General features: G+C 48.1%; 105 protein-coding genes, 2 tRNA genes, 1 pseudogene and 1 riboswitch. Of the genes and pseudogenes, 44 read left to right on the top strand and 64 right to left on the bottom strand.

The genetic code is table 11. From position 1 onward, the window contains the following. Positions 1 to 260: 260 nt before the first annotated feature. From LTAR_RS10085 to LTAR_RS09990, 21 genes and pseudogenes are all read right to left on the bottom strand, one after another. The gene (locus LTAR_RS10085; RefSeq protein ID WP_062422118.1) at positions 261 to 1649 is read right to left on the bottom strand and encodes a hypothetical protein; all 1389 of its coding nucleotides are present in this window, start codon (positions 1647 to 1649) and stop codon (positions 261 to 263) included. Then, positions 1646 to 2383 (bottom strand): hypothetical protein, encoded by a 738-nt coding sequence (locus tag LTAR_RS10080; RefSeq protein WP_062422117.1) that lies wholly within the window; start codon positions 2381 to 2383, stop codon positions 1646 to 1648. Before LTAR_RS10080 ends, LTAR_RS10085 begins: the two co-directional genes overlap by 4 nt. A gap of 340 nt (positions 2384 to 2723) precedes the next feature. Continuing rightward, a complete protein-coding gene (locus LTAR_RS10075) occupies positions 2724 to 4535 on the bottom strand; it encodes a hypothetical protein (RefSeq protein WP_062422116.1) in 1812 nt (603 codons plus the stop codon). Positions 4536 to 4876: 341 nt separating this feature from the next. Continuing rightward, positions 4877 to 5002 (bottom strand): annotated as a pseudogene (locus LTAR_RS16895) (REP-associated tyrosine transposase); the annotation flags it as partial. Between the two features lie 62 nt (positions 5003 to 5064). Continuing rightward, positions 5065 to 5136 (bottom strand) — tRNA-Ile (locus LTAR_RS10070). A gap of 21 nt (positions 5137 to 5157) precedes the next feature. After that, positions 5158 to 6858: a carboxypeptidase-like regulatory domain-containing protein gene (locus tag LTAR_RS10065; protein ID WP_062422115.1), complete on the bottom strand. Its 1701-nt coding sequence runs from the start codon at positions 6856 to 6858 to the stop codon at positions 5158 to 5160. Positions 6859 to 6866: 8 nt separating this feature from the next. Further along, positions 6867 to 9818: a WD40/YVTN/BNR-like repeat-containing protein gene (locus LTAR_RS10060; protein WP_062422114.1), complete on the bottom strand. Its 2952-nt coding sequence runs from the start codon at positions 9816 to 9818 to the stop codon at positions 6867 to 6869. A 101-nt stretch (positions 9819 to 9919) separates the two neighbouring features. Then, positions 9920 to 11050, bottom strand: a complete 1131-nt coding sequence (locus LTAR_RS10055; protein ID WP_062422113.1) for a glycosyltransferase family 4 protein — start codon at positions 11048 to 11050, stop codon at positions 9920 to 9922. Beyond that, entirely contained in the window at positions 11050 to 12036 is a 987-nt protein-coding gene (locus tag LTAR_RS10050; RefSeq protein ID WP_062422112.1) for a glycosyltransferase family 2 protein, read from the bottom strand. The genes LTAR_RS10055 and LTAR_RS10050 overlap by 1 nt, the downstream gene beginning before the upstream one ends. Then, positions 12033 to 13874, bottom strand: coding sequence for an ArnT family glycosyltransferase (locus LTAR_RS10045; RefSeq protein ID WP_062422111.1), 1842 nt, complete (start codon positions 13872 to 13874; stop codon positions 12033 to 12035). The genes LTAR_RS10050 and LTAR_RS10045 overlap by 4 nt, the downstream gene beginning before the upstream one ends. Positions 13875 to 13985: 111 nt before the next feature. After that, the gene (locus LTAR_RS10040) at positions 13986 to 15515 is read right to left on the bottom strand and encodes a hypothetical protein (protein WP_062422110.1); all 1530 of its coding nucleotides are present in this window, start codon (positions 15513 to 15515) and stop codon (positions 13986 to 13988) included. A gap of 8 nt (positions 15516 to 15523) precedes the next feature. Next, positions 15524 to 16648 carry a glycosyltransferase gene (locus LTAR_RS10035; RefSeq protein ID WP_062422109.1) on the bottom strand — a complete coding sequence of 375 codons (1125 nt, stop codon included), beginning with the start codon at positions 16646 to 16648 and terminating at the stop codon, positions 15524 to 15526. Between the two features lie 7 nt (positions 16649 to 16655). After that, the gene (locus LTAR_RS10030) at positions 16656 to 18020 is read right to left on the bottom strand and encodes a lipopolysaccharide biosynthesis protein (RefSeq protein ID WP_062422108.1); all 1365 of its coding nucleotides are present in this window, start codon (positions 18018 to 18020) and stop codon (positions 16656 to 16658) included. Next, positions 18017 to 18991, bottom strand: coding sequence for an NAD-dependent epimerase/dehydratase family protein (locus LTAR_RS10025; RefSeq protein WP_062422107.1), 975 nt, complete (start codon positions 18989 to 18991; stop codon positions 18017 to 18019). The genes LTAR_RS10030 and LTAR_RS10025 overlap by 4 nt, the downstream gene beginning before the upstream one ends. After that, positions 18991 to 20307 (bottom strand): nucleotide sugar dehydrogenase, encoded by a 1317-nt coding sequence (locus tag LTAR_RS10020; protein ID WP_062422106.1) that lies wholly within the window; start codon positions 20305 to 20307, stop codon positions 18991 to 18993. Before LTAR_RS10020 ends, LTAR_RS10025 begins: the two co-directional genes overlap by 1 nt. A gap of 10 nt (positions 20308 to 20317) precedes the next feature. Continuing rightward, positions 20318 to 20956 carry a uracil-DNA glycosylase gene (locus tag LTAR_RS10015; RefSeq protein WP_062422105.1) on the bottom strand — a complete coding sequence of 213 codons (639 nt, stop codon included), beginning with the start codon at positions 20954 to 20956 and terminating at the stop codon, positions 20318 to 20320. After that, positions 20943 to 21503 carry a ribosomal protein S18-alanine N-acetyltransferase gene (gene rimI, locus LTAR_RS10010; RefSeq protein WP_062422104.1) on the bottom strand — a complete coding sequence of 187 codons (561 nt, stop codon included), beginning with the start codon at positions 21501 to 21503 and terminating at the stop codon, positions 20943 to 20945. The genes LTAR_RS10015 and rimI overlap by 14 nt, the downstream gene beginning before the upstream one ends. Further along, a complete protein-coding gene (tsaB, locus tag LTAR_RS10005) occupies positions 21503 to 22168 on the bottom strand; it encodes a tRNA (adenosine(37)-N6)-threonylcarbamoyltransferase complex dimerization subunit type 1 TsaB (RefSeq protein ID WP_062422103.1) in 666 nt (221 codons plus the stop codon). Before tsaB ends, rimI begins: the two co-directional genes overlap by 1 nt. A 1-nt stretch (position 22169) precedes the next feature. Further along, entirely contained in the window at positions 22170 to 22664 is a 495-nt protein-coding gene (gene tsaE / locus LTAR_RS10000; protein WP_062422102.1) for a tRNA (adenosine(37)-N6)-threonylcarbamoyltransferase complex ATPase subunit type 1 TsaE, read from the bottom strand. A gap of 12 nt (positions 22665 to 22676) precedes the next feature. Beyond that, entirely contained in the window at positions 22677 to 23822 is a 1146-nt protein-coding gene (locus LTAR_RS09995; RefSeq protein ID WP_062422101.1) for an MGDG synthase family glycosyltransferase, read from the bottom strand. Then, positions 23803 to 24012 (bottom strand): DUF951 domain-containing protein, encoded by a 210-nt coding sequence (locus LTAR_RS09990; protein ID WP_236686599.1) that lies wholly within the window; start codon positions 24010 to 24012, stop codon positions 23803 to 23805. Before LTAR_RS09990 ends, LTAR_RS09995 begins: the two co-directional genes overlap by 20 nt. A gap of 56 nt (positions 24013 to 24068) precedes the next feature. Here LTAR_RS09990 and LTAR_RS09985 point away from each other — a divergent pair, with 56 nt between their 5' ends. The 3 genes from LTAR_RS09985 to LTAR_RS09975 are packed head-to-tail and all read left to right on the top strand — an operon-like array spanning position 24069 to position 25962. Further along, entirely contained in the window at positions 24069 to 24701 is a 633-nt protein-coding gene (locus LTAR_RS09985) for a site-2 protease family protein (RefSeq protein WP_062422100.1), read from the top strand. A gap of 4 nt (positions 24702 to 24705) precedes the next feature. Continuing rightward, positions 24706 to 25674 carry a prephenate dehydrogenase/arogenate dehydrogenase family protein gene (locus LTAR_RS09980; RefSeq protein WP_062422099.1) on the top strand — a complete coding sequence of 323 codons (969 nt, stop codon included), beginning with the start codon at positions 24706 to 24708 and terminating at the stop codon, positions 25672 to 25674. 12 nt (positions 25675 to 25686) lie between these two features. Beyond that, positions 25687 to 25962: a GIY-YIG nuclease family protein gene (locus LTAR_RS09975; RefSeq protein ID WP_062422098.1), complete on the top strand. Its 276-nt coding sequence runs from the start codon at positions 25687 to 25689 to the stop codon at positions 25960 to 25962. Positions 25963 to 26022: 60 nt separating this feature from the next. Here the strand turns inward: LTAR_RS09975 and LTAR_RS09970 are convergent, their stop codons facing one another. Continuing rightward, complete coding sequence (locus tag LTAR_RS09970) at positions 26023 to 26577, bottom strand: phosphoribosyltransferase family protein (RefSeq protein WP_139044495.1); 555 nt, start codon at positions 26575 to 26577, stop codon at positions 26023 to 26025. A 275-nt stretch (positions 26578 to 26852) separates the two neighbouring features. On the opposite strand from LTAR_RS09970, the gene era reads away from it, so the two are divergent. Continuing rightward, positions 26853 to 27773, top strand: a complete 921-nt coding sequence (era, locus tag LTAR_RS09965; RefSeq protein WP_062422096.1) for a GTPase Era — start codon at positions 26853 to 26855, stop codon at positions 27771 to 27773. A gap of 49 nt (positions 27774 to 27822) precedes the next feature. Here the strand turns inward: era and LTAR_RS09960 are convergent, their stop codons facing one another. Further along, entirely contained in the window at positions 27823 to 29025 is a 1203-nt protein-coding gene (locus LTAR_RS09960; protein ID WP_062422095.1) for an ABC transporter substrate-binding protein, read from the bottom strand. Between the two features lie 191 nt (positions 29026 to 29216). On the opposite strand from LTAR_RS09960, the gene rpiB reads away from it, so the two are divergent. The 3 genes from rpiB to LTAR_RS09945 are packed head-to-tail and all read left to right on the top strand — an operon-like array spanning position 29217 to position 31315. After that, entirely contained in the window at positions 29217 to 29684 is a 468-nt protein-coding gene (rpiB, locus tag LTAR_RS09955) for a ribose 5-phosphate isomerase B (RefSeq protein WP_062422094.1), read from the top strand. A gap of 9 nt (positions 29685 to 29693) precedes the next feature. Beyond that, positions 29694 to 30380: a class II aldolase/adducin family protein gene (locus LTAR_RS09950; RefSeq protein WP_062422093.1), complete on the top strand. Its 687-nt coding sequence runs from the start codon at positions 29694 to 29696 to the stop codon at positions 30378 to 30380. A 2-nt stretch (positions 30381 to 30382) separates the two neighbouring features. Continuing rightward, positions 30383 to 31315, top strand: coding sequence for a 1-phosphofructokinase family hexose kinase (locus LTAR_RS09945; protein WP_062422092.1), 933 nt, complete (start codon positions 30383 to 30385; stop codon positions 31313 to 31315). A 54-nt stretch (positions 31316 to 31369) separates the two neighbouring features. Here LTAR_RS09945 and LTAR_RS09940 read toward each other — a convergent pair whose 3' ends face one another. The 5 genes from LTAR_RS09940 to LTAR_RS09920 form a co-directional block, all read right to left on the bottom strand. After that, positions 31370 to 32806 (bottom strand): thioredoxin domain-containing protein, encoded by a 1437-nt coding sequence (locus LTAR_RS09940; RefSeq protein WP_062422091.1) that lies wholly within the window; start codon positions 32804 to 32806, stop codon positions 31370 to 31372. Between the two features lie 158 nt (positions 32807 to 32964). Next, positions 32965 to 33540, bottom strand: a complete 576-nt coding sequence (locus LTAR_RS09935; RefSeq protein ID WP_062422090.1) for a ferritin-like domain-containing protein — start codon at positions 33538 to 33540, stop codon at positions 32965 to 32967. A gap of 94 nt (positions 33541 to 33634) precedes the next feature. Then, positions 33635 to 34975 (bottom strand): serine/threonine-protein kinase, encoded by a 1341-nt coding sequence (locus tag LTAR_RS09930; RefSeq protein ID WP_062422089.1) that lies wholly within the window; start codon positions 34973 to 34975, stop codon positions 33635 to 33637. Further along, complete coding sequence (locus LTAR_RS09925) at positions 34972 to 35790, bottom strand: mechanosensitive ion channel family protein (RefSeq protein WP_062422088.1); 819 nt, start codon at positions 35788 to 35790, stop codon at positions 34972 to 34974. Before LTAR_RS09925 ends, LTAR_RS09930 begins: the two co-directional genes overlap by 4 nt. Before the next feature lie 14 nt (positions 35791 to 35804). Then, the gene (locus LTAR_RS09920; protein ID WP_139044493.1) at positions 35805 to 36338 is read right to left on the bottom strand and encodes a hypothetical protein; all 534 of its coding nucleotides are present in this window, start codon (positions 36336 to 36338) and stop codon (positions 35805 to 35807) included. Between the two features lie 93 nt (positions 36339 to 36431). Here LTAR_RS09920 and LTAR_RS09915 point away from each other — a divergent pair, with 93 nt between their 5' ends. From LTAR_RS09915 to LTAR_RS09890, 7 genes are all read left to right on the top strand, one after another. Next, positions 36432 to 37070, top strand: a complete 639-nt coding sequence (locus tag LTAR_RS09915; RefSeq protein WP_062422086.1) for a hypothetical protein — start codon at positions 36432 to 36434, stop codon at positions 37068 to 37070. A gap of 186 nt (positions 37071 to 37256) precedes the next feature. Continuing rightward, positions 37257 to 38033, top strand: coding sequence for a DUF1295 domain-containing protein (locus LTAR_RS09910; RefSeq protein ID WP_062422085.1), 777 nt, complete (start codon positions 37257 to 37259; stop codon positions 38031 to 38033). 82 nt (positions 38034 to 38115) lie between these two features. Then, a riboswitch (TPP riboswitch) is annotated at positions 38116 to 38227 on the top strand. 31 nt (positions 38228 to 38258) lie between these two features. After that, on the top strand, positions 38259 to 38921 hold the full coding sequence (locus tag LTAR_RS16890; protein ID WP_158423422.1) for a thiamine diphosphokinase: 663 nt from the start codon (positions 38259 to 38261) through the stop codon (positions 38919 to 38921). A 10-nt stretch (positions 38922 to 38931) separates the two neighbouring features. Next, positions 38932 to 40110, top strand: coding sequence for a thiamine ABC transporter substrate-binding protein (locus LTAR_RS09905; protein WP_062422084.1), 1179 nt, complete (start codon positions 38932 to 38934; stop codon positions 40108 to 40110). Then, a complete protein-coding gene (locus LTAR_RS09900) occupies positions 40107 to 41906 on the top strand; it encodes an ABC transporter permease (RefSeq protein WP_062422083.1) in 1800 nt (599 codons plus the stop codon). The genes LTAR_RS09905 and LTAR_RS09900 overlap by 4 nt, the downstream gene beginning before the upstream one ends. After that, the gene (locus LTAR_RS09895; RefSeq protein ID WP_139044491.1) at positions 41852 to 42991 is read left to right on the top strand and encodes an ABC transporter ATP-binding protein; all 1140 of its coding nucleotides are present in this window, start codon (positions 41852 to 41854) and stop codon (positions 42989 to 42991) included. The genes LTAR_RS09900 and LTAR_RS09895 overlap by 55 nt, the downstream gene beginning before the upstream one ends. Then, on the top strand, positions 42979 to 43452 hold the full coding sequence (locus tag LTAR_RS09890; RefSeq protein ID WP_062422081.1) for a ribonuclease FAU-1 family protein: 474 nt from the start codon (positions 42979 to 42981) through the stop codon (positions 43450 to 43452). Before LTAR_RS09895 ends, LTAR_RS09890 begins: the two co-directional genes overlap by 13 nt. Positions 43453 to 43519: 67 nt before the next feature. Here the strand turns inward: LTAR_RS09890 and LTAR_RS09885 are convergent, their stop codons facing one another. The 5 genes from LTAR_RS09885 to LTAR_RS09865 form a co-directional block, all read right to left on the bottom strand. Beyond that, positions 43520 to 43747, bottom strand: coding sequence for a hypothetical protein (locus LTAR_RS09885; RefSeq protein ID WP_062422080.1), 228 nt, complete (start codon positions 43745 to 43747; stop codon positions 43520 to 43522). Positions 43748 to 43768: 21 nt separating this feature from the next. After that, on the bottom strand, positions 43769 to 44092 hold the full coding sequence (locus LTAR_RS09880) for a DUF4190 domain-containing protein (RefSeq protein ID WP_062422079.1): 324 nt from the start codon (positions 44090 to 44092) through the stop codon (positions 43769 to 43771). Between the two features lie 43 nt (positions 44093 to 44135). Continuing rightward, positions 44136 to 44708 (bottom strand): DUF4126 domain-containing protein, encoded by a 573-nt coding sequence (locus LTAR_RS09875; RefSeq protein ID WP_062422078.1) that lies wholly within the window; start codon positions 44706 to 44708, stop codon positions 44136 to 44138. Positions 44709 to 44746: 38 nt separating this feature from the next. Further along, positions 44747 to 45556, bottom strand: a complete 810-nt coding sequence (locus LTAR_RS09870) for a DUF2085 domain-containing protein (RefSeq protein ID WP_062422077.1) — start codon at positions 45554 to 45556, stop codon at positions 44747 to 44749. Positions 45557 to 45782: 226 nt separating this feature from the next. Continuing rightward, positions 45783 to 46877 carry a 6-phosphofructokinase gene (locus LTAR_RS09865; protein ID WP_062422076.1) on the bottom strand — a complete coding sequence of 365 codons (1095 nt, stop codon included), beginning with the start codon at positions 46875 to 46877 and terminating at the stop codon, positions 45783 to 45785. A gap of 130 nt (positions 46878 to 47007) precedes the next feature. Between LTAR_RS09865 and LTAR_RS09860 the strand changes: the two genes are divergently transcribed. Next, positions 47008 to 48384 (top strand): cryptochrome/photolyase family protein, encoded by a 1377-nt coding sequence (locus tag LTAR_RS09860; RefSeq protein WP_062422075.1) that lies wholly within the window; start codon positions 47008 to 47010, stop codon positions 48382 to 48384. A 2-nt stretch (positions 48385 to 48386) separates the two neighbouring features. Here the strand turns inward: LTAR_RS09860 and LTAR_RS09855 are convergent, their stop codons facing one another. Beyond that, positions 48387 to 50414, bottom strand: coding sequence for a hypothetical protein (locus LTAR_RS09855; RefSeq protein WP_062422074.1), 2028 nt, complete (start codon positions 50412 to 50414; stop codon positions 48387 to 48389). An 81-nt stretch (positions 50415 to 50495) separates the two neighbouring features. Here LTAR_RS09855 and LTAR_RS09850 point away from each other — a divergent pair, with 81 nt between their 5' ends. Continuing rightward, entirely contained in the window at positions 50496 to 50705 is a 210-nt protein-coding gene (locus LTAR_RS09850; RefSeq protein ID WP_062422073.1) for a PspC domain-containing protein, read from the top strand. Between the two features lie 48 nt (positions 50706 to 50753). Here LTAR_RS09850 and LTAR_RS09845 read toward each other — a convergent pair whose 3' ends face one another. From LTAR_RS09845 to rfbF, 18 genes are all read right to left on the bottom strand, one after another. Beyond that, on the bottom strand, positions 50754 to 51989 hold the full coding sequence (locus LTAR_RS09845) for a putative hexosyltransferase (RefSeq protein WP_062422072.1): 1236 nt from the start codon (positions 51987 to 51989) through the stop codon (positions 50754 to 50756). A gap of 43 nt (positions 51990 to 52032) precedes the next feature. Next, positions 52033 to 54021 (bottom strand): asparagine synthase (glutamine-hydrolyzing), encoded by a 1989-nt coding sequence (gene asnB / locus LTAR_RS09840; protein WP_062422071.1) that lies wholly within the window; start codon positions 54019 to 54021, stop codon positions 52033 to 52035. Between the two features lie 135 nt (positions 54022 to 54156). After that, the gene (locus LTAR_RS09835; RefSeq protein WP_062422070.1) at positions 54157 to 55095 is read right to left on the bottom strand and encodes a glycosyltransferase family 2 protein; all 939 of its coding nucleotides are present in this window, start codon (positions 55093 to 55095) and stop codon (positions 54157 to 54159) included. After that, complete coding sequence (locus LTAR_RS09830) at positions 55076 to 56599, bottom strand: lipopolysaccharide biosynthesis protein (protein ID WP_062422069.1); 1524 nt, start codon at positions 56597 to 56599, stop codon at positions 55076 to 55078. The genes LTAR_RS09835 and LTAR_RS09830 overlap by 20 nt, the downstream gene beginning before the upstream one ends. 15 nt (positions 56600 to 56614) lie before the next feature. Next, positions 56615 to 57937, bottom strand: a complete 1323-nt coding sequence (locus LTAR_RS09825) for a nucleotide sugar dehydrogenase (RefSeq protein WP_062422068.1) — start codon at positions 57935 to 57937, stop codon at positions 56615 to 56617. A gap of 187 nt (positions 57938 to 58124) precedes the next feature. Further along, positions 58125 to 59129 carry a Gfo/Idh/MocA family protein gene (locus tag LTAR_RS09820; RefSeq protein ID WP_201775975.1) on the bottom strand — a complete coding sequence of 335 codons (1005 nt, stop codon included), beginning with the start codon at positions 59127 to 59129 and terminating at the stop codon, positions 58125 to 58127. Between the two features lie 3 nt (positions 59130 to 59132). Next, the gene (locus LTAR_RS09815; protein WP_062422067.1) at positions 59133 to 60215 is read right to left on the bottom strand and encodes a DegT/DnrJ/EryC1/StrS family aminotransferase; all 1083 of its coding nucleotides are present in this window, start codon (positions 60213 to 60215) and stop codon (positions 59133 to 59135) included. After that, the gene (locus LTAR_RS17535; RefSeq protein WP_062422066.1) at positions 60212 to 60817 is read right to left on the bottom strand and encodes an acyltransferase; all 606 of its coding nucleotides are present in this window, start codon (positions 60815 to 60817) and stop codon (positions 60212 to 60214) included. Before LTAR_RS17535 ends, LTAR_RS09815 begins: the two co-directional genes overlap by 4 nt. Before the next feature lie 227 nt (positions 60818 to 61044). Further along, on the bottom strand, positions 61045 to 62172 hold the full coding sequence (locus LTAR_RS09805) for a DegT/DnrJ/EryC1/StrS family aminotransferase (RefSeq protein ID WP_062422065.1): 1128 nt from the start codon (positions 62170 to 62172) through the stop codon (positions 61045 to 61047). A gap of 2 nt (positions 62173 to 62174) precedes the next feature. Then, positions 62175 to 62915 (bottom strand): cephalosporin hydroxylase family protein, encoded by a 741-nt coding sequence (locus LTAR_RS09800; RefSeq protein WP_062422647.1) that lies wholly within the window; start codon positions 62913 to 62915, stop codon positions 62175 to 62177. 56 nt (positions 62916 to 62971) lie between these two features. Continuing rightward, positions 62972 to 63661: a metallophosphoesterase family protein gene (locus tag LTAR_RS09795; RefSeq protein ID WP_062422064.1), complete on the bottom strand. Its 690-nt coding sequence runs from the start codon at positions 63659 to 63661 to the stop codon at positions 62972 to 62974. Next, positions 63658 to 64647, bottom strand: a complete 990-nt coding sequence (locus LTAR_RS09790; protein ID WP_062422063.1) for an ATP-grasp domain-containing protein — start codon at positions 64645 to 64647, stop codon at positions 63658 to 63660. Before LTAR_RS09790 ends, LTAR_RS09795 begins: the two co-directional genes overlap by 4 nt. Then, on the bottom strand, positions 64647 to 65525 hold the full coding sequence (locus LTAR_RS09785; RefSeq protein ID WP_062422062.1) for an NAD-dependent epimerase/dehydratase family protein: 879 nt from the start codon (positions 65523 to 65525) through the stop codon (positions 64647 to 64649). Before LTAR_RS09785 ends, LTAR_RS09790 begins: the two co-directional genes overlap by 1 nt. Then, positions 65522 to 66241 carry a class I SAM-dependent methyltransferase gene (locus LTAR_RS09780; RefSeq protein WP_062422061.1) on the bottom strand — a complete coding sequence of 240 codons (720 nt, stop codon included), beginning with the start codon at positions 66239 to 66241 and terminating at the stop codon, positions 65522 to 65524. The genes LTAR_RS09785 and LTAR_RS09780 overlap by 4 nt, the downstream gene beginning before the upstream one ends. Further along, entirely contained in the window at positions 66234 to 67013 is a 780-nt protein-coding gene (locus LTAR_RS09775) for a WbqC family protein (protein WP_062422060.1), read from the bottom strand. The genes LTAR_RS09780 and LTAR_RS09775 overlap by 8 nt, the downstream gene beginning before the upstream one ends. A 141-nt stretch (positions 67014 to 67154) precedes the next feature. Continuing rightward, entirely contained in the window at positions 67155 to 67682 is a 528-nt protein-coding gene (gene rfbC, locus LTAR_RS09770) for a dTDP-4-dehydrorhamnose 3,5-epimerase (RefSeq protein ID WP_062422059.1), read from the bottom strand. A gap of 8 nt (positions 67683 to 67690) precedes the next feature. Continuing rightward, a complete protein-coding gene (locus tag LTAR_RS09765; RefSeq protein ID WP_062422058.1) occupies positions 67691 to 68683 on the bottom strand; it encodes an NAD-dependent epimerase/dehydratase family protein in 993 nt (330 codons plus the stop codon). Then, complete coding sequence (rfbF, locus tag LTAR_RS09760) at positions 68680 to 69450, bottom strand: glucose-1-phosphate cytidylyltransferase (RefSeq protein WP_062422057.1); 771 nt, start codon at positions 69448 to 69450, stop codon at positions 68680 to 68682. The genes LTAR_RS09765 and rfbF overlap by 4 nt, the downstream gene beginning before the upstream one ends. Positions 69451 to 69582: 132 nt before the next feature. On the opposite strand from rfbF, the gene LTAR_RS09755 reads away from it, so the two are divergent. Then, positions 69583 to 70812, top strand: coding sequence for a class I SAM-dependent methyltransferase (locus tag LTAR_RS09755; protein ID WP_201775974.1), 1230 nt, complete (start codon positions 69583 to 69585; stop codon positions 70810 to 70812). Between the two features lie 23 nt (positions 70813 to 70835). Next, positions 70836 to 71486: a YigZ family protein gene (locus tag LTAR_RS09750; protein ID WP_062422056.1), complete on the top strand. Its 651-nt coding sequence runs from the start codon at positions 70836 to 70838 to the stop codon at positions 71484 to 71486. Positions 71487 to 71494: 8 nt separating this feature from the next. Here LTAR_RS09750 and LTAR_RS09745 read toward each other — a convergent pair. Next, positions 71495 to 71566: transfer RNA gene (locus tag LTAR_RS09745), tRNA-Gly, on the bottom strand. Positions 71567 to 71639: 73 nt separating this feature from the next. Here LTAR_RS09745 and LTAR_RS09740 point away from each other — a divergent pair. Beyond that, entirely contained in the window at positions 71640 to 72596 is a 957-nt protein-coding gene (locus LTAR_RS09740) for a YitT family protein (protein ID WP_062422055.1), read from the top strand. A 129-nt stretch (positions 72597 to 72725) separates the two neighbouring features. After that, positions 72726 to 76178 carry a flippase activity-associated protein Agl23 gene (locus LTAR_RS09735; RefSeq protein ID WP_062422054.1) on the top strand — a complete coding sequence of 1151 codons (3453 nt, stop codon included), beginning with the start codon at positions 72726 to 72728 and terminating at the stop codon, positions 76176 to 76178. Positions 76179 to 76184: 6 nt separating this feature from the next. On the opposite strand, the gene LTAR_RS09730 is transcribed toward LTAR_RS09735, so the two are convergent. Then, positions 76185 to 77186, bottom strand: a complete 1002-nt coding sequence (locus tag LTAR_RS09730; protein WP_062422053.1) for a GNAT family N-acetyltransferase — start codon at positions 77184 to 77186, stop codon at positions 76185 to 76187. Between the two features lie 121 nt (positions 77187 to 77307). On the opposite strand from LTAR_RS09730, the gene LTAR_RS09725 reads away from it, so the two are divergent. The 3 genes from LTAR_RS09725 (at position 77308) to recF (ending at position 81572) form a co-directional block, all read left to right on the top strand. Then, a complete protein-coding gene (locus LTAR_RS09725; protein ID WP_062422645.1) occupies positions 77308 to 79779 on the top strand; it encodes an ATP-dependent Clp protease ATP-binding subunit in 2472 nt (823 codons plus the stop codon). Between the two features lie 92 nt (positions 79780 to 79871). Continuing rightward, positions 79872 to 80384, top strand: a complete 513-nt coding sequence (gene def / locus LTAR_RS09720) for a peptide deformylase (RefSeq protein ID WP_062422052.1) — start codon at positions 79872 to 79874, stop codon at positions 80382 to 80384. 3 nt (positions 80385 to 80387) lie between these two features. Then, positions 80388 to 81572, top strand: coding sequence for a DNA replication/repair protein RecF (recF, locus tag LTAR_RS09715; RefSeq protein WP_062422051.1), 1185 nt, complete (start codon positions 80388 to 80390; stop codon positions 81570 to 81572). Here the strand turns inward: recF and rsmG are convergent. Beyond that, positions 81556 to 82296 (bottom strand): 16S rRNA (guanine(527)-N(7))-methyltransferase RsmG, encoded by a 741-nt coding sequence (rsmG, locus tag LTAR_RS09710; RefSeq protein ID WP_201775973.1) that lies wholly within the window; start codon positions 82294 to 82296, stop codon positions 81556 to 81558. The genes recF and rsmG overlap by 17 nt on opposite strands. Positions 82297 to 82639: 343 nt before the next feature. Here rsmG and LTAR_RS09705 point away from each other — a divergent pair, with 343 nt between their 5' ends. The 6 genes from LTAR_RS09705 (at position 82640) to LTAR_RS09680 (ending at position 86935) form a co-directional block, all read left to right on the top strand. Continuing rightward, positions 82640 to 83215: a GNAT family N-acetyltransferase gene (locus tag LTAR_RS09705; protein WP_062422049.1), complete on the top strand. Its 576-nt coding sequence runs from the start codon at positions 82640 to 82642 to the stop codon at positions 83213 to 83215. After that, positions 83215 to 83787 (top strand): GNAT family N-acetyltransferase, encoded by a 573-nt coding sequence (locus LTAR_RS09700; protein ID WP_062422048.1) that lies wholly within the window; start codon positions 83215 to 83217, stop codon positions 83785 to 83787. The genes LTAR_RS09705 and LTAR_RS09700 overlap by 1 nt, the downstream gene beginning before the upstream one ends. 213 nt (positions 83788 to 84000) lie before the next feature. Further along, a complete protein-coding gene (locus tag LTAR_RS09695) occupies positions 84001 to 84525 on the top strand; it encodes a transposase (protein WP_062422047.1) in 525 nt (174 codons plus the stop codon). Between the two features lie 185 nt (positions 84526 to 84710). Beyond that, positions 84711 to 85340, top strand: a complete 630-nt coding sequence (locus LTAR_RS09690) for an HAD family hydrolase (protein ID WP_062422046.1) — start codon at positions 84711 to 84713, stop codon at positions 85338 to 85340. Positions 85341 to 85370: 30 nt separating this feature from the next. After that, positions 85371 to 85886, top strand: coding sequence for a hypothetical protein (locus LTAR_RS09685; protein WP_062422045.1), 516 nt, complete (start codon positions 85371 to 85373; stop codon positions 85884 to 85886). Between the two features lie 248 nt (positions 85887 to 86134). Then, positions 86135 to 86935: an alpha/beta fold hydrolase gene (locus LTAR_RS09680; RefSeq protein ID WP_062422044.1), complete on the top strand. Its 801-nt coding sequence runs from the start codon at positions 86135 to 86137 to the stop codon at positions 86933 to 86935. A gap of 91 nt (positions 86936 to 87026) precedes the next feature. On the opposite strand, the gene rsgA is transcribed toward LTAR_RS09680, so the two are convergent. Together rsgA and LTAR_RS09665 are read right to left on the bottom strand one after the other, a co-directional pair. Further along, positions 87027 to 88088, bottom strand: a complete 1062-nt coding sequence (gene rsgA / locus LTAR_RS09675) for a ribosome small subunit-dependent GTPase A (RefSeq protein WP_062422043.1) — start codon at positions 88086 to 88088, stop codon at positions 87027 to 87029. Positions 88089 to 88292: 204 nt separating this feature from the next. Then, positions 88293 to 88574 carry a carboxymuconolactone decarboxylase family protein gene (locus LTAR_RS09665; protein WP_062422041.1) on the bottom strand — a complete coding sequence of 94 codons (282 nt, stop codon included), beginning with the start codon at positions 88572 to 88574 and terminating at the stop codon, positions 88293 to 88295. Between the two features lie 122 nt (positions 88575 to 88696). Here LTAR_RS09665 and LTAR_RS09660 point away from each other — a divergent pair, with 122 nt between their 5' ends. Next, the gene (locus tag LTAR_RS09660) at positions 88697 to 89602 is read left to right on the top strand and encodes a LysR family transcriptional regulator (RefSeq protein ID WP_062422040.1); all 906 of its coding nucleotides are present in this window, start codon (positions 88697 to 88699) and stop codon (positions 89600 to 89602) included. A 58-nt stretch (positions 89603 to 89660) separates the two neighbouring features. Here LTAR_RS09660 and LTAR_RS09655 read toward each other — a convergent pair whose 3' ends face one another. Further along, entirely contained in the window at positions 89661 to 90857 is a 1197-nt protein-coding gene (locus tag LTAR_RS09655; protein ID WP_062422039.1) for an aminotransferase-like domain-containing protein, read from the bottom strand. Positions 90858 to 91059: 202 nt separating this feature from the next. Between LTAR_RS09655 and LTAR_RS09650 the strand changes: the two genes are divergently transcribed. From LTAR_RS09650 to LTAR_RS09640, 3 genes are all read left to right on the top strand, one after another. Continuing rightward, entirely contained in the window at positions 91060 to 91401 is a 342-nt protein-coding gene (locus tag LTAR_RS09650) for a prenyltransferase/squalene oxidase repeat-containing protein (protein WP_062422038.1), read from the top strand. Between the two features lie 76 nt (positions 91402 to 91477). After that, the gene (locus LTAR_RS09645) at positions 91478 to 92215 is read left to right on the top strand and encodes a YwaF family protein (protein ID WP_062422037.1); all 738 of its coding nucleotides are present in this window, start codon (positions 91478 to 91480) and stop codon (positions 92213 to 92215) included. Between the two features lie 48 nt (positions 92216 to 92263). Further along, positions 92264 to 92923, top strand: a complete 660-nt coding sequence (locus LTAR_RS09640; protein WP_062422036.1) for an HAD family hydrolase — start codon at positions 92264 to 92266, stop codon at positions 92921 to 92923. A gap of 11 nt (positions 92924 to 92934) precedes the next feature. On the opposite strand, the gene LTAR_RS09635 is transcribed toward LTAR_RS09640, so the two are convergent. Then, on the bottom strand, positions 92935 to 94434 hold the full coding sequence (locus LTAR_RS09635) for a serine/threonine-protein kinase (RefSeq protein ID WP_062422035.1): 1500 nt from the start codon (positions 94432 to 94434) through the stop codon (positions 92935 to 92937). 58 nt (positions 94435 to 94492) lie between these two features. Continuing rightward, entirely contained in the window at positions 94493 to 95971 is a 1479-nt protein-coding gene (locus LTAR_RS09630; RefSeq protein WP_062422034.1) for a serine/threonine protein kinase, read from the bottom strand. A 175-nt stretch (positions 95972 to 96146) separates the two neighbouring features. On the opposite strand from LTAR_RS09630, the gene LTAR_RS17525 reads away from it, so the two are divergent. Together LTAR_RS17525 and LTAR_RS09620 are read left to right on the top strand one after the other, a co-directional pair. After that, positions 96147 to 96758, top strand: a complete 612-nt coding sequence (locus LTAR_RS17525; RefSeq protein ID WP_062422033.1) for a pentapeptide repeat-containing protein — start codon at positions 96147 to 96149, stop codon at positions 96756 to 96758. 58 nt (positions 96759 to 96816) lie between these two features. Then, positions 96817 to 97269, top strand: coding sequence for a nitroreductase family deazaflavin-dependent oxidoreductase (locus tag LTAR_RS09620; RefSeq protein ID WP_062422032.1), 453 nt, complete (start codon positions 96817 to 96819; stop codon positions 97267 to 97269). 66 nt (positions 97270 to 97335) lie between these two features. On the opposite strand, the gene LTAR_RS09615 is transcribed toward LTAR_RS09620, so the two are convergent. The 4 genes from LTAR_RS09615 to LTAR_RS09600 form a co-directional block, all read right to left on the bottom strand. Next, positions 97336 to 98406 (bottom strand): alpha/beta fold hydrolase, encoded by a 1071-nt coding sequence (locus tag LTAR_RS09615; RefSeq protein ID WP_158423421.1) that lies wholly within the window; start codon positions 98404 to 98406, stop codon positions 97336 to 97338. Between the two features lie 26 nt (positions 98407 to 98432). Next, positions 98433 to 99401, bottom strand: coding sequence for a helix-turn-helix transcriptional regulator (locus LTAR_RS09610; protein WP_062422030.1), 969 nt, complete (start codon positions 99399 to 99401; stop codon positions 98433 to 98435). Positions 99402 to 99523: 122 nt separating this feature from the next. Further along, entirely contained in the window at positions 99524 to 101164 is a 1641-nt protein-coding gene (locus LTAR_RS09605; protein WP_062422029.1) for a sugar phosphorylase, read from the bottom strand. 162 nt (positions 101165 to 101326) lie between these two features. Further along, entirely contained in the window at positions 101327 to 102025 is a 699-nt protein-coding gene (locus LTAR_RS09600) for a cytidylate kinase-like family protein (protein WP_062422028.1), read from the bottom strand. 316 nt (positions 102026 to 102341) lie between these two features. On the opposite strand from LTAR_RS09600, the gene LTAR_RS09595 reads away from it, so the two are divergent. The 9 genes from LTAR_RS09595 to tuf all read left to right on the top strand — a co-directional run bounded on the left by LTAR_RS09595 (position 102342) and on the right by tuf (position 115330). Further along, complete coding sequence (locus LTAR_RS09595; RefSeq protein ID WP_062422027.1) at positions 102342 to 103787, top strand: tryptophanase; 1446 nt, start codon at positions 102342 to 102344, stop codon at positions 103785 to 103787. Positions 103788 to 103966: 179 nt separating this feature from the next. Then, on the top strand, positions 103967 to 104596 hold the full coding sequence (locus tag LTAR_RS09590; protein WP_062422026.1) for a DUF47 domain-containing protein: 630 nt from the start codon (positions 103967 to 103969) through the stop codon (positions 104594 to 104596). An 8-nt stretch (positions 104597 to 104604) separates the two neighbouring features. Beyond that, positions 104605 to 105612 carry an inorganic phosphate transporter gene (locus tag LTAR_RS09585; RefSeq protein WP_062422025.1) on the top strand — a complete coding sequence of 336 codons (1008 nt, stop codon included), beginning with the start codon at positions 104605 to 104607 and terminating at the stop codon, positions 105610 to 105612. 327 nt (positions 105613 to 105939) lie between these two features. After that, the gene (locus LTAR_RS09580; RefSeq protein WP_062422024.1) at positions 105940 to 106605 is read left to right on the top strand and encodes an RNHCP domain-containing protein; all 666 of its coding nucleotides are present in this window, start codon (positions 105940 to 105942) and stop codon (positions 106603 to 106605) included. Positions 106606 to 106951: 346 nt separating this feature from the next. After that, positions 106952 to 110875, top strand: coding sequence for a DNA-directed RNA polymerase subunit beta (gene rpoB, locus LTAR_RS09575; protein WP_062422023.1), 3924 nt, complete (start codon positions 106952 to 106954; stop codon positions 110873 to 110875). 175 nt (positions 110876 to 111050) lie between these two features. Continuing rightward, positions 111051 to 111464 carry a 30S ribosomal protein S12 gene (gene rpsL, locus LTAR_RS09570; RefSeq protein WP_062422644.1) on the top strand — a complete coding sequence of 138 codons (414 nt, stop codon included), beginning with the start codon at positions 111051 to 111053 and terminating at the stop codon, positions 111462 to 111464. Between the two features lie 32 nt (positions 111465 to 111496). Continuing rightward, positions 111497 to 111967 (top strand): 30S ribosomal protein S7, encoded by a 471-nt coding sequence (rpsG, locus tag LTAR_RS09565; protein WP_062422022.1) that lies wholly within the window; start codon positions 111497 to 111499, stop codon positions 111965 to 111967. 47 nt (positions 111968 to 112014) lie between these two features. Then, positions 112015 to 114084, top strand: a complete 2070-nt coding sequence (gene fusA / locus LTAR_RS09560; RefSeq protein ID WP_062422021.1) for an elongation factor G — start codon at positions 112015 to 112017, stop codon at positions 114082 to 114084. 43 nt (positions 114085 to 114127) lie between these two features. After that, positions 114128 to 115330: an elongation factor Tu gene (gene tuf / locus LTAR_RS09555; protein WP_062422020.1), complete on the top strand. Its 1203-nt coding sequence runs from the start codon at positions 114128 to 114130 to the stop codon at positions 115328 to 115330. Positions 115331 to 115343 lie beyond the last annotated feature (13 nt).

Below are 115343 nucleotides of genomic sequence, written 5' to 3'. Positions count from 1 at the left end.
AAGGCGCCCGGATTGCAGGTTAACAGGACAAAAAACCAGACAGATCATACATGGGCAAGTAACGTTCCATAAAATCCTCCCTGATATTGATTGTGAGCGGTACTTGGATGATAAATTGGAACTGCTGAACAGTAACTTACTTATAACAGTATAGTCAATCTGCATTGTCTGGTAGAAATTTACGAACTACGGAAAAATCGAATCACCACTATCGGCGGTTTGATTTTCGGCGAATTTGTTAATATGCCTGCCGTTGAGAATCACCGCCCGATGAAATGATTGGATACGATCCATCCATAACTGATCAGTGATGAAAATGCGGTCAGGCCGTAAAGTAATGCGGTTTTGCGAGAAAAATGAGTGTGACCGATCAGATTGTACCCTACCAGTAAGATGGCCGGAAACAGCGGCATGGAAAATAAATTCCAATCGCTGTACAGGCCAATAGATGATACCCAGACCAGTGAAAAGGGAATCCCGCAGCAGGCGCCGGTCAGCAGGAAACCGTTGAACGGATCCAGCTTGATGCGCGAAAATCCCAGCAGAGGTACCAGCAGCCAAATGGCTGGAAAAACCAGGGTGACCATGTTTAAGCGGGCGATAAACAGAAGCGGCGTATTGGTCAGAAAGTTGGCCAGCACATTGCCGTTCCGGCCCAGACCCCAGCTGGTATCCACCATGTTATTAAGGGGATTGCCATTATTGACGAAGAACATCAGAGTCAGGCTGACCAGTATAAACAGGCCAAACCAACCACAGATGACCTCAAAACCATCCCGTCTTTGAATCGCAACAATGGACAAGAAGAAGAGTGTGGGAAGAAGGTAGAATGTCTCCATATGGAAGGTCATGGCCAATGCCAGCATCATGGCCGGGGTAACAAAAGACGTTTCTTCTTGTAGAAAGGCGTATGCCAGATAGAAATAGGCCATCACCAGGGTGATGGTGATGGTGTAGTACTCCATATCACCAAAAAAGAGCTGAACAAATCCGCCAGACATAATGAACATACTCAATGACAGGGCTTTATCCGGCACTAGCCGTCGGCTGAAAATCAACAGGATATACAGGAAGAATGGTGCTGCCAGGCAGGAAAGCAGGCGGTAGCTGGCCAGCACATCTGTCCCCAAAAAGGTATGAAGCAGGATGTATGCATTGAAGTGAAGGTTGGATTCCCACATCTCGTCAAAACGGACGTGCATGATGCCGCGCATGAACTGTCGGGGAATCCAGCTTTTGTATATCACCATATCGGCTGACACCATATTGCTTTGCAACAGGCAGCAGGCGGTAAAAAAGACCAGGCACAGGGCAATTATGTATATTTTCTTTGAAAAGAACCGGTTATTCAAACTGGCAAACCGCCGGTACAGTTCCTGATCACGTCGATTATTCCACAGGGCGGCCATTCCGATGAGGATGGCTAATCCGGAAACGATGAGTATCTGGGCCGGAATGCGCTGCAGGCGGTTGAATGCAAAACCGAAAATCACCTGTTGGATGGTGGCATTGTTGAGATTATTCGGATCAGGCAGCGCTTTCACAAAAAAACTGGAGTATATGGACAGGGCTACCAGCAGCAAAAAAAAGCCGTAATAAACGGCGGCTTCAATCAGATTACTTATGGATATATTTGAATTTTTATTCATTCCGTCTTTGATTTCCCCTGACGGTCAATGAGAAATAGACCTATAAATAAAACTGGGATGGAGATGAAAATCATAGGCAGCCAGAGGCTGCTCTTATCTTCGAAAAATATCGGATCACGTAAAAGGTTCACCCACATCACCAGGGTGCCAGCAAACACAACCAACAGACAGTATGCACCTGCCCGAGAAGCCCGGTTGGAGGGTAGAAAATCGCGCAACGAAAGTGTCAGCCATCTGTAGGTAAACGTCAAAATCAGGGATATGATCGTCACTGCCATCAACCATAAACATATCGGGCGCAGGCGTACATAAAGAAAAATGTAATAGGCCATGCGCGGAAAACGCTGCACATCCATCAGGTAATCCAAACCGCCCAGCAGGAGAATCAAAGCCAGCGACAGGCAGAAATACGCCGAGGAGAGAAATGAATGAGTCTTATGCCAGGTATGGATTATGGTTTCCACCCGGGTTGACCAGTCTGGTGTGACCTGAGATTTAATAAACAAACCAAGTGAAATAAGTGTTCCCAAGCCAAGGAATCCCCAGGTGAAGATGCGCCACGGGGAAAACGACGCAATGACGGCAGATTTTGATTCAGACGGAGGCAGGTTGATGACCGCCGATAGAGAAAGGATCCCGGCAAGCGTACACATCAGGAAGAACAGACCAAATGTTAATCGGGTAGAAGCCGGACTTTTCCGGTCGAAAGATGATACAGGGGGAAGGAAAGTCACGGCCTTATTATAGATGAGAATTGACGACTGGTCAGAATATGTCTCTTAATCCACTACTGTTAATCAATAGGTCTGGTTGGTTTTAAATCAGAATCCGAGATGTTTGGAGATAGGATACTATTTTGTCTACTGATGACAAGTATTTTTCTCATTCTAATGGAACATTTTTTGAAATTTAATATGAAAAATACCGGGCATGTATTAAACGATGATTTTGTGTTGCCAGATTCGCAATAAATATATGTGCTAGTATGTTCATCCCGGTAATCAGGTCGAACTTTGTACAAAATAGTGGATTAACAATCAATCCTTCAAGTATATGTAAATTAAGGATTTCAATTTAATAAAATACCAGCAAGCAATGAGCCATATTGCAGATTTCCTGCATATGCTCATATCCTGTATCCTTCTCAATAGTTGGAATATCTTTCCCGAGGATATGGTAAATAACGAAGGTGTAATTCTCTTCCTTCCCAATGGTCAGCATTTTTAAAATATCTCTTTTTTCGTTGCGGTTTTCCTCAGATTCGATGACTTTATATACGGGGAACCAATTCAACTTATGAAAATAGAATTCAAAATAATATGGATAATATAAACCTGTGAATAATATTGACCCATGAATATCACTATCCTTGATCCATTGGAGTGTTTCTTCGTACGGATAATAATGTTCCGATGTGTCGTAATTGTAGTTTCCCCAAAATGGTTTTTTGGTGCCATCTGAATTAACGGGAGAGATCCATAAATTTACAGCCAGGATCAATATTGACAAAACTGGACCGAGGATTTTTTGATCTTTCAAACGATGAAATACAGCAATGCTACAGGCAAGGATTTCAGGCAGTATCAGAAGGTTAAATCGGCTATACCCGATGAATTTCCAATCATCAGCGGTGAAAAATATGAGGAAGATAACGATACTGGACAGGAAAAAACAGACTTTTATATAGTCTTTCTGTCGAATTAACAAAATACAGCCGGCAAGAAAGATGACCAGAAAAGGCCCAAACTGTTCAAGTAACGATCGAATAATTACTTTATATGTTGATAGATGCAACAAATTATTCCCGGCGGGAATATAGCCCCTGGAAATCTCAGCCAATGAACTGCGAAAGATCAGGTAAAGCACGGCGGGAAATAACACAAGTAAACTGATGATAACTTCCTGACCCAAAACAGCATATATCCTCTTCAGAGGATTGGGTTCCGGCTGCTGTTTTTCATCGAAATTGTTTTGTCCACTTTTTTTCAACTTAAGAAATAGGATGGCAAACCGAAAAATTACAAATACAATGAGAAATGGAAGGGTCGTTTCTTTTATAAACCCGAGAAGAAGTAATGCATACCACGCAGGATCATTTCTGATTTCGTTAAAATCACTATGAAGAAGATGATCTATTCGAAGGCATACTACAAACATTAAACAAACGGCTGGAAGCTCAAGGTAGAAAATTGAGGAGTAGTAAAAGACAAGCGGTATTGTTGTCACACCGATTCCTGCCAGGAAAGAAGGAACGGAAATCTCTTTGAAAGAAACCCGGATAAACAGCCAGATAATTATCCCGGTGAACAGGAGAGGGACTAACCGATAAAATTCTTCATGAAAAGGGGTGAATATAATGGAAGGAATTTTTAACAAAATGGCCGTTATCCAATATGTAAAATATGGATAACGAGGGAAGAAAACCGGATTCCCCAAAGGCAGAATTCGTATAACAGCTAAAGCCCAGAAGATAACCAGCATAATCAATGAGTACCAAATAAACGCCAATCCCTTATTTTTTGCTAACAGGTAAAGAAAAACTACGAAACCAGCCAAAACAAAAATCGAAACGTAAGGCTGCAGATCATTAATTAATGCCAGCACATTAGCGATATGAAAATCCTCATCACCCCGCCAGGGAATACTGGATGATAAAGGACCAAGATTTATCGCAAATATTACACTGAGCAAAATTACAAGACCGGCAAATGATTTGATGCTATATTGAAGTTGTAACCTGCCTGTCGAATAGTTGGCCCAAATTATCCCCGAGATAATGGTAACTACAAGTACGGTAAATTTACCTATGGGTAATTCCGGCAGAAGCCAGTAAGGGGAGATAATGAAAGCAAAATTGAAGATAATAAATAACAATCCAAAGATCATTGACCTGGATAAACTTATCTTCCCCAATCTATTCATGTTCAGTGATGTGACCTTTTACAAATTTTTATACTGGATTGAAACGAATATACAATCTCTACAAAATTCCCGGGTCAAGAGTATAGTAGTCATTTCAACACCAAATTCTGCGTTTTTATATTTTTAATTATCCCACAATTTCTCTTCGGACAGTCGAACAACCGGCTTTTCGACGATGTACCTTGAATCCAGAAAAAAGAACATAAACCCTTAAGGGGCGACATGGTTAACGAAATAGCATCGGTTGCCGAGAGAAGCTCTATCAGCCTGTAGGATGTGCTCGCCTTTGAGCGCATCCCTACAAATTATTCTCCCTCTGGCATATCCATGAAGGCACCATCCACCTGACCACCCCAATCCTCAGAATACACTCCCATCCTCACATACCGGTGAAAACTTGACCACGGCCAATCTGTCACGCGTTTTACCAGCTCGTAGGATGAGCTCGATTTTGACCGCATCGTGCATTCATTTCCCCGCTACCAATAATCAGTGGGCCCGGCTGGATTCGAACCAGCGACCAAGAGGTTATGAGCCCCGTGCTCTGCCGCTGAGCTACGGGCCCGACAGATATCACTATTATAATTTACTTCACGATCATCCGGGAAGATTCCATTAAGATATCGGGGTCTTTCCAACCTTTCAGGTCAGCCAATGATCTGTATGCCCGACGGAACCATACCTGCACATCCACCGTCACCGGGGATGATGGGGAAGCAGAGAACAGGTATGTGCTGTCATCACTGGTCAGCGCGGGCAGACGGGTATCGCTTTCCAGACGAGTCGGATTCCAATAAGCACCGGTCGGACTGATTCCCGTCCAGAGTTCGGATAATATCTTCGCATAGCCCTTGCCGGGTAATCCGGCATAATATCCGTCTTCTGGATTGCCCACACCGGTCCAATCAGGCAGGGTGTCACCCTGAATCAACGTTAACGGTTGTCCGGAGGAATTATATGCCCTGACAAGCAAGATCATTTGCCTCAAAGGTGAATCGGTAGGAATGTGATGCCCTGTACGATCGTTATAGAGCCGTACATCCACCCGGATGGCGTTATTATTTTCCATTCGACGGGCAGATGTAGTAAGGGTTAATGCATTCTGCAACAGTTCCTGGCTGGCCGCCCCGGGGAATGTATGGGCATGTATGCTGTCTGGATCGCGGTTAACTCCACCTTTTCCTTCGGCCACATTGGTTATTGTGATGCCGTTCAAGATAGTGGGTGACGGCATGTGGCACTGCTGACAGGTGCGGCCGGTCACCGGGTTACTGTATGAACTGGCCAGCCATTCACCGTATGAGTTGTATATTTGCGTATCCCAGAACACACCATAATGGCAGGAGGCACAGTAGCGGCTCTCAGACAGTAGTGGGAGTTTTGTATCTTCTTTTGGAACATTGTCATCATCAAATGTGCCAAAAAATAGCTGATATCTATCTTTATCGTCCGGAAACGGCCGGCGAATATCCAGTGAGAGTACGCCGGGCATCCCCGGATCAGGCAGGCTATTTTCTTTAACGGATGTGTCGGCTATTTTGTGGCAGAAATCACAATGGATGCCATACGTATCCACTCCTGTGACAGAGTTGGGATCAACACCATAAGCGTCGGCCAATGCCGCTCCAGGGATGTGGCAGGTACTGCAATTCCCGTTTGATTCAGGGAAATCGAGCTTAAATCCGGGTCCGTAATATGGTCTGGAGGTGTCCGGCGGCAGCGGCATCCTTCCATAATCCTGGGTGGTGACATAGCGTGTTAACGGGCTGGTCTGACCGGAAAGGTTGGTTCCGTAATACATAGTGAGAAAACGCGGATTTTTTGCCGATTTTCCATGAGCGTCATTGTTCAACCAGACCTGTGTAACGGTCGGCTTGCAGGAATAACAGGAGTTGGTCCCTTCAGGCGGAACCCAGGCATACTCCGGATTATCCGTTATCTGATATTTCCTCAATACAAGCCGTGGAAGTACCTGTCCAGCCTCTACATTTTCCTGAGAAGAACAGTAATAACCTTCCTTCCAGGCAGAGATAGTTACGGGTTGTTTGTCTGTGTGGGAAAAAAGGATGAAGCTGCCGTCAAGGTTTGTTGTGGTAGATCCTTTTTCCGTTTGAATGCGTACTGTGGCGCCTTCCACTGGCTTCCCGCTTTCATCCACCACATAACCGATATATGGGGTGGTGGTAGGAGTCTGAATGGCCTTGTCTTTATCCCTGGAATGAGACGTGATAGCACCAAGAACCAGGAGACTACCTGCAATGATCAGGATGAAAGGGCATGGTTTCATAAACAGCCTTATGGATGATGTTTCCTTTTATTTTTTACCAGAGGAATTGTAAAGATCATAACAGCAGGGATGGTAGAACATCCGGCAAACAGATCATTAACGTCCACTTTTTTATGAGTTGAGGGCGCATTATTTTCTGTTGATTGTTCCAGGACTGCCGATGAATCTGACTGGATTGGAGTATCAGAATTCTGTGTTCCAGAGGATTCGATCGAAACATCATCCGTGCGTTCCGGAATGGAAGCAGGAGGTTGGTTATTCAGGTCAAGACGGAAGACACCCATTCCTTCTGTTGCAGCATACAGATGAAGGCCGTCGCTGGATAAAGACATTTTATTTACTGCCCGGTTTAGCAGACCAGTATTGATCACCTTCCAGTTTTTTCCTCCATCAACGGAACGATATACACCACTGAATAAATCAGAGACATACATAACCTGTGGTTGGATGGGGTCGAATACAATATCCGTTAGAAATGCTTCAGAGATCAAACCGTTGCTGCTGCGTTTCCAGTTGATCCCGGCATCAGTGCTCACCCACAATCCAGCGTGGTATTTTGCCGCAAAAATAACAGATGGATCTGCGGGAGAAATTTCAACGGCTGTTAATCTGGTGGATGACGAAAACTCCTTGCCCGGGTTGGTCCAGGTTTTTCCTCCATCAGTTGTCTGTAAAAGGCCGTGGTTAAACGTGGCAGCATATGCCGTCAGAGGTTTGTTCGGGTGGATGGCAATCTGCATTACAACGGCATTTTTCGTAATGGCATCATTGGCATCAGCCCATGAAAGGCCACCGTCAGTAGATCTAAGAAACCCTTTGGCCTCAAATTGCGGTTCTGAAATCCCACAGGATTGGTATCCGATTCCTCCGGCATACACAACAGAAGGGTCTGATGGTGCAAAGGCTAAAGTCCGCCATGCAAAATTATCTTCTGGCGAGCTATAGGTTTGCGTGAAGGTGCGTCCACCATCAGGAGAATACAACAGTGCACGGCCACAATTCAATTCGGCAACAAGCTGGGATGGGTTTGATGGATTTAGAGCGATTACATGGTAATCATTATTGCGGAAACTTCGGTTGGGAGTGTCCCAATTGCTGCCCCCGTTACGACTTTCGAAGAATCCGCTTCGTCCAACTGCATATACATGTCCGGGGGATGTGGGGTCTACGGCGATATCGCGAATCATAGAACCGGTATAGCCGTTGGATGTATCCTTCCAGGTACGACCGGCATCTTCTGTTATGAAATTTCCACCACCATACGCATTGGCAAACAATCGGTCAGGATCACGTGGATCTGCCTGGAAGTCAATAGGTTGTCCACCCAATAAACCGGGTGGCCCCCATCCTTCACTGGCTTTATTAACTTGTATCCAATTCATCCCACCGTCATCACTACGGTAGAACTCTGTAAAATTTCCGGCATACGCTCGATTCGGGTTGGCAGCAGAAATCTCCACAGATGTCACAGCGTATAGCTGCAGTGTCTGCGTCCAACTTTCCCCTCCATTTTTGGTTATATACACTCCCGAACCTTCCGTGAAGGTATTATTTCCAACACCTGCCAGCAGAATATCCGGATTTGTGGGATGCATAACCAGCGATCCAACATACAAGTTCTTTAGACCATTATTAATAGCGTGCCAGGTTTGCCCGCCATCTGTGCTTTTTAAGATGCCTTCACCCCCCTGTTTCCCGGTCTTGAAGTCAGAATCAGCAGCTTCGCGATCGAAAATGCCAGTTGAAAGGTACAGGACGTTTGAATTACGAGGATCAATTAATATATAACGACCCAGATTGTTGCCTCTCCAGATTTCTTTCCAAAGTTGACCACCGTTTGTTGTTTTATACACTACGCCTTTTACTTTATCGAATTTTCCGCCGAATTGTTCAGAACCACTCCACTCCCAAGAAGAAAGTTCGCCGGCTGTGTAAACAATATTATTATCTCCTGGATCAATGGCAAACCCGCGCAAAGTCAGGGTTGGAAATCTGATTCCATTGTCCATCTTATGCCAGGTTTCCCCGGCATCTGTGGATTTGAATGCACCACGCTGTCCGGTTGTACCTGCCCAGATTAAATCAGGATTGGTTGGAGAGATCGTAAGGCAAAAAATGGGGATCTGATCACCGGTTTCACCGGCACGAATGGAAATACCTTTATTTATGGCTTTCCAGGTATGACCACCGTCGATGCTTTTGAAAACGCCAGCTTTGGCATCAGTCACATACATTACATCCGGGTTTTCGGGGCTCATACGGATATCATAGCCAAGTCCACCTAATGGGCCACCCGTATTTATCCACTTAAGGGTGTTGGGAGGAGCTACTACGGTTTTCCCGGCAGAAGCAGCAGTGGTGATGGCCTGGGTGGGTATACCGACGATCACATCATCCACAAGTGTTGCAGCTTCTGTAAGGTTTTCAAAGGCTACTCCACCGGATGTCAGGGGATTCGGATCGGTATATACAAACAATCTGCGGTTGTCACATAAGACCTCAATCCTGCCTCCAACAACAGTGATGCGTATTAGATGCCAACCAGAGCCAATTCCTCGTCCCGTTGCCAATCCATCATGGATGGTATTTTGGTCATCCTGCCGGGAGAGATACGATTGATTACGACTCAGTCCAATAAAATAGCGAACGGTTCCCAACAGGCGGATATTGGCGTGCATCACGGCGGAGCTCTGCGAATTCATCCGAAATTGCAGGTAATAATCATCCCAGGTTTTACCAATCAAATCTGCCCAAACATGGCCGCTTCCATACAGGGCTTTGCCATTCTCTGATGGAACAATGGCCCAGCCTTCTTGCAACCGCCATTCATCGGCAGAATCGGAATTGAAATTTTGAGAATAAACAATTTCATCTGCAAGCAATCCAGTTTGCATTGCGTATGGATATTCCCCCATGGACGCCAAAAGAATTAACAGCGAAAAAATCGCTGAAATTTTCATATGCTTTCCTGAACTTGCCTCCTGCAGGAAAAATTAGCCCCTGAATTATTTTAGAATAGCACATGAATTTTAAAAAGTAAACAAAACCAAAAAAGTTATACTTACTTTGAAGCGTTCATCAGCACATTTTCGTACTTTGCCACAATGCGTTCCAGCGAAAAGATTTCAGCTGCTTCCCGGCTGGCCAGACGCGTGTGCTGCAGGACTTCGCGATCAGTCAGCCAGCCCCGCAGGGCGGAGGAAAACCCGGCCGTATCATCAGGGTCAAAGAGATACCCGTTGGACGGGGCATTTACCAGGTCAGGGTTGCCCCCGGCACGGCTGAGCAGTAAAGCCAGTCCCATGGCCATACCCTGCACGCCCACCACTGGCAGTCCTTCAGAGAGCGACGGCAGAAAAAGGATATCGCTTTTTGCAAACCAGTCTTTCACACCTGTGGGTGTCAACCAGCCGGGAAAGGTAAACCGGCTGCGCAGGCCGAGTGAATTGACCAGTGCTTCCACATCGGGTTTCAGGGCGCCGTCGCCTGCCATCACACACGTCCACGGCAGGTCTTTCACCTCATTCAACGCGTAAACCACCTGCAGGGGGTTCTTCTGCGGCACAAAGCGACCGGCAAAAACAACCTGCGGCGGATCATTTACGGTTATTTCACCCGGATCGTAGTCATGTGTATCCACCCCGTTGGGAATGACCACAGGCGATATACCGGGATAGGCTTCTTCCGCCAGATGACTGGTGAAACTGCTGACGGCGCACACGGCGGCCGCCTTTCGCCAGATGGGGGGTGTCAAGGGATAAATAAATTGGAACCATTTACCGGTCTTTTCCGGTACTCCGCCCGGCACGTCTCCCAGATGGGCGGTGATCACATATGGCACTCCGGTAAGAATTTTCAATGCCAACCCGAGTGCCCCGGCTGGCACAGCAAAATGCACATGGATCACGTCAGGACGCCACCGGCGGATTAAGTTAAGACAGAAAGGCAGCCCGGCCAGCAGGTAACCGGCCATAGCACCTAGAGGCGCGCGGAATTCCTGTTTCCGGCCGGATTTCAGCCGGTAAATCGTCACACCGTTTTGCACCTCTTCCGCCGGCAGGCTGCCAAAAGCGGCTGTCACCAGTCGTACATCATGCCCCCGGACGGCCAACCCGGTGCAGATATCCTGGGCAACCCGGCCGCCGCCACCGCCGATGGGCGGGTATTCATGGCAGAGGACGAGGATGCGCATCAGTCGCCCGGATGCAAACTGTAGGAATTATGGTTGTTTGATGAACCGTTCAGAAAAGTCCGCACGGTATAGGTCGGTTTTGCCTGAGATTCATGGTATGTGCGGGCCAACAGTTCAGCGATCAAACCAAGCAGAATGGATTGCATTCCCAAAATAAACAGCATGACACTGAGAAGCAGCAAAGGTGATCGCACCAACGATTCGTTAAACTGTACTTTTCGTATGATGATATATAACAATGAAATCGCACTTAATCCCAGCATCCCAAAACCAGAACCACCAAACAGATAGATGGGTTTGTTGGCGTAGCTGGTCAGGAACTTGACTGTCACCAGATCGAGAATCACCTTCAGCGTCCGTTCCAAGCCGTAATTCGCTTTACCATGTAAACGCGGGTGATGGTGAACTTCCATTTCTGCAATGCGCGCACCGACAGAGTTGGCATACACAGGGATAAAGCGGTGCATTTCGCCATACAGGCGGAAACCGGTGATCACCTCGCGTTTATAGGCTTTGAGGGTGCAGCCGTAATCGTGCAACGGAACTCCGGTCACCCAGCTGATCAGTCCATTGGCAATGTGTGAAGGAAGTGTGCGGGTGATAAAGGTATCCTTGCGGTCACGCCGCCACCCGCTGACCACATCATAGCCCTGGTCAATTTTCTCAATCATGGCAGGAATATCCCGGGGATCATTTTGCATGTCGGCATCGCACAACACGATCAACTCTCCAGCAGAATGGTCAATTCCTGCGGCAATGGCGGCAGTCTGACCGAAGTTGCGGCGCAGGAGCACACAGCGGTAATGATCAGGATCTGCTGTAACGAATGATTCCAGAATGCCGGCGCTGCCGTCTTTACTGCCGTCATCCACCAGAACCGCTTCCCAATCGTAATGATTAGATTTCATTACGTCATCGAGAACGGTTTTAAGTACCGGCAGATTTTCTTCTTCGTTATAAACAGGAACAATTACAGATATTTTCATTTAATTCGCTTGAACGTATGGATTCGGGAATTGCTTCGGCAGGTGGCGATATACTCCGTCATCGGCAATTCTTCAAAGTGTTCCGAGTCTAACACGGTATTGTAATCTTGTTTATAGGCGTAATCGACGATAAACAGGTAATCCGCTTCATTCAACCATTTTTTCTGGAGTTCTTCATTCCAGTAGCCATAGCGAAACAGGTCATCTGCATTACCGCCGCGCCGAAAGGCATACCCGTCATTTAATTGCGGACCGTAAATGTTGATGTCTTTCATGTACAAAAGCGGGGCGGGCGATAATCCGCCTTCCCAGTAGATTTTGGAGCCAGGTGGTACCAGCGATGCCAGATGCCGGCCGGCTGCCTCGGTGGTGGCGATGACGTCACCGCCGCAATCCGGTTCGGGTGGATTCCCGAATACAACCGTTGGACTGAGCAACAGCCCCAGAAGGAAGAACGAAAGCAGGGTGAATGCGCCCCATGAGATGTTCGGGCGGTTCTTTCTCCAGAATTGGAAGGCGGCTGCTGTCAACAGAAGGAAAAGAACCGTTACAACAAAACCGGCCACCGTCGGAATGATTTGCGAAAGCTGGTCGTAGGAATATCCAAATTTATTGGACAAAGCCCGCCAGAGTTCCGTGGAACCCGGCTGGAATTGCATATTCTTGATGCGCGGGATACTCAACCTCATCAGGGTATCGTCAAGTTCCTGATAGGCGCCATAGCTGATGCCCGTGCCGGTGAACAGAATAAGCAGGATGATAAGGGCCTGCTGCCACCAGGATGTTTTCAACCGAAGAAATGGCGCAGATACAGCTACCATTGCTACGCCGATAATGCTGAAAAAGTTCAGGTACAGGCCGAAACAAAAGACGCAATAGTCCTTCCAGAGGGCGGCATACATGTGGGCAGCGACCATCAGTACGGTGGTTACGGCCAGAAATACCACGGTTCGAAAGCTGGACGTCTTCCGCCAGCCCGAGCCATCCGGCCAGAGGAGGAGCAGAACGATCAGACCGAACATCATGGCAAAGTGAAAGCGTATTCCCTGCCAGAAGGAATAAATGCGTGAGGCCAGATTGATGTTTGGATCCCAGATGGCTGTTGCGGCTGGAAGCTGGGGAAAAAGTTGGGTGAGTTGACGGGGTATCCAGGAAGACCAGATGACCGTCATAATGGTTGGCCAGTAGAGGATGTGCACTAACACCAGCAAGATTGTGCCGGGGACAGCTGTCAGCAGAGCCTTTTTCCAGCCGTGTTCAATGATGATATAAATCAGATAGAAACCAAATACCGGGAGCATGTTTTCACGGGTGAGAATGCTGGCAGCAAAAATCAGGCCGGAGGTCATCAATTGCCAGATTTTGCGATCCCGTCCTACACCAATCGCAATGGCTGTCATTAACAGGCAGCTCACCACACCTTCTGACAGTGCCTGAGCATACATGCGCACCACACCCGGATTAATGGCGATCACCGCAACGGCTGCGGCTGCCCACCATGCACCGGCTTCCCGCCGAACAAACCACCATAGTGATATTAATGTGATCAATCCGAGGAAGATAGCAAATATCCGGCCGGTTAGTAACCCGGGTCCAAACACTGCCTGGGCAAGGCCGGGAATAAGGAAGGCAAAGGGCATCTTGTTCGTCCAAACCCCGTATGGTTGGAACGGTTGAAATACCCCGGTAACGAAAAGTAAACCCTTATAAAGATAATTACCTTCATCCAATGTGGAAGGAAGCTGGTGAATATAGACCAGCGCCTGCCCCAGAAAGAGCAGCAACCCGGCACCGGCTGCCACGATGGGTATTGAATGATGCTTTGCGAATTGTTTCATAGATAGATGGGTATTTTATCATCACCACTGTCTGTTCATTCGAGGCAAAGGTATACCATATGGCGTTCGATATTCAAAAAAAAGAGCGGTCAACCGACCGCTCAATACTGCTCAGGCTTTTTGTTTTCGCTTGACCCAATCCCACACTGCGCCACCGATTAACACACCCAGCGAGAGGAGAATGATCACCAAAAGCATTGTGTTGAATGGCATCCGGCTCAGGAGGTTGTAATAACGGCTTAAATACCATGAGATGAAAAAGACCAGGAAGATCCCTTCCACTACGAGAATTCGTCCCAGCCAGGCGTCTTTGTTGCGGCGGGCGAAGTTCCAACCCCAGGCCGCGATCAACGCCAGCCAGGGGAGGAAGATGGTGCGGTAGCGCGGATTGTCCCACTGGTCACCACCCGCCCGGGCGGATGAAATGACCACCCACACAACACAGGCCAGGGTTGACCAGGCCAGCAGACGGCGGCGGATCGGGTCTTTTTCACGCCAGAGAGCGATCAAGGCGTAGACTATGAATGGAGCCAGGGCATACCATCCGGCGGCCAGCAGGCTGCTGGTCACCCGCCAGATAGGCAAAGCCGGGTCTGTAAGGGCGGCGGGCAAGACTGGTTGTGTCAAACCGTAGCCAACAATAAAGGGGATACGCAGGTCAACCCCCAGTTCTTCAATGGCTTTCTGGATGCGTCCACTGTTGTATTCGGTCATGCGGGTATCAAACACGGAAGTACTGGCCACCCAACGCCATCCGTAAACGGCAAATACCAGCGCCGCTCCAATCAAAATGACCCAGGAAATCTTCTGCCATTTTTCGGGAAGTGCATCCACATAATGCTCCAGCCAGAACCAGACAGCCAGTACTCCGATGATCGGAAGTGCCACCCGGCTGGAAAACCAGGCCATGGCACCCAGACTGACAATGAGGACGGCGATAACATTTTTCCGGTCAGCCGATTTCCACATAGCTGCCGCCCAAAAGGCAATGGCCGCCAATCCCAGGATAAAGGGTTCGCGCATTTGCGAGGCACCCAGCAAAATACTGCTGGGGTAAAGGGCAAATATCCAGGCTGATAGCAAAGCTGGGGCATCCCCGAAACGTTTACGCAATGCCAGAAACAAGAAAGGAATGCCAATGCTGCCGGCGAAAGCAGTGAAAAGAACGATGAACAGCGGGCGGTGAGCATCTGAACTGAACACAGAATACACGGCCGCGCTGAATGCCAGCAGACCGCCGTACTGGTCTGTCACATATTCTTTCCCTGTAGCAGCTTCCATCACTTGATGCGCCTGCGATAGTTCCCATGATTGTCGGTCGCGCTGTGCGGCATCATAAAAAACATACCCGGCATTCTGAGTAGGTTCGTCATATCCGAAGGTGGGGAGCAAGGTGTACATCCCAATCCCTACAAGCATACGCAACAGATACGCCAGTGACATTATCCAGGCCAATGTTCGGGTGCTTCCTGCCCATTTCCAGGCTGAGAGAAGTCCAAATACCGAACATGCCGCAATGAGGGCAGAACCCCAGAAACTGTTAATAAATGGACCCGGAGAAACCAGGGCAACGAGGATGCCAAATAGAACACCCGCCAAAATAGAGATAAGAGCAAATTTTAATAATTGATTCTGTTTCATATGATGGATCAGTCCATTCCTTCCAATGCCAGTCTGGCCCGGTTTTTCCAGGAATACTGCATAGAATCTTGTTTTGCCTGTCTGGCAAGCAAGGCCGCACCCTCAGGGTCAGCCCGAAGTTCTTGTATTGTCTTCACCCAGGAATCTACATTTACCGGAGGGCAAAAAATGGCGTTGCTTACATTCAACACTTCATGAAGCACGGGCAGTTCGCTGGTCATAATGACACGGCCGGTGGCCAGATAATCAAACATTTTCATCGGGCTGCAAATCTCGGCGGAATTACCTCCGCTGCTCCCGGCAATGGCTTTTTCGTAGGGCATCAACAAAACGTCGCCTGCAGCCTGATACAGAGGAAGTTGCATTTTGGGGACGAAACCGGTGAGGATGACATTCTTCAATCCGGCAGACTCTACTTTTGTCTTCCATCGGGCTGTATCTTCGGGTTTTCCTCCCACCCACAGGAAAGTGACATCCGGCAGGCGGCCGGCCAGCTCGAACAGCAGATCCATTCCGCGCCCGGCATAAAAATGACCGGTATAGACAGCGGTGAATCTATCCGGTAGATCGAGAATAGATCGAGCCATGGCTGTATCCGGCAGGTCGCGATAGCGTTCCAGATCAACCCCGTTGGGCGCAATGCGGATGATCTCAGGGTCAATGGATTCGTGAAGCTGCTTTTCCAGTCGTTGTTGAAGGGCACGGGTAATCACCAGTACACGTTTTTTCTGTTTTGAACCCAGAAACCAGCGAAAAAAACGGGGGCCGGCAAAACCGGTTAACCGGTCGTGCAGTTCAAGCACGGCGGGAAGGCCGTTCTTTCCTGCCAGCCAGGCCGCCTGCGGCAGCCATGTGTAGACCAGATCTGCCTGCCAGTGCCGGGACTGTTGTACACTTTTCCAGATGAAGTCATAGCGTTTTAAACGTGGGTTGGATGCAACGAAAGTCACGTCAAACCGAGAGGATAACTCATACAGATCAACCAGATCATCCCACACTACCTGACTATCACCCGGGAAGAATACACGAACTTCATGCCCGAGAGATGCCAGGGCATGCGATGCCTTGACGGCCTGGATGCTGTTGGCTGTATTGGAAGGAATCACCGAAGGGGTTATACAGGCAATCTTCATGGTCAAATCAGGAACTGGCTGGCAGGGGAGAGACTGATTCTACTTTGCGCAGCGTCTGGAAACCCTGCACGATAATCATACCAACTGTGAAGACAAAATACGCACTCAACAACCAGGCTTCCGTCAAATAACCGGCGCCCGGTAAAAGCAGAAATGCCAGTGCAACTTTTACGACCATCCCCCAGAACCCAACCCGCAGGGGAACTTCTGCCCTGCCAAGTGCCAGCAATAAAGGACGGTTCCAGAACAGAATATTAGCCGTGCCAAAACCGATCAACAAAATCATGAGAACCGGGAAAGAAGGCAGGAATTCGGGGCGATAGATATGAATGGTCTTCCCGAAAATGAGCCAATTCTGGAAGAGCACCGGTTTTCCAAATAGCAACAGACCAAACGCTACGGCACCAGTCCAGGCGGCGGCGATCAAGGTGACCCTTTGCAGCAGGCGGCGCAGGTTGTCCCATTTGAATTGTGCTACACAACGGGTGATTTCAGGATACGTGGTACTGATGAATGGTGTGATGGGCATCACCACCAGGTTGATGATGGCCAGGGCGGTTTTGAAATACCCGGCTTCCAGAGGTGAGAAGAAATATCCCACCCACAACACTTCGCTATCGCGGGCGACCATATTGATCGTACTGCTGAAATTGGTGCTTAGTGAAAATTTTAGGAATTCTGATTTAGGCGGCAGCAGGTTGAATGGCGCCTTGAACCAGTCAGCGCCGAGCATTTTCGGCAGCCAGTAGATGGCTAATAAGATTGGTGCCAGACCAAGAATCACTTTACCGGTCAGGTAAGCCAGCATCACAGTCATCAATCCGGTTTTTGTGAAATAGGCAACCACGATGATGGCGGCAGTGGCCACACTCTGTAAGAAGTTGATCATAGCCTGGCTGCGGTAATGCCCACCTATTTGCAAGATTCCGGTGGCTGTTTCGGTGGTGATGTTGGACAGAATGGACAGTCCATAGATCAGAAAAAGGGGTACAGTAGTCGGATCATCCGCCAGGTAACGGGCAGCCAGCGGCGCCAGGGCAGCCAGAATGCCGTAAGCCAGCAGAGAAGTAACTCCTTCGATTAAGGCGGAAGCCTTGACAACGGCTGCAGCAGCCTGTTTCTCGTCTTTTGCCAGGTGGTCACTCATGTATTTGACGACCACATCACCCATGCGGAATGATAGCAGCCGGTTCACATTGGATACGGTACTGATGACAATCCCCAGGACGCCAAACACACGAACCCCCAGCAGATTGGCGGTCAGAATACTTAACAGGGCACTGATCACATTGCTGGTGAACAAATACCCTGAATTTTTGACTACGCGGCCCAGCACGTGATCTTGCCGCCAACGATCCAGCCAGCCGTTCATGGGGTAAGTATCTGACTGACCCAGCTGCGTTCAGACAGGTACCAGTTCACCAGATTGGGGATGCCCTCTTCCAATGAAACTTGCGGTTCCCAACCAAGCATGGAACGGGCTTTATCCACATTGGCGCTGTTTTCCATCACATCGGCAGGATGCCGGTCCTGGTAGATCACATTGGCTTTCTTGCCCACCAGGTCTTCCACTTTGTGGATCAGGTCATTGATTGTGATTACCTGGTGTCCTCCCAGATTGATGACCTCATACCCGACGGGTTTCAATCCGAGAATGGTACCGCGGGCAATGTCATCCAGATAGGTAAATCCGCGGGATTGAGTCCCGTCTCCATTGACACGCACCTCGCGGCCTTCGGCAATCCACTGGCAAAACCGAAACATGACCATATCCGGCCGGGCAGCCGGACCGTATACGGTGAAATAGCGGAAGATAGTTACATCAAGGTTGTGAAGGTAATGGTAGCTGTGGCACAATGCCTCGGCACCTTTTTTTGTGGCTGAATAGGGTTGTAATGGGTAATCTGACGAGGCAGTCTCCGGGGTTGGGATGGGCGGATTGGACCCGTAGATGCTGGATGTGGAGGCCAGAATGAACTTCTTCGTACCTGTCCGTACAGCCACCTCAAGCATATTGAGAGTACCGTTGACGTTGGTGTTTACATACACCCACGGGTTCTCAACGGATTGCCGTACACCGGCGCGGGCGGCCAGGTTAATTACGCCGTCATAGGGACCTTTATCGACCAGTGCCAGGGCGGCATCTTTATCGGATATGTCCATTTTGACGAAATTAAACAATTCCTGTTTTTGCAGCCGCTGAAGGCGGTAATCCTTCATGCGAACATCATAGGCGTCATTCAGATTATCAACGCCCACCACAGTGTGCCCGGCATCCATCAGAAACTGACTGACGCGGGAAGCGATGAAACCGGCGGCTCCGGTGACAAGGTAGCGGCTCATTACAACCTCACGACTTTCGGATTGTCTTTGCCTGCGTCTCCCAGGGCATTACGGGTATCCAAAATCAGTTGGGCTTCGGCTAGGATGGCTTTGTAATCATACGTGGAGTGGTTGGTAACTATGACCACACAGTCAGCTTCACGCACGGCTTTCATCAAATCCGGCACAGATTGCATGGTCCAGCCGTCATGCTGGATGGTGGTGATGCGTGGATCATGATAGCTGACTTCGGCACCTTTCTGCTGCAACAGGTGGATCACATCCAACGCCGGAGATTCGCGCAGGTCGTCAATGTCAGGTTTATACGCGGCGCCAAGAACGAGGACTTTGCTGCCGTTGATGGCTTTCTTGCGGTCATTCAGGGCGTCCTGTGTTTTTGTCACCACAAAGCGCGGCATACCAGTGTTGATTTCAGACGCCAGTTCAATGAATCGAGCAGTGTAATTCAGGGCTTTTAATTTCCAGGAAAGGTATAACGGATCGATCGGAATACAGTGACCGCCCAACCCGGGGCCGGGAGAAAATTTCATAAAGCCGAATGGTTTTGTTGCGGCGGCATCGATCACTTCCCAAACATCAATGCCAAGCCGGTCGCAAATGAGAGCCAGTTCATTTACCATTCCGATATTGATCATGCGGAAAGTGTTTTCCAACAGTTTAGCCATTTCAGCAACTTCGGCAGATGATACCGGTACCACCTTTTGGAGGGCGCCAGAATACCAGGCGGAAGCCACCTTGCTGCAGGCTGGAGTGATTCCGCCCATGACTTTGGGGGTATTGATGGTGGTGAAATCTGTTCGGCCAGGATCCACGCGTTCGGGTGAGAAGGCCAGGAAAACGTCTTTTCCTACTTCTAATCCGGCTTCCTGATTCAGACGGGGCAGGATCAATTCTCGGGTGGTTCCAGGATAGGTGGTGGATTCAAGCACAATTACCATGCCGGCATGGACATATTTCGCCAGCTGGTCTGTGGCGCTGACAATGAAAGAAAGATCAGGATCGCCCGTCTTCCGCAATGGGGTAGGGACACAGATGCTGACGGCGTCTAAGTTTTTGATGGCAGAAAAATCGCTGGTGGGGATCAATTTCCCGGATTTAATCAGTTTGGCTACAGTCTCTGAGGGAACATCCAGAACATAGCTCTTTCCCTTTAATAAGGAATCCACTTTGCTCTGCATGGGTTCGATACCCGTTACTGTGAAACCGGCTTCGGCAAATACCACTGCCAGAGGCAGGCCGACATATCCAAGTCCTAGAATGCCGATATGGGCTGTTTTATTTTCAAAGCGTTCAATCAGTTGCTTTTGATAATCCATTTTTGTCCTCTTAGAAAAGACTGAGTTGTGTAGCAGAATCGGCTGGATCTTCAGACTGGGCTGCCGGAGCCTGCGTAACAGGTCGGGCAGGGACATTCTGTTTGATCGATTCTGCCAGATGTAAAAAATCACGTTCAACCGTAGATTTTAATGCCGGTTGATGTAAAGCGGCAGCCGGATGGTACATGGGAACGATAATTCGTCCATTTACTTTGCTGGCCTGTCCGTGAACGGCTCCAATGCGTGCCCGCGGAAAGAAAATGGCCATTGAAAACCGGCCAAGTGTGACGATAACCTTCGGGTTTATGGCGGCTATCTGGCTTTCGAGATAGTCGCGGCAGGCGGCTAATTCTTCGGGAAGTGGATCCCTGTTATCAGGCGGACGGCATTTTACCACATTGGTGATGAAGACTTCTTCACGGGTCAGGCCGGCCCTGGCCAGCAATTCACTGAGAAAATTGCCGGCGGCACCCACAAAAGGACGCCCCTGTTCATTTTCATAGAATCCAGGTCCTTCGCCGATCAGCATGATCTGCGCATTAGAAGGTCCCTCGCCGGGTACAGGCAGTTTCCTCGTGGAATGTAAAACACATTGCTGGCAGATTGATATTTGATGGGCTATCTGAGCCAATGTATCAGCAGGCGTCATGCGAACCTCCACCGGCCTGGTCAATACCTGAAGCCAGGAATCGTGCTTCGATGGCAGACAGGTTATCTAATGTTAACTCATTCATATCCATCAGCAATGCGTCTTCGTGATTATCCACATAATAATTCTTGCGAATACCTACCTGTACAAAGCTGAACTTTTTATACAGATCAATAGCAGATAAATTGCCCGCACGCACTTCGAGCATGGCATGTGTGGCACCTTCCCGGCAGGTTTCTCGCAGAGAATGCAGCAAAAGACGCCAGCCGATGCCATTTCTGCGGTAGTCTTTATGCACGGCAAACGTGGCTACATGGGCTTCATCTTCGATTAGATAAATCACGATCATTCCAAGGATCTTTTTACGATCGCCGGTATCTTTTGTGGCGGCTACAAAACACCGTGATACATGACTCCCCGTCAATTCATAGACATACGAATTGAAAGGCCAGGGCAGGGTAAATGAATCCAGCTCTATCCGGTAAACCTGGGGAAGATCATCCAGCGTCATGGGACGCATTTCGAAGTCCTCAGGAATGGGATTCATCAGGCAATTACCTCATTCACATGCAGATAAATGGGAGCCAGGGTGACCGGGTCGTCAGACTGATTGTCTTCCAATTTTTTCCAACCGAGTTCAGCCAGAACAGACGGTCGGCGCAAACCCTGCGCGGGAGAACACAGGTGTACGTTTTTCCATTTGCGCGAAAGGATCTGCCGTTCTTCGGCAGTCAGCTCACCGCAAATGAGAGACGGTTGATGGATTTCGTCGCACAGGTCTTGCGCAGTCTGAACTTTCATGTCACCCGTAAATGTCCACCCATTTTCTTTGTAATCATACCAGCAAACCGCCAGACGGGTTCGCCCGGCTGGCAAAACGGCCGCCATTGGCAGGTCTGAGGGCGGTTGTGCAGCAGCCAGAGCATCCAATGATGGGATACCTGCCACCGGGATCTTTAATGCCAGTGCCAGACCTTTGACGAAAGCCAATCCGACCCGCAGGCTGGTGAATGAACCAGGCCCGGTAGCCACTGCGAGACCAGTCAGGTCTGATGGAGTGTTATGATTCTGCTTGAGCATCCGGTCAACCGCCGGAGCCAGTTCTACGGTATGGCGGGCCTGACTTTGCCACAGGCTTTCTGCCGGTATTCGATTCCCATCATATAAAGCCAGACCCAGTGTCTGTGTGGATGTATCTACAGCCAAGAGCATATCAGGCTCCTACTACTTTCTTCTTAAATTGATCCATTAAAACCTGGCTGCGTTCACCATAGGCGGTGAATAACAGGCCGCGTTGTTCATCAGCCATCCAGGTCATATTAATCCAGAGTGCATTATGCGGCAGGGCATCCTTGATGCGTTCGGCCCATTCGATCATCAGGGCACCCTGTTCCAGCATCCGATCAAGATCAAGATCAAATGCTTCAGCCGCATTCTCAAGCCTGTAAGCGTCCATGTGATACAGGGTCTCTCCAGACTTGCGGTGATACTCATTCACAAGAACAAAGGTGGGACTGGAAACCGTATCCACCGAATTCCAACCACGGGCAATTCCCTGAACCAGCGTGGTTTTTCCGGCACCCAGATCACCGCTCATACAGATCAGGTCGCCCGGTAAAAGCAATGAACCTATCCGGGTCCCCAGTCGGCGGGTTTGTTCGGGGCTGCGGCTGAAGAATTCAAAATTATGAGTATCCATAATCGGCATTTGTGCCGTCCTTTATTCAGGATGGGTAATCCCCACCCGGGCTGCCAGAATGCGGGCAATTTCGCGGGCGGCCTGTGGTCGGGCAATCCGGCGGCAGGCGGAGGCAGTCTGCCAGCGCAGTTCGGGTTCTCGCAACCACTTTTGCAGGGTTTGCACCACCATTTCTGGTTCCGGCGCCCAGACGCCCGCTCCTTCGTTAACGACATAATCTACATTACCATCTTCCTGGCCGGGCATCTTACTGTACAGGATGATTGGAAGACCGGCGATACATGCCTCGCTAATGGTGCCTGGACCGGCTTTGGTGACCAGTACATTGGAAGCCTGCATTAAATCTGGCATATTCTTGACAAATCCATAGATCGTGACCGGCATATTCCAGTTATGCTTTTCCAACCGGTCTTTCAAATCCCGGTTGCGTCCGGCGATGATGACCAGGGCAGCATTCAGGTGGGCATCATTGATGGCATGGGCTGTCTTTTCCAACGGGCCCATCCCTTCCCCTCCACCGATCAAGAGAATTACCGGAAGATCAGTCGGCCAGCCGAGACGTTGGCGGATTTCCTGAGAATCTTCTTTCATATGGCAGAATTTATCCGCTACTGGCAGTCCAACCACTTTGATTTTTTCGGGATCGATACCAAATTCAATTCCATTTTCTCGTGCAATGTTTGTGGGAACGATGATTAAATCTGCCCGGTTGTCATACCAGGCGGCATGCGTCGAAACCATATCTGTAACAACCGTGATAAATGGGTTGCGCCGGTTGCGCAGGGTGCGCAGCACAGGTGTGTTCATTAATGGGTGCACGCTGACAATCAAATCACAGGGATGTTCTTCCATCAAGCGGTAGATCGACCGGCGGATATACGGCCACGCTACATTGTTAATATTGCGAATACGTCGGGGGCTGTTGGTTTGACGATACCCAAAGCTCCAGGCGGCCGGGATACGAGATAGCGGCGGATATATTTCAGGGGCTTTGTTCAAAGGTGGAGGAGCATAATCGCGGAACAGGTCAACCATTTCATAGGTGATCTGGTTGGGGAATTCCAATTCGATGGCTTCAATGATGGCTTCTGAAGCACTGCGGTGCCCGCCGCCGGTATCGGAAAACAGGAAAACAATATGAGGTATTTCAGGTTGACGAATTTGCATCGGATTCTTTCGGTATATGTTTTTTTAAGCGTCTGGCCAGCTCACGACGTGGAAGGATAATTTTCCGTTTGCAGATGCAGCATTCCAGACCGATATCTGCCCCCAGGCGGATGATCTTCCACTCAAAACTTCCGCAAGGATGGGCTTTGCGGAGCCGGACGACATCTTCAAGATTTATATCAGGCAACACGCAAAAAATTATACTCTACCCCCGCATGTTATAATCCTCCAACTGTCATGTTAAACATGAATCTGGCTACAATTCTTTCCAGAATTGTCACACTGGTAATTGCTTTTACCGTGCATGAATTTTCGCATGCCTTTGTGGCTAATGCATATGGCGATGATACGCCACGACTGCATGGCCGGTTGACGTTAAATCCGCTGGCTCACCTGGATGTGATGGGTTCCATGTTGCTTCTGGTGGCTGGTTTTGGCTGGGCCAAGCCGGTTCCCATCAATCCGTATGTTTTAAAGAGTCGATCACGGTCTTCTGTGATGTGGGTATCTCTGGCCGGGCCGATTTCCAACCTGTTATTAGCCTTTGTGGCAGCCCTTCCGCTGCGTTTTCGTCTGGTGCCCTACTCACCGGTTCAAAACATTCTTTTCCCCACGCCATTTTATTTTTTACTCGAATTCATTGTGATAAATCTGTCTTTGGCGATTTTTAACGTGATCCCGGTTTCTCCGCTGGATGGTGAGAAGGTGCTGGAGTATTTACTGCCTTCCAGTGCCCTTCCATCATTTGAACGGCTTCGCCCTTATGGCCCGATGATCCTGCTGGTCGTAGTTTTTGCTCTGCCATACCTGGGTCTTGACCTGATCAGTTTGATCATGACACCCATCATCCGCGGCTTACTTCAATTGTTTGTAGGATAAAACTATGGACACAACATTTACCATAATCGGATTGGATCGAGTTGGCATTTCACTGGGACTGGCATTGAAAAAGGCAGACGACGGATTCGTATGTACAGGTTTTGACTTTGAAGCCTTCCGCCGTGATGAAGCTGCCCGGTTGAAAGCCGTGGATAAAACAGAGGCAGATCTTCATCCATCTGTCCGAAATGCCGACGTTGTTTTATTGAATGTTCCGGCAGGTGATGTGATCGCCTGGCTGGATGAATTAATGCCCGAATTAAAAGATGATGCGGTTCTGGTGAACCTTTCCGCCGCTCACAATGCCGTCTGCGAATGGGCGGCTGCCCATTTACCTGCCCACCGTACTGTGGTCAATGCCACTCCGTCTATCCAGGGAAACTGCCTATCGAATGATGATCCCACGGCGGACCTTTTTAGAGAAGGTCTTGTGCTGGTTTCCACCCCAAGCGGAACCGGTGAACAGGCCATTCAGCAGGTGGAAATGCTATCTGAAATCCTTGGTTCCACCGTCATGTTCTCGGATCCTCTGGAAGCCGATGGCCTGCTTTCTCAGATAGATTTATTCCCCCGGCTGGCCATGCTGTTGTACCTGAGAAGCATCACCGGTCAGCCTGGCTGGAAGGATGCCCGCAAAATTACCGGACCTGTCTTCTGGCAGGCGGCGCAAATTCTTGGGATGTTCCCGGTAGGGAAATTGGCGTCACAGGAAATTACATATCAGCGCGAAAACACTCTGCGGATGCTGGAAATGCTGCGCGAGCAGATTGACCGGCTTCAAGAAGAAATTCAATCTGACGAGGCGGCGGTTCTGGAGAAATCTCTTCAGAAAACCCTGGAAGATCACGATGCCTGGGTAAAACAACGTATTGAAGGCAGTTGGGATGGCAAGGGAAAGGGTGATGATGAGGTCAAGTCGGCAGGGATCTGGAAAAAACTTCTGGGGATCAGTCTTCCACAAAAGAAAAAGTAAGGTTTCTGCCTGATGGCTTTCTTCTGTTATATTGTTGAATGTTCTGACGGCACGTACTACACCGGGTGGAGCACTGATCCAGAACGCCGGACAAGAACCCACAATGCCGGGCGAGGGGCGCGCTATACCAGCACCCGCCGACCGGTAAAGTTGGTCTATATTGAAGAGGTTGAAAGCCTTTCTGCTGCTTTAAAACGAGAACGTTCGCTCAAGACACTGGATCATCAACGAAAGCGGAAACTTGCTAATGCCTATAAACAGGTATGCATTACCGATAAAGAAATATAAAACTCCTGCCAGAAAATGAACTGCAAAATGGCAGGAGTTTTTGATTTTATACAATGAAAATCAATCAGAGAAAACCGGCAGATGCCCCAGAGAAACGATCTGATTCCATTTGGCGCGTTCGCCTTCGGTGAGGATGGCTGCTTCGGCGGCAACGTTGGCGTTGGCTTTTTCCATCAGCAGACGCATTCCCTGAAGGGTGGAACCGGTGCTGATCACATCATCCACAATCACAACAGATTTTCCATCCAACAGGCGCAGGTCTTTTTCATCCAGATACAGAGTCTGCGGCTGACCAGTGGTGATGGAAAGTGTTTCAGCAGAAAGCGCCTTACCCATATACGGTTTGTAACTCTTGCGGAGGATCACGTACGGCTTGCCCGTTTCAATGGAAAGGGAATAAGCCAGTGGGATGCTTTTGGTTTCGGCAGTGACCAGAATTTCATAGTTCAGGGTCGCCAACTTCTTGGCCAATTCTTTTGCACAGGCCTGTACCAGTTCGGTATCGCCGAGGATATTAAGGATGGCGATTTTTAAGCCTGGTTTGACTTCAAACAGCGGTAGATCGCGGTGAACACCGGCAATATCAATAGGATAGACGGGACGCTTGTCTGTCATTGAGATTCCTCCAGAGGGAAATTATGACGAATAAATACAATATACCCCAAAGTGTATCATAAAGAAGCTGAAATACGAGTAACGAGTGATAGAATCGGTACGTGCCGGGGACGCCGACCCCGGCACGTACATAAGGAGGAGAAGAAGAAGAGAAGTCGCCCTTTGATATTTAATATACCCATCGCCGCCCGGTACCGCTTGACGATTACCCTACGCTTAACCTACGCTGGTCTAACAATTTCATAAAAATAAAATGAAAGATTCATTAAGAGAAAATGAACCAGGATACTCTAAATTATAAAGCCGGATATATCGCTTTGGCGGGCCGCCCCAATGTGGGCAAGTCAACATTAGTGAATACCATCATGGGACAAAAGATTGCGGCGGTCTCTCCAAAACCTCAGACCACCCGCCGGCGCCAGCTCGGCATTCTCACACTACCACAATCGCAATTGATCTTTGTGGATGCCCCCGGCATCCACCTTCAACATCACAAGCTGGGTGAAGCCTTGAATCAGACCGCCGAAGAAATCATCTCAGATGTTGACGTGATCGCCTGGGTGGTCGATGGATCGGCTGAACCTTCAGGAGATGACCTTCAAGCCCGCGATTTATTAATCCAGGGGAAACGCCGGAAAAAACTGGTACTGATCGTCAACAAAATTGATCGTGTGCTGGAAGAGAATAGACCGGCCGTACTGGAACGATACCAGTCATTATTACCCGATGCCCGCCCTGTGCTGGTTTCTGCGACAACAAAAGAAGGTGTGGATGAACTTCTGGCTGTTATTTCCGATCTGCTGCCGGTTCATCCTCCATATTATGACGAAGATGAAATCACCGATCTGTACGAACGGGAAATTGCTGCTGACCTCATCCGTGAAGCGGCATTAAAACACCTGCGTGAAGAAGTGCCGCATGCCCTGGCTGTGCGCGTAGACGAATTCAAAGAACGGGAGGATGGCAAAACCTATGTGGCTGCCACGCTGTTTGTGGAGCGTGAATCACAGAAGGGCATCGTCATCGGCCAGGGTGCAGAAATGTTGAAACGCATTGGAACCAGCGCCCGGGTTGAGATGGAAAAAATGGGTGACCGCTCAATATTCCTTGAACTGCGTGTCAAAGTGGCAAAAGGCTGGCGTGATGATCCAGATTTTCTACGCCGGTTGGGTTTCGAAATCAAAAAGAAGAAATGATCAAAGAATATTCAGAATAATTCATCAGGCCGGGATTTATCCCGGCTTTTTAATCTTTCGGAGGAACTTCGGTTACGAACAAAGACCGGCCATAATTGTATTGTGATATCACCACGGGCTTTTTGGGGTTATGGAAATCATCAAACCGTATCATTCCTGTAACTCCGGTCAATTCCAATTCTTCCAATGCATCTCTTACTTTGACCACATTGTTCTTCCCGACGTTATCAAAAGCGGTCAGTAACAGGGAAGCTGTATCATACCCCAGGGCAGCTATCATATCGGGGCGTTTCCCTGTCTTTAGTTGGTATGTTTTCACAAATTCAACTGCTTCTGGCCGTGGATTGTTTATTGAAAAATTCGTGGAATACAAGCCTTTCTCAACCACACTCTTGATCAAATTTCTATCTTCCCATGAATCAGGACCCGCCAGTTGAGCCTTGATTCCGGCCGTTTGGATCTGACTGGCTACCAGGTTTAATTGTTTGCTCCACATCGGCAGATAGATTACATCTGGATTAAGGTCTCGAACTCTGGTCAGGATACCTGAAAAATCCTTATCAGCACTGATCCCTAATGAATTCATCAGGATTGTTCCGCCTTCTCCTGTATAGGTGTTGGCAAAAGCCTCGGCCAGTTCGTAGGAATACATATCATCGCTGTTTGCCAGAATGACGGCTTTTTTAAACCCGTTCAATACCAGATAGCGAGCCATTGCTTGAGCCTGATACCTGTCAAGGTAACAGGTGCGGAATACAAACCTTCTTCCATTGCCATCGGAATCAATCGTCAACATGGGTGACGAGGCAGCCGGACTGATCTGCAACGCCCCTGATTGATCAAGTATGTCAGCGAGTGCAACAGAAGCCTCAGAACAGACATCGCCGATAAAGTAGGTGATGGTTTCCTCATGGATCAGACGATTGGCTTCAGAAATGGTTGTTTTGGGATCACACTTTGTATCAGCATAGACTGGAACGATCTTCCATCCATTTTCTGCATGGGAATCGTTCCAATCGTTGACAACCATCATTACACCATTGACCAATGACTTCCCATAAACAGCCATATTCCCTGAAAATGGTGCCATAATGGCAACTTTAATCTCTACAATTGGTACAGGTGTTTCTGGTGTTGTCGTTGTGTCAGGAGTAGGGGTTTCCGATTGAATCATCGGTGATGGTTGAAAGGAAAAGGCCAGAGCCAAACCGGAAAAAACAATGACCAGACATAATTTGCGGGTGATTTTCATTTTTCCTCCCGTATTCTGGTAAGAGGCCTAACAAGACTCAACCTCTGCATTGTTTGCCGTACTTATATAATAGTTATGAAACAGGCTATTTCAAGTGCGTCCTGAACAGCCCGATGTAACTCTGATTCCTGTGATGTATAATTGAATTCACATAATTGAATGGCAAATGACAAAACAAGGAGTAGGTTTTCATGAAAATTGCTATTGGTAGTGATCACGCAGCATTTGCACTTAAAGAAGTTGTGAAAAAGCATCTGCTTGATTCAGGACATGAGGTTCTGGATATGGGGACATATTCTCCGGAGCGGGCTGATTATCCGGTGTACGGTGAAAAGGTCGCCAAAGCCGTTATTAATGGTGATGCGAAATATGGCGTGGCGATCTGTGGAACTGGTGCCGGTATTTCCATTACGGCCAACAAAGTACCCGGTATTCGCTGTGTGTTGGCCAGTGAACCCTACACAGCCGTGCTGTCACGCCGTCACAATGATGCCAATATGCTGGCCATGGGCGCACGTGTTGTTGGAGAAGGACTGGCCTGCATGATCGTTGACCAGTTTCTCGAAGCTGAATTTGAAGGCGGCCGGCATGCCGACCGGGTAGCGTTGATCACCAAACTTGACCAGAATCGCGATTCTAAAAAGACCATACTTTCCTAGGAGGCAGGAATGAAAATTATGCATGAAGAAATTCGTGAAAGAATTGCCGAACTGGGAAAATTGATGTTTGACCGGAAACTGACGGATACCGCCGGAGGAAATATATCTGTTCGTGCCGGTGATCATGTGTGCATAACACCGCGTTATGCCGGGAGCAAGTACCAGTGGCGGCTGCGCCCCGAACAGGTATTGGTTACCGACATGGAAGGGAACAAACTGGAAGGTGAAGGGGATATCTCGCGGGAAGCCAAGGTGCATTATGCTCTTTTGAAAACCTACCCTGAATCTGGCTCGGTTGTACATGGGCATGCCCAAAACATTATGGTTTTTTGTGCGGCCAACAAACCCATGCCGCCGGTTGTGGAAGCCACTCAGAAATATGGGGTCATCAAAGTAAGCCGCTATGCTACAGCGCATTCCGGCGGGTTGGCCGCCAATCTACTGGCCGATTTTGCCGACCAGGGTGACAGGATTCGCGCTTCGGCGGCTGCTGTGATGGCGGTTTATCACGGTTTGTTTGTACTGGCGAAAGACCTTGAAACCGGTTTCGATGTGACAGAACGCCTGGACAGAAATGCCCGTGTGATTTTACAGGCACGCAGCCTGTTCCCGGCCAACGTAGACCCGGGTGAAGAGATGTATAAGGCATGCGCCGAAACCATTGCGGCATTCAAGGCGTCTCAGGCACCGAAATAAGTATGATCGTATCTGTAAACCCAAACACCTGCATTGATCGGACGCTGGTTGTTCCAGAATTTGTATTAAATAAAACCATCCGGGCGACCAAATTTGCCCTTGGAATGGGGGGTAAAGCAGCTGATGCCTCCTGGATACTGGGGGAATATGGCATTCCCAGTCTGACGCTGGGATTTGCGGCGGGAGCTTCCGGCAGGCAAATGGAGCAGATGCTTCAAGACCGGGGAGCTCAAACTGATTTCACCTGGGTGGAAGGGGAAACCCGTGTCCATACCATTATTGTGATGGAAGACGGCAGCGGGCAGTCAACTTTTGCCGTTCCCACTTTAATCGTTAAACCCGGCCATGTTGTGGACCTTGAAACCCGGTATTCCAGGGCCCTGGATCAGGCTTCCTGCGTGGTGGTTGGAGGCACTCTGCCGCCGGATGTACCCTTTGACCTGTATACCCGTCTGGTGAAAGAAGCCCGGATGAAAAGCATACCGGTGGCTCTGGATGCCAGCGGCCAGAGTTTGCGGGCTGGTCTTTCTGGCAGGCCGACGGTTATCAAACCGAACCGGATTGAACTGGAAGAACTGGTGGGCAGGAGCCTTACATCACTGGATGAAATCTATGCGGCAGGGAAGAACATCCAGCAAGAATATGGCTGTTCACTGGTTATCACCCTCGGACAGGACGGCACTCTGGCGATCTTGCCTGATGCCGCCTACCAGATTCCCATTCTGCCGGTTAAGGTCGTTTCAACGGCAGGAGCAGGAGATGGTATGCTGGCCGGGCTGGCTGCCGCACTTTCTGAAGGAAGGCCGCTGGAAGATGGATTGCGGTTAGGGACAGCCATGGCGGCGGCCGTCTGCATGCAGCTGGGCACGGCTGATTGCCGTAAAGAGGATATTGAAAACCTGCTGCCGCAGGTTCAAATCCTTTCATTTGCTTGATAAAACTTTTTAAACGAGAAAACCGGGAGCTTTTTGACTCCCGGTTTTTGTGTATTAATGTTTTTTATGGCCTTTTCCCGTCGGTTTCATTTCTGAACCGATATAAATACCGAAGGCGGGTAATATTCTGCGGTGGAGAAGCAGAATCAGTAATGTAGCCGCCAATGCTCCACCAAACACAATCATCGAGCTGTTCAGATTGTTCATGATGAACGGATCCACGAGCATGGCAATGGCCAGCGCCAGCATCAACGTACCGCCAATCAATTTCAAAATGCGGCCGTGTTTCTCTTCTATCTTGGTTGATTTAAGGCTAATGACGGCTGCCATAAAAATGCCTAATTCATCCAACTGGTAGATGAAGAGATACAAAAGCAGTAGCAGGGCGAATGCCAGAGGCGCCACTTTCTGGGCAGATAACAGGTTTGTCCAGATGACCGGAAAACCGGCGGTACAGGCAAATTCCACCAGCGAAACCCCGGCGGCCAGAACGATGGTCGCTCCCACCAGTCCCCAGAAGGAATCACTGGCATCCACAACCTTGCGCATTTTCTGGAAAAGTCCGGGTTTTTTATCGTCAGCAATGGTCAGTGAGACGCCCTCTTTATACCAGAAGTAATCCTTGATGTTGATCAGGGCAAAAACCAGCGCAACTATAGAGACAATGGCCTGCACCCACTCCATAGAACTTAACAATGTCAGCGCGCTGAACAATCCCAGAATAAAAAGTGCATACACACCAGCCGTGACGGTTATAAAGACGAGACCGATGATCATCACTTTCTTTCGTGATCCGGTATGTAATGTGATGGCAAGAAGCATGGTGAGCGCCCAGATCGAACAGGGATTAACGCCATCCACAAAACCAATCAACAGGGTAGCAATAGGTAGAGATTGGTTTTCCAGGTTTACCTCTCCCATTAATGGGACGTTGATAACGTTCGAGCCAGACGTATTTGTTTCTTTGGCTGAACTGGAAGCTGGGTCTATGGTTGGAACTGCTTCTGTGTTTGTAGAGGCTATCTCATCGGGTTTCAGGGTAAGCGGCAAACCGGCTGCCAATTCTGCCTCTGTCAGCGTGTCTTTCGCCAGATCTTTACAGCGGTTGGCGGAGCAATAGATGACGGTATCTTCGATTTCTTTACCGACACTGTCAGAATACCCCACCCAGTACTTATCTCCCAGGAAAGTGATGGGCACACCAGATGCTTCAAATCCGGCGGCTTTGGTTAATTTTTCCATGATGGGAATATTGGATTCAACATACCAAACTTCATAGGTGCGAATAGACAGATTGGGATATGCCTTCTGCAAGTTCGCCAAAAATGGCCGCTCGGCCGCGCAATGTGGACAGCCATTACCCCAGATAAGAGTGATGGTCACCGGGTTGACATTTTGCGCATAGACTTTTTGGGGAATTGTCAGTACAGCCGTGATGACCAGAAGAATCACAACAAGAAAAGCGTGGAAAAAGCGGCGCATTGTTTTCATAAGTCAAGTAGAATGCTCATTCGTCAAGTTGGAATGGGTATTTCAGGTCGGTATTGGGCATATTATAGCGTATGCAGAGAATTGACAATACAGAAAGGCAGGATCAACCGTATGTTTGATCCTGCCTGGATTATTATCTATATGTGAAATAAGCTGTTTTAATCGCAGGTCTGGAATGCAACAAGATGATTCTGCAATGAGGCCTGCTGAAGATTTGAATAAACCCTTAATAAATCATCATGGCTGGTGATATTTTTCAATGTGTCGTACAGAGCAGCATCTTCTATTTCTGCCTTCACTCCAGCCTGGCATGCGGATGCCTGGTCCGAGAAAACTGGCGTAGTATCCAATCCGGAATTACTGGGAACAGAGACACCGTATTTTTCAGCCTGTCTGATTAAAGCGGTTATATGTTGTTGTTCTGAAGCGGCAATTTGATCAAAAGGAATGACGGAGCCTAATTGCTGAATGACACTCTGATACAGATTGAATGCCTTGTATTCTTCCAGAATTGCTTTCGTAAGGCCTTCCTTCTCTTCAGTGGTCAATGGAATACCGGAAGAACCTGATCCCTGTCTGGATGTTCCTCCATTTCCTCCAGGGCCGCCGCGCAGATCACTGGATTCAATACCTGCGGCAGATACCGGTAAAGCAACTATCATAATACCCAGCATGGCTATCCAGATAGCGGCAAGGAAAGATGTTTTTATATTTCTACGGGTAAAGATACTCATTTTTCACTCCTCACAAGATTCAACGATTTGATGATTGGATGATACGGTTCTGTTGTGAAGGAATGATGAAGAATTGATGGGATTTTTGTGAGGTTTATTTCAGTTTTTGAATCTGCTGACGGGCATATATTCGCAGACTTTCCAAATCTTTATTGTCGTGGGTCCAGGCAATACATTCACGGTAGAGATTTTTGGCTTCCGCATTTCTTTTTAACAGGGTAAGGATATCACCCTGGTCGCATTTCAATTTGGCCCAGGCAGACTGCTCGTCTTCTGGAACCAGTGAAGATGCCTTCGCATAGGCTTCAACAGCCAACAACGGCCGACCAGCCTCGGTCATCTGGCGTGCCACCGTCTGGCAGGTTTGCGGGGAGGTGCATCGTTTAATTGAGGCCTGATTGGATTGGCGGGAAAGCCAGATCAATCCACCGGCCATGGTAATTAACAGAATCACCAGTCCGATAGCCAGAAGCCAACCGGTTTCCCTGTTGATAGTCTGTTTAACTGACGGGGTTGAGCGGGTCTGCCGGTTGGATTCCTTCCCTGAATCTCCAATCTTTCCCACTGGGCCGGGTGGTCTTGATGATTGAACCGGTTGGATGATGTTCATGAAATTTCTAGACATTTCTGATGCCGTGGAGAACCGGTCTGCCGGGTTTTTGGTCAGTGCCTTTTTCAGTAATAAAACCATGCTTTCCGGCAAGTCTGACCGGATGGTTCGTGGGTCTGGTAAAGGTGCAGCAATCTGTTTCTGCAGAACCGCAAGAGGTGATTCCGCGTCAAAAGGGACTGCTCCTGTTAACATTTCATACAGAATTATCCCCAGTGAATACAGATCGCTGGCAAAGGTCAGCGTTTTCCCCTCACATTGTTCCGGAGACATATAAGCCGGGGTTCCCAGAATGGAACCGGTGCGGGTGATTTCTGCCTCATCCACCATGCGTGATATACCGAAATCCGTTAGGAAAACCACATTGGAATTGTCAACCAGAATATTGGCCGGTTTCAAGTCGCGGTGCAACATCCCCTGTGTATGGGCGTAATCCAATGCGCTGGCTATTTGTTTTAAAATTCGACCGACCTGATCAAACGGCATGTATTTTCCAGAAGCTCGCAGCGCTTCCAGGGTCTGTTTAAGCGTTCCACCACGGATATATTCCATCACAAGGAAGAGACTATCTCCCTGTGTGTCAAAATCATAGACCTGAACGATCCCGGGATGACGGAGTGAAGCCGACAAGCGGGCTTCACGTTCAAAACGGGCAATAAAGGCCGGGTCATCCGTCAGTGACGAATGCAGCACTTTAATAGCCACATCGCGATTCAGTTTCTCATGCCGGCCCCGGTAGACTTCCGCCATCCCTCCGTGACCAATGCATTCCATCACGCGGTATTTTCCCAGCAGGCTACCGGAAGGAGGATACAGGTCGGTCATCCGGCCAGCTCAATTTTTTCTGTACTGAATCGTTCTTGAATTCGGTGCATCAACTTAAGACGCAGATCAGCCGCCTTGCCGAAGGCCGCCTTGGCCGCCACAATGATTTCTACTTTGCTGCCGCTCAGGTTGGTCGAGCCGACTACCTGGTATGGTTCCAGAAGATCGTTCATCTCAGAGAAAATCTCTGCACTTAATGCTTTCAAAACGTCTGTTGCCCGACCCACATCCTGCGGCATCACAAACAGACTGATGTTCGCATTCGAGAATTTGCCCCGGCTAAAATTCCGCACAATGCGAATTTCGCCGTTTGGAAGGGTGTACATTTCACCGGTGGGGGACCGCACCAGTGTGGTGGTCAGGTTGATCTCTTCGACCACCCCCTGAATATTTTCAGGAGGAATAAGGAATTCCACTTTTTCGCCAATATCAAAGGTAACGTTGAAGATAAAACCCATTCCCGCCAAAAGATCACTGACAAATGGTTTGGCCCCAAAACCAAATGCCGCACTGAACAAACCGAGTATCCAGATGAGGGTGGAAACGGGAATAAACAACGAAAGAGAGACCATGACAGCTAGGAAAAACGCTGTGAATGTGATCCCGCTGGAAAGCAGAGATTTCAATGTTCGGGTGCGTTCGATCGATGGACGCCGTTTTTCTGGTGCCAGGCGGCTTAATGAGACCATCCGGCGGGCCAGCATGCCGCCAAATATGGATACGAGTGCAGCTGCCCCGAAAATGATGGCAATCACCAAAAGAAGCTGCATGGTGATTGGGGTAATTGTGATTTGTGTAGGAGTGGATGTATCCATACGTTGTTACTCTGTCATTTCGCTGGAGGAGCGGGCGGGGCTGCTTTGGGCTTGTTTTGACCCGATTGGATAACAATACCGGCCAGGATTAGCACAAGCAGTACGATCAATCCAGCAGCACCTTCAAGATTGATTGCCCGGGTGATTAAAGACGCCCCCGCAAAACTGGAGATGATCACCAGAGACAACTCAAAAAGAAAATGCACAATCAAAATCCCGATCAGGCCGCCCAGCAGAAAAATAACCCAATCCCAGCTTTCAACACCGATATTTAATGTTTTGACCAACGAAACCCCCAGGTACCCCCCGGCAATGAATCCGGCGACGCTGATCATAATGCGCTGCAAGACCAGTGCGAGAACGGCAAATGCGGCGCCGATACCTACAGCCACCAGGGCACGTTCTCCCAAGGTTTGAGGGTGGAAAAAGAATTCTGAAATAAACAACCCGGCAATGGCACCACACAGGCCGACCACAACCCAGTACAATTTTTTACCGGCTACCATCAACAAACCACCGGCTCCCAGTTGTAAAAGTGTCGAAATCATCCCCACCTCATGAAAAATCTTTGTTTCAATTATTATGATAATGTATCTCACGTTATAATACGGAAATTGTAAAAATTCCAGTTGGATAGACAATTGAACACATTTTCACATTCCCTTCCTTCAAATGTATCGGATATATTTAATACGTTCAAAACTCCGGCAGATGTGCAGGCATACCTCGATGCCACTCCTTACAGCCCTGAAGACCGGAATCGATGCCCGGTAACTGTAATCAAGGACCGTCTGGCGCATTGTCTCGATGGAGGTTTATTTGCCGCCCTGGGTCTTCGTTTTCTAGGGTATCCACCTATTTTGATTGATTTGCAGTCAGAAGCCGGACTAGATGATGACCATGTGCTGGCAGTCTATCAACAAGACGGCCTGTGGGGTGCCGTGGCAAAATCCAACTTCAATGGGTTGCGTCTGCGCGAACCGGTATTCCGTTCGCTGCGCGAACTGGCCATGTCTTATTTTGAGGATTATTTCAATATCGACGGAGTCAAATCTCTGCGGTATTACACCATTCCTCTGGATTTACAGATTCTGGATTCGAAAAACTGGATGGCGGATGATTCCGGCGCTGACGTAATTGAGAAAATCTTGAAACACCGACGCAAGGTATCTCTTATTCCCAAGAATGTGGCTCAAAAACTGAACCGAGTGGATGAGTTGTCGTATCAGGCTGGAATGCTGGGCGTGAATCACGACGGCCTTTATAAACCGAAGATCTAATTTTTCCCCCGGTATAAATATCTGACACATTTAATTATCTCCCGTTCAAGAACCATTGTACGGGAGATGTTGTATTTTTTATTGTTTTTTTGTCCATCAGTGGGAATAATAAGATTGAGTTTTATTCATCACTGAGTGGGATAGAAATCCCCAAAAGACAAGACAGAGAAAAGAAAGGCAAATTGTATGCTTAATTCCTGGTTCTTATCGGGTCTGGCTATTCTTTTTGTGATTACCCTGTTATGGATTGTCAGTCTGATTGTCAAAAACAGCAGCATCATCGATATCTTCTGGGGACCGTTCTTTGTTCTGATTGTCTGGGTTTCGTTTTCTGTTTCCCAATTCCACCCCGGATTGCGTCAATGGATTGTCTTAACCACGGTTTCACTATGGGGGTTACGATTGGGCGGGTATGTTTTCTGGCGCAACCATGGGAAGGGAGAGGACTTTCGTTATGCCGCCTGGCGGCAACAATATGGGCGTACCTGGGTTTGGCGCAGCTTTTTCCAGGTTTTTCTTCTTCAAGGGGTGCTGGCGTGGATCATAAGCTGGCCGCTTGTTTATATCGTCTCATCACCGACCCCGGCAGGTCTGACGTTTCTTGATGGGGCAGGCGTACTGGCATGGATCATCGGGTTTTGTTTTGAAGCCGGGGGTGATTATCAGCTGGCTAAATTCAGGGCGGATTCGGGAAACAAAGGAAAAATCCTGCAGTCAGGTTTTTGGAAATACACCCGTCACCCGAATTATTTTGGAGATTCATTCCAATGGTGGGGATGGTATGTGATGGCTCTCGGAACTGGAGGTTGGTGGACTGTTTTCAGCCCGGCAATGATGACCTTCCTGCTGATAAAAATTTCCGGAGTGGCCCTGCTGGAACGAACCCTGGCAGAGAAAAAGCCCGGTTACCGGGAATACATGGAAAAGACCAGTGCATTCTTCCCCTGGTTTCCAAAAAGTTGAGTTTTTAAAAAAATATCAGTCTGTAGGTTGTTCATTTGTACAGGGATTTGTCAATACGACAGATTCGGAGTAAGATAAAGATACATTGATTACGGGGAGCCTGAAATTTCCAGGCTGAGAGGAGGACGCAAAGTCCTCGACCCGCTGAACCTGATCCGGGTAATGCCGGCGTAGGGAGGCACACGCGAGTTAATCCAGCACCCTCCCCCGGCGGAGGGTGTTTTTTTGACGAACCAGAGAGCTGTCATTTTTGCAAACGGTGAAATCACTGATCTCAACAGTCTGAGGCAATTATTACGAGCCGGGGATCTATGCATTGCGGCAGATGGAGGGCTGCGCCACCTCTTTGCATTAGGGGTGATGCCTTCTGTGTTGATAGGCGACCTGGATTCTGTCACTCCGTTGGATGTGGAAAAAGCCCGGGAACAGGGAACGCAGGTACTTAAGTTTCCAGTTGATAAAAATGAAACCGACCTGCAATTGGCCATTCAGTATGCCGTTGAAGCAGGATGTTTGGAAATCATTATTACTGCCGCACTTGGCGGTCGGCTCGACCAGACTCTGGGGAATATATTCCTGTTGATGCAGCCGGCCTTGCAGGAAATCAACTGCCGTCTGGATGATGGGCGTGAAGAAGTATTTCTGATCGCTTCATCGGCTGAAATCACCGGTTCTCCGGGTGATGTGGTTTCGTTATTGCCTGTTGGCGAGCCGGTCTATGATGTGAAAACAGAAGAGATGAAATATCCGCTGGTCTATGAGAAACTATTCCCCGATCAAACCAGGGGGATAAGTAATGTCATGCTTTCACGGCATGCAAAGGTAACTATTTCCCGTGGAAAATTGATTTGCATTCATACCCGGCAAATAATGCCGGTTACAAAGTAGAGGAGTTGAAATGAAGAAAATTATATTCCCCATGGTCATAGCCGTTCTGGCGTTTTCTGCCTGTACAACGGCTGCGCCTGCACCCACGGTTGCGCCCACAACTGCACTTTCTGACACAGTTGCGCCGGTTGAACCGACTCAATCAACTGCCACAGAAGTTCCTGCTGCAACGTCTGCGCCGACTCAGACGGAACCAGCACCGGCTTCACAGGGGGCACCTGAAACCCTTACCATCCTGACACATGATTCCTTTTCCGCCAGTGAAGGTGTAATTACGGCTTTTGAAAAACAGAACAATGTCAAATTAAGTTTTATCAAAGGCGGCGATGCCGGTGCCACAGTCAACCGGGCGATCCTTTCTAAAGATTCACCTCTGGCTGATGTCATCTACGGAGTAGATAACACTTTCTTTTCGCGCGCTGAATCCGGCGGAATTCTGGAAAGCTATGCCTCGCCCAATTTAGCAGATATTCCCGATGATTTGAAGCTTTCAAAAAACAACCTGCTTTTGCCTGTGGATTATGGTGACGTCTGTATTAATTACGACAAGGCTTATTTCGCTGATAAAAAACTGGCATTGCCTCAATCGCTGCTGGATCTCACCAAACCTGAATATAAAGGCTTGCTGGTAATTGAAAATCCGGCAACCAGTTCACCAGGATTGGCTTTCATGCTCGCCACCATCAACGAATTCGGTGTGGATACCTACCTGGATTACTGGAAGTCGTTGAAAAATAATGATCTGCTGGTAGTGAATGATTGGGAATCGGCATACTATACCCAATTCAGTGGTTCCACCGGTAAAGGTCCTCGACCAATGGTGGTTTCATACGGCACCAGTCCGGCTGTTGAGGTGGTTTACGCTGATCCCAAACCTCAAGATGCCCCTACAGCTTCTCTTGTTGGGAAGAATATGTGCTTCCGTCAAATTGAGTTTGTAGGAATTCTCAAAGGAACAACCAAACGTGCCCTGGCAGAAAAGTTTGTCGATTTTATGCTGAGCACCGAATTCCAGAATGATATTCCCTTACAAATGTTTGTGTTCCCGGCCAACAAGAAAGCTACGCTCCCGGAAGAATTTGTGAAATACAACCAGGTGCCTGAAAAACCGGCTGCCGTGAACCCTATTGATATCGCCAACAATCGGGAAGAATGGATTGAAGATTGGGAGAAGACCGTTATCAAGTGAGATTAAAAAATGCAGCTTTTTCTGAGAGGGCAGGGGATGAGCCTGCCCTCCAGAATGAAATTCGAACCAATCCGGTAACTGTTGGATCTTCTCGGAAGCAAACTCATATGGAAAGTCGTCTGCTTCATCGAGAAAACCTTCAGACGGCTTTGTTATGGGCTGCTCCGGCAGCCTTTCTATTATTCTTCTACTTCTATCCACTGGCAGCGGTATTCCTCGAATCCTGGGAAGCGGCCGTTGATTCCTCAATAAACTGGCAACGGGTGTTCCAACCGCTCGGATTCACACTCTGGCAGGCTATTCTGTCTACTATTTTGACGCTGTTGGTGGGATTACCGGCTGCCTACCTCTTTACCCATTATGAATTCCCACTCAAATCAGTCTTAAAGGGAATGACGACCCTCCCATTCATCCTTCCAACAGTGGTGGCGGCAGCGGCTATTAATTCCCTGTATGGGCCGCGTGGGTGGTTCAACCTGGGGTGGATGGCTTTGACAGGAACTGACACTCCGGTGATAAACATTGTCAATTCGCTGGCAGCCATTTTACTGGCACATGTGTTTTACAACACAGCCGTAATCATACGAGTCACCGGCAGCGCCTGGGAGAAGATGGATTCACGCTTGCCGGAAGCCGCCCGTGTGCTGGGGGCTTCGCCGTTCAAAGCTTTGACGGAAATCACCCTCCCGCTCTTGCTTCCATCCATTCTGGCATCGTCTGTGCTGGTTTTCATGTTTGATTTCACCAGCTTTGGTGTGATCCTCATGCTGGGTGGACCCGGTTTTTCCACACTGGAAACCGAGGTGTATTACCAGGCATTGCAGCGTTTGAACCTGCCTATGGCAAGCATCATCTCGATCATCCAACTGGTCTGCACGATTATGATCGGCGCCGCCTATTCTCGTATTAATAAAGCGGTACAAATCCCGCTGGTTCCCCGAATGCAGGCAGCCGGGCACATGAAAGCGGCCAATTTCCGTCAAAAACTGTTACTCATACTACTGGTCATTGGTCTGGTAATCTTGTTCGTTCTGCCCCTGACCTCTCTGGCAGCCCGGTCTGTCACCCGGCTTGAAGCGGAACGTGGTCAACGTACTGCCATTAATACCGGGTTGACTCTGGATTATTACCGTGAGCTGTTTATCAACCGACGACAATCCATTTTTTATGTGCCTCCGGTAAAAGCCGCTTTGAATTCTGTCGTATATGCGGCGGAAACTGTGGTTATCTCAGGAATACTGGGAGCTCTGGCTTCATTGGCTTTAAGGCGCAGGAATAAATTGACCCGTTTTATGGACACCCTGTTGATGCTCCCGCTGGGAACATCAGCTGTCACACTTGGATTGGGATACCTGCTGGTTTTTAACCGACCGCCTTTGGACGTGCGCAGCTTCACCCTGTTTATCCCCATTGCCCACAGCCTGGTAGCGCTTCCTTTTGTGATTCGGACCATTGCGCCGGCACTTGCTTCTATTCCAGATTCTTTGCGACAGGCGGCTGCCACACTCGGAGCGAACCCGATGCGTATCTGGTTGGAAGTTGATTGGCCAATCATGGCGCGGAGCGCTCTGGTAGCGGCCATCTTCTCGTTTACAATATCTCTCGGTGAATTTGGTGCAACCACATTTCTGGCACGGCCAGAAATGCCAACATTGCCTGTAGCCATCTTCCGTTTCCTCTCACAGCCGGGCGCATTAAATTATGGTCAGGCTATGGCTATGGCCACCTTCCTCATGGTTGTTTGCCTGACCGGGATATTATCCATGGAACGGATGAAGGTCTTTTCTTTCGAATAATCCTTGAAAATCAGGTATCCAAAATGACTCTGGAAGTCAAACAAATCGAAAAATCCTACGATAATGCTCCCCTCTTAAGGGGAGTCTCATTCACGGTAGATTCAGGCGAGACAGTCTGTCTGCTGGGGCGGTCGGGTAGTGGCAAAAGTACCCTGTTGCGAATTATTGCCGGCCTTGAAAATGCCGAAGGCGGCCAGGTATTATGGGACGGGCGGGATATGTCAGATGTCCCTGTTCACCAGCGGGGATTTGGTTTGATGTTCCAGGATTATGCACTTTTTCCACATCGTAGTGTGGAACAGAATGTGGCCTTTGGTCTGCGGATGCAAAATCTGGATGACCGTGAAATCAAAAAACGGACAGGTGAGATGTTGGACTTGGTACACCTGACTGGATTTGCCAACCGTAAAGTGACGGATCTTTCAGGCGGCGAACAACAACGCATTGCCCTGGCACGGGCTCTGGCTCCGCATCCCAAATTGTTAATGCTGGATGAACCTCTGGGAGCCTTGGACCGTACCTTAAAGCAAACGTTATTGGATGATTTGCGTCAGATTGTCCGAACAGCCTGTATTCCGGTGGTGTATGTAACGCATGATCAGGAAGAGGCTTTTTCCATTGCAGACCGGTTGATTATGTTGAACAGTGGAAAAATAGAACAGGTGGGTTCGCCTGAACAGGTATACCGGCATCCGGTATCTTTATGGGTGGCAGAATTCCTCGGCCTGGGGAACATTATTCTTGCAGAAAAGAATGGCGGCAAATCTGATACAATTTCCACGCAATTTGGCGAAATCCCATTTGCTGTTGGATCCGGTGTATCTACAGAAAGGGAATTGCATTTGTTGCTCCTTCCCGAAGTTCCGGGAATGAGAATTTCCCTCGAGAAAAATCCGGAAGAGAATGAAGGCAGTTATATGCTCATTACCGGGCAGGTAACTGAAACTATTTTTTTGGAAGGAAAATATAGACTATCCATAAAAACAAATGGCCCCAGCCTGCGTTTTGTGTCTCAAACGCAATTTAATACTGGTGAAAATATTCGTATTGAGTATCCCATTGGTGAAATACAATGTCTGAATTAGAACCGGAGACCGTTCTGGTCTTAAAATTTAATACCGATCATCAAGAAACCTGGCGGTACGACGGAAAGGTGATATCCCGGACGCCAGAAAGCGTTTTATTAGAAGCCTACTTCAACCGACCGGACAAGCTTTTTCACGGCATTCTTTTGCGTGAAGGCGACCGCTTTGTAGAGAAATATTTCAATGATCGCTGGTATAACATCTTTGAAATTCATGATTGTGATACCGATGTTTTAAAAGGCTGGTATTGCAATGTGACTTACCCGGCTGTATTTGAAGATGGTGTGGTCAGTTATGTAGATCTTGCTTTGGATTTGCTGGTCTATCCAGACGGCCGGCAATTGGTGCTGGATGAAGATGAGTTTGCTGAATTGAAACTCAATGAGGTCGATACATCCCGAGCCTGGCAGGCTCTGGCCGAATTACAGCGGATCATGAAAATACCATTCATATTGAATTAATAAGCAAAAACCGGGAATTTGTTTCAGTGAACTCCCGGTTTCTTTGTAGAGAAATGATAATTTCGGATCAGACCAGGGCAGGAATCATCATACTGGTCTGAATACTCTGCATGATCTGATCGCCGTTGTTCCACAGATAAATGCCAATACCGACGCACGAACACAGACAGCACAGGACAATAACGACTACAAGAACAATGATCCAGGTCTTATTAGATTTTTTCTTTTCCGGTGGAATCGGTGGAGGTAAATCGGGTGATTCTGGAACAGGTATTGAATTGGGTGAATCTTGCATGGGTTTCTCCTCTGGATAGTATTACATCCCATTCATGAATGGGACACAGAATAATGGCATACTGATCAAACCACCAAAGACCAGTAGAGCAAAGCAGCCGCCGGCAATCATAAAGCCGACATTTAAATAACCCAAAACCAATCCGGCTGTAGCAAGTCCATCACCACCCACGCGCCCTCCGCTGTTGTGGATCTGATTCTTGGCAATATGACCGGCGATAATGGCGGCCACTCCACCAATGCCAAAGACGCCTGCCCAGCCCAATAAACCAGCGATCAAACTGAAAATAGCCCATCCACTGGTTTCAGTAACTGCCGGGGAACGTGGATATGATGATGTGCTCATGAATGGTTTCTCCAATCGGTATACGTATTTCTATTCTACAAAATTATGCGGCTGAGCGCGACTTGCCGTCTGAACTATGCCGCCAGCGGAAAATTATCCAGGCAGTGACCAGAATAATAATGGCGGCAATGACAACCGGGATCACTACAGAAAGAACTGAGATGCCAAAGGACACAAAGTCTTCAGCCATGGAGACAGCTACATTTGCGGTGCCGCCCGTAGTGGCAGTGACAGCCGGTCGAAGCAAACCGGCTTTGGCGGTGTGTACTGCACCCGCGATCAGGAGACCCATACCCAGGGAGAGTACCGGATGAATATCAGAGACAATATTGGCGCTGGCTGCAAAAGCAATAGCGCCGGCAGCCGGGCGGACAAACGTCTGAATAATATCGTTTACATGATTTACTGCCGGGACTTTATCGGCAAAGAACTCAATTAATGACAGAAAAACCAGGATACCGATGATCCACCAATCCGTCAATACGTTCCAGGGTTCACGCAGCTGGATTAATTTGGTAAATTTTGCCAGAAGTGAAATGGTCAGCAATGGGATGTATGCATTCAGCCCGGCGCTGGCTGAAAGTCCAAAAGCTGAAAAAACATTAATTAGTTCCATTATTCCTCCATTCTCCTATATATACTATACGAGAAATTTTATAAAAAGTTGAATCCATTCCAGGTTCCGGTAATAATCAATCGAGCTAAATCGATCACCAGTATCTGCAAAATTGCCGTGCCAAATCCGAGAAACAGGTAGCCAATCAGGTCACCTGTTGTAGAAAAAGCATTCTCCTTTTTCAAGATCATGACCCAGACAATTGTATAGATCAGTCCAAGGATGGCTAAAACCGTAAAAGCCGAGGCGAGTGCCAGAGGATACAGAAGCAGGGGATTCTCTGTCAACATCAGGCTAGATGTGATCAAAGCACCGATCAGCAGCCCAATCAATTCGCGCCAATTTTTTACAGCCGGTTCAGAATCCCAAAATTGCCAGAAACTTTGATGAACAATGGGCATCAAGATAATTGACATCCCCAACCCGACTCCAGTTCCGGTGATCAACCTGAAGATATTATTCGGCTCATATAATCCGGGGAAATTGGGGAGAAGATGGACATATGAATTGACACCGTCAACACCGAATAAAATCAGCAGGAAGCCAAGGGCAAAGAGAATCTTCCGGGGAGGAAACCCGCCTTTGCGTCCGGTTTTGAAGTGATATAAGAGGCCGACGAAGGCACCAAGATACATACCAGAACAACGGGCACATAAAGGAAGTTGACGTTCACCGAGGTCGAATGAACGGGCATGGATGCGATGGCAGACGGCGTAGCCAATGGCATCTGCTTTTCCCAGCAAACCAGGCGGTGAGAAGTACAACCATGCTGAAAGGATTAGCGAAAAAAAGAATAAGCCAAACCAGGTAGAACGGTTAAACCTTTTTAAGAAAGGGCGATCTGACATAATCCCCTCATTATACTTACACGTTTTTTACTTGACACCGTTCTTTATCTATGAAATACTACATATAAGCAATAATCCATCCCCCATTGCCATTCTAACGTGAGGAGGTGGTGCCTAACATGAATGACAGTATGAGTTCCAAACGTGTCGCTGCGGCATCCCTCCTCGTTTTACGATAAAGGATACCGCAGCGAACGGGAGAACCCCTGCAAGGGGGTTCTCTTCGTTAATAGGATGGACCATCTCCGAAAGAAATCCCCAACCCTCTGGCAGACAACACCATATCGCCATTGATGTCAACACGTTTGGGTATTGCAAGAGCATCGTCCAGGGAAATATCAACAATTTTTTCCTGTTGCAGGGCAACCATACGACCAAATCCGCCGCTGGCTGCCAGTCGGACGGCCGCTGCACCAAAACGGGTTGCCAGATCACGATCGAAAGCGGTGGGAGAGCCTCCCCGCTGTAAATGCCCCAGAATAATGACCCGGCTTTCTATCTTTGTCAGTCGGGTGATTTCATCGGCAACGCGAACACCGATACCTCCCAGGCGGGGTGTGTAAACCTCATCTCCCATACGGCTGACAACAATTTCACCGCCCTGGCGTTTTGCACCTTCAGCCACGGCAACAATGCTGAAATGTGTACCCCGTTTTGTACGATTCATGATCTTTTCGTTGATGTATTCCATGGTGAAGGGAATCTCAGGAATAAGGATTACATCCGCTCCACCAGCCATACCGGCGCTCAAGGCAATAAAACCGGCGTCTCTGCCCATCAATTCAAGAACCATTACCCGATGATGAGCTTCGGCGGTTGTGTGCAGGCGGTCCAGGGCATCGGTGGCGATATTCAGAGCTGTATCGAACCCGAAGGTACATTCCGTGCCGCCGATGTCGTTATCTATTGTCTTTGGCACACCAATCACAGGAACACCCAGAGGGAATAATTCTCGGGCGATGCGCAATGTACCATCACCGCCCACCACAATGAGGGCATCCAGTTTTAGATCGTTGATGTTGTCTTTGATTTTCTGAGATACATCTTCCACCACTTCACGCCCGGAACGGATCACTTTGCGGGCAAAGGGATTGCCGCGATTGGCTGATCCGAGAATTGTTCCACCGCGTGGAAGAATTCCCCGCACAGCCGCCTGGTCGAGGGGAAAGATGCCATAATCACCCAGGAAACCGTCAAAACCATCTTTAACACCCATCACCTCACAGTTGTACTGATTGGCGGCTGTCTTTACCACAGCCCGAATAACCGCATTAAGACCGGGCGCATCTCCACCGCCGGTCAGGATGGCAATTCGTTTCATAATCCCTCCATTGATGCCAGAATCAATCCAGAGTAGCTTTTATACCTAATAGTAGCCTCAAAAACTGTACATGCAAACCAATAATTTGTGAAAACATCCTAAAATCAATATAAAGAGGTGATTTCACACTATGCCTGTTTCCATCTGGTGGATACGCCGGGACCTGCGATTGGATAACAATGCTGCACTGGAGGCTGCTCAGAAAAGTGGTCTACTGGTGTTGCCCGTCTTTATACTGGATGACCATTTGATGAAACCTTCATTAAGCCGGCGCCATCGTTTTCTCCTGGAAGCCATTATAAATTTGAAGGAACATCTGGCCGCCAGGGGGAGCGGTGTTGTTATCCGCCGGGGAGACCCTTTGGAAAAGATGCGGGAACTTGTCTGTGAAACCGGGGCAACATCGATTTTTGCTGAAGAGGATTTCACGCCCTACGCTCGTCAGCGGGATGAGGTGATCAAGAAGCATTTGCCGCTTAAACTGACTGATGGACTGACTATTCATCATCCTACAGCCGTTCTTAAGCCGGATGGTTCCCCGTACACGGTGTTCACGGCATTCAGCCGGAAGTGGAGGTCTCTCCCGGTTGTATTTCTTTCCACGAGACCCAGGGATTGTTTCCTGCCAGCCAACCAGATTCCATATTCTGATTCAATGCCTGAATTCGCGCCCGTAGCGGATTTCCCGGGCACCCGGAAAGAGGCAGAAACCCGGTTGACCAGATTTATCGATGCCTCATCCCACACCTATCACGAATACCGGGATCGTATGGATTTAGACGGAACATCAGGGCTTTCGCCGTATATCCGATTTGGTTTGATATCAGCCAGTGAAGTGATAAACCGACTGAGAAGCGACAAAATTACTACATTACCTGCAGGATTTGAAGTTTTTAATAATGAACTGATCTGGCGGGATTTCTACCATTCCATTATTTTCCATTTTCCTTTTGTCAGAGAGACCTCATTTCGGGAAGAATTCAGGAAACTGGTCTGGCGAAATGCTCCAAGTGACATACAGGCATGGAAGGAAGGTCGAACCGGTTATCCGGTGGTGGATGCCGGAATGCGTCAATTGAAGCAAACAGGTTGGATGCACAATCGTGCCCGCATGATTACCGCATCATTTTTAACCAAAGACCTGTTGATCAACTGGCAGGAGGGTGAACACTGGTTTATGGATCAGCTTGTGGATGGTGATCTGGCAGCAAACAATGGCGGCTGGCAATGGGCAGCCGGAACCGGAACCGATGCCGCTCCATATTTCCGGGTATTCAATCCGGTAATCCAGGGAAAGAAATTCGATCCTTATGGAGACTATGTGCGCCGCTGGCTGCCAGAGTTACGCGAGATCAGGGGTGGGAGAATTCATGAACCCTGGTTGATTCCCGAGTATGAACTTGCGAGAGCCGGTGTTCAATTGGGAGTGACTTATCCGTTACCCATTGTTAACCACAGTCAGGCGAGAGAACGCGCTTTGCACGCTTACCAATCAGCCGGCCGGTAACGTTAGTTTTCTCCGCAACCCAATTCAGAAAGCCCGACCCCCATCTCGGGAACATCTTTCATATTGCGCCATAGAGAGCAAATGGCTGGCTGGTATTTCTTGTCCTGCCTGATGCTTTGTTGAGAGAGTTCGATGGCTTTACGCACATTGTTGTTATGCGCGTATCCTTCGATAAAAGGCCACCATTCTCGTGGCGAATTTGACTGTCCAGCTAATGGTGTGTTGCCATTGGCAATTTCTTTGTCACCGAGTTCAACGATGGTTTGCCAGTCTTCCATCTGCCAGGCCAGTTCAGCTTTCTCATATGAATGACACCAACCCTGTTCTGGTTCTTTCCCGAACAATTCACCGGGGGGAAAACCTTGAGCTGGCTTAGATTCTATACGAGAGAGGTTTGATAATGGCAACATATCTTTTTCCAATTGCGACAGATATGGATTTTCCCTATCTTCAGATCGAAGGATCCAGAGACAATTTCCATGCGATGGATCGGAATGGATTAATAAGGTGTCAGGAGAATTCCCTATGAAATGCAGCGTTCGAAATTGAGAATCATTGCTGATATTGATTTTCGAAGGGGCACCCCCTTTAAATTTTGGCAGCAACGTATAAAACCAATAGTCCAGTAATTCGTTGTCTTTATCATGCTGGGGGTATAACTGATTGAGAGCCCCTGACATAGAAAATAAACCCTGGTTATCGATCAATTCGTTTTCCGAGTAGATGGCAGTTGGAGCTTTTAACTGGGGCGCCCGCCAGAACAGTTGCCAGTAAAGACGCATTTCCTGATCCCACACACCCCGGAATTCATTGGCGATTCTCAGTTGATAGCCGGAGCCTAGCATGATAATCAATCCGGCTAAAGCGGCTTTTTGTACTCGTTGTCTACCCAACCAGTTTATGATTCCGGCTGTTAATATACTTAATCCCAGAATGGCCGGTAAAGCATACCGGTCTGAATGGAAGTCGAATAGAACCTGTCTCTGGGTAATCCAGGCAGGAATGGGGCCGATTAACATTCCGGCCAGACCAATAATTACAGCCATCCCCGACCAATCCCCATCATTTTCTTCTGAGGAACCAACTGATGGAGATTTCGAAAGAAAAATTGCGGCAAAAAGACCAATCAATATACTTCCAGCTAAAAAAAGGATGCTGGACATGTTGAGAGGAAAGAAAATGTTGGATTCAAATACTTTTGACCAACTTCCAAATCCAATATAAGAAATATCTACAATGAATACCTGAACCACCCACTTCAGAGTTTCTAACGGTTTGGTGAAAAAATTAAACAAGACATCTGCCCGGTATGGATCATCATTGGCAAATGGCATAAAAAAGATGCGAATGACAAAGAATATGGAAAGAAGGACAAAATATGGCAGCCAGGTTTTCAAAACCAATCCAAATTTTCTGGCAGATTTTTCCTGTGGAGACAACATGAACCAGATGAGGAAAGGTCTGAGAAGTTCCAGAGGAGCAAAATATTCGGTGATGCTAAGCTGAAGAATGGAAAGCAACAGGGAAATCGCAATCCAGAGAACCTTTCGAGTTGGATCCCGTAATGCCATAAGCATTGCATTGAATGCCCAGATGATCAGAGCAAATTGCATCCATTGCTGATGGAATGTGACGGCAATCGGCTGCTGCCCGAAGAGGGGATAGACCAGGAATATGGATGCAGCCATAATACTCTGGAACTTGGCCTTTGGACGTAGCTGGCAAAGTAGCACAAAGACTCCCCAGGCAGATACTAACCGCATCGATAAGGTGAATATCTGCCATCCAATCGGACTCACACCCAGAATGGGTGTCAACACGATATGCGTCCAGGCACTGAGGGGACGGTCACCGGCGTAATATGGCCAATAAAATGCTGAACCCTGCAACCGATAAACCAGAATTTTCGCCCAATCATCCCAGTAAAATCCAAGATAGGGAACAAAGAAGCCGTAACTGAGTAGACACAGGGCAGCCAGAAAAGCAGGTACCACCCACTTTGATATTTGATTTTGATATGTATTTTTCATTTCCCAGTAACAATTTAGTGAATAAAATGGAATTAATGCAACCAATCCATTGTGTAGTCGTATAGTTAAGTGGAGGAAACAATGGAAGCTAAAAAATTATATCGCAGTATCAAAAATAAAATGCTGGGCGGTGTTGCAGCCGGACTGGGTGAATACCTGAATATTGACCCCACACTGGTACGCCTTGGATTCATTGCCCTGGCGCTTCTGGGCGGACCGGGTATCGTGATTTACCTGATCATGTGGGTGGTAGTACCGGAAGAACCGGTCGACCTGCCGCCAGCGCAGTAAAACCTGTAGAGAATCACCGGCTTCAGTTCTTCACTGGAGCCGGTTTCTTTAAAGAGCATTGGAAAAAACAGCCCACCCAGTCTGTAGATTGAATATGATCTGCACAATGAGAAAAATGACTGTAATGGTTGCAAACGAACAATACATAAAGGCTCTATCTGTATCGACTTTTCTCGCTTCGATGAACCTATCCCATAGATTCTGCAGCATGGGGAATATTCCTGAAAAGAGCGGGAGCATTATGGGCATCCAGTAATGATCAGGTTTAACGGCGATAATGTAAATGATATACAGGCTGAAAGGGATGATCCACGCCACGTACATCCGGCTGATCTCTTTGATTTTGCCATAAATTGAGTTGTAAAAATGAGTACAAAGGGCGAATGCCAGTAAGACATAGGAGCCGTACCATCCATTGAGAACCGGCTGCCAGGCAGCCCAACCGACACCGTAGGGATCATCGTCTGCCCAGCCGTGAGTAAAAAAGTAGTTATGGTCAACGTGAACCTGAATGATGCGGTCACGAGCAGATGGAATGAATAGCAATGGATTGCTGATAAATATCGAGGCCACCATCACCATGATGAAACCCAATCCTGAAATGATCGCTTTTTTTAGGGTAAGCTTCTTTTCGATCAATGCTCTAATTAACAGGTAGGCAATTACAGGTGCAAAGAAACCGCCAATGGTCTTTAGTCCGGTTGCCAGACCACAAAAGAGAGCTGCAATATAGAAATTGCGGCTAAACCGCAAAGAATCGCGATCCAGGAAAAAGAAAGTTAAGGCGACACACAGGATGGTGAGTGCGTCTGGATGCCACCACCAGATGTTTTGACGAACAATGCCAGGTATTGTACAGAGAAATAAGAAGACGAATATAGATATCAGGGTGGATTTGAACCGCGTTGCCAGATAGGTGAATATGCCAATAGCTAAAAGCATAGGCAATACACTCACGAGCTGTCGTTCCAACAATACAATCAACTGAACCTGGTTTTCTGTCTCTTCTCCGTACATGATTTGCACAGGAGCGGCTGCCAGGGCAGAAGCCACATAAAACGGATATCCGTATATATAGTGTCCATAAGAAATCAGCCGCCAGTGGGTTTCTGCTGCTGTTTTTCCAGGTGTGATCATGTGAATCAGAAACGGGTATTGAAAGCTCTCATCCACAGAGTTTCTGGAAAGCTCATGGGCTGTGGCAGCGCCTTTATTGTTCAATGGGATATAGGCGCAAAATATCAAAATAGCCAGCAGGCTGATGATCCAAATGGTTTTTCGCATCTTGAATGTCTGGGTTTATCTTTCTACTATCCGGTATCTTCTTTCAGACAATTTCAGGGTAGTGGATATTGAACTTTTCTGTCCAGAGAAGCAGATTAATCGTATACCATATTCGACGGTCGTATTTGCCAGTTTGAAGATGATTGTCAAACCAGGAAAGAGCTTTTGCACGATCGAAAAATGGTACTGTATCTCCTACGCCTGATTTAAATATCGATTTAACCTTTTCTGAATTTTGGAACATCCACTCTTTTTCCGGTGGGGCAAATCCGATTTTATCCTTGCGGTTTTTGATTGGAGGCGGCAACCGGTCACTCATGGCATCACGCAGAATTCGTTTGGAAACACAATCGGTTGAAATCTTATAGGATTCGGGTAAAGATAGACAAAATTGGGCGAGACTCGTCGTCAGGAATGGTACACGGCTTTCAATAGAATACGCCATGGAATTTCTATCTTCATAACGAAGAAGGGCGGGTAACCCGGCCTGAAAAGTCTCATATTTCAACTGCTCATTCAATATTTCACGGCTTGAGTATTGTTGCACCTTGTTGCGGAAAAATCCATGTGGAACGCGGCCAGATAACCGGGAATTCCACGAGTCTGACACTGCTGGATACATGGATTTTATGTTGTACATCCAGGTTGAAGGCCGGACTGATTCGGGTAGCGCCCTGTCAATAGCCCAGGCAAAATACTTTGATAATTGCGAAAACCCTTTTGCTCTCATCTTCGATAACATGGAAATGGTTTCAATCGGATTTCCTGACAACATGACGGAAGCCAACCTGTCACCCATGTGATCTCTGTAGCCGCCCAGTAATTCATCGCTGCCCTGACCATCTAATAGCACGGTCACATTATTTTGCCTGGCCAATTGAAAAACCTGATTCTGGGCAAACATACTGGAACCGCCGAATGGTTCATCCAAAGAATAAATCATCCTATCCATCAACTCTGAGAAATCGTCACCCGTAATGTGAGTCTTGTGAGAAATGGTTCCTGTGTCATGGCAAACCATATCCACCCATTTTTCTTCACATAATTCCGGGTTATCTGCGATGAAGCTGAAAGCATGTAATCCCAGTGTATGATCTGTGGCATGATGAATGGTCTCCAGAATGGAAGATGAATCCAACCCTCCGGAGAGAGAGACACCAACAGGGACATCACTTCGCATGTGGATGCGAACGGATTCTTCAAATAATTCCCTGAATCTGTGCGTGGCTGATTCGTAATCCAATTTTGCCGCTTCAGGATCACGAGTTATTTCCCAATAAACGGTCTCCTGTTTATTGGTCACATTTTCGAGGTCAACAACCAAAAAGCAACCCGGTTTGAGGGCATCAATGCCATTGAAGGCTGTTTCGGGGGCGATATCCGATATACCAAATGAAAGATATTTCCCTACAAAGGAATAATTGGCTTCTCTAGGAACCCAGGGAATTTGTACCAGGGATTTAATTTCTGATGCAAATGCAAATTTATCTGCTGTTACAGAATAGTAGAGCGGTTTTATCCCAAATGGATCTCTGGCAAGAATCAGGGAATGCTTGCGCCGGTCAAAAATGGCAATGGCGAACATACCAGTGAATTTAACGAAACAATCTGTTCCCCATTCGAGATACGAGTTTAAGATAACTTCAGTATCACTGCCCGAATTGAATTCATATCCTGCTTTGATTAATTCCTGGCGGATTTCGACGAAGTTATACACTTCGCCATTCAATATCACCCAGATGTTCTCATTCTTATCACACATGGGTTGATGTCCATTGATGGAAAGGTCCAGAATAGATAAACGTCTGAACCCAAAGGCCATGTGGTATCTTTTTGATGAGAAGGATTGAATATGGGGCAATCTCAATTCGGCTTGAGAATCATCACCAATACAGGCGATTACCTCTGTTTGATCTCGTGAAACCAGCAGATAACCTTCATCATTCGGCCCGCGATGCCTGATGGTGCGAGTTGCCTTTACGACCAATTCTGGATCAAGCTGATCCTGTATTATTCCAAATATGCCGCACATAGAGTTCCTGAAGTATGTCTGGTGATGGATTTGATGTACATAGGTCCAAATTTTGGAAAAAAGAAAATTCTATTCTTAAGCGATTTCCTGAATTGAATACACATAAACTAAGTCTTCTAAAGGAAAACCAGAAAACTAGTTGGAATGGATAGTTGAAAGAGAATCGACCGCTATCTTAATTTGTTTTCGCGCGATATTGCGGATCATGCGAAGGTACTCAAATGCATTGCGCAAAATAATCACAGGGCTGAACACTATGGCGATAATCAACGATGAGCCTTTGGCAATATTAACAAATTCAACCCAACTCAGGTTTATTCTTCTTAATAAATTGGTGAATAAGAAGGCAAATATTCTTCTGCGTTTGTGAAATGGTTGGTAGTGTTGAGTGGTCTTGATTAGTTTATAAAAAAGTGGTTCTGTGCCATATAAACCGTAGCCACCTTTAGCCAATACATACGGTAAATAACCATAAGCAATATCGTAAGGAGATTTCCGATTAATTGACCACCAATCTGGTAATACAGTACCCTTAATGGCATCGAAGCGATAGATCCCATAAATAATACAGTCATTATATGTCCAAAAAAATTTTAAAAGTCTGAGAAGATGTGTTTTTGCAGAATTATCGACAAATACTGGTTTTCCTAATGATGATCTATTTTCGTCAATATTTTGATAAGGTGCAAACCCTAAGATGATTGAAGGATCCTTCTCCATTCCGGAAAGGATGGTTTCAACAAAAAATGGAGAATAGCTGTCATCACAGGCTGTCCACATGAAATATTTCCCCTTAGCTTTTTCAAGAAGAAATTGGCAATTATCTCTTGCTGTGGAAGTTTTTTCCTGGTAATAGATTTGAATGCGTGAATCATTTTTGGCATATTTCTCAATGATTTCTTTCGTTCTATCTGTGGATGCATTATCTGAAATGATCAATTCGAAGTCTTTGAATGTTTGGGAAAGAATGGAATCCAAAAATATTTGAATATACTCTTCCCCATTGTAAACCGGGAGAGTGATGGATAACATTGGTTGAATCGTCTCTCTATTCTTAACCGATTGTTTTTGCATACTTGTTCCTGATGTTCTGTATAAAGAATAGAGATTTTTCTCTTGTATACCGTACTGAAAAGATCACAACAAGTTGAATGGCCAATGAGAAAAATAGAAAAGCGGGCACTGTATTGATAATTTCAGGAAAGAATATGTCGCCTGCTATTTTTATTAAGCTAAATGAGGCACATACCAGAAGTGATGGAAGTATGTCATTGAGTATCCAGGGTTTCAATTCCCCGATCAGAATGTACCTATACATGATGAAGATGACAATGCATAATCCTATTACCCCATAAACAACCCTGACGGCAGCAACTCCGGTAACTCCAAAAATGGAATTAAACAGGAAGACTAGTAATAAAACTAAGGGAATACAAATTACATTACTCCATAGAGCCAACCGGGTCCACCCGTGTGCTACCTGTGCCTGATACGGTATACCAATCAGCGCATTGAGTAACGTTCCAGCCAATACAATTGATGTTATGGTGGAAGCATGATCAGCAACCTGTGGATCCCCTGTCCAGACTAATATGATCGGTCGAGAAAAAAGAATTCCCACCGTGGCAATGGGTAACACGGCTGCTGAGACCAGCTGGCAGGCCTGATGGTATGTTCTATTAAACGTGTCCTTGTCTTTTTGAGCAACCAACGCGGAAAACCGCGGGAAATATGTCAGGTTAATTGGGCTGACAACAATGGAAAGCCCTGAATTAATCATTAATGCAATATTGTAGAATCCGAAAATTTCCAGGTTGTAATTGTGGCTGACGAAAATCTGGTCAATTTGACTGATAACAAGACCCAGAAAACTGATGATATTCAGACTGAGGGCAAATTTCCAGATATTTTCCAACAACTTTAAATCAAAAACTGGATTTCCTTGCTTAGCTGGCAAATATAACCAGACGGATATTACCAGCAAGGTGATTTGCAGTGTGGATACTCCCAGCTGCCATGAAAAAAAAGTATCGATGGTTGGGGAGACATACGTCAAAATCAATAATGCGCCGCCAAATTTCAGCAGGCTGTTAACAATGTTGATGAGATTTAAACGGATATGGCGTTGAAGCCCCAAAAGGCATCCCTGATAAAAAGTAATCGGCCATTCCAGTACTATGAGAAAACCCATCAACCGGATGGAGTGGATCAGGGTATCAATGGATAGATTTTTTGATTGAAGCCATTTTTCGGCAATGATTGGTGCCCCGAAAAAAACGAGCACACCCAAAAGAATACCAATTATCCAGTACCCTATTTCCAGCGTGCGGACAAGATCACGCCCCCGATTTTCCTGGGTTTGATCTACTGAATATCGTGCCAGTTCACGGTTAATGGTTGGACTGATACCGAAATCAAGCAGGTTAATCAGGCCATATAGAGTTGTGTAGAAGCCGATCAATCCATACGATTCAATGCCCAGTATTTTGATAAGCAACGGGGTGGCAATCAGGTTGATGGCCATTACCCAACCGCGGCCGATATAGTTGGCGATTAAATTCCGGGTTTCCGTTTTCATTAAAAAGAAAGTGGATTATCTCCCCAGCCCAACGGACCAGTAGTCAAAACCGGACTGCCGGGCAGATTTGGCATCAAATACTCGCCGCCCATCAATCAGTACAGGTGTCTTTAGGGTAGATTTCAATCTATCGAGATTGATTTTTACGTATTCATCATGCCTGACCATCGCCACCACGGCATCGCAACCGGCAGCTTTTTCAAATACATCCCCCTTGTATTCATTCACATAAGGATCATGAATTACAACTTCTGCTCCCAGAGCATCCAGACCGCCAATCAAGGCCGCTGAGGGGCTGTTGCGGGTGTCATCAGAATTTTCTAGATAGGCATAGCCCAGAACCAGTACTTTACATTCGTTCAATTTTTTACTCTGACCGGCTAAAGCTTTTTCGAGCAACCGTACCATGTGATGGGGCATCTGGTCATTGATCGCACGGGCCGCCGGAATCAAACGCAAGGGGACCTCGCTTCCAGCCACTCCATATGCCAGAAGCCACGGATCTTTGGGAATACAATGCCCTCCGACTCCGGCACCGGGAATGTGCATTTGCCTGAAGGGACTTTTATTGACCAATTCTCTTACTTTCATGACATCCGCCCCGGCCTGTTCGCAGATCAGGGCAACCTCATTGGCAAAGGCAATTTGCACATCGCGATAGGCGTTTTCGACAGTTTTTACCAGTTCTGCCGTAGCCCAATCGGCGGCATCCAGGTCAGCTTCCACGATATTCCGGTAAAGAGCCATCATGATGGCAGATGTGTCCGGGGAGTCGCCACCGCAAACGCGGCTCATCTGACGCAGGTTGGCAAGCAGTTTCCCCGGCATTACCCGCTCGGGGCAATTTCCAAGCAGAAAATCACGGCCTGATTTGAGGCCATTCTTTTCCAGCAAAGGCAGGACGGTTCCCTTCATGGTTCCTGGAGCGATTGTGGATTCTATGATGACCAAAGCACCCGGTTTCAGTACGGTCGAAAGGCTGTTGCAGGCCGATTTCAAGGCGGCATATCGTGGTGTATGCGTTTCATCTACCGGAGTTTCAACATCAATCAGGATAATGTCCCGGTTGCGCAAGTCTTCATAATTTGAGGTGGCATGCAGTTTTTTCCCACCCACCACTTTTTTCAGCAATTCTTCCAGACCGGGTTCGTCACCTTCGATAGGCGATTTTCCTGAATTGATCGTATGTACGCGATCTTCGCGGATTTCCATCCCCAGGACATCAAAACCTTTTTCGGCAAACATGGCCGCAACTGGCAGCCCAACATACCCTAATCCAATTATGGCCAGTTTGGCTTTTTTCGTTTCAATTAAGCTCTCAAGTTGTTTTTGCGACATCAGGATATCCATGTGTAGAAAAAATTAAAAATTTTATAAAAGAAACCAGCTTATTGTATCAAATGTGGTTGACTGGCTACTTCTGCTTTTCTGTTTATTTATTTTATAAGAGAGAAATTTCGCCTTTCAGATTAAATCAAAGCAGGGAGTGAGTGGGAATAAGATCTCACACCCTGCTATTGAAATATTAGAAATTTATTACCTGATGGTTTGTTCCGGCTTCAACCAGTGCCAGAGCAATTCGCAGGGCAGCCAGACCGTCTTCGCCAGACACCGGGACAGGGGTATCTTCCAAGACGGCTTTCAAGAAACCCTGCAATTCGGCTTTCAACGGTTCAAATCGTTGAATGGCAAAACGTGACATACTGCCTTCGCTGACACCGCGCAAGTTCTTCAGTGAATCCCATGTGAGGCCGGACGCCTGGGCATTTTCATAGAAGTACAGGTCCTGGGTCAGGTCATCCACACGGAAAAGGCCGCGTTCGCCCAACACAAGCACCTCGCGGATTTTCGTAGGGGTTAACCAGTTGATCTCCAGAGCCGCCGTGACGCCATCAGGAAAGCGCAGCATTCCCAGCAGAAGGTCTTCATGATCCGTATGAATACGCTGTTCTGTTTCAGCATACAACCGGATTGGATCCATTTCGGTGAGGAAACGGACAATATCGGCATCATGCGGAGCCAGGTCAATGACTACGCCAACATCACGGATGCGGGCAGGGAATGGTCCAGCCCGACGGCAAAATACCTGGTAGATTCGTCCCAGATCACCGGCAGACAGTCGTTTTTTCAATTCCTGAATGGCCGGATTGAAGCGTACGATGTGCCCGACCATTAATTTCCGGTTCAATTCCTTTGCCAGTTTGATCAGCCGTTGTCCTTCTTCGATGGTAGCCGCTATGGGTTTTTCAACCAGCACATGGGCGCCGGAATGAAGAACATCGGTAACCACCTGTTCATGAAGTGCCGTTGGAACAGCCACACTGACAGCCTGAGGTTTTTCCTTTTCCAGCAATTCATGATAGTCGGAATAGGCATTTGTCCCAAAAATTTTGGCTATGGATTGCGCCGTATCAAGATTTGCATCTGAAATACCGACCAGATTGGATTCTGCCAATTCGGAATAGACGCGGGCATGGTTCTTCCCCATGGATCCAACACCAATCACTGCGGTTTTCAATGTCTTCGTCACAGATTATCCTTTGGCCATAAATTCATTAATCGTGGCAGCAACTTTTTCGCGGTCGGCTGCTGAAATGCCCGGGTGAACAGGGATCGATAATACTTCACTGGCAGCTTTTTCGGTTTCAGGAAGCGAAATATGGTAACCATAATCTGTCTGATAAAAACCCTGTTTGTGGATGGGTACCGGATAATACACTTCTGAACCAATCTCATGCTCGGCCAGGTAGGCACGCAGAGCATCCCGCTTTCCGCCCGGAACTCGAACAGTGTACTGGTGATAAACATGCTGGCAGCCTTCGGGAACAAACGGGGTGACCACACCCTTCAGATTTTTGTCATAAAAAGCTGCATTTTCCTGCCGTTTCTGATTGAACATTTCCAGTTTTGCAATCTGGGCAAGCCCAATGGCGGCATGCATATCGGTCATGCGGAAGTTATATCCGATTTCATCGTGGTAGTAGCGTTTGCGCATACCATGATTGCGAATCACCCGGCAGGCTTCTTCAACGGCATCATCATTGGTGGTGATCATGCCGCCTTCACCTGACGTGATATTCTTGGTGGGATACAATGAAAATGTTCCGGTACCAAAGGAGCCTACTTTCTTTCCTTTGAATGTGGCACCATGGCTTTGGCAGGCATCTTCAATCACCAGCAGGTTGTGTTTTTTCGCAATAGCCATAATTTTTTCCATATCGCAGGGCAGTCCAAAGAGATGGATGGGAAGAATGGCTTTTGTTTTCGGTGTGATGGCTGCTTCGATAAGATCGGCATCAATATTGAACGTTTTCGGGTCAATATCCACAAAAACCGGTCTACCGCCGGCATAGATAACGCTGTTGGCAGAGGCAATGAAGGTGAATGCAGATGTAATAACCTCATCGCCAGCTCCTATTTTGTTCGCCAGCATGGCGATATGCAGAGCTGTTGTGCCAGACGATGTGGCAATGGCATGTTTGGTGGTACACATAGAAGCAAATGCTTCTTCAAACGCTTTGGTTCGTGGACCCTGGGCGATAATTCCAGAATCCATCACTTCCAGTACAGCTTTTTTTTCATCATCGCCGATTTGCGGCCGGGCCATATTAATCATTTTATTTTCTCCCAGAGATCAAGTGGAATATCAACAATGCTATGGCAAGCCGGACATTCGGCGGCCATCATTTTCCCTTTGATCTCGCCTTTTTTTAGTTTTTCACCACAGGCACAGACAAATCCGTGCAGGCGGGCAGGATTACCATATACAAGAGCGTGGTCGGGCACATCACGGGTGACGACACTTCCTGAACCTACCATGGCCCATTCACCGATGGTAACTCCGCAGCGGATAGTGGAATTGGCACCAAGACCAGCGCCTTTCTTCACCAAGGTTTTGGTTACCACCCAGTCATCGGTGCTTTTGACACTTAAATCCGGGTTGACAGCCCGGGGACGCATATCATTGGTGAAACAGACATGCGGTCCGGCAAAAACGCCATCTTCTAATGTAACGCCGTGATATACAGACACATTATTTTGCAGTTTTACATGATCGCCAATGTGTACATCATTATCGATATATACACCTTTACCCAGATTACAATTTTTCCCAATATGGGCACCCGGTCGAATCTGACAGAATAACCATATAGCGGTACCATCCCCAATAACAGCTTCGGATGATACATCAGATGTAGGATGAATTTTTACTGCCATGCAGCAGCTCCTTTCAATGGAGGAATCAACATACCGGTCATTGAAGAATATTGTACCTTATCGCAACTTGAGGTTTTTTTATCTCAAAAAATAGACAAGTTACAAAAATTTTTGATGACTATACCATAAAAGAAGGGGAGAATGACTGTCATTCGCTTTTTCTCCTCTTTGTTTATTAAGGTAAGTTTCCAGCAGGTAGATGGTTTCTGAACACTATTTGATGGACTTTATCCTTGAATGATCTGTTTTACCGACTGACAGACAAAATCCACCTGAGATTCTGTCAGGTTCAAGGCCGAGGGAAGATTGACGCCATAAGGGCTCAAGGCATAACTGACTTCATTGCGTTCATGGGCGTGTCCTGCCTGTGGAAGATTTTGATAGGCAGGTAAAGAACTTAACGGATGGAAGAAGGGACGGGTGGCGATGTTTTGTAAACCCAGCTTTTCTTGAAGAGCTTCTTTCTTGATACCAAATTTTGGATCAAGGATGATGGTTACCATCCAGTAAGAATTGAAAACATCAGACGCCTCGGAATTCATGGTGATGCCGTCAATATTTCCCAGACGTTCGTAATACCATTTGAACGTCTCACGTTTTTTGGCGATCAGTTCATCTATGCGTTCTAGCTGGGCCAGACCAAGCGCTGCCTGCATGCTGCTCATTTTGTATTTATAGGCCACTTCAGAGTTATAGAAGAGCGTGGCATTACCCGGTGCCCGGCCGTGATCCCGCAGGAAGGAAATTCGGTCATACAGGTCTTTGCGATCTGTCAGAAGAATACCACCTTCTCCTGTGGTTAAAGTTTTGGAGCCGTGGAAACTGTAAACCCCGGTCACGCCGAAGCTGCCGGCCTTTTTCCCTTTGTATGTTGAACCAATGGCTTCAGCGGCATCTTCAATAATGGCGATGTTGTGTTTTGCGGCAATTTCGCGTAAAGCATCCATATCTGGCATATTGCCATATAGATCTACTGGAATGACGGCTTTTGTACGCGGGGTAATGCATTCTTCAAAAGATTTTGCGGAGATACACCAACTTTTGGGATCAATATCAGCAAATACCGGAGTGGCATTCACATAAGAGATTGGAGCCGCTGATGCTATCCAGGTGCAATCTGGCACAATGACTTCATCACCGGGGCCGATACCCAACGCAAGCAGGGAAAGATGAATGGCTGATGTGCATGAAGGCAGTGCCATGGCATATTGCACGCCAATATATTCAGCAAACGCTTTTTCAAAGCGTTGATGATACATATTGGCATTGGAATACCATGCGTTCGTAACAGCATCAGTAACATAGGCTATTTCTTTCTCTGTAATCCATGGGCCTGCTACAGGAATGTTCTCCATTTTTAGTCCTTTATGCACTTCAAATACCCATCTGGTGCAACGGTGATAAGGATTTTGTTTTCAATTTCCTTGTCAATTTCAAACCGGTCATTGGTTTTTAGGAACTCCCATACCGCTGTTTTGGGATTGTTCCCTTTTCCCCAGGGACGATTGGAATATACATCATCGGGCAAATCTTCCACCAACGTGTCGAACACAACAAGATAGCTGCCCTTTGTCACCAGTGATGAATAGGCTTTCAATTCGCCAAGAACATGTTCATGAGTATGCATTGAATCCAAAACCACCATAACGGGAGATTTGCCTTTTGCGTACGCATGTACCTGGCCGATAACAGCCTTATCAACGGAAGAACCCTCAATCATCTTAATTCGTTTTGCCATGGGGTGATTTTCGATTTCAATACGGTTGTGTGGACGGATATCGATATCTAAACCTAAAACCATACCGTCACCACCCAGTAATTCAAGCATCGAGGCATAGAAAATCAGGGAACCTCCATGGGCAATCCCGGCTTCAATGATTAATTGAGGTTTAACTTTCCAGATGATCTCTTGCATGGCCATTATATCTTGCGGGAATTGAATGATTGGCCGTCCCATCCAGGAAAAGTTATAGGTGTAATTTCCTGCTTTTGCCACAGCCAGCATCCAATCAATGGTTTTCTCTCTTAGGTTTTGTGTTTCACCCAACCGGTGTATATTGTTTTTTACTTCATTTTCAAATTCTTCTTTTTTATTCATCTTTTCACCATGTGAGATAGGTTCTTTTAAAAAGAAACTCGAACAAAATACATAGATCATGAATTGATAGTGATCCTGTCTATCCGACCGCCAATTTGTGCACCCAGGTAAAGGTTTTTATAACAGTATTCCGGAAAACCTGCCTTCTTCATTTGATAAGCGGCTAAGTCGATATCATACTCTACCCGGTGAAGTATTACCTCATTGTCTGAAAGGGTGGCAAAAGCGGCGCGGGGATCTCCATCTCGTGGCTGACCAACAGAACCTGGATTGCAAAAAGTTTGACCTTTGATTTTTATCAAAGACTGAACATGCGTATGACCGGCAAAAAAATGGATGGCGCCCTGTGGAAAATCTGATGGAGAGACATTATACAGATAGCCATCAATCATGTCCTTCCAGCTGCCATGAGTAAAATAATCACCATTTTCAATGATGCATGAGGTTGATTCAGAGAGCCATTTTACCTGATCAGGTGTAATGATTTTTCGCTGGTAGTCAATGATTTCAGAAACAATTTTTGAGCGTGAACAATTCGTTCCATTAACAATATAACTATCATGATTACCCATAATATTTGGAATTTTATTTAAGCGAAGTAAATCGATACATTCGCCGGGTTGGGCATAATATCCCACTACATCACCCAAAGAGAGAACATTCTCGCAACCTAATGATGCGATCTTTTTCAAGACAGCCTGTAAAGCTGGTAAATTTCCATGAATATCTGAAATGATGGCAATCATTTAATAAAAAAATCCTCATAATATCGCCATCCTTGTCCTGTGGTGATGACAGGTACCGAAGGTTTTTTCCCATAAAGGTAATAGTCGATTGCCATATCTGCTTCGTTATAGCCAAAGCCAGCCCTCAGAGATGTGCTGCTGGAAAATCGGGGATTAATCTCCAATAAAAATGCTTTATTATGATCTTTACGGAATTGAAAATTAGTTGGACCTATTGGTTGAAAATATTGTCCGAGTAGATTTGTGGCTTCAGCAATAATGGCATCATCAACTACCTCAGCAAACTGAGTATTGCCGGCCGAAGAGAGCTTGCGGCGGAAAATTATTGGAGGAAGTAATTCTCCGTGACTCAAACCAAATGCTCCGACAGTGAATTCCTCTTCATCGTTTCCTACAATTTTCTGAACCATAAAATCAGGGCCGCATTTCTTCTTCCAGTACTCAAAATCATCCCTGTCTTCCAGGCGAATAATTCCTCTTGAACCATTGCCCTGACGGGGTTTCATGAGAAATGGAGGGTTCCCCAGTTTTTGGACACATTCTAACCAGCTATCAGTCAAAATCGTTGGGATTGGTTCAAAACCAGAATTTTCTAATTCAAGACCAAACAGCCACTTATCCCTTGCGAGTTCAATAAGCTCGTACCGATTTAATCCAAGGATTGCCCCACATTTTCCCAGAGATTGCCGATGTTGATTTAGGAAAAATACATCCACTTCGAGACCCGGAAGAACAAGATCGATCGATTCATTCAGCAGCAGGTCTTTCCAAAACTCAACATAAGCTGGTTCAGTTTCATCACCATCTGGTTTGGGAAAAAACGCATCACAGGCATATTGGCCAAGAGCCTGGCGGTTTTTGTCCAAACCTATTATGCGGATATGCTTTTCGGATTTCCGCAACGATTTGACGATGCCCTGTCCGATAATGGCGCCAACACCGGTCACTAAAACAGTAATTTCATTTGTGGTGGTTTTTGTTTCCATCAAGATACGTCCAGAGGGCCGAATTTTAAAGCGGTCCCCTCGTCTCGTATTCGTGTTATACCACTTTCCATGGAGATCACAGGGACATAATGCAATAATTTATAGGTTTCGCCTGTTTCAGGAAAATTAATCGGTCTGAAAGGGGGCTTTTTAGTATCAATGATTATCTGACCTCCCTTATTAAAAATGGCATACGCCATATGAGCTATTTCATCGTATGTGTTAGTTATTGGATGAACAACAGGGAGGATACCTGAAATGACGTGTTCACTTGCCTGAATTAGTAGACGTGCAGCATCGTCAACGTGAATGAAATTCCGTTTTCCTTCCGATGCAGGCATATGAATATCCAATCCTCGAGAAGCATAACCAATGATTCTCCCAAACCACTTCTGATGTTGACAACAAAGACCTTCTGTATCGTACAACTGAGAGTACCGCAGACTACAGAAACTTGCTTGCAGATTCTTCATTCCCCAATCAAGCAGGTTTTCTGCCAGGGCTTTTGTCAATCCATAGGAGGTCATTTTGCCAGGTTCCAGACCTTCAAATGAAGAAAGTGATCCAGCATATATCAAGGATTTTGCCTGTGTCATTCGCGCCAGATCAAGTGCCCAGAGACTTCCGGCGCTGTTTATTGAAAAATTCGTTCGCAATCCCTGTGGGCTATCATCGGCGAATGCAGATGCCACATGAAATACGGTATCAGCTGTTAGGTCTGATGGAAGTGGGGAAAGAAAACCACGGGTTAAATCTAATTTAATATCAGCACCATCAAATAGACCGACCCGGATAACGCGAATACCGTCTGACTTTAAAATCGCTTCCAAACGGCTGCCAAGCATGGAGTTGGCGCCAATAATTGCGGCTGTTTTCATACTGGAATTACTTCCATGAGTAGAGAAACACATAAATCCGGAAAGTCCACACCTACCTTTAGCATGGCTTGCAGGTTACCTTCAAAATCATCCAGTGTTTTTAAAACTGCCAAAGGTAATGGTTTGAGGTAAACGCCTTCTTCATAGGTTACCCTGTAACCTGATTCGATGATTAATTGTTTCAGAGTATCTCGACAGAATTGACGTTTATGCCCTAAAGCGATATCGTTTGAATTCAGGCTGTAAATTGAATCAATTTTCCCCAATTCCAACCCCAGACGTCGGTTCAGGGATTTTGCATTGGGTGTAGTGATATACATCTTCCCACCCGGTTTAAGATATTTTTTATATTTTTCTAAGATTAACCTGGGATCGTCCACATGTTCAAGTACGAAACCCATTACGATCACGTCAAAAGTCTTATCAGTATCATAATCTTCGAAATAGCTGAGAATTACATTACCGGAGAAATCAGGATGGCTTTTATTGAAATTCTCAATAACAGTCTGTGATCCTTCAAGGACAATATGTTCTTTACATACCGGGTTGAAAAGAACTGCCGTAAATCCATGTCCGAGCCCTAATTCGAGCAATGAATCACAATGATCGAATCTCTTGATGATTCGTTGTGGATACCAATGCATGATCAGATCATTTTCTGTTGCTGTAGCCGCATCAGGCAAATATTCTTTTGCCAAAGTGTCAATCTCATTCATGATTAATCCTTAAAAAATCTTTCCAATCAATTGCTTCCGATTGAATATAGGGTTTCCCTTCTTTTCCGCAATTGGCCACAAGATCAAGCCCTGTCACATAAGGTGTAAATTCACCGTGTAGTTGCGGATATGGTATGCAACGGTATTGCATGAACCGAACCTGAACACCGGCAGTATTGAACATTTCAAAATCCATATAGTTTCTGGCACCGAGCCCCGTTACATAGATATTCCCTCCCAATGCCAGAACAATATCTAAAACCCGTTTATCGCTGCTTCCTCCGATGTTCATTGTTTTTGAATCAACGAACATTTTTCCTTCAACAATATCAAAGTATTCTGCGAGTTCCATTGTGGATGCTCTTGCGACATCAGCAAGAGTCGTAAATGATTTTGAGAATACCCGATCTACCAATTCAAGCATCTCATTTTTGAACGGAGCCCCCTTGTACGCCTGTTGAAGAATTTGACGATGTTGGTTTCGCCAATCTTTACGGTCATCAATGAGGACTTCATCAATCTTCTGGCCAAAATGGAAATCACGGATGGGTATCGTCATCCATTTTTGACCCTGTTCGGTCTTTACCTGAATCCGATTAATTCGATTGTTGGAGACGCCATGAGAAAATTGGACATCATCGTAATAAACATACGAATCCGCTAGGCGAATCTGTTCAAGCATTCCCACCCATGGGAAATACATTGATTGCGAGATAACGATAGTTTTTTCGGATTTTGTCTGGCAGTTGGATGAATTTAACAAATCAGACATTGGAATTTTTCTTTGTTTCCTTACCGGTTTGATAAGGATTGGCCTTATCAGGTGGATTGTATCATCCATTGGGTAAAGAAAATCCGCAATCTCAGCGGTAACTGCAAATGGAAACGTTTATTTGTCTCATAACTGGATTGTTTATGGAAGAACTGGAAAAGTAGCATCCCTTTCCGAAATTGTTTTCCCCTCGATAGGCCACTCAATTCCAATGGCCGGATCATTCCAGCGGATGCCGCGGGCACATTCTGGATGATAGAACTCCGAGATCATGTAATAGACCTCTGAGTTATCCTCTAATGTTTGAAACCCGTGAGCCATACCATCCGGGATATACAATGCCCGGCGATTTTCGGCACTTAACTCAACAGAAAACCATTTCCGGTACGTGGTCGAACCAGGGCGCAGATCAATCACTACATCAAAAATGGCGCCCATTGTGCAGCGCACCACTTTTGTCTCGGGGTATGGTTCTACCTGATAATGCATCCCCCGGAGTGTCCCTTTTCTGGCATTAAACGAAATGCTGCACTGGGCAAGGTCACTGACCAGGCCGTGATCGGCAAATTCGTGAACACACCAGGTGCGGGCGAAGAAACCACGCTCATCCGTATGCTTTTCTGGTTCGATAATGAAAAGGCCGTCAAATTCTGTTTTTTGAAACAGCATGTTTGCCCTTAAGCCGTCAAATTATCTGTTTCATTCAGGAAGGTCTTATACCACTCAAGCGTGCGTTTCAAACCTTCGTCGAGATCGAACATGGGTTTCCAACCGAGAACCGCGCGGGCGCGTTCGGCCGAAAGGTACTGGTGACGAATTTCGTTGGAGGCTTCACCTTTTACATCGGGAACCATGTCTGAACCCATCAGCTTTAATACTTTTTCAACAACCTGCAAGACAGTCACCTGAATTTCATTGCTGAAGTTAAAGGCTGTACCCCGAAGTTCGGGCATGGCCGCCAGTTTTTCGGCCAGCAGGGTGTAGGCGGCTGCACCGTCTTCCACATAAAAGTAATCGCGGATGTATTCCCCATCAGATCGGATGATCGGACGCTGTCCTCGGAGCACAGACCGGATGGTGCCGGGGATGATCCGGTTCCAGTTCAGGTCGCCGCCGCCATAGAAGTTGCCGCAGCGGCTGATCACCACGGGCAAGTCATAGGTGATACCGTATGTCTGGGCGATTAAGTCAGCGCATGATTTGCTGGCATCATAGGGATGACGTCCCTGCAGTGGCATGCCTTCATTGTAGGGCAGAATTTCCTGATCGCCGTAGGCTTTATCCGATGACGCCACCACGATTTGTTTGACTTTGGGGCTTCTGCGGCAGGCTTCCAACAATGCCCAGGTTCCGCCAATATTGGTTTCAAATGTGGATACCGGGTTGCGGTTGGCAATGGTGACAATGGTCTGGGCAGCCAGGTGGATGACGGTGTCGATTTCGAATTCACCCAGAATCCGCTCCAACAGCTTCTGATCGCGCACATCCCCGCGGACTGTTTTGACGCGGTTAATCATTCCGGTACGCGTCAATTCTGACTGGGGAACCCAATCGCGCACAAGGCAAATCACATCAGCTCTTTGCTCCAGAAGCCGCCTGACGAGCCAGGAACCTACCAGACCGGTGGCTCCGGTCACAAAAACAGGACGATCCAACCAGAATTCGCTCATTCCCATATCTTCCACGGGGCATTTCCATCCTGCCAGAATTGTTCCAACAGTTTTTTGTCACGCAGGGTATCCATGCACTGCCAGAATCCAAAGTGGCGGTAGGCCGAAATTTGATTTATAGAAGCCAGATAATCCAGCACATCTGCTTCCAGACTGCTCAGGTCATTATTGATCACGTCGAGCAATTCGGGTTCGCAAACCATGAAACCGCCATTGATCCAACCTTCACCGGTTTGGGGTTTTTCGGTAAATTTCATCACCAGATCGCCGTCGAACTCCAATCCGCCAAACCGGGCCGGCGGACGCACGGCTGTGATGGTGACCATCTTTTTCTGGGAGCGGTGGAAGGCAAGCAATTCGTCGAGGTTAATATTGCTCACTCCGTCTCCATAGGTGATAAAGAAAGTCTCTTTCTTCAAGAAGGGCGCAAGCCGTTTAACGCGGCCGCCTGTATTGGTCTTCTGACCGGTATCTACCAGATGAACCGTCCAGGGTTCACACTCCGATTGCTCCGAAATTACCCGGCCGGTTTTCATGTCAATCGTCAATTGCCCGCTCAGGTTTGAGTAGTCAAGGAAATACCGCTTGATCATTTCTCCTTTATACCCAAGGGCAATAAAAAACTCATTATGTCCATAGTAACTATAATGCTTCAGAATATGCCAGAGAATAGGCTGATGACCGATTTCCACCAGTGGTTTTGGCCGTACTTCTGTCTCTTCAGCCAATCTGGTACCTAGTCCGCCTGCAAGTATGATGGTTTGCATCTGTTTTCCTTAAGAAATCATGAATGACAGGTGTATTTTACCTTGAACCTGCAGGTATTGAAAATAACCCGGTAATAATCCTTTATAATCATCGGCGTACTTTTGTAAATCAGCTATTCAGGAAGGCGTACTTTGACTGCAAAAGATATTAAATGCCGTTCTTGCGGCGAAACTGGTTTGACGCAAATCCTTGACCTGGGAAAAACTCCCCTGGCCAATGCATTATTAACAAAAGAGCAAACACAGCAACCGGAAGAGGTTTTCCCCCTTGACCTGTATTTTTGCCCGCATTGCAAACTTCTGCAAATTTCTGAAACAGTTTCACCAGAGAAACTTTTCCGAGATTATTTCTATTTCTCGTCATTTTCAACAACAGCTATTGAAAATGCGCGTTCTATCGCGTTTCGTCTGGTGAAAGAACGGAAACTCGATAAGCACAATCTGGTTGTAGAGCTGGCCAGTAACGATGGGTATCTATTGAAACATTATCAGGAAAAAGGTATACCGGTGCTGGGTATTGAACCGGCAGAAAATATTGCCAAAGTGGCTAACGAACAGGGTATTCCGACCATCCCAGAATTCTTTACCAGCGATTTCGCCACTACTCTGCGGCAGAAGTATCCCAACGGGGCAGACGTGATGCATGCCAACAATGTGCTGGCTCACGTGGCTGATCTGAATGGTTTTGTGGAGGGCATTGCCAAAATGCTCAATGCCACCGGTGTGGCGGTAATAGAGTGCCCTTATGGCAAGATACTGGTCGACAATGTGGAATTTGACACCATTTATCATGAGCATCTGTGTTATTACACCGTAACGGCTTTACAAAAGTTATTTATCCGCCACGGTCTCACACTGCAAGACGTGGAACTGCTGCCTATCCATGGCGGTTCCCTGCGTCTGTTTGTGGGACATGAACCAAAAATTTCTGAAGCCGTCAGGCATTTTCTGGCTGAAGAAGAAAAATGGGGTGTAAATACGGCAGATGTCTATTTAACCCTGGCAAAAAAGGTTGAGACCTTGAAAGAAGACCTCACCTCTCTTTTGAAAGATCTAAAGAGTCAGGGGAAACGGATTGCCGCCTACGGGGCATCAGCCAAAGGTGCCACCCTTTTAAACTATTTCCAGATTAACAGCAATTATCTGGATTATGTGGTGGATCGCAGTACCGTCAAGCAGGGTTACTATACTCCCGGGTCTCATCTCGAAATCCTTGCGCCTGAGAAATTACTTGAAGACAAACCGGACTATGCCCTTCTTCTGACCTGGAATTTCTGGGAAGAGATCGTTACCCAGCAGGATGCCTACCGTAAAGCCGGTGGAAAGTTCATTATTCCCATACCGGATATTCGGATCATCTGATTTTTTCAAGATAGCAGACGGTTATGACTCAGAAGGAACCTTACCCCATCCCATCGCATGAAGTGCGGGCGGAGATTCGGGTAGTCAATTCGCGTTTCATAGCCACACTGGCTCCCGCCGGCAGCGTTGATGAAGCTCGTTCATTTATCAGCCGGATCAAGGCAGAGTTTTCTGATGCCACCCACAATGTGCCGGTTTTTTTGATAGGCCACGGCGATTCGGTTACGGCTCATTGCAGTGATGACGGAGAACCATCTGGTACAGCCGGGAGACCGGCACTGGCTGTTCTTCAGGGAAGCGGACTGGGCGATGTGGTTCTTGTTGTTACCCGGTATTTTGGAGGAACAAAGCTGGGTACGGGCGGCCTGGTTCGGGCGTATTCTGATGCGGTACGGGCGGTTTTAGAGAAAGTGGAACGGTCAGTACGGGTAATGGCAGACACAGTCAGTGTCAAATTGCCTTATACCTATCTGGAACGGGTGAGACGAATTGTGGCTAATTGTGGGGGAATAGTTTTAGATGAAGAATTCGCCGCAGATGTAACGCTTACCGCCCGGCTTAAAGTTGAAACCACACCGGAATTTCAGGCACAAATCATCGAAATGACCAATGGAACGGTGAAGCCTGTCATTAGGGCGACCGAAGAAATCCTTATGCCCTGGACGAGTTCTTAAATAAAAAGAGCGGGCGACCGGATTCGGACCGGCGAATGTCAGCTTGGAAGGCTGATGCCTTACCACTTGGCGACGCCCGCATTACAAACGTCATTTTACCCGCCTGTGTCAAAGTGGTCAAGTTTCTTTCAATACTGCTTTCGGGTACAATTTGTGGCAGAATATTCTCCTGAAAATTGGATTTATATGCAAACGCCTTCCCAATCTGGTCGTGAATTCCTGAAAAAAGTGTTGAATGCTCTCGGGCATGAAAAATTCACGGCATCGATCATTATGGAATATGCCTACTTGTTAGCCGGCGCGATTATTCAAGCCCTGGCGATGCGACTTTTTCTTGTTCCGGCGCAACTGGTCAGCGGTGGAATCAGCGGTATCGGGCAGATTGTCAATTCATTTACGGGCTGGCCAATTGGTTTGATGGTTTTTCTGGGGAACATCCCCCTTTTCCTGCTTGGCTGGCGGTTTCTGGGAGGACCGCGTTTTGCCCTGCGGACAGCCCTTTCCATTACCGTATTTTCCTTCTTTACCGATGCATTCATGTGGATCATCCCCGGAGAAGGTGTGACCCATGATCTGGTATTGAACTGCCTGTATGGCGGTGTGATGCTTGGAGTGGGTTTGGGGCTCGTGTATCGCGGGCAAGGCACCTCTGGTGGAAGCGATATTCTTGGGCGGATCCTCAACTACCGGTTTGGCATTTCCATTTCCCAGTCTTATCTGATGACAGATACCCTGGTTGTGCTTGCAGGCGGTTTTGCTTTCAACTGGGAAAAGGCTCTCTACGGTCTGGTTGTCATCTATGTAAGCGGACTGGCTGCCGAAATGATCTCGGAAGGCAGCAGTGTTTTCCGTACAGCTTTGATCATCAGTTCAAAACCAGATGAGGTTTCCAGTAAAATCCTCACAGATATGGAACGCGGTGTCACCATTCTGAAAGGTACCGGTGCCTATACCGGAGCCGACCGGCCGGTGCTGTATGTGGTCATCAGCCGGGCAGAAGTAAACCAGGTTAAATCCCTGGTACAGGAAGTCGATCCGAGTGCTTTTATGGTTATCAGTCAGGCACACGAAGCTCTGGGTGAAGGTTTTAAACCGTTGCTTAAGCGCTAATTTCCACTATCTGAGTTTCATCTTCCAGGTTTGGTCTACCGGTGTAGAATCTTGTCAGATACCCGGCTTTCAAGTATAGTCGAGTAGATTTCTCACATTAACCATCTTAAAAAAACAAGTGAAAAGAATATGAATCTAGCCAAGTCTGAAATTCAAGAGGGGAATGCACAGCCAGGAATTTTAGATCGACCCTTGATGAATGTGTTGCCATCCATCAACCTCCGTCTAATGCTGTCTGTGCTGATACTGATCCTGGCAGTTGTTTCCAGGTTCTACCATATCGACCTGCGGGTAATGAGTCATGATGAAGTAAATCATGTGGTGCCTTCCTATGACCTGTATACAGGGAAAGGGTATCGCCATGACCCTGTAACGCATGGACCCATGCAATTTCATCTGGTGGCGGCTTCTTATTTCCTGCTTGGTGATTCGGATTTCAGTTCCAGAGTTCCCGCAGCTCTCTTCAGCATCGCTGCCATTGCTTTTATTCTTTTCTATTTTCCCCGCTATATTGGTAAAAACGGTGCGCTTATTGCTGCATTCCTTTTCTTAATCTCACCCTATATGTTGTTCTATGGCCGATATACTCGCAATGAAGGGTTTATTGAGCTATTCGGTGTCATGTTGTTATATGGCACACTGGCCTATCTGGAAACCGGAAAGAAAGCCTATCTTTATCTGATTACCGTGATAACGGTTCTCCATTTTTGCACGAAAGAGACGGCTTTCATCTATACGGCATTAATTTTGATCTTTTTAGCTCTGTATTTCCTGCAGGAAACATCAGATCTGAAATCGCTGGATAACCGGGCACACCGCCGATTTACCATTTTTGCTCTGCTGGCGGTTGTTTGTATCCTGGTGGCACTGGGAGCTGGGGCATGGGGTGCCAGTATGAATAAACCAGCAGAAGAAGGGGCCGATGCGGCCACCACGGCTGTTGCAACCGCCAAGGTTTTGCCTGCCTGGGTTAAAGGTTGCATTTACGGTGGAATTGGTGGAGCCCTTTTGCTGGGCGTTCTCTCGCTGACAAATCTGGTCAGTACTGTCGGGTGGGGAAAGATCCGGCGCTTGCGTTCATTTGATCTGCTGGTGCTGATCATCACGCTCATCCTGCCACAGCTTGTTGCCTTCCCCATTAAATTAATCGGGTGGGATCCACTTGACTATACAAGTAATGGAATACTGCGAACGGGTATTTTCATATTGGTTTTCCTGGGTATATCGGTTGCCATCGGATATTGGTGGAAAGGAACCACCTGGCTCAAGCTGGCCGCTCTTTTCTATACGATCTATACTGTTTTCTACACGACTTTTTTCACCAATGGTCGTGGTTTCTTTACCGGCATTGTGGGTTCTCTGGGGTACTGGTTGTCACAGCAGGGAGTGGAACGCGGGAGTCAGCCATGGTATTTCTACGGGTTGATCCAAATCCCTATTTATGAATATCTTGCGGCAGCCGGAACCATACTGGCGATCTATTTCGCCATCCGGCACAGACGGTTCATCACCTGGACATCTGCTTCACCTGCAGACCCGGAAGCGCAGGTGATGTTATATGAGGCTGGGACATCAGATTGGCTTGATGACGCCGGTGACGAAAGCGAACTCTTTGTCATTCGACCTGTTCCGGTGATGGCTCTTTTCGTTTTTTGGAGTATTGCCAGTCTGGTGTCTTATAGTGTGGCTGGTGAAAAGATGCCGTGGCTCACGGTTCACATCGCCCTTCCCATGTTGTTGACGGCCGGATGGGGGTTGGGATATCTGGTGGATACCACTCCCTGGCGGCGGGTAGCCAACCGGTCTGGGATTATAGCCCTCCTCCTCATCCCTGTTTTTTTGATGGCTTTTGCCGGCTCGCTTGGTTCACTGCTTGGCGATAAGACACCTTTTAATGGTAATACGATTGAGAATCTGGAAGCCACCAGCGCATTTATCATCTCTGTTATTCTGGCAACCGGATCGCTCTTTGGTATTTTGCGCCTACTGTGGAATTTTGAAACAAATGACCTCTTGCGATTATTTACGGCAGGAATTTTTGCCATTCTTGCTATTCTGACAATCCGAACATCTATCATGGCCAATTACATCAACTATGATACGGCCAAGGAATATCTTGTATATGCCCATGCTGCCCGCGGTCCGAAAGACATCCTCGCACAGGTTGAAGAAATTTCCCGGCGGACAACCGGAGGCAAGAATATTGTTGTTTCCTATGACAATGACGGCCTTTACCCATATTGGTGGTATTTCCGTGATTATCCCAATCACCGCTGGTATACCGATAAGCCCACACGCGAGTTGAAAGATTCTGCAGTGGTTCTTGCCGGTGATACCAATTTCGGCAAAGTAGATACAATTCTGAAAGATGATTTTGTCCAATTTACCTACATGCGGTTATGGTGGCCCAATCAGGATTATTTCAATCTCGACTGGAGCCGTATTAAAAATGCCGTGCTCAATCCGGAAATGCGTGCGGCTATTTTTGACATCTGGCTCAATAGAGATTATTCTGCTTATGCTAAATTGACCAACAACCAGAGCCTGACTCTGGAAACCTGGCAGCCGGCGGCTAAGTTGCGCATGTATGTACGCAAAGATATTGCCTCTGAAATATGGAATTATGGTGCATCTCCGGCACCTGCTGCGGCAGCAAAAGTTGATCCGTATGCCGCAAAACTAATCAATCTGCAGCCGGCTTTTGTTATTGGAACAGGAGAAAACAGTACCGCGCAATTCAATAAACCGCGTGATCTCAGTGTGGCGCCTGATGGAACGATCTACGTAGCTGACTCTGGTAATCACCGTATCCAGCATTTGAGTTCAACCGGTCAGGTTCTTCAAACCTGGGGAACGTTTGGTGATATCTCCAAAGGCGAAGCACCCGGTGGTACCTTCAATGAACCCTGGGCGGTTGTTGCAGGTCTGGATGGTTCCGTGTTTGTGACTGACACCTGGAATCACCGCATCCAGAAATTTACGGCAGACGGCCAATTCATCAAGATGTGGGGCTATTTTGGTCAGGCGGAAAAGCCCGATGCGTTCTGGGGGCCGCGCGGTTTGGCTGTAGATTCAAAAGGCAATATTTATGTCACCGATACCGGTAACAAACGGGTGGTAGTGTTCACGTCCAATGGCGATTTCGTCACTCAGTTTGGAACAGCGGGCATGGAACCGGGTCAATTTGATGAACCCGTCGGTATAGCTGTGGATAAAGATGGATTGGTTTATGTGGCAGACACCTGGAATTCTCGTATCCAGATCTTTGCACCAGACGCAACTGGAACAAACTTTTCCATGTTGCGCGCCTGGGAGGTGAATGCCTGGAAAGGACAAAGTCTGGACAACAAACCGTTTATTGCTCTGGATGCCAATAATCGAATTCTGGTGGCGGATCCAGAAGGGTATCGTGTGTTGAAATTTGACGCGGAAGGAAAACTGATCACCGGGTGGGGTGATTACAGTGCTGATGTTGACGGGTTCGGACTGGTTTCCGGTGTGGCTGTTTCACCGGATGGCAGCGTATGGGTGAGCGACGGCGGCAACAACCGCCTGTTAAATTTCAATCTGCCGCCCGAATAGCCCACATCAGGCAGTTTTATCCGTTCTAAACGAAGACTGACCCTGGTCAATGGATTGATTCATCCAGATCAGGGTCAGATGTTTTTCATAGCCAGCTGACTGGAAACAGCGTTCCGCCACACCGGTAGGGAAGTTGACTGAAATTGTGCGCACACTGGAACCTTCCAATCGAGCGGTAGTCAACAGGGCAAAAAGGGCATCTTCTTCGATATCCTGCGGGAGTGCCAGCCAGAGGTTGTCGGTGTTTCCCAGGTTGGTCTCCAGACTGGCTACACCCAGTAGACGTTCACCACGGCGTGCAGACCATTGTCTGATCGGCTCATCTTCAATAAACTGCCGAAGGCTGTTCCAGAAACCGGGTTCAAAATCTTTAATCTGAAAGGGCAGATGCCAGGCAATTTCAGGCGGATAGATGGCCTGCAGCCAGGCTTTCTGAATCGGCCAGTCTTTGGAATGACGCCGGGTCAGGTAAATGCTGCTTCCGGCCGGCAGACTTTTGTAATTACGCGGCAATGCCCGGTAGGTCGTGCGGCGGGCGACTTCTTTGAAGCCAAGACTGGAATATAACTCATAGGCACCGGGATTGTCTTCACGGACCTGCAGCCAGGCCATGCTTCCGTTGTGTTCGCGGATGTGTTTCAAGGCTGTCTGAGTAAGTTTGCGGGCTATCCCTTGCCGTCGGTAGGACGGGTTCGTGGCTACGTTGGCAATCAGGAAATGCCAGCGACCGCTGCGCAGGAAGGGTATGATGGTCAGGTTGCCAACCAGTTTTCCATCCACTTCCCAGACAAATCCCTGCATGGGAACACCGCCGCTGCCCAGGTTTTGACTCATCCCCAGAAGGGAATTTTGAGATTGGGCAACCTGCCTTATTTGACGGACGTATTCTCGGCCGTCTTCATCCATATGAAAATCAAAACAGATATCGATGAGGTCTGCTACGCCAGTCAAATCTTTGCGTGGATCCAATGGGCGGAGATGAGGATTTTTCTCTTGTAAAGACGGCATAGTATGTTTATTTTACCGTTATGTTGATATTTTTCTTATACGGTTCTGAAATATTGTATATATTGATAATGTATAATCATTCAACCGGGGATAATCTCCCCCGGCAAGGACGGACTCTATGATGCGATTTGACCGATTTACCGAGCGGGCTCAAGAAGCAGCTCAGCGAGCGGCAGAGATCATCCAACGGTATGGACACAACCAGATTGATACGGAGCATATACTTCTTGCTCTGATCGAACAACCGCAGGGTATGGTTACCCAGTTGTTGGAAGTCTTGAAAGTTGACCCTTCCACCCTCTCTGAACGATTGGACTACATTCTTCGCACCAGCCCCAAAGCCAGTATCTTTGGCGGCGGTGCCGGGCAAATATTCATCACTCCACGGGTGAAGCGGATCATGGACCTGGCAAACGAAGAAGCCAGCCGATTGAAGGATGAATATATCTCCACCGAGCACATGTTCCTGGCGATATTGAGTGAACGCAATACCCCGGCAGCTCGGCTGTTGGAAGGTGCCGGGTTGACCCGCGACCGTGTTTATGATGCCATCATTCAACAGCGCGGCGGCCAGCGGGTGACGGATCCACAATCAGAAACCCGGTTTCGCACGCTCGAAAAGTATTCCCGTGACCTGACAACCCAGGCCCGCGAAGGTAAACTTGACCCGGTCATCGGGCGTGATAATGAAATCCTGCGGGTCATGCAGATACTTTCTCGCCGTACCAAAAATAACCCGGTTCTGATAGGTGAAGCTGGTGTTGGCAAGACAGCCATCGTGGAAGGTCTGGCACAAAAAATTGCCGCGAATGACGTTCCCGAAATTCTGATGGGAAAGCGAGTCGTATCGCTAGACCTGGGTGCCATGATTGCCGGTTCGCGCTTCCGGGGCGAGTTTGAAGAGCGATTGAAAGCTGCGATCGAAGAAGTACAGCGTTCCGAAGGCGAGATCATCCTGTTTATTGATGAACTCCACACCGTGGTCGGGGCCGGAGCGGCGCAGGGAGCCATGGATGCCAGCAACATGTTGAAACCGGCTCTGGCGCGTGGAGAGCTTCAATGTGTGGGTGCCACCACGCTGGATGAATATCATAAATTCATTGAAAAAGACACGGCTCTTGAGAGACGTTTTGCTCCCGTGTTTGTTGAAGAACCCAGTGTGGATGACACCATTTCCATGCTGCGAGGTCTGCGCGACCGGTATGAAGCCCACCACAAGGTCCATTTTTCCGATGATGCCCTGGTGGCGGCGGCGCGGCTCTCAGACCGCTATGTGACCGACCGGCATCTGCCAGACAAGGCCATTGATCTGATTGATGAATCCGCTGCCAAGCTGCGTGTAGCCTTGTTCTCCATGCCGCAAGACCTGAAAGACCGCAAGAGCGATATTGACCGCATGCGCGCGGAAGAAGAACAGGCCGGTGTGGAGCGCGATTACGAGCGTGCCGCCCGCAAGAAAGCGGAACGCCTGCGCATGGAAACTGAATTTAACGAACTTCGCGACAAATGGGAAGAAGAACATAAACTCGATGAGGTTGTGGATGTGAACGACATCGCCGAGGTGGTCTGCCAGTGGACGGGTATCCCGGTCAACCAGATGATGGAAACTGAACAGACCCGCCTGCTCAAGATGGAAGAACGCTTGCATGAACGCGTCATCGGACAGGAAGAAGCCATCCACGCCGTGGCAGATGCCATCCGGCGTGCCCGCAGCGGGCTCAAAGACCCGCGGCGGCCGATTGGTTCGTTCATCTTCATCGGTCCTTCGGGTGTGGGTAAAACTGAACTGGCCAAGGCGCTGGCAGAATTCATGTTCGACGATGAAGAAGCGCTGGTACGACTGGATATGAGCGAATACCGCGAACAGCATACCGCTTCGCGTCTGTTTGGTGCGCCTCCGGGTTATGTGGGATACGAAGAAGGCGGCCAGTTGACCGAAGCCGTCCGCCGCAGACCCTACCGGGTGATTCTGTTCGACGAGATCGAAAAAGCCCATCCAGAAGTGTGGAACGCCCTGCTGCAAATTCTCGATGACGGCCGCCTGACTGATGGACAGGGCAGGGTGGTGGACTTCCGTAATACGGTTTTGATTATGACCAGCAACCTGGGGACGGAATACGTCCGCCGCAGTGGATCGCTCGGATTCCTCATCGGCGAATCGGATGAAGAACGTGAAGCGCATGACAAGGTGGAAAAGGCTTTGAAATCCACCTTCCGGCCCGAATTTATTAACCGCATCGATGAAGTTATCATGTTCTCGGCTTTGACCGTTGAACAAATGGGTCAGATTGTAGACCTGCAGATGAAAGAAGTGAGCAGCCGGTTGCGTGAACACGGTCTCGATGTCATCTTGAAACCCGAAGCTCGTGAGTGGCTGTCGCATCTCGGGTTTGACCCGGCCTTTGGTGCCCGTCCGCTGCGCCGCGCTCTGCAAAAATATGTAGAAAGCCCGTTGTCCATCAGCCTGCTTTCGGGCCAGTATTCCGAAGGAGATGTGGTTACGGTTGAACTGGATAAAGAAGCGGATAAACTTGTCTTTTCCCGGGCAGATAAGGCAGATGTGGTAAAAACCAAGGCAGAGGTTCCTGCCTGATCCGGATATTTCCCGGCCTCTCTCGTACGAAAAACCAGCGGGGAGGCCGGATTACTGTTTGTACATAGTGAACGATTGGAGATTTAAACGAAATGGCTGTGATGGATATCTTGCATCTTCCTGATCCAATCCTGCGGCGCAAGGCTCATAAAGTACTCGTCTTTGATAAGGAATTCAATAAACTGGCGGATGATATGATTGAAACCCTGCGTGCGGCTCCAGGTGTCGGTTTGGCGGCACCGCAGGTGGGTGTTTCCCAGCGATTGATTGTGATCGAGTACGGGGAAGAAGACGAAGAGGGCAAGGAAGCCCCTAAGAAATTGTATGTTGTGGCCAACCCGGAGATTATTTCCACATCTGAACAGATCGTTAATGGTGTGGAAGCCTGCCTATCTGTACCCAACCTGGTTGGGGAAGTGGAACGCTATTACGGCATCACCGTCAAAGGGCAAAACCGCAAAGGTAAACCGGTCAAAATCAAAGCCCAGGGATGGCTGGCACGCGTGTTCCAACATGAGATAGATCATCTGGATGGCATCATTTATACTGACCGGGCAACTGAAGTCTGGAAACCCAAAGAAGGTGAAGATTACGCGGCTGATTAGTCCATGCATCTGAACCGCCTTTCGCTGACAAACTTTCGTGCTTTTTCCCGCCTGGAGATGGATATCACCGGGCGGATTCTTGTTCTGGTGGGGGATAATGCCCAGGGGAAGACAAGCCTTCTGGAAGCGGTCTATTATCTGGCAACGTTTGCTTCCTTTCAGGCTGGCGCTGACCGGCAGATGATTAATTTCGAAGCCTTGAATGAACCTCTGGCGGTTGCCCGGATAGTGGCTGAATATGACCGGGGAGGCCACCCTCACCGCATGGAGGTGCGTATCATCCAGGAACCGGTTATGCCGGCCGGGACACGCACCCGTAAAGAAATTTTGCTCGATGGGGTAAAGAAAAGTGCCGCAGAAACAGTAGGACAGTTCTCTGCCGTGATCTTCCTGCCGCAAATGACACGCATTATCGAGGGCAGCCCTGACGACCGGCGTAAGTTTTTGAACATGGCTTTATGTCAGGCGGTTCCCGGGTATGCCCGCAACCTGAGTGACTACTCCCGGGTAATCACCCGTCGGAATGCCCTGTTGAAGATGCTGGCAGAAGGCCACGGTTCGCCGGATCAGCTGATTTACTGGAACAACCAGCTTGTGTCCATTGGGTCTGAAATGGTGCTGGCCCGGGCTCTGGCTGTCAAACAATTGGAGGCACATGCTTCTCGCCTTCATCTGCGGTTGACCGGAAGTATGGAGCGTTTATCCATCCGATATCAGCCCGCCATTGACCTTGATCTGGCGGTTTCGGAAGAACTGACGGAAGACGTTGTTAAAACGGCTTTTGTAAATTCTCTGAAGCGAGTACAGGGGGAAGAAATTGCCCGTGGAGTGACCGTCTGCGGTCCGCATCGAGACGATCTGCATTTTCTGTGCAACGACCTTGATTTGGGAGACTTTGGTTCACGCGGCCAGGTACGGACAGCCATGCTTTCACTGAAACTGGCCGAGGTAAACTGGATGAAAGCTCAGACCGGTGAATGGCCGGTGTTGCTGCTGGATGAAACCCTGGCTGAACTTGATCTGCACCGCCGGGCTGATCTGCAGGAGACACTGCAGGAATGTGATCAGGGTTTGTTGACCACCACCGATCTGCATCAATTTTCGGATGAATTTATGGCTGCCAGCACCATCTGGCGGGTATCAGCCGGATGTGTGAACGTGGAACGTCAGACTACAATGGACGCTTAGACGGAAGCCCGGCCCGCCGGGGATACGGTTTGGGTGTGGCGGCAACCTTATCTATGATGACCAGGAAACGTTCATCTGCTACACCGGGTAGAACAACAGGGGTAATCTGCTGAACCCGTCCACCCAGGATTTGCACGGCATGTTCGGCAGCATGCACTTCTGCCGGAGCGGATTCGCCTTTCTGCGCGATCATTCGTCCACCCACTTTGACCAGAGGCAGAAGATATTCCGCCAGCACAGGAAGGGCTGCTACAGCCCGGGCAACAGCCAGATCATACGATTCACGGTGGGCATTCAGTTGGCCCAGGTCTTCGGCTCTGGCTTGCAACACCTCGACCTTGTCCAGGTGAAGCACCTCAATCATATGGCGGCAGAAGTCCGCCTTTTTGCCTACAGATTCCACCAGAGTCAGGCGGAGTTGGGGGAATATGATTTTCAGAGGGATGCCGGGAAAACCGGCACCGGTGCCAATATCGATCACCTTTACCGGCCGGGGTTCTTTGAAACCCTGCATGCAGGTGAGCGAATCGAGAAAATGTTTGCTGCGTATTTCTTCTGGCTTGCGGATGGCGGTCAGGTTAAATTTCTCATTCCATTCCAGCAATTCTTTTTCATATAAAGAAAAAGCTTCCACCTGCCGGGGAGTCAGTTGCAGTCCAAGAAGAGTTTTGGCCTGAGTTGGTAGGAAATCCATGCGGTTATTATACCGAAGGGAAGGAGACATCGGAAAAATCCTTTTGATTTATCGGGGAAATGACATATCCACTCTTGAAGGCTACTGTCTTCCCAGGGAAGAAGAAAAATTAAGGGTTTCTGCTTGACGGATGGTCATATTCTGCATTAAAATTCGTTAAAGTAAATCAAAAAGACAGGAGTACAGATATATGATCAGACTAAAAGGAGAAAACCAAATCAGCCTCCCTGCAATGGGATGGCTTTCTGTTGACTGATTGCGCCTGTTTTTATTCAAAAAACATTTGCCACCGCGGGTGCAATCTTTTGCCCGCGGTGTTTTGTTCTTCCACGGGCTGCAACTAACCGGTCGAACTATCGAAGAGTGAGGATGTATGTTTGAAGAAGATATCATGGCGGGGAAATGGCTGCACCTGACTGAAATTGACCCTGAAGAAGACGCCGCAGTGGAAGCAACCTGGACGTGCAATAGCCGTTATCGGTTGTTAATGGAATATGATCTGCCCCGTGGTTACATTGCAGGTGAAATGAAAAAATACTACGAAACCTGCCTGGAAAAATCCGATTCACGCCGGCGGGAGTTCTACTTTGCCATGCGGGCAAATACCGATAATCGCTTTGCCGGTGTATTTACTATCCCCAGCGTGGAATGGACAAACCGGGCGGCGCAATTCTGCATCGGGTTTGGTGAGCAGGCTGACCTGCAAAACTGGGGGGATGAGGCTTTCCGGATTGCACTGCGATATATGTTCACTGAGTTGAACCTGTACCTGGTGACCATCCATATTCCGCAGTTTTTTCCCGAAATGGTGGAGATGGCTGAAAATGCCGGTTTGCAGTTATCCGCCCGCCGTCGGGAAGCGGTTTATTACAATGGACGTCGTTGGGCTGCCCTGCATTTCAGTATGCTGCTGCCGGAATGGCAGGCATTGCAGAACGGAGGTCATTAATGGACGCAGTATTGGAAGGCAGCCTGGTGACCCTGCGGGTGATGGACCCTGAGCGTGACAGTGAGTTCTACAATGCCTGGATGAAGGACAGTCTGTTTGCCCGTATGCTTGATTCGGATCCGATCATTTTCTGGCCAAAGAAGATGATGAAAGATTGGCTTGAAAAGCATATGGACGGATCCATCGTCATGATGATGTACCTCAAAGGCGAGGATACCAAACCCATAGGATTCATTGCACTGGATGGCATCAACTGGGTTGCCGGTGATGCCTGGGTGGCTATTGGTATTGGAGATCGGGAGGATTGGGGCAAAGGGTATGGCACAGATGCCATGCGTCTGATGCTGCGGTATGCCTTCTGCCAGTTGAATCTGCATCGTGTATCGCTTTCGGTGTTTGAGTACAATCCACGCGCCATTCGTTCATATGAAAAAGCCGGATTTGTGCGCGAAGGTGCCGCCCCGCAATTTGTGGAGCGCGATGGCAAACGGTATGACCTGGTTTATATGGGGGTATTGCGTTCTGAATGGAAAGATACCTGCCCGGAGGACCCTTCCTGCGATTGCATCTGATTATTCTTGAATATGCGTAGGGGCGCACGTTTTGTTCTGGCTGGCTGTCGCAATTGCTGTTCATATTACCCACATGCGTAGGGGCGCACGGAACAAATCCAGCCAATTGTTGCTTTAATTCCGCCTATTACCCACGTCAGTAGGGGCGCACGGCCGTGCGCCCCTACTGACGTGTAAAAAAGCAAACTTTCAACAAAATCATAAAATTAAAAAATGATCGAACATCCCAATCGTAAATCCACACGACTTGCCGGATTTGATTACTCTTCGGCAGGTATGTATTTCATCACCCTGGTTACCCATGAGCGCAGGCATCTATTCGGTGAAATCATTACAAGGGAAATGATTCTCAATGATTTCGGAAAATTGGCTGCGTCAGAATGGCTTCTTTCCGGTCAAATCAGGCAGGAAATTGAATTGGACGAATGGTGTATTATGCCCAATCATTTCCATGGAATCATTCTTTTGAAAGAAAATAAACAGAGAGGTCTTCTATCCGGAACATGTGTCAATGGTATTGATCGTAAACCAAAATCGCTGGGTTCGCTGGTAGCCGGATTTAAATCTTCTGTTACACATAAAATCAATGAGCGAAGAGGGACTCCGGGGATACCGGTATGGCAGCGTAATTATTATGACCATATCATCAGGGATGAAAAAGATTTAAATCGTATTCAGGAGTACATCATAAATAATCCATTGAAATGGGAAATTGACCGGGAATATTCGGACAGGTGATTTGAGGCAAATACATAGGGACGAGAGGCCGCATATCCGTTGAATGTCTTTTGATTCAAACACGTATGGGCGCACGGCCGTGCGCCCCTACCGGGCAATTGTGTATCCCTACCGGGCAATTGTGTATCCCTACCGGGCAATTGTGTGCCCCTACAGAATCTGGAAAACATGGTTACAATTCCTGCATGCCTGCACAAACAAACAAACCTGCCATAAAAGCCGTCATCTTTGACATGGGCGGTGTGATTCTGCGCACCGAAGATATGACCTCGCGCACGGAGCTCGCGGCGAAATTCGGGCTTTCTCGTCACGAATTGGAAATGATTGTTTTCCAGTCACCCGAATCCAAGCGGGCAGAATTGGGTGAATTCACCAGAGAAGAGCACTGGGAGAATGTCGCCCGGTTGCTCCATTTCCCTGAAAGCGAGCTTGACGAATTTCAGCGCGCCTACTGGGATGGGGATGCTGTGGATGAAGAATTGGAAATGTTCATCCGTGGTCTGCGGCCGAAATTTCGCACCGGCCTCTTGAGCAACGCCTGGCAGGGCACCCGCGATATGACGGTGGAGCGAGGGTATACCTTCCTGACGGCGTTTGATGTCATCATGTTTTCGTGCGAGGTTCACCTGCGAAAACCCGATCCGCGCATTTTTCACCTGATGCTCGACCGTCTGGGGGTTAATGCCTGCGAGGCGGTGTTTGTGGATGATTTCATCGATAATATTGAAGGCGCGAAGGCTGTCGGGTTGAACACGGTTTGGTTCAAAGGCCGTGAGGATGCCGTCAGGCAGTTGAGGGAGCTGGGGGTGGAGTAAAACACAGCAGGCGCGGATAAAGTGAGCCCCATGAATTACCTGATGATTCGTCAAAAAATCGATCAATTCAATTCAAATGGCGGAAATTCACCCGATCCCTCCCATCCGCGCATCCTCATTTTCACCGAGGGGACGGTGCTCGGATACCGGCATTGGTGGGAATTCTTCCAGGTTAAAAACTATGTTCCCATTGGTCGATGTGTTGAAAAAATCCTTGGTTGGGAAAAGCAGGGTGCACAGATTGTTTATCTCACCTCCTGCCGCAAACAGGCGGATGTGGCTGCCATCCGGGATATTCTTGTTGGGGCGGGCTTTCCCGGTTGCTGCCTGTATTACCGCGGCCAGAATGAAGAGTACCATTACATTGCCGAACAAATCGTCCCTGATGTGCTGATTGAGGATGACTGCCGCAGTATCGGCGGCCGCCGCAATTGGACGATCACATATATCCAGCCGGAAATCAAGGAACGTATCCATTCGATTGTGGTGCCAGAATTTCATGGTATCGATCATCTGCCAGCCGATCTATCAGCATTATTGACATAAAACAGGAACAATGTTTTGGAATAACCGAGTACTGGAAAAAAATAGATAAAAATTCGTTAAAAATGAGTTGGTGTATCACAATTTATGAAAACAAATAAGGACTGGACAATGAATTTTGAGTTGTTCAGTCCTTATAATTTGCTCTGCTTGGAAAAAGAATTCGTTCATAAAGCATTTCCTATTTCTAGCCTATAATCTACCTGAATTCAGTCAAGAATTCATTACGTCCATTTCAGATGAGGTGTTCCGTGGCAGATAAGAAACCAAGATCAGGCTATTTCAAGAACGGGCTTCCGTATAATCGAACCGGAGACGGTCCGCGCGACCTGATCGTGTTCCAGGGATTGTATTTTGAGAATAAACCCCAGCCTATTCTGTTTACGCGCACCTATAAATTCCTGACAGACCGGTACACAGTCTATGAGGTCTTGCGTAAACCGGGTTTACCTGAAGGATATACCCTCGAAAACATGGCGGATGATTACGCCGAATTGATCCAGGCGGAATTTAAACCACCGGTGGATATCATTGGTCTGTCAACAGGCGGATCGATAGCCCAGGTATTTGCTGCCAAATACCCTGATCTGGTTCGCAGACTGGTTCTCCATTCGAGCGCCTACAAATTGAGTGAACCCGCCCGGGAGATTCAGAAACGGATCGCCAGGCAGGGGAGCGAACGCAACTGGATTGGCGCGTATGCCTGGATTCTGGATTCGATTCTTCCAGTTCAGCAGCCGCAGCGGTTGCTGTTGCAGTTTGTTTTTCCTCTGGTTGCCTGGGTCATGGGGTTGACGGATCATCCCATGTCAGCCTCTGATCTGGTAATAACAGTTGATGCGGAGGACAGGTTTAATTTCAAAAACCACCTGACAGATATCCGGGTGCCTACATTGGTGGCGGCTGGAATAAATGATCCGTTCTACACAGAAGCCCTGTTCCGTGCGACGGCTGCCGGAATCCCCGGCGCCAGGCTGGCGTTGTACCCCAATATGGGACACCCTGCCTTAGGACGGCAATTCGAAACAGATGTCAGGGAATTTCTGGCCTAGGCGGGGTAGATTTCCCATTTCTTCTACGTCTGTCAATTTGATCGAACAAGACTGGGCGGATTTTATTACGTCTGACCTGCAATGAAGAGGTTTATTTTCTTACCTGCTTTTTTGCCGTCTTGATGAAACGCCCGAAATCCTTATCCTTCTTACGTTTTTCCGCGTACGATAGCTCGTGGAAATCTGCCTCAGACAGGAGTTTCATATAGCTTTCGTACCTTTCACGAGGCAGGCGGCCGTCACTCAGGGCAGCCAGCAGGGCGCAGCCATCCTCCGTTGTGTGGGTGCAATCGGCAAACCGGCAATCATTGGCCAGTTCGGCTGCGTCTGCAAAACTCTCGTGAATGCCGTCTCCCATTCCAAGGGTACCCAGCTCGCGCATACCGGGTGTATCCACCAGCATGGCTCCCCCATCAAGAACAGTCAACTGGCGGCGGGTGGTGGTGTGCCGGCCTTTGCCGTCAAACTCACGGACTTCCTGTGTTTCAAATATATTCTGACCGATGAGCCGGTTAAGCAGGGTTGTTTTTCCTACGCCTGATGACCCCAGCAGGCAGTACGTTTTTCCTGTCTCCATCAAGGCTTTCAGGTCAGCCATGCCTTCTTCCGTCCGGCTGCTTATGGGAAGAATCGTGCACCGGATCCCGGCATTCTGAACACTTTCAATCATCCGGGACAATTCATCCGGGGTGACAAGGTCTTTCTTGGATAGGAGAAGAACGGGATTCACCCGTCCGTCGAGGGCCATAACGATATACCGTTCCAACCGGTGGATGTTGAAATTGGCATCGCACGATTGCACAATAAAAGCGGTATCAATATTGGCGGCAATCGCCTGTCTGTCTTTCGATTTCCCCGCCGCTTTACGTTGAAGGAATGATTTGCGCGGATAAAGATCATAGATCACCGCGAAGGTTCCATTATCAAAGTATTGCACATTTACCCAATCCCCCACGCAGGGCATATCCATATCTGAATCGATATTGTAGAGGAAATTTCCTGCCAATTCAGCCCTGATCTCACGGGTATCATTCCGGATGAGATAGCTATCACGATCCACGGCCGAGATTCGTGCCGGGCTGCCGTCTGACTTCTTCAGGTTCTTCTGTTCCTTTTGGAACCATTCATCAAATCCAAGCTCGCGGATATCCATTCCCCAATTGTACCTGCCGCTGATCAATTTTGTACGTGGGGTTAATAAACAGATGAAACCAGAACAGAAAAGTCATTGTCCCATCTTTTTACGAGCAGATTTCTTTAAAATTCAACGGCTGGTTTCTTCTGTTTTCAGGAGTAAACCAGCCGCTCGTCAAACTTGGATTGGTATTACCTGGTTATCGCGGTTCGACTGGAATGTCTACAGGTGATTCTGTAATTCGGTGACAACCGGTCCATATTTAGCCCGTTTGCTACCGGCACTAATGGCCATCGGTATGGCCAGTACTTCAGAAATTTCCTCTGCCGTGGCACCGGCTTCCACAGCCTGTGAGTAATGCCATTGAATGCAGGGGACGCAATCTGCCATCACCGAGCAGCAAACAGCGATCAACTCTTTGGTCTTCTTGTCTATTCTCCCCGCCTCAAGGGCTTTCCCCGAAAACTGATCGTACAACTCATTGGTTTCTTCCAGCAAAAACATATTGACCTCTTTTCTCAATTGACAGGATGAACAACTCACGCAATAATACAATATCAAAATATGTGAATAGTCGTATAGAATATGATAAATAATATCGGAAAATACGATAACACGGAGCTGATATGGATTTGACACAATTGACCACCTTTCGGACGATTGCTTCGTTGGGCAGTTTCAGTCAGGCAGCGGATGTTTTAGGGTATGCCCAATCGACGGTTTCAGAACAGATCAAAAACCTTGAAATGGAATTAAACACGGCTCTTTTCAAACGGGCAGGCAGCAAGCGGGTTGCCCTGACGCCAGCCGGTGCACGGCTGCTGGACTATGCCCAGAAAATGTCCAACCTGGAGGATGAGATCAAATCTGAAGTGACGAATCCGGATGAGCCGCACGGGTCGTTTTCCATCCGCATACCGGAAACGATCAGCCAGTTCTATCTGCCTGCCTGGATGAGGCGGTTCTACAGGCGGTTTTCAAAAGTCAATCTGGGCTTTATGGACTGTGTGTATTTCGACCTTCCTGAAGAATTGAAAGCGGGGATTGTCGATCTCGGTTTTTTGATTCTCGACCAATTCATATCTGAAAACCTGGAAACAGAGATTTTGATGCCGGTTCCACTGGTGATGGTGACATACCCAGAAAATCCATTGCTTCTAAATTCATCGGTTGATCTCTCGCAACTACGAGACGAGCCCTTGTTCACTCCATCCAATGATTGCAGCTACAGCCACCTGCTGGAAAAGATCCTGACAGAGCAAAAAGTAAGAATCCCAAATGTGTGGCGGTTCAATTCGATTGAAGCCCTGAAAAAAGTGTTGATGAGCGGTATTGGCTTCACCGTCTTGCCAGAAGTCACCGTACATCAGGACGTGCAGGATGGACGGTTGGCGGTTTTACCCTGGCAGGACGGCATACTGGTATCCGCCCATCTGCTGATGATCTGGCAGAAAAACAGATGGCTGCCGCCTGCCTTGAAAGCCTTCATGGATATTGTGCGGGATGACCTGAAAGAAAAACCAACGCCATAGAGGGATGTACCTCCATGGCGTTTTCTGTAATTATGCTTTCACTTATTCCCTGACCGGCTTATAACCTGGCCTTGATCACCCGGGCCAACCGTTCCATCCCGATACAGATCTTTTCCGGTTCCACACCGCCAAAACTGATGCGCATACAATTATCGTGATTGTCGCGGTCTTCCACGAAGAATTCGCGTCCGGGCACATAGGCAACCTTCTGTGCCAGGGCATCCCCCAGAAGAGCAGTTGTGTTGACAGACTGGGGTAATTCCACCCAGGTGAACAACCCTCCGTCAGGATAGACGGCTTTGATGCTATCCGGAAGCATTTTGGCGATGCAATCCATCATCACATCGCGGCGTTCACGATGGATATCGCAAATGCGTTTGAGATGGGCATCATATAAACCGCGGTTGAAGAATTCGGCACAGATGATCTGTGCCAGTACGCTGGCATGCGAATTGGTGGCTGTTTTGACATCATACACTTTGCGGATAATCTCTTCACTGGCAAAGATATATCCCAGCCGGCTGCCGGGAGAGAATATTTTGGAGAAGCTGTTGACGAAGATTGTGTTGCCAGTCTTGTCAAAAGACTTAATCGGCGGCAGTTTTGTCCCGCTGTAGCGCATTTCGCTGTACGGATCGTCTTCCAGAATGATCACGTCGTACCGGCTTCCCAGTTCGGCCAATGCTTTCCGGCGTTCCAGGCTGGTGGTACGTCCGCTTGGATTCTGGAAGGTGGGAATCACATAGACCATTTTTGGAGAATATTTCTTTATCTTGGCTTCCACATCTTCGATCACGAGACCGTTGTCATCGGTCTCGCAGGCAATGCAGCGGGCTTCAAACAACTGGAAGATTTGTACAGCCTGAACAAAGGTGGGTGCTTCCACCAGCACCACATCACCGGGTTCAAGGTACAACTGACTCACCAGGTTCATGCTTTCGATCCCGCCGGAAACGATCAACACATTATCCATCCCGGCTGTTAATCCTTTGGGTGCCAGAAGACGGTCTGTAACTGCCCTGCGCAGGTCAGGAATACCAGTCGGATTGCCGTATTGCAGTGCCTGAATACCGCGTTTGTCCCGTGTGAGCACCTCACTGGCTATATCATGAACCAACTCCACAGGCAGGGCTTCGCGGGCTGGGGCGCCGCCGCCAAAGGATATGGTCTCCGGGTCAGTCATTGATTCAAACAATTGCCGGATGACATCGGCAGAGGCTTGCATATTGGCGATGCGTTTAGCGAATTTGGCCATGATGGATTCTCCTCGAGCGGTGGATATTGGGAATAATGGGTTAAATTATGATGACTTCTTTGATAATGCGATTGTACCCTCACAAGAAAGAATTCCCTTACCAGAAGTTGTTTTTTGTTTCGATATACAATGATTTATCCCGGCTGAATGGATCTCACACTTTAAACTGGATCCTTTACCTGCCTTACAAAACAGCGGGGATATGGCACGGGATTACTTCATCTTTCGTGATCTGCTGGATCAGTCTGTTGCGCCTGTTCAGAATCAATGGTATTTACCTGAACCTGCAAATTTGATGGGGAAACAAAAAGCGGACGGTTCATGGAAATATGGGGAAAGCGGCAGCCCATTGGTTCCAGACCAGAATTATGCCCTGTTGGAAACATACCAACATCTCCACGTGCTTGTGGAAATGTACGGCCTGACTCGGGAGCACCCGGCAATTGAAAGAGCGGCCGGTTTTATCTTCACCTGTCAAACAATCGGAATGGAATTACACCGAAGTCTTTGTGAAAACCGGAGGAAAGTAGAAGATCGTCCATAATAGCTGGTCTTTGATCCGTGAAGTATACGGCTGAAGCAAAATTGCGCAGACAGGAAAAACCGATACAATCCGATTCATGATTTCAGAATATTTTTCAAAGGATTACACGGGCGGCGCGTTTGTGCTTTTCGGGCGCGATCATTTCATGGCATTAATGGTAGTTGTTCTGATCTGCCTGGGAATCTGTCTGTTTCGTACACACTGGAAATCGGAAACCTCGAAACGGTTTACCCGATGGGGCTTGCTGGCTTTGATTTATGGCTGTGAAGGTTCCTGGCAGATCTGGATGGCTGCCATCGGTAGTTGGACAATCCAGGGGATGCTGCCGTTATGGTTATGCAGTGTCACCTCATGGACAATGCCTCTCCTGTTGGTTTTTCGAAGCCGCCGATATTACCAGTGGGCATATTTCATGGGCATAATGGGTGCTGCGATGGCGCTGTTGACCCCGGATTTGATGCAATACGGCTTTCCCCACTTTCGGTTTTTGGAATTTTTTGCCCTGCATGGTGCGATCATTATCGCTGTCGTTTATATGACGGCGGTGGAAGGATTCAGACCAACCTGGAAATCACTGGGCTGGATATTTATCGTTATGAATGTCTACTGGATATTTTGCGGCTGGGTGAACCGTCAAATCGGCAGCAATTACCTGTATACTCAGGGAAAACTACCCACACCCAGTCTGTTGGATTATCTGGGACCATACCCTCTGTACCTGATCTGGATGGAAGTGATAGGCCTGCTGTTGTGCGGTGTACTTTACCTGCCGTTTGCCATCCATTATGGGCATTCCAACATACAAAAATCCTGATACGATCGGATGTGAAACTCCCCATATTCTCAATTATTGGATCGAATCATGAGCCATAAATTTACCTGCAACGCTGTTTTATTTGATCTTGACGGTGTTTTGATCGATTCCACACCAAATATACTGCGCCACTGGAAAACCTGGGCGGATGAACACGGTATGGATATCCGGGAGATTGAACGGGTGGCGCATGGATTGCGTACTGTAGAAACCATGCGACTTGTGGCACCTCATCTTGATGCAGAACAAGAAGCCAGGCTTTTTGCTGAACATGAATTAAAAGACCTGACCGGCATTACGGCTGTTGAAGGAGCCCGGGAACTTATCACCTCCTTCAATGGAATGAAGTGGGCTGTAGTCACGTCCGGCTGTCGTAAACTGGTGCATCTTCGCATGGGGCAGGCAGGACTGCCAGTCCCCGAGTATCTGGTAACAGCTGATGATGTGATCAGCGGGAAACCGTCACCGGAACCTTATCTGAAGGGAGCTCAATTACTCGGTGTAAAACCGCAGAATTGTCTTGTAGTGGAAGATGCCCCGGCAGGAATCGAAGCTGGTACGAAAGCCGGTATGCGGGTGGTGGCGGTGGCTTCCACTCATACGAGGGCTATGCTGGCAGAGACCCAGGCAGATGGGATTGTTGACCGTCTGGCAGATATCCGGATTTCACCAACAGGTGATGGCCAGATTTTGGTGACCTGCGGCTAAAGGACAGACAATCACTTCACCCGTTTCAAATCAATGATCTCTGTTGTGCCTTCGTGGCGGAGCTGCATGGATTCTTCGTATTTATACAATGCGATTGACCAGACTTCCTTGCGGTTCTTTTCAAAGACGAAAGTAACCTTACCGTTCTCCACATTGTAGTAATTTCCGTAGGTTTTACCATCGTAGGTGTCAATTTTCAGGTAACCGGTTGACCGGAATTCAAGGATGTTCCCCAGATCCTGCCAGGGACGTCCTTTTTCGGGGAACCCCACCACTTTGGAAACCTGCCATTTACCCAGTACAGGCTTAATCTCTTCTGCATTAACAGTGCGGACAACGGTGGGAGCCGGTTTTGACGTTGCCTGTACAGATTTGACCTTGGTCGCCGTGGCCACAGTCGAGGCGGCGGCCGGCCGGGGATTATTGACCGTGATCAACAAGACAATACCAAGAGCAATCACCAGAATACCCGATACAACGAATTTCCAGTATTGCTTTAAGAAAGAATTGATATCGAATTGCCGAACACGAGACATCCGTTCGTCCGTTTTTATGGCAGATTTGACGGTATCTAAAATTCTGGTCGTATCGAAAGCGGGTTGTGAAGGCGGTGTGTTGATAGAAACCACCGGCTCTGGAGCCGGGTGAATTTCGCTGCTCTGATTGCTGCCAGTATGCGCCTGGAAAAGTTTTGATAATTCCTCTCCGCTCCACGGGCGCTGCTCCGGATCATCTGACAGACAATCTGCCAGCAGGTCGTCCACCCATTGCGGAACGTCAGCGCGCAGTTCACGGGCACGTGTTCCGGGGCGGAGATTTTTGTAATTCCGAACGGTCAGCATTTCGAAGAGGATCAATCCGAAAGTGTAAACATCAGATGGGGGTTTTAAAGACAGCGTATTGTTTTCCTGTTCGGGACTCATATAAGCCGGCGTACCGGGGTGGGTCATTCGGGCAATCCGGCTGGTTTGTGATGGCTGGCTCAAGGGAAGCTGGGCCAGACCCAGATCGGATATCTTCGCATTTCCCGATTCGTCAAACAAAATATTGGATGGCTTGAGGTCGCGATGAATGATATCGAGGGCATGAATGGCAGCCAATCCATCCGCCATCTGGGAGGCAATTTCAATCGCTCTGGATATTTCCAGTCCGGATTTTTTGGCCATACCGTATTCGTTGCCGGTGTCGTAGATCAGGTTTTGAAGAGAACCACCGGAGGCATATTCCATTGAAATTGACATGATTTCTGGCGTCTCATCAAAATCAAACACCCGGATCAGACCGGGGTGGTTGATTCGGGCACCAATCTGGGCTTCCTGCTGGAACCGCTGCCTGATCTCGCCAAAATCAATACCGGCGGATGTTTGATCGTTGAGTTGCAGCAATTTAACTGCCCGAGGTAAATCCAATTTCAGGTGGGTGACCAGATAAACCTCTCCAAAGGTACCTTCACCCAGCCGTTTTTCAATGCGGTATTTGTCAAATAAGATATCCCCGGATTTGAATTCCATTTTTGATCACTTTCTGTAAAAACGAATGAATAATCTATTTTTGCAGGTTTTTGGCAGGCTATTGTTTGAATAGTTTCATGGAAGCCCTTGAACCACTCTTCTTTAGTTCGATAGAATTACTAGAATCCAATGGAATAATTTCCCAGGGTTCTACATGCCCATCATTGAATTCGAAAAAGATATACCTGCCAGAAATCCTATAATTTGTTCCACTTCCGGTTCCAAAACACTTCATGTACATTAATCCGGCATTGTATTCCATCGTACATTGCGGCTCCAGCCAGGCCGGCCCCTGTTCATTGGGATCGTCGACGGATTCTGTCACAACCCATTTGCCTGTAATGTCATAGAAGGCGGTTTCTTCCATGACAGGTGTACGGGTTGGTGATACCAAACCTGTATTTGCCGTTCTGGCTGTGGCGTATGGCTTTGCAGAAGTTCCACTGGTTCCGGTTGTTCTGATTAATGAGTAACCCAGAATGATTATCAGCGCAACAAGAAAAATCCAACTTTTCTTTAGATAGTCGTAGATATCTGGCTTCTCATGGAATTTTGTGTTTTCTGGTATAGATTCCTTCCAAATTGGATTCGGAATCTTCTCCTTGAGAGGGATCTCCTTTTCGGGAGTCTTATTTTGATAAGCATTTTGAGCAATATCAGGCTTTGCAGTTCTCTCGGGCGGGGTTTGTTCCGTAATCCGGGTCTCGCGCCCGCCACTTTTCAGTGCATCCGCCGCTTCGGCGCCATCCCAGGGACGATCTTTGGGATTTTCCGATAACATCTTCACCAGAAGTGAATCCAACCAGTCTGGAGCCTGAGGAACCATGTCCTGCAAATGTGTTCCAGGTTTGATGTTCTTGTAATTTCTTCCGGATAACATCTCAAAAAGGATCAGCCCCAGTGTGAATACATCAGATGCCGGTCTGAGATACATGCCGGATATTTCCTGTTCCGGGCTCATGTAGACCGGTGTACCGGGATGGGGTTTTAATACGCTGAGCTGTGAGCGCATGCTTTGCCCGCCGGGTATCTGAGCCAATCCCAGATCAGCCACTTTGACGCAGCCGGTTTCGTCAAAGAGGATATTCGAAGGCTTCAAATCACGGTGGATCACATCTCGTTTATGCAGTACAGACAGTCCTTCGGCGATTTCAATGCCGGTCTTGATGGTCTCATCAACCGTGAAGAACTCGCCTGAAATCCTTTTCTTTTCCAGCCGGGTTTTCAGACTTCCCCCGGCAGCATATTCCATGATGAGGAACAGGGTGTTATCCTCTTCCTGAAAGTCATAAACCCGGATGACATTCGGGTGGCTAAACCACTCCATCAACTGGGATTCCTGACGGAATCGGTTGCGGTATTCTTCGTAATCTGAACTACCAATACCGGCTTCATCACGCAAAAGTACTTTGACGGCGCGTTTGCCATTCAATCCGGTATGGGTAGCCAGAAAGACTTCACCAAAGGCGCCCTGACCGATAGTGCGCTCTATGCGGTAATTCTTCAGTATGATGTCATTTTCCAGTAAATTCCCCACATGGCACTCCATACTGAGAAATTTTAAAATATTTTATCATAGCTAACCGATGGACAACCAAAAAAGAACTGATAATCATAGTCAAGGTGAATGACAGTTGACTATTAAAAAAAGGCGTTAAATCACTATAATTAGTACAGCATCTAAAACCAGGGGAGCCAACAGGAGACCTACAATGAGGGAGCTGAAAGCGCCTGAAGAGATCGTCGTTGATGGACGAACATTGCGTGAAATTCTGGATACTTCCAGTCCTGCGAAACCCGCTGTATTGAAGGGCGCTGATCTTGCCGGTGCAAATCTGCGGAATGCAAATCTGGAAGATGCCAATATGTGGGGCGTCAAGATGGTGCACGCCGCCCTGACGAATGCCAATATGAAGGGCGTGTACCTGATGCGCGCCAATTTAATAGGGACAGATTTTTCCGGGGCCAATATGGCAGATGCCAACATGATGGATGCCAATCTGATTGGTGCCAATATGGAGAATGCCACCCTTACCAATGTAAACTTCATGGGCGCCGATATGACCGTGGTCAACCTGACCGGCGCCAACCTGCGGGGAGCTATTCTGAAAGATGCCGTGTTGAAAGGTGCCAACCTGACGAATGCCGATCTAAACGGTGCTGACCTGACAAATGCCGATATGAAAGGCGTTATTTTGCGCGGCGCCAAGATGAAGGATACCAACCTGATGAACGCTTCCATTGAAGAATCGCATGAAGACGATAATCAGGTTAAGGAAAAACGCACCTCCATCCTGCAGCGCATATTTGGAACCGGGCATTAACCCGAATACCTATCTCTGTTTTTTTCAACGTTGCGGTATTTAACATCGGGGATAACGCGTGCAATTTTTCAACCTGACCAAAAAATTTAATCCACAGGTGGTGGATAATTACCGAAAAGGAAAAGGTCCCACCCGTATTGTCCTTCTCCTGACAACCACCGGGCGCAAGAGCGGCCTTCCGCGCGTTACACCTCTTCAATATGAGGAAGATGACGGATTGATTTATGTGGGATCGGCACGCGGACAACAGGCGGATTGGTTTAAAAACATTCTGGCCAACCCGCATGTACATGTACAAATCCAACAGCGCGAGTTTGATGCCGTGGCTGAAGCGGTCACAGATCCTAAAAAGGTGGCTGACTTTATCGAATTACGGGTGAAACGACACCCGGTAATGTTGCGTGCCATCATGTTTTTTGCGGATGGGCTGCCGTTTAATTTCAACCGCACACAACTCGAACAGTATTGCATCAACCGAACGATGGTCATACTGCACCCTATTGATGGGTAAGCTGGTCTTTTGAAATCAGGAACCGGTTTCTGATTGGGCAGAAACCGGTTCTCGAAGTTTCACATTCTATCTGGCTTTCAAGAAACCGGAAGCGATTTTTGAGAATTCCTCCGGCTGCTGCTGAAAAGAGAAGTGCCCGGAATTTTGGATGACAGCGAATTGCGAATTGGGAAATGTGTCGCTGTATAGTCGGCTGGCGGCTTCGCTTTGCAGATCATCGGCGCCATGGATCACCAGCACCGGTGCGGTTACTTTTCTCATCAGGCGGCGGTAGTCGTGACGCTGCCCCATGCTGACATACATACCCCAGGTCATCCATCCACCGGGTTCACCCTGCTTGATCTGAGCATTTTCCGGCAGGTTGACCACTGCCATGTAGTATTTTCCAAAAGTTTCATTCATGGCGATCAAGTCTGCTTCTGACCGGGTAAAGAGTTTGTTGAAATCCATATAGTCTTTCAAGAAGGCATCATATTCCGAACGGTCACCCTCGGGGAGTTTCAATCTGACACTGGTAAACAGGTCGCTTTCACCATCAGGCTGCGGCATGACCAGCGAATTGGCCGGAGAAATCAGGATCAGTTTCTCCACTCTATCGGGAAATTCTGCAGCATAGAGCGATGCCAGGAAGCCGCCCCAGGAATGGCCGATCAGGATCAATTTGTCTTCACCCAGTATCTGGCGGATGCGTTCAATATCGGCAATCTGAGCTCCCAGTCCAAGCGTCTTATCCAGATTGGTTATGTTCTCATACATGTTGGTCGATGCGAATTTGTTGAAAGGGCGGGTCGATTGTCCGCAGCCGCGTTGGTCATAATAGTTGAAAGTGTATTCACTGGTGAGGGGTTCCAATCCGCGCATTGGCTCACGGAATGGCATTCCCGGTCCGCCGTGAATGACCAGTACATTACGCCCGCTGCCTGTGGCAAAGTGATACAGGCGGATGTCGTTTTCCATCTGCCAGTAGTCTGGATCTCCGGTCTGGGTTGGCGGGGTGAGCGGGCCACGCAGATTATGACCGGAGCTGACCATCCCTGGGGTATACAGAGGCTGCTGGGTCATCCACCAGAAAGCACCTGCGGCGGCGACAAGTACGATCACAATAATCCCTGAAAGGATCCATAGTTTGTGTTTCATTTTTTCTTTTCCTTCTGCTTTTATGATCATTCGTACATTCTGACGACTTCTTCCGCCCATTCCCTTACAATTCTCCGGACTTCATCCGGCTCAAGCACCAATGCGCCGGGGCCATAGGTCAGGGCGTTGCTGGCTGCACTGTTGAAGTCTGGAGCATTGAATGAGACAATTACAGAACCATCTTGTTGTGGTTCATAGGTGCTCCAGAATTGTCTGGCATAGAGGGCCAGATGGGCTGTGAAGGCCGGAAACATCATCCTGACCTTGACCTGGGGGACATCCTGCCAGTCTTGCGCGATATACGTCTGAAAATCAAAATCCGGCGGACGGGTGAAAGTATTCTTCAACAGGGCAAGATTCATGATCCGGTCAACACGAAATGTGCGTAAACCTTCACGTAAATGACAGAATCCAACGGCATACCACCAACCGGAACGGTGGAACAAACCATAGACATCAAAAATTCGAGTTTCACCTGTTTCATTCTTGCTGTTCTGGTAGGTCATTTCGATCTGCCGGCTGTCGTGGACAGCTTCTCTCAGTGTTTCAAGCAGTGTTTCAAGCAATGGTTTGATGGTGGTCATGTCAGCGCGGTTGATCCCAGTAGTCAACAACGAATGCTGTGCCCAGGTGATTTCCTGACGTTGGTCGGTGGGCAGAACGTTTTCGAGTTTGACCTGGGCGCTTCGGGCAGCTTCTGCATAGACCTGCCCCCACATTTCGCAAACCAGTCCTGTGCCCAGTGAAAGGGCAACCGCTTCTTCTGGTGAGAAAATGAGAGGCGGCAGTTTATTCCCCGGTACCAGGGAAAAACCGCCGTATGGTCCCCGCTCGGCATACACCGGCACACCCATCTCATCCAGCATGCCAAAGTAACGGTGCACAGTACGCACAGAAACATCCAGCTGACGGGCAAGGTCGGCCGCCTTTTGCCCGGGTTGGCGTTGAAGCATCAGGATCAGGGTGATCAATCGGGTGGAAGTCGTGGTCATCATGTACCTTCTATAACATAATAAAAACAATATATGTCAAATTATGACATATATATTGACACGGTTAAATAAGCAGGATTCGCTTAAAGAACCTGCCTTTATGGTTTGATTGTTGATAGAAGATGCTACATCGAATTAATCCAGAGTGTCTGGTAAGGAGCGAGAATAAATTCACCGGCTTCCTGCTCAATGGCCGTGACATTTTGGAGGCACAGCGTACGGTACCGACCATCCGATGAACTTCTTCGCAGGGCAAACACGGCGGGACCCATATCTAAAATTTCCTGGTTGCCGTATGGGTCAAAGGCCTGTGAAGAGGCCCGCCGGGACAAGAGGTCACAATAGCGGCGGAAGACCTGAGATCGGATTGACCGGGGATTGGTCAAATCCGCTTCAAGATTCGTTAGTTCCAATTTTTCCCGGTTGATAGAACGATTTTGTCCGGTTTGCCTGACGCCATCCTTCCATCCGCGGGAACCAAACAGACTGTGGAAATAAATACCCGGAAGGCCGCGAAGCATCAGCATGATTGCCTGGGCGGCCATGAATCTATCGATCTGGAAAGGCAGGGGTTCATAACCGCCGGGATCAGACAGGGCATCAAAATAATTGATATTCATCTCATAGGGACTTTGAGTCCCATCAGGATTATTTTTGTATGAAATCAGACCGCCGTGCTGTAATGTGTCTTGAACCAGTTGGTCAATTTCATTATTCGAAAGTATTCCGCGAATCGGGTTCAAGCCTATGCCATCATGAGAGGCCAGAAAATTAAAGAATGTCGTTTTCTCTGAAGGCAACGCAAGTCCGGCCGCCCAATTGGATAAAGCTGTTGCGTCACCGGTGCGCAGTGTATGCAATACCAGAGGCGGCAGGGCAAAGTTATATACCAGTTGGGCTTCATTCTCACCATTACCGAAATAGGAGATGTTATCAACATGCGGGACGTTGGTTTCTGTGATGATATACACATGCGGGGCAACGTCATCCAAAACTTTCCGAAAAAGCTGGATGATGGCATGGGTTTGCGGTTGATGCAGACAGGATGTTCCAATTTCCTTCCACAAATAGGCAATGGCATCCAGACGGATGAATTGTGCGCCATGTTGCGCGTAGGTGAGAAGAACATCCAAAATTCTGAGCAATACTTCCGGGTTGGCATAATTAAGATCAGCCTGATCTGCACTGAAAGTAGTCCAGACTTTTCGTTTACCGGTGGATGACTGGAATTCAGTCAATAACGGCAACGTACGCGGACGAATCACTTGTGTAAGATCAGGTTCTCCCTCAACGGTAATGAAAAAATCAAGAAAATTTGGATCATTTTGTAAAAAAGCCTGAAACCAGTCTCCCTGCACTGATGCATGGTTGATCACAGCATCGAACATCAACCGAAAAAAACGGCCAAGATGGTCAATATCAGACCAATCTCCGAGAGCGGGGTCTACTGTACCATAGTCTTTCACCGAAAAACCATCATCAGATGACCAGGGATAAAACGGCAAAATGTGAATACTGCTGATTGAATTTGCCAGATGCATCTTGCAGAATTTTGTAAGTGTTTGTAAATGGGGAGTTCCTGGTGAGCGAACCTGGTCTCCGTAGGTAATTAACATGGCATCACGCTCGGTGAGACGGGTGATGATCGGTACAGGAATTTTCCCCCGGTACTTGTCGAGCAAAGAATTTAGCCGCAGTTCAACTTCTGCGGCTGTTTGATCTGGATAAATTCTGGATAACAAATTGGAGAAATCCGTTCGCCCCATAGCTGTATTGTACTGTACCAGTTCTGTCCATTCCAGATATTCAGGTGTTAATGCTTAACCAACCACATGAAAAATGTTCGGATGGTGGATAGTCTGTTAACCGGGTGAGATCACCGGCCAGATGATTAAATTGGGTGCTTACAAGCTGATCGCGAGATCATTTTACAGATGCATCACCAACTCAGGCCTGAGTTCGGAATGATCCATTTTGCAATGTAGAATTTCATTCACAGCTCTGGCGAGAATCGGGTCAACTTCAAGCATCTTGCTGGTTGGTTTACCCTTCAATGATGTAGTTTCCAGGGCTTTAACAGCGTTGACAATGTAACTCAATGTCAGGTCTGATTCGATTTTATCCGTATTGATGATGAGGTCAAATGGATGGGCTGAATCCCAATCGACTCCGTAATATCCGTGAATGAATTCAGAACGGACCCTGTCACCTTCTTCACATAATGTCACGGCTTCAACGTGTGTGAGATTCTTTTCTTTCATCAGTTTCTTGACTCGTGCCTGGAAAGGTGCCTGAAGTCGAACATGGAAAACATCGGCATACCCACTCAGCACGGAAAATCCACTGCGGCCCAGAATCACCACATTGCCATGCACGGCAAATGCTTCGATGCCCTTGTTGAGCATGTCAACCATCAATTCACGCCGCTTTCCACGTTGTGCATCGAACTTTTCCCAAAAACCCATCAGTGAATCATATTCCCTGTCGAACTCGACAAAGCCGTAGTTCGCCAGCAAGTCTGCGATGATCTCCTTATCCACAAAATGGTAGCCCAGATCAAGTGCCACGCTCCGGGCCAGGCTGTCCCCCTCGCTGCCAAAATCTCTGGAGATGGTCACGGTTGTCATTTCACACCTCCTTTTGAATTTTCAGGCAAAGGAAATCCTTTATATTTATTATAGCGACCCAAAGATGAAATTTCATTAAATAAACAGTAGATACTCCACTGATGATATAATTTATTCGGAAAACGAAATTCTATGGTGTCTTTTTATTTACTCCCGACGCTATAACGCTCCCTCTGGAATAAAACCTTACATCTACGTTTAGGCGCGTCTCTGCCCTGACCGGGCTGGGAACGCGCCTTTTTCACATAACCAACTCCCGTGCACAAACTATCTGCGCGGTGGAGCTATTTTTATTTATTCCCAAGGAGGAAAGACAATGAAGATTCAATTATCAGACGGAAGAAGCATTCCCATAGAAATGCACAAAGTTCGAATTGTGCAGAGCACACAGCTTCCGCCCATCCGCCGCCGGTTGGCTGCCATTCAGGAAGCCGGATTTAATACATTTTTGCTGCGAACACGTGATGTTTTTCTGGACATGTTGACCGACAGCGGGACCAATGCCATGAGTGATAATCAGCTGGCTGCTATGATGCGGGCTGATGATGCCTATGCCGGCAGTGAAAGCTTCTACCGATTAACCGATGCCGTCAAAGACATATTCGGATTTGATTATGTCATCCCAGCTCATCAAGGCCGAGCGGCGGAACATCTGCTGGCAAAAGCGTTTGTGAAGCCAGGTGATGTTGTTTTGATGAACTATCATTTCACCACTTCAAAAGCCCATATTGAACTGGCAGGCGGAAAGGTGTTGGAGATTTTCACCGATGACGCCCTGATCACAAAAAGTGATATCCCATTCAAGGGAAATCTTGACCTGGAAAAATTTGAAGCGGCAATTAATACCTATGGAGCAGAAAAGATTGCGTATGTTCGTATGGAAGCAACTACCAACCTGATCGGCGGACAGCCGTTTTCACTCGAAAACCTGCGGCAGGTGAAAGAACTGGCCGCAAAGCATAAAATTCCCCTGGTATTTGACGGCAGCCTGATCTCTGAAAATGCCTACTTTATTCAAAACCGTGAAAAGGCATTCGGCGGCCGTTCGATCAAAGAAATTCTGAAGGAATTGATGCAATACGTGGATATCTTCTATATGTCCGGCCGCAAGAGCGCGGCTGTTCGCGGCGGTATGATCGCTACCAACAATAAGGATTTCTACAATCAAATCCTTCCCTGGCTGCCGGTATATGAAGGATTCGCCACGTATGGCGGCATGTCAACCAAAGAAATTGAGGCCATGGCTGTGGGTTTGCGTGAAATGACTGAACAAGAAGTAGCCAGCAGCGGGGCCGATTTCATTGAGTACTTTGTCAATCAACTGGAAGAAAAGGGCGTCCCGGCTGTCACCCCGGCGGGCGGATTGGCCTGCCATGTGGATGCCAGGCGTTTCCTCCCGCATATTGCTCAACCACAGTATCCAGCCGGGGCGCTGGCCGCGGCAATCTATCTGGTTTCGGGTATTCGCAGCATGGAACGCGGAACGATTTCAATGGACCGCGATGCCCAGGGGAATGATGTCATGTCAGATCTGGAACTGGCCCGATTGGCGGTACCCCGCCGGGTTTATACGATGAGCCAGTTGGATTATGCCGCAGACCGGATCGCCTGGCTTCACAATCACCGCGATCTGGTGGGTGGTTTGCGCTTCGTCGAAGAGCCGCCTGTGTTGCGTTTCTTCTTCGGCAGATTGCAGCCAGTAGATGGCTGGGCTGAAAATCTGGCACAGGCATTTATTAACGACTTTGGCGAATCCTGTTAGGAGATAGCCCATTTCTTGCCTCCCCCAGGTTGATTTTTCGAACCCGGGGGAGTTTTTTCGTCTGGCATAATATCAAGACCATTATGTGAATTTGGCGTTTGTTTCTTCTCTATCTATAATGGTCATATCTCTCCCCGGCATTTCCTGATCGGAGAAAAATCCTCCTTTTTTGGATATGTATGACTTTCAGTGACCTGTTCAAGCAAAAGCCTAATAAATTCATGCTGATGCTCATTGATCAGACCGAAATCACTAGCAAAGGTCTGGAGCTTTTGACGCACTATCTTAAAAAACGCAGTTCAAATGTGGCCCGGCAGATAGTCGAAATCGAAAGTCAGGCGGAAGAAAAACGCCGGATTATGATCGAAGAATTAATGAACACCTTTGTCACCCCATTTGACCGTGAAGACATTTTTGCACTTTCACGTGATTTGGATGATATTTTGCATTATTCCAGCACCACTGTTGAAGAAATGGAAATTCTGGATGTTACTCCGACAATTCAGATGCAAAAAATGGCTGAATTGCTTTGTGAAGCTGTGAAAGAGTTGAATCTGGCCGTGTTGCGGCTTCAGGATAAGCATTATTCTGTGGCAACCGAACATGCCAATAACGCCAAGCGAATTGAAAACCAGGTCGAAACCACATACCGCGAAGCAATCGCCGAGTTGTTCCAGGAGACCAAAGACGTGAAGCACGTCATTAATGTATTAAAGGTGCGTGAAATTTACCGCCATTTGAGTAATGCCGCAGACAGGCAGGACCAGGCAGCCAACGTGATTTCCGATATTATCTTGAAAATTGCCTAGGCAGCTGTATGGATGGACAACTGGCTGCTCTGGTTATTCTGGCGTTAATCTTTGACTTTCTAAACGGGGTGCATGATTCCAGCAATATTGTGGCAACCATCATATCAAGCCGGTCGCTTTCACCACGCCTGGCCCTCACCCTGACGGCCATGGCAGAATTTTCAGGCCCGTTCCTGTTCGGGGTGGCAGTGGCTACAACCATCGGGTCAGAAATTGTTTCGCCAGACATCATGACCATACCTATTCTTCTCTCGGCATTAATAGGTGCCATTGTCTGGAATATTTTTACCTGGTTTGTGGGTATCCCGAGCAGCTCTTCACATGCGTTGATCGGCGGGATGGTCGGAGCGATCGGCGTTGGTGTAAATATGCAAGTCATTCAATTTTCCGGTGTTTTGAAAGTTCTGTCAGCCCTTTTTGTTTCTCCTGTCATCGGACTGGCGGCCGGGTTTGTGTTTACACGTCTGGTCTACTGGCTGGCCCGGAATGCCAGCATGAAGATTAACATCTTTTTCAAGCAGGCTCAGGTGCTCACCGGGATAGGACTGGCACTCAGCCACGGTGCCAATGATGCCCAAAAAACAATGGGTATCATTACACTTGGATTGGTAGCTGGCGGCTATATCCCATCATTTCAGGTTCCCCTGTGGGTCATTTTTGCCAGTGCCTCAGCCATTGCCATCGGTACTGTTTCCGGTGGATGGCGATTGATAAAAACACTGGGTGCCGGCTTCTTCCGCATCAGACCCATTCATGGCTTCTGTACCCAGATAACCTCAGCCGGTGTGATTCTGGGAGCCGCCCTGTTTGGCGGACCGGTGAGCACCACGCAGGTTGTCAGTTCGGCTATTATGGGGGTGGGGGCAGCTGACCGCGTGAACAAGGTCCGATGGAATGCCGCCGGGAATATCTTGATGGCCTGGTTGATCACAATCCCCATGTCAGGGCTGGTTGCCGGTTTGACAGTCTGGATCATCCGGTTGTTTCAGAATTTAAGTATCTCATTCTTGCATTGACAACCGGTAGACTTGTGAGATAATCACTCTTGTAGTTAATTCGAAAAAGGATGTTGTTTGTTTAATTTCGCTTCGGTCATTGTTGTCACACTCAATGCAGGGGTTCGCCTGTAGAGTTCGGTTTTAATACCAAATCAGGGATTATTACCGACCACGGGCGAAGTCATATCCCGTGGTTTGCATTTAAAAGACATACCTTGACCGTGCACGCAGTTAAACAGGGGGGCATAAACAGGGAATTCGTCTTGCTGTCATTAATATAACTATTCAAATGCAGCCAGCCGCGGGAGAAATCTTGCGGCTGACTTTTTTTATTCTGGCGGAACAATGAAGAAGAATATTTTACGAAATCGCCATTCAAATGACGAGTTCGATGGTTATGAGTCTGAAAACAGGCAGAAATTTCGACATGAGAAGAAGAGAAACAAAGATGGAAAAGAAAAGATCCACAGAGTCATTTATGACACTCAAAATTTCAAATGTCGTCAATGCGGAGCGTTTGTCTCTCCTGATAGGGAACTGGCGGGTGTAAACAACCGGAACCATTGCCCCCTGTGTTTATGGTCACGGCATGTTGACCTGCATACTGCTGGCGATCGGCTGGCGGATTGCGGCAGCCGGATGGAACCGGTGGGGTTAACGGTGAAACAGATCAACAAACGGTATGGCCGGAACTGGCCAGGCGAATTAATGCTGGTACATGTTTGCACAGGCTGCGGGAAAATTTCAATCAACCGGATTGCCGCTGATGATGATGCACACAGATTGTTCCAGTTGTTCATCGAGTCAGACAAAATGGAAGACTTGCTGAAAATTCGTCTGGAGCGTGAAGGGATATTCCTTCTCGGACAGGGTGCTTATTCTATTGTCTATTCCCAGTTATTTGGCGGAGGAAGAGCTGTTGAGAGCCCTGAGATGGAAGAGCTATGCCACGAAGCTGAAAAGAGAATCCAGTTTGAAGATGGCGAAATATTCCCCGATACACAAAAATAAGTTTTTCAATTTGAAAATGCCGGTATCTGTTGGATCGATCGGAGGATGGATTCCAACAGGTACTGGTATCAGAAAGGAAATACTATTTATAAAATGGATTTTTATTTAAAATTATTAGAAAAACAATCCAAAGAATTGCCGGTGGAAATACACTTTCATTTGTAGTAAGGTGAAATTGTATTCACCGGTGTGGAGAGATTCGTGTAATCAAAAATACTGATTTCTCAATGATTTTCTTAAAATACTTGATTTTCGAATTTCCTTTTGATATACTTACCAATTGCTTTACTATCGAAGGGCGGCAGGTTTTTTCTCCCCCTTTCGCCACGTTTAACCAGGAGTAGACATGGCTTCCGAGTTTGAAACTAAGAGTTTCGCACGCATTCCAACAGTTTTTAATTTACCTAATTTAATTGAAGTACAGCTTGATTCTTTTCGCCGCCTGAAAACCGATAACCTGGGCGACCTGTTCAATGAAATCTCACCCATTGAATCGTATAACAAGGGCATGCGATTGCATTTCCCGTGCTATGACGAGAAATTAAAAGAGTGGGATTTGAAATATCGCTTTGGTGAACCAAAGCACACCATAGACGAGTGCATTGAACGCGATTTGACGTATGCTTCTCCGTTATTTGTGACAGTCTTGTTGGAAGGCCCTGAAGTTCCGAGCCCGGTCCGCACGGAAATCTTCCTGGGCGATTTCCCGGAAATGACGGATAAGGGCACATTTATTATCAATGGAACGGAGCGCGTGGTTGTCTCTCAATTGATCCGTTCCCCGGGTGTCTACTTTGAATCTACTCAGGATCGCGCCACCGGACATTATCTGGCCAATGCCAAGTTGATCCCGGATCGTGGTGCCTGGATGGAATTTGAAACACGCAAAAATGATTACATCATCCTGAAATTCAACCGCAAACGCACGGTGCCGATTACCATTTTCCTGCGGGCATTGGCTGCTGTCAGCGATGGACTTCCTGAATCGCCTCTAAAAACCGGTTCAGATGAAGAACTGATCTCGCTCTTCCAGGATGTTGACAATAATGTTGACCGTATGTTTATTACAAACTCCATGCGGCAGGAACCCGTCTGGAATCTTTCCGGCGGCTTGACCATTGCTCAGGCAGCGCTGCTTGAATTCTTCAAACGTATGCGCCCGGGCGACCCGGCCAACCTGGATAATGCCAAGGCCTTCATGATTGAGCAGCTCTTTGACCAGCGTCATTATGACCTGGAACGGGTAGGCCGATATAAATTAAACCAGAAACTGGACCTTGTGGATAAGATCCCGGTAACCCATCGCACGGTGACGGCCTGGGATATTGTCTATCTCGTCCGCCGCATGATCCTGATTAACAATGAAAAAGAAGACCGCGACGATATTGACCACCTCGGCAATCGCCGTGTAAAGACTGTTGGTGAACTGATCCAGAATAAACTGCGCATCGGTATGCGCCGAATGGAACGCGTCATCAAGGAACGTATGTCCATTCGTGATCAGGAACAGGTCTCACCGGTTTCCCTGATCAACATCCGGCCGGTTGTGGCTGCGCTGCGCGAATTCTTTGGAAGCAGCCAGTTATCCCAGTTCATGGATCAAACCAACCCGTTGGCCGAGCTGCGCCACAAACGTACCCTGTCAGCCCTGGGACCTGGAGGTCTGCGCCGGGAGCGGGCTGGTTTTGATGTTCGTGATGTTCACCACTCGCACTATGGCCGCATCTGCCCGATTGAAACACCTGAAGGCCCGAATATCGGTTTGATTGGGCGTCTGGCGTCCTTCGCACGGGTAAATGAATATGGCTTTATCGAAACTCCATACCGCCGGGTATCGAAAGCCCTCCCGTCTTCTGATCCGAACCTGCTCGGTCGCCGTCTGCGTGAAGACCTCGTCGATGAAAAAGGCACACTGATCGGGAAGAAAGATGACCGGGTTACAAAGGAAATGCTTCCGGCGATTGCCAAACTGAATAAAACCATCTTTGTCTATCCGTATGTGACAGATGAAGTGGAATACCTCTCCGCAGATGCTGAAGATAAATTCATTATTGCCCAGGCCAATACAGTGCTGGATAAGTATTCCGAATTTGTGGAAGAGCACAATACCTGCCGCCATCATAATGATTTTGTCATTCAATCGCCAGACGCCATCAACTATATGGACGTGGCACCAAACCAGGTTGTCGGTATCAGCGCTGCGTTGATCCCCTTCCTTGAACATGACGATGCGAACCGCGCTTTGATGGGTTCGAACATGCAGGCACAGGCTGTACCGTTAATCAACCCGGATATCCCGATGATCTCCACGGGCATGGAAGGTTTTGCTGCCCTGGATTCGGGTCAGGTGGTTGTAGCCGAAGAAGACGGTGAAGTTGTCTCTGTCACCGGCCGTCAGGTGATCATGCGTTCTGCCAATGGAATCAAGACGTATAACCTGCGGAAATATCAACGATCCAACCAGAGTACCTGCATTGACCAGCGCCCCGCTGTGGTCAAAGGACAGAAAGTCAAAAAAGGACATATTCTGGCTGACTCTTCTTCCACTGTTCAGGGCAATCTGGCGCTCGGGCAAAATGTTGTGGTAGCTTTCGTGTCATGGGAAGGCGGAAACTTTGAAGATGCCATCTTGATCAGCGAACGGCTGGTGCAGGATGATCGTTTCACGTCTGTTCACATCGAGAAATACGAAGTGGAAGCACGTGATACAAAACTTGGCCCTGAAGAAATCACGCGTGATATTCCGAATGTAGGTGAAGATGCCATCAAAGATCTGGACGAATCTGGCATCATCCGCATCGGGGCGGAAGTGGGCCCGAATGACATTCTGGTTGGCAAGATTACACCGAAAGGTGAAAAAGAACTTACACCTGAAGAACGTCTTCTGCGAGCCATTTTTGGTGAAAAATCACGGGATGTAAAAGATACATCTCTGCGCATGCCTCACGGTGAACGCGGTAAGGTTGTGGATGTAAAAGTCTTCACTCGTGAAGATAATACCGACCTCTCTGCCGGTGTTGACAAGATGGTACGCGTTTCTGTTGCCCAACGCCGTAAGATCACCGCTGGTGATAAAATGGCCGGCCGCCATGGAAACAAAGGGGTTGTTTCTCGTGTTGTTCCGGTGGAAGATATGCCCTATCTGGAAGACGGCAACCCCGTGGATATCATCCTTAACCCACTGGGTGTTCCTGGTCGTATGAATATCGGTCAGATATTAGAGACGCATCTGGGTTGGGCTGCCAAAGAGATGGGATTCCGCGCCATCACCCCGGTTTTTGATGGCGCAGACGAAAAAGAAATTGAAGCCGAACTTTCACGTGCCTGGATGGTTGATCAGGCCTGGAACGAAGCCGCGATTAAAGCCTGGGAATGGTTAAAAGACCAGGATTACTCTCCTGAAAGCATTCGGGACGATGATGAAGTGCGTATGCTTTATCTGGAGCAATGGCTGGGTGATAAGGGATACGATGTCAGTAAACTGGCGACAGATCCCACCTATGCCCGCCGCGCTGTTGTAGAACAATGGTTGAGGGAAAAAGGATACGATCCTGACGGAATCACCAATTTCAGCTACCACCACACCATTGAAGATTCAGAAGTAAAAGATCCGGCGGCGGTAAACGTCTGCCTCAAATTATGGCTGGAGGCCAAAGGCGTAGATACCACCGGACTTGATGAAACGGCCGTTCGTGAACGTGCTCATGCTTATATGGTAGAAACCGGCATACCCATGCCCATTCTAGGCAAGCAAATCTTGCGGGATGGCAAATCTGGTTCCACATATGACCAGCCTGTAACTGTCGGTGTCATGACCATGCTGAAACTGCACCACCTTGTGGAAGATAAAGTGCATGCCCGTTCAACCGGCCCATATAGTCTTGTTACCCAGCAGCCTCTGGGCGGTAAGGCGCAGTTTGGTGGACAACGCTTCGGTGAAATGGAAGTATGGGCTCTTGAAGCCTATGGTGCTGCCTATACCCTGCAAGAAATGCTTACCGTCAAATCAGACGATGTTCAGGGGCGTGTCAATGCCTATGAAGCCATTGTAAAAGGCGAATCGATCGAAGAACCCAGTATCCCGGCCTCTTTCCGGGTTCTGGTCAAAGAACTTCAGAGCCTTGGGCTGGGCGTCGAAGCGGTAATGGATAATGGTGAAGTGATCCGCTTCGGAAAAGATGAGGAACGGGTAAAGCCGCCGCGCATGGGAATTGACCTGCTCGGCCTTGGTGAAGACCTATCCGTTCTGTCTGGAGGGGAGCTCGCTTGACGGTGGTCTGACCCCGTGCTATAATCGCCCTCCGTTGCCTTGTATCCGCCCTCGTTTCTGTAACCAATTTGGTGAAAGGTGAGGCCATCACAGCAAGCTTAAGATGGCCTTACTGTTTGGAAAAACAGGGCAGCAATCAGAAATTATTCGAGATGGTTTTTTTTGGAGAAAAGACGTGCCTACCATCAATCAGTTGATCCGCAAAGGTCGCCAGACCAAAAAAGTAAAGAGCAAAGCTCCGGCTTTGCTGTATACCCTCAACACGGTAAAACAGCGCCGTGAAAAGCAAGACGGCGCTCCGCAGAAACGAGGTGTTTGCACCGTAGTCCGTACGATGACACCGAAAAAACCGAATTCCGCTTTGCGGAAAATTGCCCGTGTGCGTTTGTCAAACGGTATCGAAGTGACTGCGTATATCCCCGGCGAAGGACACCAGCTACAGGAGCACTCTGTGGTGCTTGTTCGTGGCGGCCGTGTGAAAGACCTTCCCGGTGTCCGCTATCACATTGTCCGCGGTACTCTGGACACGACTGGCGTTGCCAAGCGTTCCCAGGCTCGTTCAAAATACGGCGCCAAACAGCCGAAATAACCTAGAAAAGAAACTAAACCGGAGAGAGTGGTATGTCTCGACGCAATAAACCCGAAGCTCGTGAAGTAAATCCGGATCGCAAGTATTCCAGCGTTCCTTTGCAGCTGTTGATTCACCGCGTTATGCGCCGTGGTAAGAAAAGCACGGCTGAATCATTAATCTATGACGCCATGGATATGGTCCAGGAAAAAACCGGAAAGAATCCGGTTGAAATTTATGACCAGGCCCTCAAAAATGTAGGCCCGATCATGGAAGTCCGCCCACGCCGTGTGGGTGGTGCCACCTACCAGGTGCCTATGGAAGTTCCCTCCTCCCGCCGTCTGACTCTGGCCATGCGCTGGATCATTGATGCTTCCCGGGCCCGGACGGGTAAATCTTTTGCCGAAAAATTGTCCGCTGAGATTATGGATGCTGCCAACAATCAGGGTTCCGCAGTCCGCAAACGTGAAGAAACCCACAAGATGGCAGAAGCCAACCGCGCTTTCTCACATTATCGCGCCTAATCTCCGGAATTCGAATCTTAATCATTGAATGGAAGTAAGGATTAGTAATGGCGCGTAATTTCCCCTTGGAGCGGTACCGAAATATCGGAATTATCGCTCATATTGATGCCGGAAAGACCACCACGACCGAACGTATTCTGTTCTATACAGGAAAGACGTATCGGTTGGGAAACGTCGATGAAGGCAATACTGTCACCGACTGGATGGTTCAGGAACGCGAACGGGGTATTACGATCGTGTCTGCGGCTGTTACGGCGGAATGGAAGGGATATCAGATTAATATTATTGATACTCCCGGACACATTGATTTCACGGCTGAAGTCCAACGTTCTTTACGCGTTTTGGACGGCGGTGTTGTTGTTTTTGATTCTGTTCAAGGCGTTGAGCCCCAGAGTGAAACCGTATGGCGGCAGGCTGACCGGTACAATGTACCGCGCATTTGCTTCGCCAATAAAATGGACCGGATTGGTGCCAGCTTCGAACGAACTGTTGAAAGCATTCGCCAGCGTCTTGGTGCCAATGCGATTCCGATGCAACTCGCAATAGGATCTGAATCAAATTTCAAAGGTGTTGTTGACCTGTTAACCATGCAGGCCATCTACTATGAAGATGAGCTTGGCAAACAGGAAACTTATGCTGAAATCCCGGCGGAATTAAAATCCGCCGCCGAAGAAGCCCGCGCAGCTATGGTCGAGAAAATTGCCGAATTGGATGATGATCTGACCGTAAAGTTCCTTGAAGGCGAAGAATTGAGCATTGATGAACTCAAAGCCGCCCTGCGCAAAGGTATTCTGGAAAACCGAGCCACAGCTGTTTTCACAGGTTCTTCTTTGAAGAATAAAGGTGTACAGCAGGTTTTGGATGCCGTCATTGATTATCTCCCATCACCTCTGGATATTCCAGCTGTAAATGGAAATAATCCCGACACGGGCGAAGAAATTACCCGTCCGGCAGAAGATGACGCTCCCATGAGTGCCTTGGTATTTAAAATTGTCACCGACCCGTATGTGGGACGTCTGGCCTATTTCCGTGTCTATTCCGGTAAGTTGGCCAGCGGCACAATGGTCTATAACTCGGTCAAAGGCAAAAAAGAACGAATTGGCCGTTTAATCCGCATGTATGCCGATCGTCGTGAAGATATTCAGGAAGTTCTGGCTGGCGATATCGCTGCCGTTCTGGGCCTGAAGGAAAGCTTTACCGGTGACACTCTGTGCGATGCTGCCCAGCCAATCACCCTTGAAGCCATTACTTTCCCTGAACCGGTTATTTCTGTAGCTATTGAGCCAAAAACAACCGCCGATCAGGAAAAGATGGGTGAAGCTCTTCAAAAATTAGCGGAAGAAGACCCAACGTTTCGGGTAATGACCGATGAAAACACCGGACAGACCATTATCAAAGGGATGGGTGAACTTCATCTTGATGTGTTGGTTGATCGCATGTTGCGTGAATTCCGCGTGCAGGCCAACATCGGGAAACCACGTGTTGCCTACCATGAGACGATTACACGACCTGTAGCCAAATATTCCTATAAATACGCGAAACAATCAGGCGGTCATGGGCAGTATGGTCATGTAGTCTTCTGCCTTGAACCTGGTGATACAGGAACCGGGATTATCTTCGAAGATAAGATCACGGGCGGCGCTATTCCGCGTGAATACATTCCGGCCGTTGAAAAGGGTGTAAAAGAAGCAACGGAAAGCGGTGTTCTGGGTGGATACCCTGTCACCGATATAAAAGTCCAATTGATTGACGGATCTTTCCACGAAGTTGACTCCAGTGAAATGGCCTTCAAAATGGCTGCCATTCTGGGCTTTAAAGAAGCCATGCAGAAAGGTTCTCCAGTCTTACTGGAACCGATTATGAAGGTGGAAGTTGTCGTTCCGGAAGAATTCTTCGGAGATGTGCTGGGACAATTGAGTTCCCGCCGCGGCATGATCCAGGCGACTGAAGCTCGCCCGGGAAATGCCCAGGCTGTTCGCTGCCAGGTTCCCATGGCCGAAATGTTCGGTTATGCCACTGATCTGCGGTCTTCAACGCAGGGACGCGGTGTTTTCACCATGGAATTTGATCATTACGCACCGGTTTCCGAATCGGTGGCGGAAAAAGTGTTGAAATAACCTACTACTATTTACCTGCAATTATTAAGGAGAAGCGTACCATATGGCGAAGCAGAAATTTGACCGATCAAAACCGCATGTGAATGTTGGTACCATGGGTCACATTGACCATGGGAAGACGACATTAACCGCGGCCATCACCAAGTATTGCGGATTTTTGGGAAACGCGGAATATCGTGCGTACGATCAAATTGATAACGCGCCGGAAGAAAAAGCGCGCGGCATCACGATCAACATTGCGCATGTTGAATACGAGACCGAACACCGGCACTATGCCCATGTGGACATGCCGGGACACCGTGACTACATCAAAAACATGATCACAGGTGCGGCGCAGGTAGATGGCGCCATCCTGGTGGTGGCAGCGCCCGACGGCCCTATGCCGCAGACGAAAGAACACGTCTTGCTGGCCTACCAGGTGGAAGTGCCGAGCATCGTGGTCTTCCTGAACAAAATTGATCAGATGGGCGATCCGGAACTGTTGGAACTGGTTGAGATGGAACTGCGTGAAATGCTCAACGAGTACAAGTATCCGGGCGACACCACCCCGATTGTACGCGGCTCCGCCTTGAAAGCACTGGAAAGCACCTCGACCGATCCGAACGCACCGGAATATGCCTGCATCAAAGAACTGCTGCGGGTAGTGGATGAATACATTCCGACCCCGGAACGTGCGTTGGACAAACCGTTCATGATGCCAATCGAAGACGTGTTCTCGATCAAGGGGCGCGGGACGGTGGTAACCGGACGTGTAGACCGCGGCAAGATCAAAGTAGGCGACCCGGTGGAAATCGTGGGATTGCGGGAGAAGAGCATGAACTCGGTAGTAACCGGTGTCGAAATGTTCCACAAGCTGCTGGACGAAGGCCAGGCTGGCGACAATCTGGGATTGCTGCTGCGCGGTATTGAGCGCACCGATGTGGAACGCGGCATGGTGGTGGCCAAACCGGCGAGCATCACCCCGCACACCAAATTCAACGCGGAAGTGTACGTGTTGAAGAAAGAAGAAGGCGGACGTCACAAAGCATTCTTCAGTGGATACCGCCCGCAGTTCTACATTCGCACCATGGATGTAACCGGTAACATCAAACTGCCGGAAGGTGTTGAAATGGTTATGCCGGGAGACAACGTGAACATGGAAGTGGAACTGATCATTCCGGTTGCGTTGGAACAGGGTTCAAAATTCGCCATTCGCGAAGGCGGTCTGACCGTTGGCGCGGGTGTCATTACCAAGATTCTTGCGTAGGAATCCAAAGAAA

The organism is Leptolinea tardivitalis (genome assembly GCF_001050275.1).
Lineage (GTDB): Bacteria > Chloroflexota > Anaerolineae > Anaerolineales > Anaerolineaceae > Leptolinea > Leptolinea tardivitalis.
This window is presented reverse-complemented; position numbering and strand designations above follow the sequence as displayed.

What these genes read in the sequence shown, in the direction of transcription:
- LTAR_RS09605 (WP_062422029.1), bottom strand. Translation starts at nt 101,164, where the DNA reads ATGGGGCGAACGGATTTCTCCAATTTGTTATCCAGAATTTATCCAGAT.
- LTAR_RS09780 (WP_062422061.1), bottom strand. Translation starts at nt 66,241, where the DNA reads ATGAATGAGATTGACACTTTGGCAAAAGAATATTTGCCTGATGCGGCT.
- LTAR_RS09615 (WP_158423421.1), bottom strand. Translation starts at nt 98,406, where the DNA reads ATGAAACACAAACTATGGATCCTTTCAGGGATTATTGTGATCGTACTT.
- LTAR_RS09635 (WP_062422035.1), bottom strand. Translation starts at nt 94,434, where the DNA reads ATGGAATTCAAATCCGGGGATATCTTATTTGACAAATACCGCATTGAA.
- LTAR_RS09610 (WP_062422030.1), bottom strand. Translation starts at nt 99,401, where the DNA reads ATGATGACCACGACTTCCACCCGATTGATCACCCTGATCCTGATGCTT.
- LTAR_RS09865 (WP_062422076.1), bottom strand. Translation starts at nt 46,877, where the DNA reads ATGAAACGAATTGCCATCCTGACCGGCGGTGGAGATGCGCCCGGTCTT.
- LTAR_RS09930 (WP_062422089.1), bottom strand. Translation starts at nt 34,975, where the DNA reads ATGACCGACCTGTATCCTCCTTCCGGTAGCCTGCTGGGAAAATACCGC.
- tsaE (WP_062422102.1), bottom strand. Translation starts at nt 22,664, where the DNA reads ATGCCGATTATGGATACTCATAATTTTGAATTCTTCAGCCGCAGCCCC.
- fusA (WP_062422021.1), top strand. Translation starts at nt 112,015, where the DNA reads ATGGCGCGTAATTTCCCCTTGGAGCGGTACCGAAATATCGGAATTATC.
- LTAR_RS09805 (WP_062422065.1), bottom strand. Translation starts at nt 62,172, where the DNA reads ATGGAGAACATTCCTGTAGCAGGCCCATGGATTACAGAGAAAGAAATA.
- rfbC (WP_062422059.1), bottom strand. Translation starts at nt 67,682, where the DNA reads ATGCTGTTTCAAAAAACAGAATTTGACGGCCTTTTCATTATCGAACCA.
- LTAR_RS09910 (WP_062422085.1), top strand. Translation starts at nt 37,257, where the DNA reads ATGCTTAATTCCTGGTTCTTATCGGGTCTGGCTATTCTTTTTGTGATT.
- LTAR_RS10030 (WP_062422108.1), bottom strand. Translation starts at nt 18,020, where the DNA reads ATGAACGGCTGGCTGGATCGTTGGCGGCAAGATCACGTGCTGGGCCGC.
- LTAR_RS09640 (WP_062422036.1), top strand. Translation starts at nt 92,264, where the DNA reads ATGAGCCATAAATTTACCTGCAACGCTGTTTTATTTGATCTTGACGGT.
- rsmG (WP_201775973.1), bottom strand. Translation starts at nt 82,296, where the DNA reads ATGTCTCCTTCCCTTCGGTATAATAACCGCATGGATTTCCTACCAACT.
- LTAR_RS09800 (WP_062422647.1), bottom strand. Translation starts at nt 62,915, where the DNA reads ATGAATAAAAAAGAAGAATTTGAAAATGAAGTAAAAAACAATATACAC.
- LTAR_RS09945 (WP_062422092.1), top strand. Translation starts at nt 30,383, where the DNA reads ATGATCGTATCTGTAAACCCAAACACCTGCATTGATCGGACGCTGGTT.
- LTAR_RS09925 (WP_062422088.1), bottom strand. Translation starts at nt 35,790, where the DNA reads ATGGATACATCCACTCCTACACAAATCACAATTACCCCAATCACCATG.
- LTAR_RS09960 (WP_062422095.1), bottom strand. Translation starts at nt 29,025, where the DNA reads ATGAAAATCACCCGCAAATTATGTCTGGTCATTGTTTTTTCCGGTTTG.
- LTAR_RS09660 (WP_062422040.1), top strand. Translation starts at nt 88,697, where the DNA reads ATGGATTTGACACAATTGACCACCTTTCGGACGATTGCTTCGTTGGGC.
- LTAR_RS09885 (WP_062422080.1), bottom strand. Translation starts at nt 43,747, where the DNA reads ATGCAAGATTCACCCAATTCAATACCTGTTCCAGAATCACCCGATTTA.
- LTAR_RS09695 (WP_062422047.1), top strand. Translation starts at nt 84,001, where the DNA reads ATGATCGAACATCCCAATCGTAAATCCACACGACTTGCCGGATTTGAT.
- LTAR_RS09905 (WP_062422084.1), top strand. Translation starts at nt 38,932, where the DNA reads ATGAAGAAAATTATATTCCCCATGGTCATAGCCGTTCTGGCGTTTTCT.
- LTAR_RS09855 (WP_062422074.1), bottom strand. Translation starts at nt 50,414, where the DNA reads ATGAAAAATACATATCAAAATCAAATATCAAAGTGGGTGGTACCTGCT.
- LTAR_RS10050 (WP_062422112.1), bottom strand. Translation starts at nt 12,036, where the DNA reads ATGAAAATATCTGTAATTGTTCCTGTTTATAACGAAGAAGAAAATCTG.
- LTAR_RS09650 (WP_062422038.1), top strand. Translation starts at nt 91,060, where the DNA reads ATGGCACGGGATTACTTCATCTTTCGTGATCTGCTGGATCAGTCTGTT.
- LTAR_RS09815 (WP_062422067.1), bottom strand. Translation starts at nt 60,215, where the DNA reads ATGATTAATATGGCCCGGCCGCAAATCGGCGATGATGAAAAAAAAGCT.
- era (WP_062422096.1), top strand. Translation starts at nt 26,853, where the DNA reads ATGAACCAGGATACTCTAAATTATAAAGCCGGATATATCGCTTTGGCG.
- LTAR_RS09785 (WP_062422062.1), bottom strand. Translation starts at nt 65,525, where the DNA reads ATGAAAACAGCCGCAATTATTGGCGCCAACTCCATGCTTGGCAGCCGT.
- LTAR_RS09825 (WP_062422068.1), bottom strand. Translation starts at nt 57,937, where the DNA reads ATGTCGCAAAAACAACTTGAGAGCTTAATTGAAACGAAAAAAGCCAAA.
- LTAR_RS10020 (WP_062422106.1), bottom strand. Translation starts at nt 20,307, where the DNA reads ATGGATTATCAAAAGCAACTGATTGAACGCTTTGAAAATAAAACAGCC.
- LTAR_RS09880 (WP_062422079.1), bottom strand. Translation starts at nt 44,092, where the DNA reads ATGAGCACATCATCATATCCACGTTCCCCGGCAGTTACTGAAACCAGT.
- LTAR_RS09985 (WP_062422100.1), top strand. Translation starts at nt 24,069, where the DNA reads ATGAATCTGGCTACAATTCTTTCCAGAATTGTCACACTGGTAATTGCT.
- LTAR_RS09980 (WP_062422099.1), top strand. Translation starts at nt 24,706, where the DNA reads ATGGACACAACATTTACCATAATCGGATTGGATCGAGTTGGCATTTCA.
- LTAR_RS09935 (WP_062422090.1), bottom strand. Translation starts at nt 33,540, where the DNA reads ATGAGTATCTTTACCCGTAGAAATATAAAAACATCTTTCCTTGCCGCT.
- LTAR_RS09580 (WP_062422024.1), top strand. Translation starts at nt 105,940, where the DNA reads ATGAAGAAGAATATTTTACGAAATCGCCATTCAAATGACGAGTTCGAT.
- LTAR_RS09700 (WP_062422048.1), top strand. Translation starts at nt 83,215, where the DNA reads ATGGACGCAGTATTGGAAGGCAGCCTGGTGACCCTGCGGGTGATGGAC.
- LTAR_RS09595 (WP_062422027.1), top strand. Translation starts at nt 102,342, where the DNA reads ATGAAGATTCAATTATCAGACGGAAGAAGCATTCCCATAGAAATGCAC.
- rpiB (WP_062422094.1), top strand. Translation starts at nt 29,217, where the DNA reads ATGAAAATTGCTATTGGTAGTGATCACGCAGCATTTGCACTTAAAGAA.
- rfbF (WP_062422057.1), bottom strand. Translation starts at nt 69,450, where the DNA reads ATGCAAACCATCATACTTGCAGGCGGACTAGGTACCAGATTGGCTGAA.
- LTAR_RS10065 (WP_062422115.1), bottom strand. Translation starts at nt 6,858, where the DNA reads ATGAAACCATGCCCTTTCATCCTGATCATTGCAGGTAGTCTCCTGGTT.
- LTAR_RS10075 (WP_062422116.1), bottom strand. Translation starts at nt 4,535, where the DNA reads ATGATCTTTGGATTGTTATTTATTATCTTCAATTTTGCTTTCATTATC.
- LTAR_RS09790 (WP_062422063.1), bottom strand. Translation starts at nt 64,647, where the DNA reads ATGGAAACAAAAACCACCACAAATGAAATTACTGTTTTAGTGACCGGT.
- LTAR_RS10055 (WP_062422113.1), bottom strand. Translation starts at nt 11,050, where the DNA reads ATGCGCATCCTCGTCCTCTGCCATGAATACCCGCCCATCGGCGGTGGC.
- def (WP_062422052.1), top strand. Translation starts at nt 79,872, where the DNA reads ATGGCTGTGATGGATATCTTGCATCTTCCTGATCCAATCCTGCGGCGC.
- LTAR_RS09655 (WP_062422039.1), bottom strand. Translation starts at nt 90,857, where the DNA reads ATGGCCAAATTCGCTAAACGCATCGCCAATATGCAAGCCTCTGCCGAT.
- LTAR_RS09725 (WP_062422645.1), top strand. Translation starts at nt 77,308, where the DNA reads ATGCGATTTGACCGATTTACCGAGCGGGCTCAAGAAGCAGCTCAGCGA.
- LTAR_RS17525 (WP_062422033.1), top strand. Translation starts at nt 96,147, where the DNA reads ATGAGGGAGCTGAAAGCGCCTGAAGAGATCGTCGTTGATGGACGAACA.
- LTAR_RS09590 (WP_062422026.1), top strand. Translation starts at nt 103,967, where the DNA reads ATGACTTTCAGTGACCTGTTCAAGCAAAAGCCTAATAAATTCATGCTG.
- LTAR_RS09830 (WP_062422069.1), bottom strand. Translation starts at nt 56,599, where the DNA reads ATGAAAACGGAAACCCGGAATTTAATCGCCAACTATATCGGCCGCGGT.
- LTAR_RS10025 (WP_062422107.1), bottom strand. Translation starts at nt 18,991, where the DNA reads ATGAGCCGCTACCTTGTCACCGGAGCCGCCGGTTTCATCGCTTCCCGC.
- LTAR_RS10045 (WP_062422111.1), bottom strand. Translation starts at nt 13,874, where the DNA reads ATGAAACAATTCGCAAAGCATCATTCAATACCCATCGTGGCAGCCGGT.
- rsgA (WP_062422043.1), bottom strand. Translation starts at nt 88,088, where the DNA reads ATGGATATCCGCGAGCTTGGATTTGATGAATGGTTCCAAAAGGAACAG.
- LTAR_RS17535 (WP_062422066.1), bottom strand. Translation starts at nt 60,817, where the DNA reads ATGGCAGTAAAAATTCATCCTACATCTGATGTATCATCCGAAGCTGTT.
- LTAR_RS09845 (WP_062422072.1), bottom strand. Translation starts at nt 51,989, where the DNA reads ATGCGAAAAACCATTTGGATCATCAGCCTGCTGGCTATTTTGATATTT.
- LTAR_RS10060 (WP_062422114.1), bottom strand. Translation starts at nt 9,818, where the DNA reads ATGAAAATTTCAGCGATTTTTTCGCTGTTAATTCTTTTGGCGTCCATG.
- tuf (WP_062422020.1), top strand. Translation starts at nt 114,128, where the DNA reads ATGGCGAAGCAGAAATTTGACCGATCAAAACCGCATGTGAATGTTGGT.
- asnB (WP_062422071.1), bottom strand. Translation starts at nt 54,021, where the DNA reads ATGTGCGGCATATTTGGAATAATACAGGATCAGCTTGATCCAGAATTG.
- recF (WP_062422051.1), top strand. Translation starts at nt 80,388, where the DNA reads ATGCATCTGAACCGCCTTTCGCTGACAAACTTTCGTGCTTTTTCCCGC.
- LTAR_RS10015 (WP_062422105.1), bottom strand. Translation starts at nt 20,956, where the DNA reads ATGACGCCTGCTGATACATTGGCTCAGATAGCCCATCAAATATCAATC.
- LTAR_RS10035 (WP_062422109.1), bottom strand. Translation starts at nt 16,648, where the DNA reads ATGAAGATTGCCTGTATAACCCCTTCGGTGATTCCTTCCAATACAGCC.
- LTAR_RS09970 (WP_139044495.1), bottom strand. Translation starts at nt 26,577, where the DNA reads ATGACAGACAAGCGTCCCGTCTATCCTATTGATATTGCCGGTGTTCAC.
- LTAR_RS09765 (WP_062422058.1), bottom strand. Translation starts at nt 68,683, where the DNA reads ATGAGCGAATTCTGGTTGGATCGTCCTGTTTTTGTGACCGGAGCCACC.
- LTAR_RS09730 (WP_062422053.1), bottom strand. Translation starts at nt 77,186, where the DNA reads ATGCCGTCTTTACAAGAGAAAAATCCTCATCTCCGCCCATTGGATCCA.
- LTAR_RS09585 (WP_062422025.1), top strand. Translation starts at nt 104,605, where the DNA reads ATGGATGGACAACTGGCTGCTCTGGTTATTCTGGCGTTAATCTTTGAC.
- LTAR_RS09705 (WP_062422049.1), top strand. Translation starts at nt 82,640, where the DNA reads ATGTTTGAAGAAGATATCATGGCGGGGAAATGGCTGCACCTGACTGAA.
- LTAR_RS09940 (WP_062422091.1), bottom strand. Translation starts at nt 32,806, where the DNA reads ATGAAAACAATGCGCCGCTTTTTCCACGCTTTTCTTGTTGTGATTCTT.
- LTAR_RS10040 (WP_062422110.1), bottom strand. Translation starts at nt 15,515, where the DNA reads ATGAAACAGAATCAATTATTAAAATTTGCTCTTATCTCTATTTTGGCG.
- rimI (WP_062422104.1), bottom strand. Translation starts at nt 21,503, where the DNA reads ATGAATCCCATTCCTGAGGACTTCGAAATGCGTCCCATGACGCTGGAT.
- LTAR_RS10085 (WP_062422118.1), bottom strand. Translation starts at nt 1,649, where the DNA reads ATGAATAAAAATTCAAATATATCCATAAGTAATCTGATTGAAGCCGCC.
- LTAR_RS09685 (WP_062422045.1), top strand. Translation starts at nt 85,371, where the DNA reads ATGAATTACCTGATGATTCGTCAAAAAATCGATCAATTCAATTCAAAT.
- LTAR_RS09850 (WP_062422073.1), top strand. Translation starts at nt 50,496, where the DNA reads ATGGAAGCTAAAAAATTATATCGCAGTATCAAAAATAAAATGCTGGGC.
- LTAR_RS09950 (WP_062422093.1), top strand. Translation starts at nt 29,694, where the DNA reads ATGAAAATTATGCATGAAGAAATTCGTGAAAGAATTGCCGAACTGGGA.
- LTAR_RS09875 (WP_062422078.1), bottom strand. Translation starts at nt 44,708, where the DNA reads ATGGAACTAATTAATGTTTTTTCAGCTTTTGGACTTTCAGCCAGCGCC.
- LTAR_RS09890 (WP_062422081.1), top strand. Translation starts at nt 42,979, where the DNA reads ATGTCTGAATTAGAACCGGAGACCGTTCTGGTCTTAAAATTTAATACC.
- LTAR_RS09775 (WP_062422060.1), bottom strand. Translation starts at nt 67,013, where the DNA reads ATGTCTGATTTGTTAAATTCATCCAACTGCCAGACAAAATCCGAAAAA.
- LTAR_RS09750 (WP_062422056.1), top strand. Translation starts at nt 70,836, where the DNA reads ATGACTCAGAAGGAACCTTACCCCATCCCATCGCATGAAGTGCGGGCG.
- LTAR_RS09920 (WP_139044493.1), bottom strand. Translation starts at nt 36,338, where the DNA reads ATGATTTCGACACTTTTACAACTGGGAGCCGGTGGTTTGTTGATGGTA.
- LTAR_RS09795 (WP_062422064.1), bottom strand. Translation starts at nt 63,661, where the DNA reads ATGATTGCCATCATTTCAGATATTCATGGAAATTTACCAGCTTTACAG.
- LTAR_RS09975 (WP_062422098.1), top strand. Translation starts at nt 25,687, where the DNA reads ATGGCTTTCTTCTGTTATATTGTTGAATGTTCTGACGGCACGTACTAC.
- LTAR_RS09690 (WP_062422046.1), top strand. Translation starts at nt 84,711, where the DNA reads ATGCCTGCACAAACAAACAAACCTGCCATAAAAGCCGTCATCTTTGAC.
- LTAR_RS09835 (WP_062422070.1), bottom strand. Translation starts at nt 55,095, where the DNA reads ATGCAAAAACAATCGGTTAAGAATAGAGAGACGATTCAACCAATGTTA.
- LTAR_RS09735 (WP_062422054.1), top strand. Translation starts at nt 72,726, where the DNA reads ATGAATCTAGCCAAGTCTGAAATTCAAGAGGGGAATGCACAGCCAGGA.
- rpoB (WP_062422023.1), top strand. Translation starts at nt 106,952, where the DNA reads ATGGCTTCCGAGTTTGAAACTAAGAGTTTCGCACGCATTCCAACAGTT.
- LTAR_RS09870 (WP_062422077.1), bottom strand. Translation starts at nt 45,556, where the DNA reads ATGTCAGATCGCCCTTTCTTAAAAAGGTTTAACCGTTCTACCTGGTTT.
- LTAR_RS09645 (WP_062422037.1), top strand. Translation starts at nt 91,478, where the DNA reads ATGATTTCAGAATATTTTTCAAAGGATTACACGGGCGGCGCGTTTGTG.
- LTAR_RS09860 (WP_062422075.1), top strand. Translation starts at nt 47,008, where the DNA reads ATGCCTGTTTCCATCTGGTGGATACGCCGGGACCTGCGATTGGATAAC.
- LTAR_RS09600 (WP_062422028.1), bottom strand. Translation starts at nt 102,025, where the DNA reads ATGACAACCGTGACCATCTCCAGAGATTTTGGCAGCGAGGGGGACAGC.
- tsaB (WP_062422103.1), bottom strand. Translation starts at nt 22,168, where the DNA reads ATGCTCTTGGCTGTAGATACATCCACACAGACACTGGGTCTGGCTTTA.
- LTAR_RS09665 (WP_062422041.1), bottom strand. Translation starts at nt 88,574, where the DNA reads ATGTTTTTGCTGGAAGAAACCAATGAGTTGTACGATCAGTTTTCGGGG.
- rpsG (WP_062422022.1), top strand. Translation starts at nt 111,497, where the DNA reads ATGTCTCGACGCAATAAACCCGAAGCTCGTGAAGTAAATCCGGATCGC.
- LTAR_RS09995 (WP_062422101.1), bottom strand. Translation starts at nt 23,822, where the DNA reads ATGCAAATTCGTCAACCTGAAATACCTCATATTGTTTTCCTGTTTTCC.